A 115047-nucleotide genomic window follows, 5' to 3' on the forward strand; every position below is an offset into this window, starting at 1 on the left:
GCTTGGCCTGACGGCGTTCCAGCTCGCGGTCGAGACTGACGCAGAACGGCCCGAGGAAGCGGGAGAATACCGCCTGGATCAGGGCCTTCTTTGAACCGAAGTGGTAGTTCACCGCTGCCAGATTGACTGACGCCTTGCTGGTGATGAGCCGCAACGAGGTTTCGGCAAAACCCTTCTCGGCAAACAGCTGCTCCGCTGCATCGAGAATTCGTTCAACTGTTTCCGACTGAGCCATGGTTCAACGCCTGACAAACACGTGTTTGAAACATACGTTTCATACCCGGCACTGTCAACCCTGAGCGTCGCTTTCCGTCCGGTCAGTCACGGGCATTTAACCATACAAACCGGGGCCTGTAGCCATTCATTGCACGGGGTGATTACAGACGTCGCGAAAAGGATCATTGCCAAGACCCAAGCACTGTATATAATCCCAGTCACTGTATAAAAAGCCAGAGCGATGCACATGATCAAACTGACGTCACGCCAAGCCGAGATTCTGGACTTCATCAAGCGCTGCCTGGAAGACAACGGCTACCCGCCGACCCGCGCCGAGATCGCTCAGGAGCTGGGCTTCAAATCGCCCAACGCTGCCGAAGAGCACTTGAAAGCACTCGCGCGCAAAGGCGCCATCGAAATGACCCCGGGCGCTTCCCGCGGTATTCGCATTCCCGGCTTCGAAGCCAAACCCGATGACAGCGGCCTGCCGATCATTGGCCGCGTCGCAGCGGGTGCGCCGATCCTGGCCCAGCAACACATCGAAGAATCCCTCGCCATCAACCCGGCCTTCTTTCACCCGAGTGCAGATTACCTGCTGCGGGTACACGGGATGAGCATGAAAGACGTCGGCATTCTCGACGGCGACCTGCTGGCCGTCCACACCACCCGCGAAGCGCGCAACGGCCAGATCGTAGTGGCGCGAATCGGCGACGAAGTCACGGTCAAACGCTTCAAGCGTGAGGGCAACAAGGTCTGGCTGCTGGCCGAGAACGCCGACTTCGCACCGATCGAAGTGAATCTCAAAGATCAGGATCTTGTCATTGAAGGCTTGAGCGTCGGCGTGATACGTCGATAAGGAGAACGTAGATGCAGCTCCCACAGACACCGCAACAACATGCACAACTGCCACTGTTCGAAGCATTCATGGCGCCCGGCCTGCCCATGCTCGACGTCCCGCTGCTGCAGGTCCCGACGCTGGCAGAGATTGCCGAGTCGCCCTGGAGCAACGAGCCGGAAGTCTTCAGTGAACTGTCTTTGCGCGGCGCTGCCGGGAACTGCCTCAACTTGCTGGCGCCGATTCTGCGTGAGCTGAGCCAAGACACCAATGATCGCTGGCTGACGCTGGTGGCACCGCCTGCCAGTGTGACCCAGGCTTGGCTGCGTGACGCCGGTTTGAATCGGGAACGTATTATTCTGATGCACCCGCGAGGAACCCAGAGTGCGCTGGAACTGACCCGTGAAGTCTTGCGCCTGGGCCGCAGCCATACGGTGGTCAGCTGGATCAATCCGATCTCGGGCAATGCGCGCCAGCAACTGGCAAGCGCAGCACGTATCGGCGACGCGCAGAGCCTCAACATTCGGCTGGGCTGATCACGTCGGCAGCACTATTCAGGGTATTTAGAGCATGTAGGCGCTTCTTGAGGATTGAGAAGCGGGATAGCGTGTGAGCGACCGGCAGATTCCGAGGATCAATGCAGGACGCGCGGCCCGTCTTCATCCTTGGTCAACTCACCTTCGGCCAGCCGACCTGCCATCTGCACACCCACGCTGAGCATCGCCTTGGCGACCTCAACGTGTTGACCCTGCAAAAACGCCTTGGCGTCTTCGGAGAAATTCAGCGTGACGAGGGACCCTTCGTCTTCAGCGCGGCGCAATTCGATGCGGCCGTCAGGCAGTTCAACAATTTCCAGAAACGAAGTTGGCATCAGAGCAGTTCTCCACGAAAGGCCGGCATTGTAACAGCCAGACGACTCAGCCCCTAGCCCATCGATCACTCCGTGTCAGCACTCGCTCAGGCCTTCTCTGAACCGGATGGCCAGGCTTTTGATCTGCTGACGCCAGCTCTCCATCTCTTCCCGCGTCAATGGCTGCTCAGGCTCTTCTTCGGCGCCCACTGAAATGATCAAAGGCTGCGTGACATCGCCTTTCGGCTTTCGCGGCGCGCTGGGCGGCATAAACAGCGCACGGTACGAAGCCAGCAACTGCGCCAGCCACGTTTCGCGGTTGTGGGCGAGCTCGACCAATTCGCCCATTTCCGGAATGGCGATGGCTTCCAGTACCTTCGGTGACAGCAGGTCCTCTGCACGCGGCGTACTGGCCTGCGGCAGCCGGTAATAGCCGGCGATTTCATGGCACAGCCCCAGCAACGCACCATACAAATGAAAGATCGCGGACTCACGCTCGGCCTGCTCAAGCCCTTGGGCGTTCATGGCGCGACTGTCTCTGGCCTTGGCCATCGCTTCCAGGGCGAGACCTGCAAAGAAAATCTTCTGATTGGTGCGGGTATAGAGTTCGTGAGCCATGACAGCGGCCTCTGTAGAGATGAGTGAATCGCAACGCGCCTGCGGCCGGTCAACCGCAGACAAAAAAATCCCTCGGAGCGCAAGAGCACGCCGAGGGATTCTTTTAACGCAAAGCGTCGGGGCTGACCAGTCGGATCGAGATCAAACGATCAACGCTTGTCCTCGACCTTCCACTTGCCGCCGTCGTAAAAAGCACGCCAGCCAGTAGGCTTGCCCTCCACTTCGGTCTGCACGTACTGCTCCTTGGATTTGCGGCTGTAGCGGATCACCGCCGGACGACCATCGGGATCCTTCTTCGGCGCTTCGCACAAGAAGTGGTACTTAGGATCGATCTCGTCCTTGTGCGGCGCAATTTCCATGACCAGGGGTGCACGGGTCTCGCGGTTTTTCGGGAACTGGCTGGCCGCCAGGAACAACCCGGAAGCACCGTCGCGCAGGATGTAGGTGTCGTCGACCTTGTCGCACTTGAGCTCCGGCATCTTCACCGGGTCCATCTTCGGCGGCGCCGCTTCACCGCTTTTCAGCAGCTTGCGGGTGTTCTTGCAGTTGGTGCAGCCAAAGAACTTGCCGAAACGGCCGGTCTTGAGCTGCATTTCGCCGCCGCACTTGTCGCACTCGACGCTCGGGCCCTCGTAGCCCTTGATGCGGTACGTGCCCTCTTCGATCTCGTAACCTGAGCAATCCGGGTTGTTGCCGCAGATGTGCAGCTTGTGCTTCTCATCCAGCAGGTACGCATCCATCGCGGTGCTGCAGATCGGGCAGCGATGCTTGCCACGCAGTACGCGAGATTCGGACTCACCCTCATCGTCGTCGGCGATTTCGTCGCCCGGCGTGAGGTTGACCGTGGCCTTGCAGCGCTCTTTCGGCGGCAGGCTGTAGCCCGAGCAGCCAAGGAATACGCCAGTGGACGCGGTACGAATCTGCATCGGGCGGCCGCAGACCTTGCACGGGATGTCAGTCATCACCGGCTGGTTGGCGCGCATGCCGCTGTCGGGTGCTTCGGCCACTTCGAGTTTCTTCTTGAAGTCGCCGTAGAACTCGTCGAGGACGTTCTTCCAGTCGCGCTGCCCGTGGGCCACGTCGTCGAGGTTTTCTTCCATGCCGGCGGTAAAGCCGTAGTCCATCAGGTTCGAGAAGCTTTCGGACAAACGCTCGGTGACGATATCGCCCATCTTTTCGGAATAGAAACGACGGTTGTGCAGGGCCACGTAACCACGGTCCTGAATCGTCGAAATGATCGCCGCATAGGTCGATGGACGACCGATGCCGCGTTTTTCCATTTCCTTGACCAGGCTCGCTTCCGAGTAACGTGCAGGCGGCTTGGTGAAATGCTGGCTCGGGTCGAGCTTGATCAGCTTCAGCTTGTCGCCCTGGGCCATGTCCGGCAGTACGTCATCATCGCCCGGCTTGCTCATTTGCGGCAGCACGCGGGTGTAGCCGTCGAACTTCAGGATGCGGCCCTTGGCGCGCAGCTCGAAATCGCCAGCCGCGACGCTGACAGTGGTCGACAGGTATTGCGCAGGCGGCATCTGGCAGGCCACGAACTGGCGCCAGATCAGCTCGTACAGACGCTCGGCGTCGCGTTCCATGCCGGTCAGCTTGCTCGGGTGCGTGTTGACGTCGGAGGGACGAATCGCTTCGTGAGCCTCTTGCGCGCCTTCCTTGCTGCTGTAGACAATCGGCGATTCCGGCAGGTACTTCTTGCCGAACTCGGTTTCGATGTAGGTGCGGGCCATGGCCACAGCGTCAGCCGACAGGTTGGTCGAGTCCGTACGCATGTAGGTGATGTAACCGGCTTCGTACAGACGCTGGGCCATCATCATGGTTTTCTTCACGCCGTAGCCCAGGCGGTTGCTCGCAGCCTGTTGCAGCGTGGACGTGATGAAGGGCGCCGACGGCTTGCTGCTGGTCGGTTTGTCCTCACGCTTGCTGATGCTGTAGGCCGAGGCCTTGAGCTTCTCCAGCGCCGCCATGGCGGTCGCTTCATTCAGCGGCTTGAAGGCTTCGCCTTTCTCGCGAGCGACTTCGAAGCGAACGTTGGCGCCCTTGGCGGTGCCGAGGTCTGCGTGGATCTCCCAGTACTCTTCCGGGTTGAACGCACGGATTTCACGCTCGCGCTCCACCACCAGTTTCACTGCCACGGACTGCACACGGCCGGCCGACAGACCGCGAGCGATCTTCTGCCACAGCAGCGGCGACACCATGTAACCGACGACGCGGTCGAGGAAACGGCGTGCCTGCTGCGCATTCACGCGGTCGATATCGAGCTCGCCCGGCTTCGAGAAGGCTTCCTGAATGGCTTTTTTGGTGATCTCGTTGAAGACCACACGCTTGTAGCGCGAATCGTCGCCGCCAATGGCTTCGCGCAGGTGCCAGGCAATGGCTTCCCCTTCGCGGTCCAAGTCCGTCGCGAGATAGATGGTGTCGGCGTCTTTGGCCAGGCGGCGCAATTCGTCGATCACCTTCTCTTTGCCGGGAAGGATTTCGTACTTGGCCTTCCAGCCGTGATCCGGATCGACACCCATGCGCGCCACGAGCTGGCGCTTGGCCTTTTCCTTGGGCGACAGGACGGGCGCTTCGGCCACGGCCTTGCCGCGCTTGGCAGCAGGCTCTTTGGAGGCGCTAGCCGAACCGCTGGTGGGCAGGTCTCGGATATGGCCGATACTCGACTTCACCACGTACTGGTTGCCCAGGTACTTGTTGATGGTCTTGGCCTTAGCCGGGGATTCCACAATGACCAGCGATTTGCCCATGGATCGGAAAATTCCTAATGCGAGTAAAAAAGACGTCAGAGCCGTCGAGGCCCCGCTATATATAGTGGCTGAAAGGTGAGGTCAAGCAATGGCTGCTGCGAGGTCCCGCCTCAGGGCCGGGGAAAAAGATCCGGTTCGGCCTGGACCAAAGCAAAGCGCGGCACTTGCTCGCCGTCAACCTCAACTGACTGCAGAAACATGCTCAAAGGGCGTACCCACAGGCCGTATTCGCCGTACAGCGCCTGATAGCACACCACTTCTTCTTCGGTCTCCGAATGCCGCGCGACACCGATAACACGGTATTCAGGGCCTTTGTAGTGACGGTAGAGACCTGGCTGTAGCGGCATGCGGGGAACCTCGGGTGTGACAAGAAAAAAAATGGCGAAAATACATTTCCGGAAAAAAACAAAAGCCGGGGCACCAGGCCCCGGCTCGCACACTGACACCGTTTAGACGCGTTCGAATACGGTGGTGATGCCCTGACCCAGACCGATGCACATGGTGGCAACACCCAGGGTGCCGCCATTCTGCTTCATCACGTTGAGCAAGGTGCCGGAAATCCGCGCCCCCGAGCAACCGAACGGGTGACCCAAGGCGATGGCGCCGCCGTGCAGGTTAACCTTCTCGTCCATCTTGTCGAGCACTTTCAGATCTTTCAGCACCGGCAGGGCCTGCGCAGCGAACGCTTCGTTAAGCTCGAAGTAGTCGATATCGGCGATGCTCAGCCCGGCGCGCTTGAGCGCTTTCTGCGTCGCCGGAACCGGTCCGTAGCCCATGATTGCAGGGTCGACACCGGCCACAGCCATCGAGCGGATCACCGCCAGGGGCTGGATGCCGAGGTCCATGGCGCGCTGGCCGGACATCACGATCATGCACGACGCACCGTCGGTGATTTGGGACGAGGTGCCGGCCGTGACCGTACCGCCTTTCGGGTTGAACGCAGGCTTGAGGGCCGCCAGGCTTTCCAGCGTCGTCTCCGGACGAATGGTCTCGTCGTAGTCGAATATCTTCAGGAAACCGTTCTCGTCGTAGCCCTGCATCGGGATGATTTCGTCCTTGAATTTCCCTTCCAGCGTGGCCTTCTGCGCGAGTCTGTGGGAACGCACACCGAACGCATCCTGCGCCTCACGGGTGATGCCGTGCATCTTGCCCAGCATTTCGGCGGTCAGGCCCATCATGCCGGAGGCTTTGGCGGCGTACAGCGACATGTGCGGGTTCGGGTCGACACCGTGCATCATGCCGACGTGGCCCATGTGCTCGACACCGCCGATGACGAAGACGTCACCGTTGTTGCTCATGATGGCCTGCGCCGCCGTGTGCAGCGCGCTCATGGACGAACCACACAGACGGCTGACCGTCTGTGCTGCGGAGGTGTGCGGAATCTGGGTCATCAGCGACGCCATGCGCGCGATGTTCCAGCCCTGCTCCAGGGTCTGGTTGACGCAGCCCCAGATCACGTCCTCGACTTCCGCCGGGTCAACCTTGTTGTTGCGTTCCAGCAATTTGCTGATCAGGTGCGCCGACATGTCTTCGGCGCGGGTATTGCGGTGCATGCCACCCTTGGAGCGGCCCATCGGTGTGCGACCAAAGTCGACAATCACGACGTCTCTCGGATTCAAGCTCATATCTTCACCTGTTCGTTGGGCACTTAGCCGAAGAAGCGCTGGCCGGTCTTGGCCATTTCACGCAGCTTCGCAGTGGGGTGGTACAGAGCGCCCAGATCAGCGTATTGGTCAGCCAGGGCGACGAATTCAGCAACACCGATCGAGTCGATGTAGCGCAGCGCGCCACCGCGGAACGGAGGGAAGCCGATGCCGTAGATCAGGCCCATGTCGGCCTCGGCCGCCGTGTCGACAATGCCGTCTTCCAGGCAACGCACGGTCTCCAGGCAGAGCGGGATCATCATCCAGTTGATGATGTCTTCGTCGCTGACTTCACGCTGCTCGTAGATCACTGGCTTGAGCACTTCCAGCACGGAAGCGTCGACCACTTTCTTCGGTTTGCCCTGCTTGTCGGTCTCGTAGACGTAGAAGCCCTTGCCATTCTTCTGGCCCAGGCGATTGGCGTCGTACAAGGCGTCGACAGCGGTGCGGCGATCGTCCTTCATGCGGTCCGGGAAACCTTCAGCCATGACGTCGCGACCGTGGTGGCCGGTGTCGATGCCGACCACGTCCATCAGGTACGCCGGGCCCATTGGCCAGCCGAATTTTTCCATGACCTTGTCGATGCGCACGAAGTCGACACCGGCGCTGACCAGCTTGGCGAAACCGCCGAAGTACGGGAACAGGATGCGATTGACCAAAAAGCCCGGGCAGTCGTTGACCACGATCGGGTTCTTGCCCATTTTCTTGGCGTAAGCCACGGTGGTCGCCACGGCGACTTCGCTGGACTTCTCGCCACGGATGACTTCGACCAGCGGCATCATGTGCACCGGGTTGAAGAAGTGCATGCCGACGAAGTTTTCCGGACGCTTGAGGGCCTTGGCCAGCAAGCTGATGGAGATCGTCGAGGTGTTGGAAGCGAGAATGGTGTCTTCACCCACCTGCCCTTCCACTTCGGCCAGCACGGCTTGCTTGACCTTCGGATTCTCGACCACGGCTTCGACGACGAGGTCGACGGTGCCGAAATCGCCGTAGGACAGCGTAGGACGAATCGCGTTGAGCGCTTCGGCCATCTTCGCGGAGGTCAGACGGCCTTTTTCGACGCGCTTGCCCAGCAGCTTCGATGCTTCGCCCAGGCCCAGTGCGATGGCTTCTTCACGGATGTCCTTCATCAGGATCGGCGTGCCTTTGACCGCCGACTGATAGGCGATGCCGCCGCCCATGATGCCGGCGCCCAGTACGGCGGCCTGCTTCACGTCCTTCGCCACTTCGTCGTAGACCTTGGCTTTCTTTTTCAGCTCCTGATCGTTCAGGAACAGGCCGATCAGGCTCGCGGCGGCCGAGGTCTTGGCCATCTTCACGAAACCGGCCGCTTCCACCTCCAGCGCCTTGTCGCGACCGAAATTGGCGGCTTTCTGGATGGTCTTGATCGCTTCGACCGGCGCCGGGTAGTTCGGGCCGGCCTGGCCTGCCACGAAACCCTTGGCGGTTTCGAAGGCCATCATTTGCTCAATGGCGTTGAGCTTGAGCTTGTCCAGCTTCGGCTGACGCTTGGCCTTGAAGTCGAACTCGCCGGAGATGGCGCGTTTGATCAGATCCAGAGCAGCGTCCTGCAGTTTGCCCGGGGCGACCACTGCATCGACGGCGCCCACTTTCAGTGCGTCTTCGGCGCTGTTGTCTTTGCCGGACGCGATCCACTCGACGGCGTTATCGACACCGATCAGACGTGGCAGACGGACTGTACCGCCGAAGCCCGGGTAGATGCCGAGTTTGACTTCTGGCAAGCCGACCTTGGCGGTGGCGGACATGACGCGGAAGTCAGCGGCCAGGCACATCTCCAGACCACCGCCCAGCGCGACGCCGTTGATGGCCGCGAGGGTGGGCACGTTGAGGTCTTCGAACGCGCTGAAAATCTTGTTGGCTTCGAGGTTGCCGGCGACGAGTTCAGCGTCCGGCAGCTTGAAGTTATCGACGAATTCGGTGATGTCGGCGCCGACGATGAACACGTCCTTGCCGCTGGTGACGATGACGCCCTTGATCGAGCTGTCGGCCTTGATGGCTTCGATGGCCTGACTGAGGTCGTTGAGAGTGAGACGATTGAACTTGTTGACGGACTCACCCTTGAGGTCGAACTGCAGTTCGACGATGCCACTTTCAAGAGCCTTAACCGTGATGGCTTTACCTTCGTAAATCATCAACTGATCTCCACGATATGGAAGCTGAACAATACGCATCAGACGCTGAGATCCGGCGCTATGCACGACGTTGCCGTCGAGGCGAAACACCAAACGCCAGTCACCCCGTCGACGCGATTCGAGCGTCTGTCAGAGCATTCCTACGGCAAACGCTCAATTCATACGCCCGTTTGATTTGGGTGCGGCTACCTTCTGCCATATTCCAGCAATTGTCAATTCAGCACACAGCGGGCAAAACAGGCAAATCGCAGGTAAAAAGCGCGCCTGATACGGGCCCATTCAAGGTAATGATTGCTTCAGTAACGGCAGCCGCTGATCAAGCGCTGGCGCGTGGAGAAGATTGGCACGGAGGGAATAAAAAGCAGCACGGCAGCAGACAAATGCACCATTAAGGTCTACATTCAGCGCACTGCGCATCAAGACGGGTCATTTAAGCGTCGCCACCAAACGACATGTGAGCCCGGTCGCGGCATTGCACCGCACCGCAGAGGAATTACGGCCTGCCTGGCCAACCCCGGCCCGATGTTGTTATCGGGCTTTTTAATGCCCGCGATTCGGGCATCGGGGCGAATTACGCCAGGGCCTTCAGCACCGCTGCAATGTGCTGCAACACTTCGGGTTCGCCACGCTCGGCCCAGTACAGGGCAATCAGCTGCTTGCCCGCTTCCACCTTGTAGACGTCTGCCGGCAGCGTCTTGAACTGCTCAAGCAGCCGCGGATCTTCACACAACTCGCGCCACTGGTTAAGCCACACGCCCGGTTCCATCTGCCAGTACACCCAGACATCGGGCGCACGTGCGGTACGAGGCCGGTGATACTGCGGGCACGGGCTCGGCGGCTCGGTCGGCAACCAGTGCGGCCACTCCTGGGGGATCAACTGCATGGCCAGCCCCATTCGACGCGCCTGCATGCGCATGGCCATTCTGCCGCTCTGGGAGCGCGACGGGCGCAGCCAGACCATCGGACTTAAAACCACCGCGATGATTGACAGAACGATCCACACCGTCATATTTGTACGCCCCCCGCGGCGGCAAGCGGCGGGCGGACCACATCGGCGTGCCAGAGGCGCGTGAAAAGAGCCATAATCAAAACCATCGCAAACCTCAGAAGGAAAACCCCATGTCCTATGAACATATCCTGGTAGCCGTGGACCTCACTGAAGAGTGCGATCCGGTCATCAAAAAAGCCATGGCGCTGGCATTGGCCGGCAGCTCCAAGCTGTCGCTGGTGCACATCGTCGAACCCATGGCCATGGCCTTCGGTGGCGATGTCCCCATGGACCTGTCGCAGCTGCAACAACAGCAGTTCGATCAGGCCAAGGAAAAGCTGGAAGCGCTGAAACGCAAATACCCTGACGTCAAAACCGGCGACAGCCATCTCACCTATGGCCAGCCGCGTCAGGAAATCCACAACCTGGCGAAGGAGCACCAGGTCGACCTGATCGTTGTCGGCAGCCATGGCCGACACGGTCTGTCGCTGCTGCTCGGTTCCACCGCCAATGACGTGCTGCACGGCGCACCGTGCGACGTACTGGCTGTGCGACTGGTCAAGCGCGTCGACTGATTCAGGCCCGCAAACAAAAGCCCGGCCCTTGAAAAAGGACCGGGCTTTTTTATGGCCGCAGGTGACCGATCACTCGTCCAGCTCGGCCCAACGCTCAAGCAGCCCGTCCAGTTCGCCTTGCAGGCTTTCCAGCTGCGCCATCACGGCAGTGGTTTGCTCTGCAGGACGCTGATAGAAACCGGCCTCGGCCATCTCGGCAGTGAGCGCAGCCATTTGCGCCTCTACACCGTCGATCTGCGCGGGCAGCGCTTCCAGCTCGCGTTGCAGCTTATAGCTGAGCTTCTTTTTCGCGACGGGCATTTCGGCCGCCGCGACGGGTGCTGCCTGAACCACGGCAGTGGCCAGCTCGGACTTGCCGGACTTGCTGTCGGTGACGCCCAGCAGACGCGGCGAGCCGCCCTGACGAATCCAGTCCTGATAGCCGCCAACGAACTCGCGGACCTTGCCCTCGCCTTCGAACACCAGGGTGCTGGTGACGACGTTATCGAGGAATGCCCGGTCGTGGCTGACCATCAGCACGGTGCCCTTGAAGGTCAGCAGCACTTCTTCAAGGAGCTCGAGGGTCTCGACGTCCAGGTCGTTGGTCGGTTCGTCGAGGACCAGCAAGTTGGCCGGCTTGCTGAACAGTTTGGCAAGCAGCAGACGCGCCCGCTCACCGCCCGACAATGCCTTGACTGGCGTCCGCGCCCGCTGCGGGCTGAACAGGAAGTCGCCCAGGTAGCTGAGGACGTGACGGCTCTGGCCGTCGATGTCGATGAAGTCGCGCCCTTCGGCGACGTTGTCGATCACGGTCTTTTCCAGATCGAGCTGGTGACGCAACTGGTCGAAGTAGGCGACGTCCAGACGGGTGCCGACTTCCACTTTGCCGCTGGTGGGCTGAAGGTTGTCGAGCATCAGCTTGAGCAGCGTGGTCTTGCCGGTGCCGTTGGCGCCGAGCAGACCGATACGGTCTTCGCGCTGCAGGACCATGGAGAAGTCCTTGATCAGCATCGGGCCGCCCGGGTGAGCGAAGCTGACGTTGTCGAGCACCATCACCTGCTTGCCGGATTTGTCTGCGGTGTCGAGCTGAATGTTGGCCTTGCCGGTGCGTTCGCGGCGGTCGCTGCGCTCGACGCGCAATGCCTTCAGGGCGCGTACGCGGCCTTCGTTACGGGTACGACGGGCCTTGATGCCCTGACGAATCCACACTTCTTCCTGGGCCAGACGCTTGTCGAACAGCGCGTTGGCGGTTTCTTCCGCCGCGAGCATGGCTTCCTTGTGCACCAGGAAGCTGGCGTAGTCGCCATCCCAGTCGATCAGGCCGCCACGGTCGAGCTCCAGAATGCGGGTCGCGAGGTTCTGCAGGAAGGACCGGTCGTGGGTGATGAACAACACCGCGCCCTGGAATTCCTTCAAGGCTTCTTCGAGCCAGGCAATCGCGCCGATGTCGAGGTGGTTGGTCGGTTCGTCGAGCATCAGCAGATCAGGCTCGGACACCAGCGCCTGGGCCAGCAACACGCGACGACGCCAGCCACCGGACAGTTCGGCGAGGGTCTTGTCGGCCGGCAGTTGCAGACGGCTGAGGGTGCTGTCCACCAACTGCTGCAGGCGCCAGCCGTCACGGGCTTCCAGGTCCGACTGCACGTGCATCAGCTTGTCGAGGTCTTCGGCAGTGACGATGTTCTGGCTCAGGTGGTGGTACTGAGCGAGCAGCTCGCCCACGCCGTCGAGGCCTTCGGCCACCACGTCAAACACGGTACGGCCGTCAGCGACCGGCAACTCCTGCGGGAGCTCGCCGATCTTCAGGCCGGGGGCGCGCCAGACATTGCCGTCGTCGGGCATCTGAATGCCTTTGACGAGCTTCAACATGCTGGACTTGCCCGTGCCGTTACGGCCAATGATGCAGACCCGCTCACCACGGGCGATCTGCCAGGACACCTTGTCCAACAACGGCATGGCGCCGAACGCAAGGGACACATCGCTGAATTTGAGCAGGGTCATGAGCTTCTCCAAAAACCGGGCGCGCATTCTACCTGAGATAACCCGGCAGAGGGGCGGCTAATCGATGACAGGACGTCGTCCGGACCCGGTGGCCGGCCGATTGTAGGCCGGGTTTGTTTCCATCCATCACGACGGGCGAGGCAGCGCTTCAACCCGCGCGGGCAACAGGCTAAGCTAGCCGCACTTTTCACGATGCATCTGAACGGAAGTCTCATGCGCAGTCGTTTCTTCAGCCTTTTGTCCTGCCTGCTTCTGTCGGCCACCGCTGCCCAGTCCGTCCAAGCGGTCGATCTCACCACCCAGCGTCAGTATTACGATGAAGCCAAACGCGCTTTGGCCAAGGGCGACAGCGGCCCTTATCGCATCTATGCCGCCGCGCTGGCGGATTACCCCCTCGAGCCGTATCTGGCCTACGACGAACTCACCGCACGCCTGAACAGCGCGAGTGACGAGGAAGTCGAAAAGTTCTTCGCCGAGCATGGCGACCTGCCTCAAGCCAACTACATGAAGCTGCGCTGGCTGCGACTGCTGGCCTCGCGCGGTGACTGGCAGCCCTTCGTCAAGTATTACGACCCCAAGCTGAATTTCGTCGAACTCGACTGCCTGTACGGCTCCTATCAGCTCAGCCATAACCAGCGCTCGGAAGGCTATGCCAACGCCGAGAAGACCTGGATGACGGGCAAGACGCTGCCGGCAGCCTGCGACACGTTCTTCACCCAGTGGGCGGTCGAAGGGCAGCTGACCGAGCAGAAACGCTGGCAGCGTGCCAAGCTCGCCGCCCAGGGGCGCAACTACGCGCTGGCCAATCAACTGGTCAACAGCATGACCACCCTCGCGCCCCAAGGCCGTTTGCTGATCGCCGTGGCGCAGAAGCCGGAAATGGTCAACAACCAAGGCCAGTTCATGCCGGCCGACGAGGCCATGTCCGATGTGGTCGGGCTGGGCCTGCGTCGCCTCGCCAAGCAGGATCCGCAGCGGGCGATGGAGCTGCTCGACAGTTACGCGCCGGTGCTGCATTTCTCCCACGAAGAACAGGTGCAGATCGCCAAGGAGATCGGCCTGACCCTGGCCCGCAGTTACGACGGTCGCGCCCTTGAGGTCATGACCAAGTACGATCCGGACCTGCGCGACAACACCGTCACCGAATGGCGCTTGCGTCTGTTGCTGCGACTGGGTCGCTGGAGTGATGCGTACGAGTTGACCCGTCGCCTGCCCCAGGACCTCGCGACCACCAACCGCTGGCGTTACTGGCAGGCCCGCTCTCTTGAGCTGGCGCAGCCCAACAGCCCGCTGCTGCCGGGGCTGTACAAAGGGGTGGCGAAGGAGCGTGATTTCTACGGTTTCCTCGCCGCCGACCGCACCCAGACGCCGTACATGCTCAACAACAAGCCGTTGGCGATGAGTCAGGCGCTGATGACCAAGGTGCGCAACACCCCGGGTGTGCGCCGCGCGCTGGAGTTCTACGATCGCGGGCAGATCGTCGACGGTCGCCGCGAGTGGTACCACGTCACCCGTCGCTTCAGCCGGGACGAAATGGTTGCCCAGGCCAAACTGGCGTACGACATGCACTGGTACTTCCCGGCGATTCGCACCATCAGCCAGGCGCAGTACTGGGACGACCTCGACATTCGCTTCCCGATGGCCCACCGCGACACCCTGGTGCGTGAAGCGCAGGTTCGCGGGCTGCATTCAAGCTGGGTATTTGCGATCACGCGACAGGAAAGCGCGTTCATGGACGACGCCCGCTCCGGCGTCGGTGCCGCAGGCTTGATGCAACTGATGCCTGCGACGGCCAAAGAGACCGCACGCAAATTCAGTATTCCTCTGGCCTCGCCGGCGCAGGTACTCGATCCGGACAAGAACATCCAGCTCGGCGCCGCGTACCTGAGCCAGGTCCATGCGCAGTTCAATGGCAACCGGGTGCTGGCTTCGGCGGCGTATAACGCAGGCCCGGGACGTGTCCGTCAGTGGCTGAGGGGCGCCAACCACCTGGCCTTCGACGTCTGGGTCGAGAGCATTCCGTTCGACGAGACCCGTCAGTACGTGCAGAACGTGCTGTCTTACGCGGTGATCTACGGCCAGAAGCTCAACTCGCCGCAGCCGCTGGTGGACTGGCATGAGCGGTTCTTTGATGATTTGTAAGGCCGCGCGGTCGTAGGACCGGCTTTAGCTGGGAAGACATCGGGCTGCACGGCGGAGATTCGCGGCGTGACTGCCGGCCTCTTCCCGGCTAAAGCCGGTCCTACAGTGCGAATCGAGTGCATTTTGTAGGACCGGCTTTAGCCGGGAAGGCGTACTGGCAAGCGCTCAACTACTCCAGCACCTCAACCTCCATTCCCACCTCGACCTGCCCCGGTCCATTACTCACCAGGTTCTGCCCAAACCAGATCTGACCCTCCCGCTCTCGATACGTCTTCAGCGTCGTCATCGGTTCGCGGTCCGCGCTACGTTCGCCGGTTGCCGGATCTATCGTCGTCAGAATGCAGCGCGAGCAGGGCTTTAACACCCGCAATTCAACGCCACCAATTCGAATCCGCTTCCAGCCATCCTCCGCAAACGCCTCGGAGCCAGTGACAACCAGATTCGGGCGAAACCGCAGCATCTCCAGCGGGCGGCCGACCTTCTGCGACAAATCATCCAGCGAGGACTGGCCGATCAACAACAGCGGGAAACCGTCAGCAAACCCGACCTTGTCTTCGATCGCCCCGTAACCGGAAGGCAACCCGCGAGCGCGGGCCTTCGGCACATGCACCAGCCGTGTCGGCTTGCCCACCAGGGCACTCACCCAACGCGCCGCGTCTTCGCCCGCGTCCGGCACACGAAAACTATCGCGCCAGATCGTGATGCCGCGCAGATTGGCCTCTTCATCGGCCGGCACCGGCACATCCAGACTGCCCAGACCGGGGGCCGATAACGTCACGCCATCGCCCTGCCACAGCACCGACAGCTGCGACATCTGCGGCAGCACACGCTGGCTGTAAAACCGCCCGGTGGCCTCATCCACCAGCATCCAGCGGCGATCACCACTCATGCCCAACTCATCGAAACTGGCCTGCTGCAACGGCTCGGCCATGCAGGATTTGAGGGGGTACCGATACAGTGCGCTGAGGTGAAACATGTACGCGTCCTTATGCCAGAGCGGAAAGCCACCACTCTATACGAGACGCCGGAAAACCAAGCGGTACAGATGCAAAAAAGCCCCTCCATACAGCAAGGGGCTTGAAACAGAACCGGATCAGTTGTCGAGCATGAGCCGCTCGCGGACCACATCGACCAGCTTGTCCGGCTGGAATTTGGAGAGGAAGTTATCGCAGCCGACCTTCTTGACCATGGACTCGTTGAAGCTGCCGGACAGCGAGGTATGCAGCACCACATAGAGGCCGCGCAGGCGGGGGTCGTTGCGGATTTCCGTGGTCAGGCGGTAGCCGTCCATTTCCGGCATCTCGGCGTCGGTAAAGACCATCAGCAGCTTGTCGGTCATCACTTCGCCGGTGTCCGCCCAGCCCTTGAGCATGTTCAGGGCTTTCAACCCGTCACGGGCGACGTGCATTTTCACGCCGAGCTGACCCAAAGTGTCACGCAACTGCGAGAGCGCCACGTTGGAGTCGTCCACCAGCAGCACTTCGCGGCCAATGGCGCGGGTGAGGACCGGATCTTCCAGCTTGTCGCGGGAGACCTTGGCGCTGTACGGCACGATCTCGGCGAGAACTTTCTCCACGTCGATGATCTCCACCAACTGGTCATCGACCTTGCTGATGGCGGTCAGGTAGTGCTGACGCCCGGCGCTGGTCGGTGGTGGCAGGATCGCCTCCCAGTTCATGTTGACGATGCGGTCGACGCCGCCCACCAGAAAGGCCTGAACCGAGCGGTTGTATTCGGTCACGATGATCGTGCTCGAAGGGCCCGGCACCAACGGGCGCATGCCGATGGCCTGGGACAGGTCGATGACCGGCAGGGTCTGGCCGCGCAGGTTGACCACGCCGCACACGAACGGATGACGTTGGGGCATCAGCGTCAGCTTGGGCAGTTGCAGGACTTCCTGAACCTTGAATACGTTGATCGCGAACAACTGCCGGCCAGCCAGGCGGAACATGAGGATTTCCAGGCGGTTCTCACCTACCAGCTGTGTACGTTGGTCTACTGTGTCGAGAATGCCAGCCATCTGTTGCTCCTGGAGCAGGGTTCAAGTAAGTCCGCCTACCCTTTATCGGCAGCCCCATGACAGACCTTAATCGGAATAGAATGCGCACCGCGCAATTGATGTCACATTAACATCACCAAAGGCCCGTCGACAGACCTGAGCGCTGGCAGACCGGCGAACGGCGTGGCTTTCAGACGCGCGGCCCGATGACGACCTGCTGCAGAGCGACACCGCGAGTAGGGGTAACCCTTAAGGGCAATCGGGGCGAACCCGATATTCGGCCTTCCCAATAGCCATTACTGTGACGCCCTTCTCGTAAATGAATGGAGTCAGGCATGCGGTTGCGCTCGCGGAAGTATCCCCCTCAGTGGCCGGCCGCCTTGCAACGGACTGTCCTCGCGAGCCCTGTGGGCAGATGAACGTCCGACGCGCTCATGCCGATTACCCCGCCCTGCCCGACCATTCGCAACAATCAGAAACGCCCTACAGACTTTCCAGTGCCTTCAACATTAACTTTGGGCCACTCGCCCCACGCGACCTGACGTCGCCATTTGAGAAGAGTGGAGATTGCACATGCTGAACGGCAATGAATGGCAGCAGCTGCATGCAGAGTTTCTCAGCGATACCCAGACACTCATGTGCCGCGCCGATGAATGCCTCAGCCATCTGGAATTGATCAGCGATGATCGTGACGCGATGGAATGCTTGCTCACCACACTGCAACACATTGCCGGCGAAGCAGACACCCATGGCGTTGAAACCGTCAGTGGTTTCGCCCGCCAGTTGCGTTACCTACTTTACTTCGCCCACGCTGCCGGGCAATTGCAGCCAAAGGCATTGCACACCCTCAAATGCTGCTTCGAGCTGATGGCCTGGCAGCTTGAGCTCATCGACCCCCAGACTGGATCGCTGGCGCTTGACGACTGCGAGCAGCGCGATTTGCTGGACGCATTCGCCTGCCAGTGCGGGGCCGGCACGCGGGCGCACAACGTCGCCGTCAACCCGGGCTGGACGGTCAGTGGCGGGAAGTACGACGGGCTCGCACCCGAGCGTGCCGATCACCGTGAAGCGCCATGAATTGCTGCTGATAGCGCCCATCGCACGCCCGTCCCGCACTTGAAAAGCTGGCTGAACGGACCCTCGGCGTTGTGATGGGTGTCAATCAGTGCTCAACCTCAGCCCTCAATAAAACCGACAATTAAGGTACTATCGGCGCGCTCGAAGGGACGCTTGAAGCAGCACTTTTTCGGTCCATTCGAACAGTCGTCTGGACGCGCTATACCCCTACACAGGAAGTTCAGCATTGGGTTGTTCGCAGTGCTCGTTCAAATGGCCTGACAGATCCGTCAGGTGTAGACATCCATTATCGATGGCTTCATTCGCTATGCATGGCAGCAGGAAATTACGTGGCGTTCAGCGGATGAACCCCGGCAGCATGATTCGCTGGGCAGCCTTGCTCGGCCTGGCGACCACGGGCTGCAATGTGGTCGCGTATCTGGCGAGCGGCGCGCTGCCGCTGGGGTTGGCGCTTATCAACGGGCTGGCGTTTGCCGGCCTCTGCTACAGCCTGACCCGCCCGAACCGGACCATTCAGTTTCAGCCCAGGGAACTGGCCGAGCACATGCTGCAGGTTCAGGAAACCGAGCGGCATCGTCTGAGCCGCGAGCTGCACGATGACATCGGCCAGATGCTCACGGCGGCAAAAATGCAGAGTGACTGGCTTCAGCGCCGCGCGCCGCAGGCATTGCACGCGCAGTGCACAACGCTCATCAACACCCTCGATGAAACCCTGGCGAAGGTTCGCGACGTGTCCGCCATCCTCAACCCCCGCCAGTTGACCAGCCTGGGACTGGAAGCCAGCCTGCGCGCGCATTTGCTGCGCACGCTTTCGGCCACGTCCGTGCAGTGGAGCCTGGAATGCCAGCAGCGCCTGGACGGTATTCCCGAAGAAATCGCCGTGGCGGCCTTCCGGATTACCCAGGAGGCCGTCACCAACATGCTGCGCCACGCCCAGGCAAAAAACCTGCGCGTGCAACTGCAGCGTCGTCCGGAAGGGTTGTCGCTGAGCATTCGCGATGATGGCCTCGGGTTCGCCCCGGCGCTGAGCCCCGCTGGACAGGGACAGCGCGGTATGGCCGGCATGGCGGAGCGCGCGAGCCTGTTGGGCGGTGAATTGAGCGTCGCAAGCGAGCCCGGACAAGGCACCTCCATTCAGGCGTTGTTTCCGTGGGCGCCGCGTGTTCGCGGACGCGCCAATGGCAGCAAGCCGTGAGGGTCTGCAACGTGCTGCTGGTGGATGATCACGCGCTGATCCGCGCCGGTGTTCGCGCGCTGGTGTCAGACATTCCGGGTTACGCAGTCATTGGTGAGGCCAGCGACGGCCATCAGTTGCTGGAAATGAGCCTGCAGCTGAAACCCGACATCATTTTGCTCGACATCTCCATGGGCGACAGCGACGGTCTGGAGGCCCTGCAACGCCTGCGCCGGACGCTTCCGCACAGCAGGGTGCTGATTCTGTCGATGCACACCGAGTCGTGCCTGATCATGGGCGCGCTGGCCAGCGGCGCCCACGGCTATCTTCTCAAGGATGCGACCGCCAGCGAGATCGAGCACGCGCTGAACGCCCTGCGCGATGGCGAACGCTACCTGAGCCCGGCCATCGCTCACACGGTCATCAGCCAGGCGCTGGTCAGCAGCCAAATCGCGCCTGCCGAACCCGCCGAGAACCACAACCTCACCGCGCGGCAGCTGGAAATCCTGCGGCTGGTCGTGCGGGGTACCTCCACCCGCGAGATCGCTGCCGGCCTCGGCCTGAGCGTCAAAACGGTGGAAACCCATCGCGCGCAAATCATGAAGCGGCTGCACATCTATGACGTGCCCGGGCTGGTGCTGTTCTGTGTGAGGGAGCGAATCATCAGCCTGGATGACTGACGGCGCCGGATGAGCACGCGGGCGCGGCTCATCCGACATTTCAAGGCTCAGGCGAGCTGTCGCGTCTGCCCCAGCAGCGGCGAATGCGACGGCAGGTGAACGCGCAACGCACCCGCTCGCGCCTCGAAACGGTTTGCTTCGCCGCTCAGGGGTTCGCCGTCGAGGTTGATATTCAGCCCCTGCGCCGACTTGAGCTCCACCCACGGCAGCCGCGCCCGAACGAACATGTTGTCGAGGCCCAGACCGCCTTCGAGCAGGCTCTTCAGGGTGCTCACCACCTCCTGGGGCGCTGGCAGAATGCTGATGTCCAGCAGCCCGTCATCGGCCAGGGCTTCCGGGCACAACGGATGGCCACCGCCCGCCTGACGACCGTTGCCGATCCCCAGCGCCAGCATCTCGCCCTTCCAGTGAAAGTCCGGGCCGTTGAATTCGCCGTAGGCGGCCTTCAACTCACTGAAACGTGTGAGGCCGGTGAACAGATAGGCCGCACCGCCGAGGATTTTTTTGAGGTCTTCGGAGGTGTTGGCGGTGACCTGGCTGCCAAACCCGCCGGTGGCCATGTTGAGGAACATTTGCCCGCCCACGGCCCCCATGTCGACCGGGCGCGCCGGCACGTCCAGCAGGTCGAGGGCCTGATCCGGTTCCAGCGGCACGCCCGCCGAACGGGCGAAGTCGTTGGCGGTGCCCAGCGGCATGATAACCAGGCTGGCGTCGACTTCAGACAGCGCCAGCGCCTCCGCCACGTCCCGCAGCGTGCCATCGCCGCCACCGGCGATGATGTGCCGATGACCGGCCTCCAGCCCCTCACGTACCAGGCGCTGGGCATCCCCCGCTTCCCAGGTCACGCGCACGTCCAGTTCCCAGCCATGTTTGCGCTTGCGCTCCACCGCCTCGCGGACATCCTCGTTGAGCGCCTGCTTGCCGTGAAGAATCAGTAATGCCCTGCGCGCTGTCATATCCCTTCCTTCTACCTGTACGAATTGATGCGTGATGTGTTGACCGCGCCCGCTGCAAAAAAAGCCCGTGGGGGAAAAATCTTTTGAGCCAGTGTCCCGGATGAGAGACGTTTTAAATACTTCCGGACAGCCGTGAAATGGCAGGTCGAGAGCCCAGTGATGGCAAAAAGCCTTGCGCGGCAGGGACTTAGGCAAGACTGCCCCTTCTCTGCCCTGCGCCCCGATGCTGCCACTGCCACAGCCCTTTCGGTCAGCGCCCCGCAAATAAGGGACGAGAGGCGTTAATTCTGCGTTACGGACCCTTGAAATGCATCGGAGGAAAGCGCTTAATCGACAAATAATTGGCTAATTTGACCGGGCCTGAATTAAAAGTCAGTAAATTGACTTTTTACCCATTGGCCTGGCATGCCGCCGAGTCATTGATTCACGGATCGAAAAGGCGAGAAACGACATGCAACTGATTCCCTGCATTATTGCTGGCGGCGCCGGCACCCGGCTGTGGCCCGTTTCACGGGAGGCGATGCCCAAACCCTTCATACGCCTGCCGGACGGCGAAAGCCTGCTGCAGAAGACGTTCAACCGCGCCAGCCAGCTGGACGGCGTTGGAAGCGTTCTCACCGTCACCAATCGGGATGTGTATTTCCGCACTGTCGATGACTATCGGCTGCTGAACAAGCACCAACTGGCGCTCGAGTTTCTGCTCGAGCCGTTCGGCCGCAACACTGCCCCTGCCATCGCTGCGGCGGCGCTGCACGTTCAGGCGCGCTACGGCGACGACGCGCAGCTGCTGATCCTGCCGGCTGACCAACTCATCAGTGACGTCGCCGCCTTCGAGACGGCCGTGCAAAGCGCACGCAAACTGGCCGACGAAGGCTGGCTGGTGACGTTCGGGCTGATTCCCTCCCGCGCAGAGACCGGTTTTGGATACATCGAGAAAGGCCAGGCCCTCAGTGGCGAGGCCTACCAGGTCGCGCGCTTCGTCGAGAAACCCGACGCCGTCACCGCCCAGAACTATCTCGCAGGCGGTCTGCATTTGTGGAACGCCGGGATGTTCTGCATGCGCGTCGATGTGCTGCTGAACGAAATGGACACTCACGCGCCGGAGGTGCTGGCCGCCGTGCGCCATTGCCTGTCGCAGTGCAACACCAAGGAAGGCCGCAACGAGCTGCAGATCGAACTGGACAGCACGACCTTCGCCCAGGCACCGGACATTTCCATCGATTACGCGTTGATGGAGCGTTCGCAGAAGGTCGCGGTGGTGCCCTGCGAGATGGGCTGGAGCGATATCGGTTCGTGGCGCGCCATTCGCGAGCTGGCCCCGGCGGATGAAAACGGCAACCAGTGCAACGGCCAGGTGGTGCTGCACGACGTGACCAACTGCTACATCGACTCGAAAAAACGCCTGGTGGGTGCGGTGGGTCTGGATAATCTGATCATCATCGACACGCCGGATGCTTTGTTGATCGCCGACGCCGATCGCAGTCAGGAGGTCAAGATCATCGCTCAGGAGCTCAAGCGTCAGGGCCATCCGGCGTATCTGTTGCACAACACCGTTACCCGGCCGTGGGGGACTTATACGGTGCTTGAGGAGGGCAAGCGCTTCAAGATCAAGCGCATCGTGGTGAAACCGCAGGCGTCTTTGTCGCTTCAGATGCATCACCACCGCAGCGAGCACTGGATTGTGGTCAGTGGCATGGCGCGCGTTACGAATGGCGAGAAGGAGTTCATGCTCGACACCAATGAGTCGACGTTCATTCAGCCCGGCCACACCCATCGTTTGGTCAATCCGGGGGTGATTGATCTGGTGATGATCGAGGTGCAGAGCGGGGAGTATCTGGGGGAAGACGATATTGTCCGGTTTACCGATGTGTATGGGCGGGTGTCTGAGGCTGCGAAAGCTTAGGCGTAGCCTTATTAGATCAAGATCAAGATCAAAGGCGTCTGCCTGGGGGCAGACTGTTTCGCCTTCGGCGAGTTACTTTTAAAAAGCACTAAAAGTAACCAAAAGTGCCTGCTCTCGGTTGGGCCCGACTTCGTCGGGTTCCCTCACTCCGACGACGCTCCGTGGGCCCGCGCCGAACGGACATCCATGTCCTGACGGCGCTCTCGCGGCATCCATGCCGCTCGGCCCACTGCGCGCCGTCTGCGTTCGGCCTGCACCAAAGTCGCGATTTGTGTCGTCTGAACTTTCTGTGCATGAAGATCAAAAGCGAAAGCAGATCAGGAGCTTCCCGGCTGAAGCCGGTCCTACGAGTACCCGCCGTTTGATCGTTCCCACGCTCCGCGTGGGAATGCATCCTGTGACGCTCCGCGTCATTTCCCCAGGCCCGAATGCGCGTCGTCTAAAGGACGCGGAGCGTCCGGAGGGGCGTTACCACGCGGAGCGTGGGAACGATCAGAAATAGCGGCGGCGACCTCGACTGTAGGACCGGCTTCAGCCGGGAAGCCTTTGCTTTTGCCCTCGATTTTGCTTTTGATCTTCGTACACAAAAGGCTCAAACACCGCTAATCGCGACTTGGGTGCAGGCTGAACGCAGGTCTCGCGCAGTGGGCCGAGCCGCAGGGATGCGGCGAGAGCGCCGTCAGGACATGGATGTCCGTTCGGCGCGGGCCCACGGAGCGAGACCGGAGTGAAGGAACCCGACGAGGAGGGGCCCAACCAGGAGCAAGCACCCTTGGTTACTTGGGGTGCTTTTCCAAGTAACTCGCCGAAGGCGAAACAGTCTGCCCCCAGGCAGACGCTCTTGATCTTTTACAACGCCCCCGCGCCCTTAACGTACTCAATAAACCTCATCACCGCCGGCGCCTTCTCGTGGCGTCGGTGGATCAGCGACAACGACGAGCTCGGCTGACAATCCTCAATCCGCCGATACACCACATTCGGCAAACGAATATGATCAACCACCGACTCCGGCACCACCGCCACCCCCTGCCCCAGACTCACCAACGCAATCACCGACACCAGCCCTCCCGGCTGCGGACCCAGCGTCGGCGCAAAACCGCCGTGGGCCGCCACCTCCAGCGTGCCGGAAATCTGCTCGGGGAGAATGAACGTCTCGTTCTGCAGATTCACCGCAGTGATGACCTTCAACTTGCCCAGCCACGAACTGTCCGGCAGCGCCAGGGCGAAACCCTCCGTCAGCAACTCCACGGCGCTCAAGGCATCCGGCAGCTGCATGGGAGAACGGATAAAACCCACGTCCAGCCGCCCCTCCTCGATCAGCCGCGGCAGCGTCGGCATCAGGTGCTCGTTGATACTGAATTCAACCCCACCATAGCGCTGCCGAAACTGACTGACGTGTTGCTGCAACACCCCGGAAAACACGGCTGAGGCGACGTAGCCCAACTCGATCCTGCCGGCCTCGCCACGGCCGGCGCGCTGGACGTTGTACTGCGCGGTCTCAAACTGCCGCACCGCAAGCTCCGCCTCGATCTGCAGCGCGCGCCCGGCCTCCGTCAGCCTCACCTCCCGCTGTTCCCGCAGAAACAGTCGGGTGCCCAAGGCATTTTCCAGGTCCTGAATCTGACGCGTCAGCGTCGGCGGCGCGATGCCCAACTGCTCGGCCGCGCGGGTGAAATGCCGATGGCGGGCGACCGCCAGAAAGTAGCGAAAATGGCGGATTTCCATGGAGCGTTACCTGGCAGGTAATGAAAACGCGAGGCGCGGGTAACAGAGCATAGGGCATATCCGCTTACTCTGTTGCGGCGAAGCACCACCCCGCCCCACTTCTTCACCACCCGCGTTAGTCCGCACCTAACAGCTTTCGGAGCGCCCGCCCATGTCTCGACCCAGCCCCCGCATGACCCTGCTCACGGCCTCCGGCGTGTGCGCGCTGATCGTGCTCGACACCAATATTGTCGCCGTGACCCTGCCGAGCCTCGCGCGGGACCTGAATGCCGGGTTCGCCGACATCGAGTGGGTCGTCAGCGCCTACATGCTGGCCTTCGCCGCGCTGCTGCTGCCGGCGGGCAGTCTGGCCGATCGCTTTGGCCGCAAGCGCATGCTGGTCACCGGGCTGGTGCTGTTCATTCTGGCCTCGCTGGGCTGCGGCGCGGCGCCGGACATTCTGTTCCTCGACATCGCCCGGGCGATCAAGGGCGTCGGCGCGGCGCTGCTGCTGACCTCGGCGCTGGCGACCATCGGCCACGTTTTCCACGATGAAGCCGAGCGCGCCAAAGCCTGGGCGTTCTGGGGCGCCTGCATGGGCGTGGCCATGACCGCCGCGCCCACGGTGGGCGGGCTGATCGCCGACCTGATTGGCTGGCGCTGGATTTTCTACCTGAACCTGCCGGTGGGGTTGGGCTTGCTGCTGATGGTGTTGCGTAATATTGAGGAGTCGCGCAACGAGCAGTCGGCGCGTCTCGATCCGTGGGGCAGCCTGTTTTTCAGCGCCAGCCTGCTGAGCCTGATCTGGGGCCTGATCGAAGCCAACCGAATCGGCTGGGACCACCCGCTCACGTCCATGCGTCTGGCAGCGGGGGCCGTGCTCCTCGTGCTGTTCGTCATCGCCGAGCGCCTGCAACGGCGGCCGATGGTCGATTTGCAGCTGTTCAACTACCCGCGCTTCATCGGCGCCCTGCTCGGGATGTTCGCCTACGCCGGCTGCGCCCAGGTGATGATGACGTTGCTGCCGTTTTACCTGCAAAACGGCCTGGGCTTCAGCGCCATCGGCTCGGGCCTGGGCATGCTGCCCTTCGCGATCACCATGTTGCTGCTGCCGCGCTTCGGGCCGACGCTGTCACGGCACCTGTCGCCGGCCGCCATGATGGCGCTGGGCCTGACCCTCGTCGGCATCGGCAACCTGCTGTGCGCCTGGGCCACAGGGATTGGCGGCTACCCGGCGTTCGCGGCGGCGATGGCGGTGACCGGTGCGGGCGCGGGCTTGCTCAATGGCGACACGCAGAAAAACATCATGGCCTGCGTGCCACGGGAACGCACCGGCATGGCGTCGGGGATGAGCACGACCATGCGTTTCAGCGCGATCATGCTGGCGATCGGCGTCTACGGCGCGCTGCTCGCCAGCCACACCCTCGGTTCGCTGAAAGACAGACTGGCGACTGTCGCGCCCCGTTTTCTCGATCAGGCCGAGCACATCGCCTCACGGGTGGTGGCCGGCGACATGCACGCCGCGCTGCAAACCATGGATGCCGGCGCGCGGGGCATGATTGAGCCGCTGGCCCGGGATGCCTTCGTCTCGGGCTTCGGCTCGGTGCTGTGGGTGGCAGGTCTGATCGCGCTGTTCGCGGCGGTGCTGGTGGGCACGTTAGTGCGCAAACCGATTCCGCTGATGCACCTGAAGACCGCCTGATCGACGGAAACGATCAGGCCAGCGTCAACGGGCAGCGAGGGCCCACACCCGGGCGATATCCCGCGCGCGGTCGTGGAGCAACGTCGCCGCGTTGGCGCAGGCGAATTCCAGCGTCATTGGCCCGCTGGTCACCGCGAACGCGGCGCTGATGCCGTGGGCATAGAGGTCGGCGTAGCCCTCGCCCAGTGTCCCGGCCAGCACGATGACAGGTACGTTGTTGCGCTGCGCTATCCGCGCGACGCCGAACGGCGTTTTGCCGCGCAAGGTCTGGGCGTCGAAACGGCCTTCGCCAGTGATCACCAGGTCTGCACCCTCCAACGCCTCGGCCAGCCCGGTCAGGTCGGCCACCACCTCCACACCGGGGCGGAACGACGCGTTCAAATAGGCCTTGGCCGCGAAGCCCATGCCGCCTGCTGCGCCGCTTCCCGGATATTCGCTCTCGTCGCGGCCCAGCGCCTGAGCCGAGTGCTCGGCGAAATGCCCCAGCGCTGCGTCCAGCGCCAGCACCTGTTCAGGTGACGCGCCCTTCTGCGGGCCGAAGATGTGCGACGCGCCTTGCACGCCGCACAGGGGATTGTTGACGTCGGCGGCGACTTCGAACTGCACGCTGTTCAAGCGCGGGTCGAGCCCGGTCAGGTCGATTCGCGCCAGTTGCGCCAGGGCCAGACCACCGGCCGGTAGGGCCTGGTCATCGTGATCAAGGAAGCGCACGCCCAGCGCCGAGAGCATGCCAGTGCCGGCATCATTGGTCGCGCTGCCGCCGATGGCCAGAATCACCCGCTCGGCGCCGGCGTCCAGAGCGGCCTTGATCAGCTCGCCGGTGCCGAATGTGCTGGTGGTGGTTGCGTCGCGCTGGTCCAGGCTCAGCAGTTGCAAACCGCTGGCCATGGCCATTTCGATGATCGCCGTGCGCGTTTCGGCCAGCCACCCCCACTGTGCCTGCACCGATTGAGTCAGCGGTCCGCTGACCTGATTGCTCATCCATTCACCGTCGCACGCCGCCAAGACCGCTTCGATGGTGCCCTCCCCGCCATCGGCCATCGGGCACTCGACTAGTTCTGCATCTGGCCAGACATCCCTCAGCCCGCGGGCAATGGATTGGGCGACACTCTGGGCGCTGAGGCTGTCTTTGAACGAGTCCGGGGCGATGACGATTTTCATATTGTTCTCCTTGTCTGATGGCCGATCTTCGCACCGTGGGGCGACTTTACCGCCTTACGCTTGCACAACAGGTGGCTCTCTCGGTTGTTCATACGAACAAAGCCGCGAAAGCCTCTTACCTGACCACCATCTGCGCGCCTGCCAGCTTAGGGGACTTGCCAGCTTAGGGGACTGATTTATTTACAGCGCTTCACCGTAAATCAATCTGTCCCCGCCCCCCAAAAGCCCTCACCTGGCCACCATCTGCGCGCCGAGGTACAGGCGCAAGAGATCTTCGGTCCGGTAGGGATCACAACCGGTCAGTTCGGTGATTTTCTCGAGCCGGTAACGCAGGCTGTTGCGATGGATGCCCAGCGCGTCGGCGCAGGCCTGGCTTTCGCCGCTGTAATCGAACCAGGCGCGCAGGGTGTCGAGCAACTGCGGGTTGTCGAGCAGGCGCTGAATCGGCTCGGCGATGCCTTCGGCCAACCAGTCGTGGCGGTTGCGCCAAAACAGCAGCGCGACGCGATGGCTGCCCAGACGCAGGAGTTTGACGGCCGGCCGCAGGTGGCGTGCGTATTCGAGCAGGTCGCGGGCGGCGGTGCAGGCGGCGCGCAGGGAGGGCAAGTCTGACGATGGCTCGACGGTCGCCATGCGCTGCACGGGCCAGGCCTGCTCATCGAACAGCTCCAGCAGCAAGGCGTCGTCGCGGTCTTTGCCCAGCGCACGGCACCAGTAAATTAACCCCGGCTCGCACGGCAGGCACCAGCTGTTGGCGTAGCGCCCCGACAGCCACGCACTCATCGCAGCGGCATAGGTCGCGTCTTCAGGCAGTTCGAGCAACACGGCCTGGCGCGGCAAATGCGGCTGCAGACCCAACTGTTCAGCTTCGGCGACCAAGTGGGCAGCGCTGTCGCCGAGCAACAACCGCGACAGCAAGTCTTCACTGCGCTGATGCCGCCACTGCTGATCAGTCTGCTGGCGTCGATGCTCCATGAGCATCTCGGCGGTCATCTTCACCAGCTCCGCGTAGACCCGCACCTCATCCGGCTCGCCGGTGATACCGAGCACGCCGATCAGTTTCTGATCCAGCATCAACGGCAGATTCACCCCCGGGCGCACGCCGTCGAGCTGCCGCGCCGTGTGCGAATCGATCTCCACCACGCGGCGGTTGGCGAGGACCAGTTGCGCCCCCTCATGCCGGGTGTACAACCGCTCCGCCTCGCCGCTGCCAATGATGATGCCCAGGTAATCCATGACATTGACGTTGCACGGCAAAATCGCCATCGCCCGGTCGACGATGTCCTGGGCGAGGGCGTGGTCAAGGGCGAACATGAGGGGTGGCTGCACAGCAAAGGGAATGAGGGTTCATACACATCAGGTCTTGTTTTTGTGGGTGGTGGGAGTCTGCCTGAATTTTTCCAAGACTTCTCGCGCCAGTCCTGAGTGCATCGATATCCAACAGCGAGAGGCCGTGGCAGAGTGCGACCGTACCTTTATGGCCCTATCGAGTAATGCCTATTTATGTTGAGAACTGCCATCAAAAAGCTGCACCGTGTCACCCTCCTCCTCTGCGCCATGACCCTTCAGGCCTGCGCCTCCAGCGAGCCGCCTTTGGGGCAGGCGAGTTTTGCCGAGTATCGCCAGCAGACCATTGACTGGATGCAGGAGAACCGCACCTTTCAGACGACCGATCACCCTGCCGAGATCGAATGGAATGCGCCTCGGGAATGGCGGCCAGAAGCGCCAGCCACTCGGGGGATTTTGTTTGTCCATGGCCTCGGCGACTCCCCCTGGTCGTTCAATGACGTCGGCGAAGCGCTCGCCGCGCAGGGGTTTCTGGTGCGCACAGTGTTGCTGCCGGGGCATGGCAGCAAGCCGGCGGACATGCTGGAGGTGACGCTCAAGCAGTGGCAGCAGGTGGTGCGCGAGCAGACGCAGCTTCTTGAGCGGGAGGTGCCGACGGTGTATCTGGGCGGGTTTTCGACCGGGGCGAATCTGGTGCTGGATTACGCCTACGAGCACTCGAATATCGCCGGCCTGGTGCTGTTCTCTCCGGCGTTCAAACCGGCGAACACCTACGCGTGGGTCACCCAATACATCGGCTGGTTTAGGCCCTGGCTGGCAAAACCGGATGATGGCGTGCGTCCGATGCAGACGCCGGTCCGCTACCTGAACGTGCCCACCAACGGTTTCGCCCAGTTCTACCGCAGCGCGCTGCTGGCGCAGAAGCACCTCGACAAAGCGGCCTACGACAAGCCGGTCTTCGTCGCCATCACCGAGCACGATTCGGTGCTGGATACCGGTTACGTGCTGGACACCTTCAACGCGCGCTTCACCCATCCGCTCAGCCGGCTGATCTGGTATGGCAACGAACCGGCACCGGGGCAGAAAAACCCGAAGGTAGTGGTCCGCAACGACTTCCTGCCCGAATACCGCATCGCCCGGTTCTCGCACATGGGGCTGATGTTTTCCCCCGCAAATCCGCTGTATGGGGTAAATGGCACTCAGCGGATCTGCTGGAACGGCCAGTCATCCGCCGACATGCAAAAGTGCCTGAATGGCGAGCCGGTGTGGTATTCCGATTGGGGCTATCGAGAGCCAGGCAAGGTCTTCGCGCGGCTGACGTTCAATCCGTATTTCGAGTGGCAGTCGGGGGTGATGATGGAGGTGCTGGCGTACCCATAGTGGGACCGCGCACGCTTCGTAGGACCGGCTTCAGCCGGGAAGAGGCCGGTGTGAGCGCCACACATTTCGAGCGATAAAGACCTTCACTCAACCGGCGCCAGCCGTTCTCGGCTGTTGCTCAGGTGCGTCCACATCGCGGCGCGGGCGGCGTCGGGGTCCTGGCGGCGGATGGCGGCGAGGATGGCTTCGTGTTCGAGGTTGGCCAGATACGCACTGTGGGTGAGGCTCGCGCCGGCCCGTTCGCTGGTGGCAATGCGGCTGCGCGGGATGACGGCGATGCCGAGGTTTTGCAGGATCTCCACGAAATAAGGATTGCCAGTCGCTTCGGCGATCAGCAGATGAAAGCGCCGGTCCGCTTCGACGCAGCTGTCCTCCTTGGCCAGCAGGTCCTGATAATCATCCAGCGCGGCGCGCATCGCCGTCAGCTGGGCCTGACTCCGGCGTTGCGCGGCCAGGGCGACGGCCTGGGTTTCCAGGCCCATGCGCAGCTCGATGATGTGCCGCACGCTGAACGCCGTCTCCACCTTCAGGTGCAGCCCGCTCTGCTCCGAACGCGCCAGCACGTAGGTGCCTTTGCCCTGATGGGTCTCGACCAGCCCGGACGCCTGCAATTTGGAAATCGCCTCACGCACCACCGTGCGGCTTACGCCGTGCTCGCGGACAATCTCGCTCTCGGACGGCAGTTTCGCGCCGGGCGCAATGGTGCCCATCAAAATCCGCTGACTCAGGTCGGTGACCAGGTCCGTCGCCAGGCTGTGTTGGCGTCGCTTGGGTGGCAAGGGTCCGGTGCTGTTCAAAAAAGGTCGTCCTATAAGTATTGAAATAACGACGGCTGCCAACGCCTGCCGTCCACTTGTATTTTCCTGACAGCCCAGGCTCGTCACCCGTATCAAACCACTCGCTGGAAACCCAAGGCGAAACGACCGGGGCCCTTGGAAACACAGCCACTCAGCACCCCATACGCACTCATCCAACTTGTCAGACAAGCGAGACTAGCCCGACGAAATACTTCCCGCAAGCTCCGCAAATACGGTTGCCAAGGCAATCATTACTTGTATGATGACTGGCAACAGGGCCTACACACCTTGTCACACACAACTTGCTTAATTACCCGCATAAAAATAATCAGTGGGAGTTACCAGAGTGAACACATCCTCATCACGGGCGGATGACGCCACCGATTCCGTCCTGCAATCGGCGGTTTCGAAAGTCAAACGACACATCCTGCCGCTGTTCGTCATCATGTTCATCGTGAACTACATCGACCGGGTCAACATCGGCTTCGTGCGTAGTCACATGGAACATGACCTGGGTATCGGCGCGGCCGCCTACGGCTTCGGTGCCGGCCTGTTCTTCATCGCGTATGCGATGTTTGAAGTCCCCTCCAACATCCTCCTGCAGAAAGTCGGCGCGCGCATCTGGCTGACCCGCATCATGCTGACCTGGGGCATCGTCGCCGCGTGCATGGCGTTCATCCAGACCGAAACCCACTTCTACATCCTGCGCTTCTTGCTGGGCGTGGCCGAAGCCGGGTTCTTCCCGGGCGTGATCTACTACTTCACGCGCTGGTTGCCCGGCGTCGAGCGTGGCAAGGCCATCGCCATCTTCCTCAGCGGCTCGGCCTTTGCGTCGGTGATCTCCGGCCCGCTCTCCGGCCTGCTGCTGCAGATCGACGCGCTGGGCTTCCACGGCTGGCAGTGGATGTACTTCATCGAAGGCATGTTCTCCGTCGGCCTGTGCTTCTTCGTCTGGTTCTGGCTTGACTCCAAACCCCACGACGCGAAATGGCTGACCGAGGCCGAGAAAGACGCGCTGGTCAACACCATCGACGCTGAACAGAAAGCTCGCGAAGCGGCCAACCCGGTCAAGCTGTCCATCGGCAAACTGCTCAAGGACCCGCAGATCATCCTGTTCTGCCTGATGTACTTCTTCATCCAGCTGACGATCTACGCGGCGACGTTCTGGCTGCCGAGCATCATCAAGAAGATGGGCGATCTCACCGACTTCCAGGTCGGTCTGTTCAACTCGATCCCGTGGTTCATCGCCATCGTCTGCATGTACGGTTTTGCCTCGCTGTCGGCCAAGTGGAAACACCAGCAGGCGTGGGTTGCCGTGGCCCTGTTGATCGCGGCGGCCGGGATGTTCATGTCGACCACGGGCGGTCCGGTGTTCGCCTTCGTCGCCATCTGCTTCGCGGCGATGGGCTTCAAATCGGCATCGTCGCTGTTCTGGCCGATCCCCCAGGGCTATCTGGATGCACGGATCGCCGCTGGCGTCATCGCGTTGATCAACTCGGTGGGCAACCTCGGCGGCTTCGTTGCGCCGACCACCTTCGGCATCCTTGAACAGCAGACCGGTTCGATCCAGGGCGGCCTTTATGGCCTGACCGTCACCTCGATCATCGCCGCCATTCTGGTGTTTACCGTGCGCACGACGCCCAAGCCCGGCGCGGTGCCGGTGGCCAAGGTCGACGTCACACCCAGCCACACTTGAGTCAGGCGATCTGAACCCTAAGCTCTGAACCAGTAAAGACAGCGCCCCCGCCGCGCTGGGTACTCACAAGGATTTAGACATGAACACACAGCATTCCGGCAGCACCCCCGTCATCACCGATATGCAGATCATCCCGGTGGCCGGCCACGACGACATGCTGCTCAACCTCAGCGGCGCCCACGGTCCGTATTTCACCCGCAATATTGTCATCCTCAAGGACAACGCCGGCCACACCGGAGTGGGTGAAATCCCTGGCGGCGAGAAAATCCGCCAGACCCTCGAAGACGCCCGGTCCCTGGTGGTCGGCAGCAGCATCGGCAACTACCAGAAGATCCTCAACGACGTGCGCCGCACCTTCGCCGAGCGCGATGCCGGCGGTCGCGGCCTGCAGACCTTCGACCTGCGCATCACCATCCACGCGGTCACCGGCATTGAAGCTGCAGTGCTGGATCTGCTCGGTCAGCACCTTGAGGTGCCGGTCGCGGCGCTGCTCGGCGAGGGCCAGCAGCGTGACGAAGTAAAGATGCTCGGTTACCTGTTCTACGTCGGTGACCAGACGAAAACCAACCTGCCCTATCGCACCGAAGCCGACGCGGACAACGAGTGGTTTCGCGTCCGCCACGAAGAAGCCCTGACCCCGGAAGCCGTCGTGCGTCTGGCCGAGGCGGCTTATGCGCACTACGGTTTCGAGGACTTCAAGCTGAAGGGCGGCGTGCTCAGCGGCGATGCGGAAATCGAAGCGGTGACGGCGCTGGCCGAACGTTTTCCGAAAGCGCGCATCACCCTCGACCCGAACGGCGCCTGGTCACTGAAAGAAGCGGTGCGTCTGTGCCGCGATCAGCACAAGGTGCTGGCCTACGCCGAAGACCCCTGTGGCGCAGAGAACGGTTATTCGGGCCGCGAAGTGATGGCTGAATTCCGTCGCGCCACCGGCCTGCGTACCGCCACCAACATGATCGCCACCGACTGGCGCGAAATGGGCCATGCCATCCAGCTTCAATCGGTGGACATCCCGCTCGCCGACCCGCACTTCTGGACCATGCAAGGTTCGGTGCGCGTCGCGCAGATGTGCAACGAATGGGGCCTGACCTGGGGCTCGCACTCCAACAACCACTTCGATATCTCCTTGGCGATGTTCACCCACGCGGCCGCCGCTGCGCCGGGCAACATCACCGCCATCGACACCCACTGGATCTGGCAGGACGGCCAGCGCCTGACCAAGGCGCCGCTGCAGATCATCGGCGGCAGCGTTCAGGTGCCGAAGAAGCCGGGGCTGGGGGTCGAGATCGACATGGACCAGGTGGCCAAGGCCCACGAGCTGTACAAAGGCATGGGCCTCGGCGCGCGGGATGACAGCGTGGCGATGCAGTTTCTGGTGCCCAACTGGACATTCAACAACAAGCAGCCTTGTCTGGTTCGCTGATTCAGTGATTTCAACCGGTCAACCTCCCACTGGACGGGCCGGTTAACAGATTCACCTAAACTGCCAAATGGCGACCGGCGCGTAACCCCTTGCGCGCCGTTTTTCTTCATCCTCTGCTGTAGCGGCCGCGTGCTACTGTTCGCGCATCTCACTGCCGTGAATTCCTCTATGTCCCGCCTTGCCAAGACCCACCCCCGCCTGACCATCGCCACCCTTGTGGGCGTCGCTGCCGGTATCGCCAGCGCGTTCGTCGCCCCCGACATTTCGGTGATCAGCAAATGCCTGATCGGCTGGAACGTCGCCGGCTGGCTGTACATGGCGATGATCATGCGCCGCACCTTCAAATCCAGCGCGGAAGACGTGCGCCGGGTGGCCGAAATCGAGGACGAAAACGCCGGCGTGGTGCTGTTCGTCGTCTGCGTGGCGGCCATTGCCAGCCTGGCGGCAATCATCCTCGAACTGGCCGGCATTCAGGACATGAAGGACGCCGATAAAGCGCTGCATTACGCCTTCACCGGCTTCACCATCCTCGGCTCCTGGCTGCTGATCGGCGTGGTCTTCAGCCTGCACTACGCCCGGGTGTTCTACACCTGGAACGGCGACAAGCCGGCGTTGCGCTTTGCCGATGGCGAAGAAAACCCGGACTACTGGGACTTTCTGTATTTCTCCTTCACCTTGTGCGTTGCGGTGCAGACCTCCGACGTCGGCGTCGCCACGCGCGGCCTGCGCAAAGTGGTGCTGGCGCAGTCGCTGATCGGGTTCGTGTTCAACACCTCGATTCTGGGGTTCTCGATCAACATCGCGGCGGGGTTGTTTAACTGACATTCAGCGCAGGTACCGGCACCTTCACGAGCAAGCTCACTCCCACACACGGACTTCCAGACCGCCCCGCGCAGGCGTACTGTGACCGCCACAAATCCAACATCGCTGCTGAACGAGGCCTCGCTCAATGACTCAGGATTCCGGGCTGAAGATTGCCGTACTCGACGACTGGCAATCGGTCGCCGAACACGTTGTGGACTGGACCGTATTGCAGCGGATCGGCGAGGTCAGTTTTCTCCATGACTACCCGGCGGATACCGACGCCATGGTCGCCCGCCTCAAGGACTTTCAGATCCTCTGCGTGATGCGCGAGCGCACGGTTTTCGATGACGCCCTGCTCAGTCAGCTGCCGAACCTGAAACTGCTGGTGACCGGCGGCATGCGCAACGCGGCGCTGGACCTCAAGGCCGCCGCGCGCCTGGGCATCACCGTGGTCGGCACCGACAGCTATAAGTACGCGGCGCCTGAACTGACCTGGGCGCTGATCATGGGCGTGACCCGCAACCTGGTCGACGAAGCCAATTCCCTGCGCGCGGGCGACTGGCAGATCGGCATCGGCAGCGACTTGTACGGCAGGACCCTGGGCATCGTCGGGCTGGGCAGCATCGGCCAGAAAATCGCCCGCTACGGCAAGGCTTTCGACATGAAGGTGATCGCCTGGAGCGAGAACCTCACCGCTGAACGGGCCGCCGAGCATGGCGTGACCTACGTCAGCAAGCAGGAACTGTTCGAGCAAGCGGACGTGGTCTCGGTGAACTTGGTGCTCAGCGAGCGCAGCCGCGGGCTGGTCGATGCCGATTCGCTAAACCGCATGAAGCCGACGGCGTATCTGGTGAACACCGCCCGCGGGCCGATCGTCGACGAGGACGCGCTGATCGAGGTGCTCAAACAGAATAAAATCGCCGGCGCCGCCCTGGACGTTTACAGCGTCGAGCCGCTGCCCGCCGATCACCCGTTTCGCACGTTGCCCAACGTCCTGGCCACACCCCACGTGGGCTACGTGACCGAGAACAACTACCGGATGTTTTTCAACCAGATGATCGAGGCCATTCAGGCCTGGCACGCCGGCGCGCCGATCCGCGTGTTGGCCTGACCGCGAACCGACTCATTGCCCCAAGACTCACTGCATCAAGGACTCAGATGATGACCACGCCGCTTTCCCGATTGCCCTCCGACCCACGCGCCGCGTTGCTGGTGATCGACATGCAATACGACTTCATGCCCGGCGGCGCGCTGGTCGTGGCCGAAGGCGATGCCCTGGTGCCGTTGATCAACCGCCTCGGCGCGCAGTTTCGCAACGTGGTCATGGCCCAGGACTGGCACCCGCGCGGGCATGTGTCGTTTGCGTCGAGCCACGCCGGGCGCGCGCCGTTTGACAGCATCACCCTGCCCTACGGCGCGCAGACGCTGTGGCCCGATCACTGCGTGCAAGGCAGCCACGGTGCCCGGTTGCACGCCGACCTGGACATCACCCACGCACAGTTGATCCTGCGCAAGGGCTGCAACGCCGGCATCGACAGCTATTCCGCGTTTGTCGAAGCCGACCGCACCACGCGCACCGGGCTGGCCGGCTACCTGAGCGAGCGTGGCATCGACAGCGTGTTCGTGGTCGGCCTCGCCCTGGATTTCTGCGTGGCCTGGACCGCGCTGGACGCCAGGGCGGCGGGTTTCAACACCTGGGTGATCGCCGATGCGTGCAAGGCCATCGACCTGAACGGCTCGCTGGACCAGGCCTGGAAAGACATGGCCCTCGCGGGCGTCAACCGGATCGACAGTGCAGAGCTGACTGACTAGATGGCTCAATCCTGCCCTTCTGCAAAGCGCTTCAACCCTTCCCCCTCCATCCGGTAGCGCACCCACTCGTCCTGGGGCTCGGCGCCGATCGATTTATAGAAGTCGATCGCCGGCTGGTTCCAGTCCAGCACGCTCCATTCCAGACGGCCGCAGCCGCTGTCCTGGGCGATCCGGGCCAGATGGCGCAGCAGCTTCTTGCCCGCGCCGACACCCCGCTGCGCGGCCGACACGTACAGATCCTCAAGGTACAGGCCCTTGCGACCCAGCCAGGTGGAGTAGCTCAGGAAGTACACGGCGAAACCGATGGGCTGGCCCTCCAGCAGACAGATCAGCGCCTTGGCCGGAGAGGCTTCGTCGAACAGACTGCGCTCGATGTCGGCGACACTGGCCTTGACCTCGTGCTCGGCTTTTTCGTAGATCGCAAGCTCGGTGATGAAGCCAAGAATGACGGCGGCGTCGGCACGGGCGGCGTCGCGAATGTGAAGGGTCAAAAGAGGTTCTCCCACATCAATGAAAAGGCTGCCGCCGTTGGCGAACGACGGGTAACGGATTGTGTCTCAAGCAGCAGCGCCGCGCAGCAAGCTTGTGCAAGCGAACCGTCGCCTCCCGAGCACTCTTGAACCGAGCACTCTCCCAAAGAACACGTTTCAACGTGCACTGACACCCAAAGGATCGCCATGGAACACGAACCAGACGGCAAGACCCCCGGCCTGACGCCGGAAGAAGAACGCGACATCGACGAAAACCAGCCGCCCCGGGCCGCCGTCCTTCACGAAACCATCCGCATGCAGGGCGATCAGGAACTGGAGCGTAACGTCGCTGCACTGTTCTGGTCGGCACTCGCGGCCGGGCTGACCATGGGCCTGTCCCTGATGGCGATGGGGTTGTTGAACTCGCGACTGCCCGATGCCGAAGGTTTCAAAGTCATCGCCAGCCTCGGTTACAGCGCAGGGTTTCTGGCGGTGATTCTTGCTCGTCAGCAACTGTTCACCGAAAACACCCTGACTGCCGTGTTGCCAGTGATGAGCAAGCCGACGCTGAACAATGTCGTGCGTCTGTTGCGGCTGTGGACCGTGGTGCTGGTGGGCAACCTGTGCGGCACGTTGCTGGTGGCCTACGTCATGCTGCATCTGCCGATCTTCGACACCAAGACCGATCAGGCCTTCCTCGAAATCGGCCGCAAGGTGATGGAGAACGACACCTGGCAAATGTTCTCCAAAGGCATCATTTCCGGCTGGATGATCGCCACCATGGTGTGGATGATCCCGTCCATGGAAAGCGCGAAAATCGGCATCATCGTGATGATCACCTACCTGATGGCGCTGGGGGATTTCACCCACATTGTCGTTGGCTCGGCTGAGGTGTCTTATCTGGTGTTCGCCGGCGAACTGCCGTGGAAGGATTTCTGGATGATCTTCGCCGGCCCGACACTGGCCGGTAACATCATCGGCGGCAGCTTCATTTTCGCGTTGATCAGCCATGCGCAGATCCGCAGCGAAGGCGAAACGCCGGACAAGAAAGGCAAGAAGAAAGCGCTGGACGAAAAGCTGAAGCAAGAGCTGGGTCAGCCCAAAGCAGAATCGGATCGCAAAGGCGCGTAAGGCAACTGTAGGAGTGACCGGGGTGGCGCTCCACCTTGCTCGCGAAGCGTCCGACCAGACAAAACATGGTCGCCTGACGGAATGCATTCGCGAGCAAGCTCACTCCCACTAATTGACAGCACGATCAGAATTCTCCAGCGTGCCCCCTCCCCTCGGCTAGCACCAAAAAGTCCCTCATGCCCTTCTTAAATTATTTTTAAGAAATCCCGACTACGTTTAAAGGCAAAATGCAGGCTTCTGTCCTCTCACGTGGCCCTGACCTCACATGACGCGAATTCTGACAATCGAAGACGATGCCGTCACCGCGAAGGAAATCGTTGCCGAACTGAGCAGCCACGGCCTGCAAGTGGACTGGGTCGACAACGGTCGCGAGGGCCTCGTCCGTGCGGTCAGCGGCGATTACGACCTGATCACCCTCGACCGCATGCTGCCGGAAGTCGACGGCCTGGCGATTGTCACCACCATGCGCGCCCTGGGCATTGCCACGCCCATTCTGATGATCAGCGCGCTGTCGGACGTCGATGAGCGGGTGCGAGGGCTGCGTGCCGGTGGCGATGATTACCTGTCCAAACCCTTCGCCTCCGATGAAATGGCCGCGCGCGTGGAAGTCCTGCTGCGCCGCAGTAATCCGGTGACCCAGGCCGAGACCATGCTCAAGGTCGCCGACCTCGAACTCAATCTCATCACCCGCGAAGCCAGCCGCGCCGGGCAGCCCCTTAACCTGCTGCCGACCGAATACAAGCTGCTGGAATTCCTGATGCGCAACAGCGGGCAGATCATCACCCGCATGATGATTTTCGAAGAAGTCTGGGGTTATCACTTCGACCCGGGCACCAACCTGATCGACGTGCACATCGGTCGCTTGCGCAAGAAAATCGATCCCCCTACCCTGACGCCGCTGATACGTACCGTTCGAGGCTCAGGTTATGTCATTGCCGAACCCGTCTAAGGGCTGGCGCTCCTCCAGCAGCCGGCTGCTGGCGCTGTACAGTTTCCTGTTTGTGGCCTGGAGCAGCATCCTCATGGGGGTGCTGTACTGGGAAGTCACCAGTTACCTCAACACCCTTGCCCGCCACTCGTTGATGCAGCGCCAACAGTTGTTCTCGCGCTTTGAAGGCGCGCAGCTGGACGATGCGTTGCGCACCAGCGACAAATTCGACATGCGCTCGGTCGACGCCTACGGCCTGTTCGACAAGGACATGAAGCCCATCAGCGGCCCGATCCAGAGCATTCCCGACGGCCTCAAGCTGACCGGCGAAATCCAGGAACTGAACACCTGCATTGATTCCGATGACCCGGACCTGCCCAGCTCGGGCTGCGACGCCGTGGCGATCCATACGCTGGATGATCGCTGGCTGATTCTGGTGCGCGACAACGGTTCGCTGTTCGCTGTGACCACGCTGATCCTGCGCGCGCTGCTGTGGGGGATTTCGCTGACGATCATTCCGGGCATCGCCGGCTGGCACCTGCTGGGACGCCGGCCGCTGCAGCGCATCCGGGCAATCCAGGCCAGCGCCGAAGCGATCGTCACCGGCGACCTGGCCCGCCGCTTGCCGGTGTCGGACCGACGCGACGAGCTGGACATGCTCGCCGACATCGTCAACGCCATGCTCGACCGCATCGAGCGCCTGATGAACGAGGTCAAGGGCGTCTGCGACAACATCGCCCACGACCTGCGCACCCCGCTCACCCGGCTGCGCGCGCAGCTTTATCGAATCCAGCAGCAGTCCCCGGAAGACTCGGCGCTGGGCGAGCAGATGGCCCAGGTGATCGCCGACGCCGACACACTGATGGCGCGCTTTCGCGGATTGCTGCGGATTTCCGAACTGGAAGATCACCAGCGGCGTTCGGCTTTCGGTCAGCTGGACCCGCAGCCGCTGTTGCAGGAGCTGCACGATTTCTACCTGCCGCTGGCCGAAGAAGGCCGTGTCTCGTTGCAGCTGAAAGTCGCCGAGCGCCTGCCGCCGATGGTGGGTGATCGGGCCCTGCTGTTCGAGGCGCTGTCGAACCTGCTGAGCAACTCGATCAAATTCACCCCGCCGGGCGGGCAAGTGCTGCTCATCGCCCGCGCCGAAGGTGACACCACGTTCATCGAAGTCCAGGACACCGGCCCCGGCATCCCCGACGCCGAACGCGAGGCGGTGTTCAAGCGCTTCTATCGCAGCGAAAACGGCAATCAGCAAAGCGGCTTTGGCCTGGGATTGTCCATCGTCGCCGCCATCGTCAACCTCCATGGCTTCAAACTGCGCATCGGCAGCAGCCCGTCCGGCGGCGCGAGCCTGGTGCTGGAATGCCGACGGGTGTTGGCATTGGGGTAAAAAGACTGGGGCTGCAAGCTGCAAGCTGCAAGCTGCAAGCAAAACGACAAAGCCGCCTCGAGGGCGGCTTTGTTAATTGGGGGCGGGGTTACATTTTCCGGGCTTGCTCGATGATCTTTTCCTGCCGCGCCCAGGCTTTCTCCATGACATCCAGATAAACCCGCTCCTTCTCCTCGAAGGTGGCGTTGCGGACGAAGTCGGAAAACGGCGTCGACTTCACTGTTTTGAGTTTTTGTGGAGTAGCCATTATTCGTACCTCCTGGAATTCAGCCTGCGTTCAAGCGATGCCCGATCATAGGTTTCGGGTATGTGGGTGTCAATTTGCTGGATGTTCTGCCGGTAAGACTTGGTAGAACCATCATGATTCTTGATAAAAACATCCACGGTCACTGCATGGCCAAACTCGTATTTCAAACGGTTCACCACCTCCCGAGCCGCAAAGTATTGATCCACGACCCCCTGCATAGGGATGTTCCGGCCCTCCACTTTCTCGCGCGCCTGAACGAACTCCCAGGCTCTCTCGGGGTTTTGATAGACATAGAGCACCAACACGAACCGACCCCGCTTGAGCGAGCGCCGGATGTTGAGTGAAACCGTGTCGAAATTCGATGCCGTGCCGTCCAGCAGAAACGATTGCTGCAGCCGCAACGCCTCATCGTGAACGGCAGACACCAAAACAGAAACCGCTCGTTGAAACAGAGAAGAATTACTTCCCGTGTAGCCGGGCAATTCGGTGCGATAGGTATCCGGGTCGATCCGCAGCACTGATCCGCCGAATCGGCCGAGAAACTCCAGGGATGCTTCGGTTTTACCAGCCCCGGGTGAGCCCGCCATAAACACCGATACAGGCGAATCCTCCGAAAGGTATATCGAAGGATCCGTCAGCCTCTTTGCAATCTCCTTCCTGTTCGCCTTGGCAAAAACAACAGCCTCTTCTGATATCCGTCGATCATCCGTATCCACAGTCACCCATCCTTTTATGAAGTCACGACAGTCCAGCGCCGCGCAGTATTCACGGGCGCTTCGACTGCGCCTATCCGACGTCACAAAACGAAACAGGATGCGCTGGTGAGCATTCACCGATGTGGATTCGGATGACGCGCCGTCTTCCCATCACCCCGGCATGCACGTGAAGTCCACGCTGTGCCCCAGGGATTTCCCTTTCGCATCCTCAAGCTTCACCCGGTACTCCTCGCCCAGGCTGGACTCCACCAGTTTGTAATGCTCGCCCGCCTGGAACTGGCTGAATTGGATACCGGTCTGGCAGTTCATCTCTCCGTTGTCGCCGCTGCGTTCGACGATCAGGTTGACGTCGAGGGTATGGGCGCCGGGTTTGACTTCGAAGAAGCGGCCGTCATTCAGGCGCTTGCCGTCCAGGTCCTCGGCCATCAGCACGTCGGCGGGCTGTTCCTGCAAGCTGATCCACGCCTCGCTCGGGTCGGCTTTTGGCATGGGACCGGCGCAGGCGGAGAGCAACGCGACCAGACTGAACATAGGAACCAGCAATAACGATTTGGCTTTCATGACACGACCTCGGCAGTTGAAAAAATCCCTGATGTGCAGGGTGGAATTTCGAGGGGCGCAGGGTGCGTGGGCCGCGGATGAACAACAAATGAATCCAGCATGAAAGCAACCGGCTCACCGCACTAACGTTTTGTTCATCTGGCTGAAAGCCGCGTGTTAGGTAGGTCAACCAACACTGCGCCCATTCGAAATGGGAGGTTTACGGCATGCTCGGGCTGGTCAGGACTGCATTGCTAAAGCCGTACACGTTTATCGTGTTGGCGATTTTCATCTGTATTGTCGGGCCGATGGCGGCCCTTAAAACGCCCACCGATGTGTTTCCGGACATCGGCATTCCGGTGGTCGCGGTGGTCTGGCAATACGCCGGGCTGTCGCCGGATGCCATGGCCGGTCGGGTGATCTACACCTACGAGCGCTCGCTGAGCACCACGGTCAACGACATCGAACACATCGAGTCGCAGTCGCTGCCCGGCATGGGCATCGTCAAGATTTTCTTCCAGCCGGGCGTGGATATCCGCACCGCCAACGCGCAAGTGACCGCGGTCTCACAGACCGTGCTCAAGCAAATGCCGGCGGGCATCACGCCGCCGCTGATCCTCAACTACAGCGCCTCGACCGTGCCGATCCTGCAGATGGCCTTTTCCAGCCCGACGCTGTCGGAAGCGAAGATTCGCGACCTGGTGCAGAACAGCGTCCGCCTGCCCCTCAGCGCCGTGCCGGGGCTGGCGATGCCGACGCCCATGGGCGGCAAGCAGCGGCAGATCACCCTGGACCTCGACCCGCAGGCGCTGGCCGCCAAAGGCCTGTCCGCGCAAGACGTCGGCAACGCACTGGCCGCCGGCAACCAGATCATCCCGGCGGGCACGGCGAAGATGGGCAGCGACGAATACACTGTGCTGCTCAACAACAGCCCCAAGGCCATCGACGAACTCAATGACCTGCCGATCAAGACCGTCGACGGCGCGCTGATCACCATCGGCCAGGTGGCCCACGTGCGCGACGGTTCGCCGCCGCAGACCAATATCGTGCGCGTTGATGGCCGCCGCGCCGTGCTGATGCCGGCACTGAAGAACGGCAACATCTCAACCCTGTCCATCGTCGACAACATCCGCAACATGCTGCCGCTGATCAACGAGACCCTGCCGCCCGCCCTGAAAACTTCGTTGCTGGGCGATGCCTCGGTGTTCGTCAAAGCGTCGGTGGGGAGTGTGGCCCGGGAAGGCATCATCGCCGCCTTGCTGACCAGCGTGATGATTCTGCTGTTTCTCGGCAGCTGGCGCTCGACGCTGATCATCGCGGCGTCGATTCCCCTGGCGGTGCTGTCGGCCATCGCGCTGCTTTCCGTGACCGGACAAACCCTGAACGTGATGACCCTCGGCGGCTTGGCGCTGGCGGTGGGGATTCTGGTGGACGACGCAACGGTGACCATCGAGAACATCAACTGGCACCTGGAGCAGGGCAAGGCGGTGAAGGACGCGATCATGGACGGTGCGCGGCAGATCGTCGGCCCCGCGTTCGTGTCGCTGCTGTGCATCTGCATCGTCTTCGTGCCGATGTTCATGCTGCAAGGGATCGCCGGTTATTTGTTCCGGCCGATGGCGCTGGCGGTGATCTTCGCCATGGCCAGCTCGTTCCTGCTGTCGCGCACCCTGGTGCCGACCCTGGCGATGTTTCTGCTCAAACCCCACGTGCTGGAAACCGGCCCGGGCCATCACCCGGAAGACCCGTTCATCAATCACCACGAAGGCGATCAGCATGGCCGACAACGCAACCTGATCCTGCGCGGCGCGTTGAAATTTCAGCAGGGTTTCGAGGCACGTTTCTCAACGATTCGCGACACCTACCACGGCCTTCTTGGGCTGGCATTGCAGCGGCGAAAAGCGTTTCTCCTCGGCTTTCTCGCCTGCGTGCTCGCCAGTTTTGCGCTGCTGCCCACCCTGGGCGAAGACTTCTTCCCGGCCACCGACGCCGGCGCGCTGTCGATGCACGTGCGCCTGCCACTGGGCACGCGCATCGAAGAAAGCGCGGCGGCGTTCGACCGCCTCGAGCAGCGCATCCGCGAGATCATCCCGGCGGATGAGCTGGACACGGTGATCGACAACATCGGCATCCCCCTGAGCGGCATCGACATGGCCTACAGCAGCAGCGGCACCATCGGACCGCAGGATGGCGACATTCAGGTCACCCTCAAGGCCGATCACGCGCCAACCGCCGATTACGTCAAACGCCTGCGCGAAGCCCTGCCGCAAAGCTTCCCCGGCAGCCAGTTCGCCTTCATGCCCGCCGACATCAGCAGCCAGATCCTCAACTTCGGTGCACCGGCGCCACTGGACCTGAAAATCTCCGGCCCCAACGGCGACGCCAACCGCGCCTACGCACTGGAACTGCAGCGCCTTTTGCAGCATGTGCCGGGCATCGCCGACCTGCGCATTCAGCAATCCACCGGTTACCCGTCGTTGCAGGTGAACGTGGATCGACTGCGGGCCAAGCAACTGGGGATCACCGAAAAAGACGTGACCACCAGCCTCGGCGCTTCCCTGGCCGGGACCTCCCAGGTGGCGCCAACGTACTGGCTGAACCCGAAAAACGGCGTCTCGTATTCGGTGGTCGCGGCGACACCGCAGTACCGTCTCGACAGCCTGCCGAGCCTCGAAGCCCTGCCGATTACCGGCAGCAACGGGCAGTCGCAGATTCTCGGCGGCCTGGCGACGATCAGCCGCGCCGACAGCCCGGCGGTGGTCACGCACTACAACATTCAGCCGACCCTGGACCTGTTCGCCAACGTGCAGGGCCGCGACCTCGGCGGCGTGGCGGCGGACATCCAGAAGGTCATCGACGAGACCGCGCACCTGCGGCCCAAAGGCGCGACGGTCAGCCTGCACGGACAGATCGATGCGTTGCATGAAGCGTTCAGCGGTTTGAGCCTGGGCCTGCTCGGCGCGGTAGTGCTGATCTACTTGCTCATCGTGGTCAACTTTCAATCGTGGATCGATCCGTTCGTGATCATCACCGCCCTCCCCGCCGCGCTGGCCGGCATCGTCTGGATGCTGTTCCTCAGCGGCACGTCGCTGTCGGTACCGGCGCTAACCGGGGCGATCCTCTGCATGGGCGTGGCCACCGCCAACTCGATTCTGGTGGTGAGTTTCTGCCGCGAGCGCCTTGCCGAACACGGCGATGCCCTGCTCGCCGCGATGGAGGCTGGCTACACGCGCTTCCGCCCGGTGTGCATGACCGCGCTGGCGATGATCATCGGCATGCTGCCGCTGGCGATTTCCCAGGAACAGAACGCGCCGCTCGGCCGTGCGGTGATCGGCGGCCTGATCCTCGCCACCACTGCCACCCTGCTGTTCGTGCCGGTGGTGTTCAGCCTCGTCCACCGCCACTCAAAACCCTTGCCTGCGAATGCCCTTGATGGAGAAACACCCCATGTCGTCTGAACACGCCCCTTCGCGCAAACGCCTGATGTTGCTCGGCATTGGCGGCCTGACTTTGGCGGCGCTGCTGGTCGCCAATGGCCTCGCCGCACGCACCCGCGAGGCACACGCCGTCGACGCCTGGACCGAGCGGCAATCGGTGCCCGTTGTCAGCTTTGTCGTGCCGACCCAAAGCGACCAAGGCAACACCCTGCGCCTGCCCGCGCGCCTCGAGGCCTGGAGCAATGCGGCGATCAACGCACGGGTCAGCGGTTACCTGAAAGACTGGGACGCCGACATCGGCAGCCATGTGCAGGCCGGTCAGGTACTGGCCCACATCGACAGCCCCGAACTCGACCAGCAACTGGCTCAGGCCCGGGCGCGTCTGGCCCAGCAACACGCCAGCGCGCGCATCGCCCAGACCACGGCGGCACGCTGGCAGCACCTGCTGACAACCCATTCGGTGTCGCAACAGGAAGTGGATGAAAAAGTCTCCACCGCCGTCGCCGCCAATGCCGATGTGCAAGCGGCAAACGCCGACTATCAAAGGATCGTGGCGCTGGAGGATTACAAGACCATTCGCGCGCCATTCAGTGGCACTGTCACCGCGCGCAACACCGACATCGGTCAGTTGATCAAAGCCGATGACGGCGGCGCCCGCCCGCTGTTCAGCCTCGCCGACACCCATCGCCTGCGGCTGTATGTGCCGATCCCGCAGAACTACGCCAGCGTGGTCCGCCCCGGCATGCAGGTTCAGCTAAGCGTGCCCGAGCATCCGGGGCAGACCTACAGGGCGACATTGCTGGGGGATTCCACAGCGGTGGATCCGCGCTCCGGCACCCTGCTGGCCCAGTTCATCGCCGACAACCCGGACGGCGCGCTGATGCCCGGCGACTACGCCGACGCCACGCTGCCGGTAAACAACGCCAGCGGCGGGCTGAGCATTCCGGCCAGCGCGCTGATCTTCCGCGCCAAAGGCACCCAGGTTGCCACCCTCGACCGCACCGGCCATGTGCACCTGCGCGACATCCACATCGCGATGGATCTGGGGGACCGGCTGATCATCGATCAAGGCCTCAAGCCGGCCGATCACGTCATCGATAACCCGCCCGATGCGCTGCGGGAGAACGATGCCGTGCAACTGGCGTACGCCGGAGGTGACCATGCGTACAAGGCTTGAAGCGCTGGCGCTGGCCGTCGCCGTGACGCTGCAGGGCTGTTCGCTCGCCCCCGTTTATCAGGCGCCGGCGGTTCAACTGCCCGCGCATTTCGCCGAGGACGCCGGGCCCTGGCATCCGGCGCAGCCTGCCGATACGGTGCAAGCCCAGTGGTGGGAAGCGTTCGAGGACGCGCAACTGAATGACCTGCAACAACGGCTGCTCAATGCCAACCCGGACCTGACCGCTGCGCTGGCCCACTACGACGCCGCGCTCGCGTATACCGGTCAGCTGCACGCGGGCCTGATGCCTCAGGTCAACGCCAGCCTGAGCCCGGTTCGTCAGCGGCAGTCGGATCGCCGGCCATTGCGCGGTGGCACGCAACCCTCGGTCTACGACAGCGACACCGCCGGTTTCAGCCTGAATTTCGACCCGGACCTGTGGGGCAAAATCCGCAATCAAGTGGCGGCCGGCGACGCTCAGGCTCAAGCCTCGGCGGACGATCTGGCGGTTGCGCGCCTGAGCCTGCAACACCAGTTGGCGACGCTGTATGTGCAGGTGCGCGGGCTGGACGCGCAAAGCCGCATCCTGCAGACCTCGCTGGACGATTACACCCAGGCCCTGCAACTGACCCGCGATCGCTACGAGGGGAAGATCGCGTCGGCACTGGACCTGACCCGTGCGCAAAGCCAGCTCGCCGAGGCCCGGGCGCAGCTGGATGACGTCAACGCCCAGCGCGACCTCAGCGAACACGCCATCGCCGAACTGGTGGGCGCGATGCCCGGAGATGTTCATCTGGCCCAGAACGCGCAACCGCTGAAACTGCCCGGCATCCCCCACACTTTGCCCGGCAGCCTGCTGCAACAGCGCCCCGACGTCGCCGCCGCAGAGCGTCGCGTGTTCGCCGCCAACGCCAACATCGGCGTGGCGAAAGCGGCGTGGTACCCGGACTTCAGCCTGACCGGCCTGCTCGGCGGGCAAACCCAGGGCAGCGGCAATCTGCTGGCGGCAGCCAATCGTTACTGGGCGCTGGGGCCGCTGGTCAACCTGCCGATTTTCGACGGCGGCCGCCGCAGCGCGAACGAGCGGCAAGCCAAGGCCGAATTCGAAGAAGCCGCCGCGCACTACCACAGCCAGGTGCTCAAGGCGGTGTGCGAGGTGGAAGACAATCTGGGTCAGCTGCGCGATCTGCAGCGCGAGTCCGAGGACCAGCGCGCCGCCGTCGACGCCGCACAAAGCGCCGAACAGATGGCGATGAGCAGCTACCAGGCCGGGGCCGCGAGTTACCTGGATGTAGTGACCGCGCAAACTGCGGCGCTTCAGGCAAAACGGCGGTTGCAGGTGGTTGAGACCAGCAGATTGCAGGCCAGTGTCGGGCTGATGGCGGCGTTGGGTGGGGGGTGGAAAAGCGGGTGAGTTTGTCGGCGCCGGCGCTGATCTTCCCGCTGAAAGATCCCGGGACACGTGGGAGTGACCGGGGTGGCGCTCGATCCTGTTCACGAAGAGGCCGAGGCATTCAGCTACATTCTCTGCCGGCTGAAAGTGAGCCTTCGCGAGCAAGCTCGACTCCCACGGGATGGTGGTTCGGCTCGATATTTCGGCCAGTTCGGGGGACCTGTGGGAGTGAGCTTGCTCACGAAGGGGCCGGGGCATGCAACCACTTTCTCTGGCGGCTGAAAGTAAGTCTTCGCGAGCAAGCTCGACTCCCACGGGATGGTGGTGCGCCTCGGAATCTCAGGTTGCTGCAGGACTTGTGGGAGTGAGCTTGCTCACGAAGAGGCCGGGGCATTCAGCCACTTTTCTGGTGACTGAAAGTAAGTATTCGCGAGCAAGCTCGACTCCCACGGGATGGTGGTTCGGCTCGATATTTCGGCCAGTTCGGGGGACCTGTGGGATTGACCGCGGTGGCGGCCCACCTTGTTCACGAAGACTCATTGATGGGCAATGACTCAGGCAGATCATTGTTGATTCCTAATAAAAGCTTAAGAAACTCACTCCCGGACTCTCCGAACTCCACCCCTGAACCTGGCAACCCAATGGAGTCCCATAGTGGATAATCTCCGACCCGGCTGACTAACCCTGCCCGGAGAGGATTGGCCACGATATAGCGGGCGAAGTGAATCAGATCATCCTCATGGCGTGCGGCTGCATCGTGATATCCAGGCTGCCACAGTCGCCCCTGATTGCCGGTGACCCTGTTCACCGCAATGGCGGTCTTCGACTTGACTCGCTGAACAATGCCCGCAAGCGAGCCATGATGAAGCTTCACTAACCAGTGAAAATGGTCAGGCATCACAACCCACGCCAGCGTTTTTGCAAATCCGCACTCGTGCACCTCTCTCATTTCCTTTACGAGCAGCCGACCCACCCGCCAATCACTAAAATCATCTCTCATACGGTCAAGCCGGGAGGTAACCAGATAGATCCTCCCCATTTCGGAATACCGCCCTATGCGCAAGCTGTGCGAACGCGCTTTCGTGACCATGCTGACTACCTCGACTGTGGATGCACAAACCACGGTAGCCGCTTCATGAGCCATGCCTGTGAGGGTGTATTTCACGCTATGTCCTGTTCATCCAACGCGGATGCACCCGGCCGCGCAAACAACAACGCCTCCACAAGGGAGGCGTTGGGTCTTGCAGGTCGAGGGCTATGAAGCACGTACCTCAGGCAAGATCAAAGCGGTCCAGCTCCATCACTTTGGTCCACGCAGCGACGAAGTCCTCGACGAACTTCTGTTGCCCGTCCTCACTGGCGTACACCTCAGCCACGGCCCGCAACTGGGCGTGTGAACTGAACACCAGGTCGACGCGGGTGCCGGTCCATTTGACGGCGCCGGTGTTGCGGTCGCGGGCTTCGAACAGCTGGTCGCCACCCGACACGCCCTTCCACTCCACCCCCATGTCCAACAGATGCTTGAAGAAGTCGTTGGTGAGGACACCTGGCCTTTCGGTCAGGACACCGTGCTGGCTGTGGCCGGCATTGATGTCCAGCACGCGCAGGCCGCCGAGCAGGACGGTCATCTGCGGTGCCGTCAGGTTCAGCAGTTGGGCCTTGTCCACCAGCAGTTTTTCCGCCGAAACGCGGTAATGGCCCTTGAGGTAATTGCGGAAACCATCGGCGATCGGCTCGAGGAAGCCAAAGGACTCGACGTCTGTCTGCTCTTGCGAAGCATCCGCACGCCCAGGGGTGAACGGCACGGTGACGTGATGACCGGCATTTTTCGCCGCCTGTTCGATACCGACGCTGCCGCCGAGAACAATCAGATCAGCCAGCGAAATCTGCTTGCCGCTGGACTGGGCGCTGTTGAACTCACCGCGGACACGCTCCAGTGCTTCCAGCACGACCGCCAGATTGGCCGGCTGGTTGACCGCCCAGTCTTTCTGCGGGGCAAGACGCAGACGGCCGCCGTTGGCGCCACCACGTTTGTCGGAGCCACGGAAGGTGGACGCCGCCGCCCAGGCAGTGCCGACCAGTTGCGAAACCGACAGCCCGGACGCGATGATTTTTTCCTTCAGTGCGGCAATGTCGCTGGCGTCCACCAACGGGTGGTTGACCTCGGGAATCGGGTCCTGCCAGAGCAGTTCTTCGCCTGGCATTTCCGGGCCGAGGTAACGGGCCAGTGGCCCCATGTCACGGTGGGTCAACTTGAACCAGGCGCGGGCGAACGCGTCGGCCAACTGGTCGGGGTTTTCCAGGAAGCGACGGGATATCAGCTCGTAGGCAGGGTCCACGCGCAGGGCCAGGTCGGACGTCAGCATGCGCGGTTCCTGGCGCTTGGACGGGTCATGGGCATGAGGAATCCTGCCCGCGCCCTCGCCATTCTTCGGCCGCCACTGATGGGCGCCGGCCGGACTCTTGGTCAGCTCCCACTCGAAGCCAAACAGGTTTTCCAGGTATTCGTTGCTCCAACGGGTCGGGGTCGAGGTCCAGGTCACTTCCAGACCACTGGTGATGGTGTCGCCGGCCTTGCCGGAGCCGAAACTGTTACGCCAGCCCAGGCCCTGTTCTTCAAGGCCTGCGGCTTCCGGCTCTGCCCCGACGTTGTCCGCCGGCCCGGCACCGTGGGTCTTGCCGAAGGCGTGGCCACCCGCGATCAAGGCAACGGTTTCCTCATCGTTCATGGCCATGCGGCCGAAGGTCTCGCGAATATCCCGCGCCGATGCGGCAGGGTCCGGCACGCCTTCCGGGCCTTCAGGGTTCACGTAGATCAGGCCCATCTGCACGGCCGCCAGCGGGTTTTCGAGATTGCGCTCACCGTTGGCGGTGCGGGTCTGCTCTTCGCTGTGGTGCTCGGGCTCTGCAACGAGTGTGCCCTCGCCCGGCTGTTGCATGTCTTTGTGCGCGCCGTAACGGTCTTCACCGCCGAGCCAGGTGGTTTCGGCGCCCCAATACACGTCCTCGTCCGGTTCCCAGACATCGGCGCGCCCGCCGGAATAACCGAAGGTCTTGAAGCCCATGGATTCCAGCGCCACGTTACCGGTGAGCACGATCAGGTCGGCCCAGGAAATCTTGCTGCCGTATTTTTGCTTCACTGGCCAGATCAGGCGGCGTGCCTTGTCGAGGTTGACGTTGTCCGGCCAGCTGTTGAGCGGCGCAAACCGCTGCTGCCCGGCCCCTGCACCACCACGGCCGTCACCGGTGCGATAGGTCCCGGCACTGTGCCAGGCCATGCGAACGAACAGTGGACCGTAATGCCCGAAGTCGGCAGGCCACCAGTCCTGGGATTGCGTCATGACCTCAAGGAGGTCGCGTTTGACCGCGGCAAAATCGAGGCTCTTGAATGCTTTGGCGTAGTCGAAGCCCTCGCCCATCGGGTCAGTCAAGGAGGAGTGCTGATGAAGAATCTTGAGATTCAGCTGGTTCGGCCACCAGTCACGGTTCGTCGTCCCGCCTCCGGCTGCGTGGTTGAACGGGCATTTCGATTCAGTCGACATGGTCTAATCACCTTCTTGTTTACTTTTTACTTTTCGGCCATCTACGAGACGGCTAACGCTAACACTCGCACAAGACTAGCCGACTCGGGCCAATCGTCTAATAGGCAAATGTTTTGGCGACCATAGAGTGATTCTGTTAGCGGAGTATTTAACCCGGATGCTTGTATTTTCCGGCGCTTGGGCCTAACTGTACGTGGAGCATCACGTGCAGATTGCAGCATCAGGTGCAGAGCCGGCGTCGACCGGCGTTTTGATCACCGTGGCAACATCCAGGAGATTTTGGCATGGCCACCACCGCTTCACTGGCCCCGCTGTTCCGGCAATCAGTGGGCTTTGATCGCTTCAATGATTTTTTCGAGTCTGCGCTGCACAGCGAAATCAACGCCAGCGGCCCCCCTCACAACGTCGAACGATACGGCACCGATCATTACCGGATCGTGATTGCCACGGCCGGGCTCGCCGCTGCCGACCTTGACCTGACCCTGGAAAGAAATGTCCTCACGGTTTGCGGGGGTGAGGCGCACACCGACGGCGGCGTGACCTACCTGCATCAAGGCATCGCCCACGGCCCGTTCCGGCTGGTCTTCCATCTGGCCGATCACATCGAGGTACAGGGTGCGACGTTCAAGAATGGTTTGCTGATCGTCTTCCTGCTGCGCGTCGAACCCCAAGGGGCCAAGGCGAGACGGATCAGTATCCACAGCCCGGGGGATGATCCCGACCGGCCGCACATCAGCCGGCCTTGATCACGTTGATATACCGCCTGATTTCTCTGGATCAGGCTTGGATCAGCGCGAAATCAAACAGCACCCGGGGCGCCTCGATCAGCAGCGAGCGCATCAATTGCGCGGTGCAGCCCAGGGCCTGCAACTGCTCGACCACCGAGCCATAGCTCACCGCGTGTTCATGCTGAGTGTGCGGCCAGTCACTGCCCCAGACCAGCCGCTGCCTGCCGAACGCATCGATCAATAACGGCAGCGCGGCACGGGCGAAATCGAGGTTTTCCCGGGCGCTGCCTTCCAGCCGGTAAATGCCCGACACCTTCATCCACAGTTGACCGCTGCGGCCCAGCTCCAGCATCTGGCGAAAGCCGGGCTGTTCGAGGCCCAGTCGGGCATCAGGCCGGCCGAAGTGGTCGATCACGATCTTCATCCCGAAGGGCATCAGCCCGGCCAGCAGCGCCGGCATATCGGCGACGTGGCGGTGCACTTCAACGTGCCAGCCGAGGGCTGCGATGTGCCCGAAAAACACCTGCCACTGCGGCTCGGAAAAGTCCGGCAGCGCCTTGCCCATCAGGTTCAGACGCACGCCGACGACGCCCAGCCGATCCATCTCGTCCAACGCGGCGCGGCTGATGTCACGCTCGACCACCACCACACCGCGCAGTTGACCCGGCGCCTGCTGAAGGGCGTCGAGCAAGTAGCGGTTATCGGTGCCGAGAAAACTCGGTTGCACCAGCACGCCATGGCTGAGGCCGTGCTGATCAAGTTGATGTCGGTACATCGCCAGCGTGGCGTCGTAGTCGGGTGAATAGCGTCGTGCCGATGCCAGGTCCAGCTTCCTGCTGAATATGTGTGCGTGACCGTCGATACCAAGGATGGACGGAGGAAGCGCGGAAAAAAGGTCGGACATGGATCTCATCTGTCAAAAGGTGCGCGACGCAACAGGCGGCGCGCGGAAGGAAAACTCAGGCGCGGGCGGTTTCGCTGCGTGTCTCTGCGGCGGCGCCGGCCATGGGGCTGGCTTCCAGGCTGCGACCGCGGGTTTCTGGCAGGCACAACGCGGCAATCACGGCGACGCCATAGGCGATCCCGGCGTCGATGCCGATGGCCGAACCCAGCGACATCGATTCGCTCATGTGGCCCACCAGAAACGGGAAGACCGACGACAGCACGCGGCCGAAGTTGTAGCAGAAGCCCACCCCTGCCCCGCGCACGTCAGCCGGATAAAGCTCGTTGAACAGCGCGCCGAGGCTGGCCGGGATGCCGGCGGCAAAGAAGCCCAGCGGGAAACCCAGGAACAGCATCTGCGTGTTGGTCAGCGGGAGGAATACGTAGCACTGCACGGTGATCACGCAGCACAGGGCGAACAGCACGATGTTCAGACGACGGCCGATGCGGTCGATGAGAAAGCCGCTGGCGATGCAGCCGCACCAGAACGCCACGATGATCACCGCCAGGTAGCCGCCGGAGTTGAGCACCGAGAGGTTGCGTTCGGTTTTCAGGAACGTCGGCAGCCAGGTCATCACCGCGTGGTATCCGCCGTGGGCGCCGAGGCCGAGCAAGCCGCCCAGCAGCGTCACGCGGATCAGTTCCGGGCGGAAGATGCCGGCCAGTGACGTGAAAAAGCTCTGGGGGATGGCGTTGTCTTTTTGCAGGCGCTGGAAGCTGTCCGGCTCCTCGACGTTGCGCCGCACCCAGATGATCAGCAGCGACGGCAGCAGGCCGACCAGAAACATCACCCGCCAGGCCATGTCCTGAGGCACAAAAGAATAGATCAGGGTAAACACGCCGACGGCCAGGCCCCAGCCCACCGCCCAGGCGCTCTGCACGGTGCCCATGACCTTGCCGCGGTATTTCGGATTGATGGTCTCGGCCATCAATACGGCGCCTGCGGCCCACTCGCCACCGATGCCGAAGCCCTGCAACGCCTTGACGATCAGCAGCGAGCTGAAGCCGGTCACGAACGCTGACAGAAAGGTGAAGAACGAGAACCAGAGGATCATCCACTGCAGCGTGCGCACCCGGCCGTAGCGGTCGGACAGCGTGCCACCGACCCAGCCGCCGAGGGCCGAGGTGATCAGCGTCACGCCACTGATCAGGCCGGCGTCACCCTTGGTCAACGCGAAGGCGGCGATCAGCGCCGGGATCGCCAGGCCGAACATCTGGACTTCCAGGGCGTCCAGCGACCACCCGCCGAAGCAGGCCCAGAACGTTTTGCGCTCCCGAGGGGTGACGTGGCGATACCAGTTGAACATGGTTTTTGTCCTTATGGGGGTGGAGCGGCAGGTGTTGCAGTGCCCGTTCTGCGTGACGGGCTCGGGGGCAGCTGTTGGCACTCGACGGCGCGGGTCAGCGGATGTCGACGCTGTAGCGGAAGTGGCTGGCATGGCCGCGTGAACGGCGCCATTCCAGCGGCTCGCCGGCGTAGTTGCGCGCCAGACGCTCGATCACCACCACCGGGCTGTTGACCGGCACCTGCAGCAAACGGGCGTGGGTCTCGCTGAGGGCTTCGGCGGTCAGGGTTTCTTCGGCGTAGGCCACCACCTGGCCGCATTGCTCTTCGTAGATCGGATAGAGCAGCGGGCCCTGGCGGCTGAGGTCGATTTCCAGCAGGGTCTGAAATTGCACCTGGGGCAGCCAGATTTCTTCGGCGAGCACGGGCTGAGCGTCGAGCAGACGCAGGCGGATCAGGCGAATCACCGGCGCATCCAGCGGCAGACCAAGGGCCTGGGAAACGGCCGAGGGCGCGGTGACGGCTTCGATGGAGAGGATGCGGCTTTCGGGCACCTGGCGTTCGCCGGAAACGCTTTGAAAGCGGAAGAAGCGGAACAGCGAGGACTGGAACTGTGGCCGGCGAATGAAGGTGCCCCGGCCCTGTTGGCGCTCGAGGATGTTTTCGTTGACCAGCATGTCGATGGCTTTGCGCACCGTGCCAGTGGACAGGCAGTACTCGCTGGACAGCGCAGCTTCGGTGGGAATGGCCTCGCCCGGCCGCCAGCGGTTGTTGGCGATCTGTTCGGCGAGCTGGTCGCGCAGGCGTTGGTAAAGCGGCAAGCGGACATCGCTGGAGAGTCGGTTCATGGAGGCCCTTCGCTGTTGTAGTTATGTAGTCATCTATATGAATCTGCGCTGAGTATTGTCCCGTTGCAAATGGCCGTCAAGGGAAGCAATGGGGGTTGGCGGATGAATGGCGGCGTAGTGCGTTTTTGGTGGGTACGCAAAAACGGCAGAGGTCGGTCTGCCGTTAGGGTGGGGTGCAGCGGGGAGGATCGGGTGTGGGCAGATCCAGTGGCTCAATCAGGTGGGGGAGATGGTTGCCAGGGCACCGATCATGAGGGTCAGGGCGAGAAAGCCGAACAGGAAGATGGCGAGCTTGGCCATGGGGTCTCCAATGTGAGCAGGGGGTACAGTGGATTCGAGCCGGGTGATAGCGTCCGGTCGGGCTCGATCGGTCGGCCGGGGTTGGAGTGATTTTGAGGGGTACAGCTGTTTCAGCACAGATTCAGGTACGGCTTATAAATACAGATCAGATGAGTCCGCACTCACGTCAAGATCAAGAGCATCTGCCTAACGGCAGATCGTTTCGCCTTCGGCGAGTTACTTTTAAAAAGCACTAAAAGTAACCAAAAGTGCCTGCTCTCGGTTTGGCCCGACTTCGTCGGGTTCCCTCACTCCGACGACGCTCCGTGGGCCCGCGCCGAACGGACATCCATGTCCTGGCGGCGCGCTCGCGGCATCCATGCCGCTCGGCCCACTCCCCGTCGTCTGCGTTCGGCCTGCACCCAAGTCGCGATTGACGGTGTCTGGGCTGGCTGTGTAGGAAGATCAAGATCAAGAGCAGATCAAAAGCTTCCCGGCTAAAGCCGGTCCTACGGTCGGGGGTCTCCACCGCTTTCACTGAATGCACCCGCTGCTGTTAGTGGGACCGGCTTCTGCCGGGAAGAGGCCGGGATGAGCGTCACAAGATGTCCGATCGTTCCCGTGCTCCGCGTGGGAATGCATCCTGTGACGCTCCGCGTCACCCTGCGGCTGACATGACACCCCACCAATCGCGCTGCTACGCTCCCTGCCCTCTCTCCACTTCAGGCGCCAGCCATGCCCATCATCCGCCCCATGACCCTGGACGATTACGACGCCATCACCCAACTCATGCGTGACACGCCGGGTATCTCCTTGCGTGACGCCGACTCCCGCGAGTCCACCGAGCGGTATCTGCTGCGCAACCCCGGATTGAGCTTCGTCGCAGAGGAAGATTCGCGCATCTGCGGCTGTGTCATGTCGGGGCATGACGGTCGGCGCGGGTATTTGCAGCATTTGCTGGTGCTGCCTGAGTATCGGCGGCAGGGAATCGGGCAGACACTGGTCGAGCGCTGCCTGGTCAGCCTGGAGGCGGAAGGCATTCACAAATGCCACATCGACGTGCTCAAGACCAACCCGGCGGCGGCAACCTATTGGGCGAATCAGGGCTGGCAGCTGCGGGTCGATATCCACCGCTTTTCCTTCACCCGTCCCGGCAATGAAAACGCCTGACGCCCTCTTAATACCTGATCAGAGCTGGCTCGCAGGCGCCACGGGTTGGCGTCTGGCGTACACCATCAGGCCGCTGAGGAAGACCAGCCCGATGCCAAACATCGAGGCGGTGCCCGGGTAGTTGCCGAACAGCAGAATCCCGTAAGCCACTGCGAAGATGATTTGCAGGTAACCCAGCGGTGCAAGCACCGACGAGGACGCATAGCGATAGGACTTGGCCATCAGAAAGTGGGCGCACAAACCCAGACCGCCGAGCACGAGCAGCAAGCCCAACTGCAGCCAATCGGGATCGGCCCAGTAGAATGGCACAATCGCGCTGAGGATCAGGGTGCAAAAAACGCCGACGTAAAAGCTGCACACCGACGGGCTGTCCGTCTCCCCCGCCAGTTGCGTGAGCAGTTGATACAGCGCGAAGAACAGCGCGGTGGCCAGGGGGAACAGCATCCACAGGGAGAAGGCATCGCTGGCCGGGTTGATGATCACCAGCACGCCAATGAAGCCAAGCACCACCGAACCCCACTGCCAGCGATCCGCCTTGATGCCGAAGATCAGCGGCGACAGGATCGTAACGAATGCCGGTGCGAGGAACACCAGCGCCGTAGACTCGGCAATGGGGACGTGGGTCAGGCCGAACAGGAAAGACAGGCTGTCGGCGAGCAACACCACCGCGCGCAGCAGGTGCAGCCAGGGCCGTCGGGTGTGGAAGACTCTAGCGCCGCCGTTGCGCAGCAGCACGGTGGTCACCAGGGTTGAGTGAACGAGGTAGCGGGCCCACGCGACGAAGATCACCGGCAGGGAATAGATCAGCGTCTTGGAAATCGCGTCATGACTGGCGAACGTCAGCGCCACGCCCGCCATCAACCACATGCCGATGACTTGCCGGTGCGCGCTGTGATGGGGAGTCATTGCAAGGCCTGCCACAAAAATGATGCGCAGGAGTTAACCACAGAAGTCGGCCCAGGCGCCCCGCGCAATTTGCCTTGAGAGCGCCGCCCACTTTATCCAGGGCAATAAAAAACCCGCCTGAGCGGGTTCTTTTCTATCAACACCATTCCAACATCCTGTCAGCAGCCGTCCCGGCAAATGGCGGATCATCCATGACCTGAGAAGCACATCCAGCGCCTCCGTTGATGTGTTTAGATTGCGCTTGTCGCGGTTCGGTGTACAGGTAGACATTGCCCGATGACGTGTAAGCCTTTCGCCATAGCGCGTGTGCGGCGACCGCCGAACTTCCTGCAAGGCCCGGGTGAAGCGCCCCAGCGCAAGCCTCGCGACAAACACATGGCGTAGGCATAATGTGCGTCTCACGAATACGCCTGCCGACTTGAGCCTGCGTTGCACAGCCATGCCTCAGTCGGTTTCAAACCAGCCCGGCCCTGCCGCGCAACGGGAAGCGATATGCCCACTCTTCTTCTGAGACGCCCCTGCTCTCTGCTCGAAAGCCTGCTCGACAGTCCCGTTGCCCGCCGCTTGGCCCTCTCACGGTCGGAGCAGCCATGATCGAAGTCACCGAAGTCTCCATCGCGCAACTGCGCGCGGCCCTTGAAGCCGGCCAGACCACCGCCGTCGAGCTGGTCCAGGCCTACCTCGCCAGAATCGACGCCTACGACGGCGCCGACACCGCCACCGCGCTTAACGCCGTGGTCGTGCGCAATCCCCAGGCCATCGAAGAGGCCCAGGCGTCCGACGACCGTCGCGCGCGAGGCGAAACCCTCGGGCCTCTGGACGGTATTCCCTACACCGCCAAAGACAGTTATCTGGTTAAAGGCCTCACGGCCGCGTCGGGCAGCCCGGCGTTTGCCGAACTGGTCGCCCACCGCGACGCCTTCACCATCGAGCGACTGCGTGGCGCTGGCGCAATTTGTCTGGGCAAGACCAACATGCCGCCGATGGCCAATGGCGGCATGCAGCGTGGCGTGTATGGCCGCGCCGAAAGCCCCTACAACGCGGGCTTCCTGACGGCACCGTTTGCATCCGGATCGTCCAACGGCGCCGGCACTGCAACGGCGGCGAGTTTCGCGGCGTTCGGGCTCGCCGAAGAAACCTGGTCGAGCGGCCGTGGCCCTGCGTCGAACAACGGTTTGTGCGCCTACACGCCGTCGCGCGGGGTGATTTCGGTACGCGGCAACTGGCCCCTGACGCCGACCATGGACGTGGTCGTGCCCTTCGCCCGAACCATGGCCGACCTGCTTGAAGTACTGGACGTGGTAGTCGCCGAAGACCCGGACACCCGCGGCGACCTGTGGCGCTTGCAGCCGTGGGTGCCGATTCCCTCGGTCGACTCGGTACGCCCGGCGTCCTACGCCGAGCTCGCCGCCAGCCCGCAAACCCTGGCCGGCAAACGCTTCGGCGTGCCGCGCATGTACATCAATGCCGACCCCGAAGCCGGGACGTCCGAAGCACCAGGCATCGGCGGCCCCACCGGCCAGCGCATCATCACCCGCGCGTCGGTGATCGTCCTCTGGGAACAGGCGCGCCAGGCACTCGAAGCCCAGGGCGCTGAAGTGATCGAGGTGGACTTCCCGCTGGTCTCCAATTGCGAAGGCGATCGTCCCGGCGCGCCGACGGTTTACAACCGCGGCATCGTCTCGAAGGCATTTCTGCATCACGAACTGTGGGACCTCACTGCCTGGGCCTTCGATGATTTCCTGCAAGCCAACGGCGACCCGAAGCTGAACCGCCTGGCCGACGTCAACGGCCCGCTGATCTTCCCCCATGACCCTGGGACCCTGCCCAACCGCGAGGGCGATCTCGCCGCGGGCATGGACGAGTACGTGAAGATGGCCGAGCGTGGCATCACGCCGTGGGAGCAGATCGACACACTGGCCGACGGCCTGCGCGGACTGGAACACACCCGGCGCATTGACCTCGAAGACTGGATGCAGAAGCTTGGGCTGGATGCGGTGCTGTTTCCGACCGTGGCCGACGTCGCGCCAGCCGATGCCGATGTCAACCCGGCCTCGGCCGACATCGCCTGGAGCAACGGGGTCTGGGTCGCTAACGGCAACCTCGCGATCCGCCACCTCGGCGTGCCCACCGTCACCGTGCCGATGGGCGTGATGGCCGACATCGGTGTGCCCGTGGGCCTTACCTTTGCCGGCCGGGCTTACGACGATTCCGCCCTGCTGCGCTTCGCTTCAGCCTTCGAATCCATCGGCAGCAAGCGCCAGATTCCACCGCGCACGCCGCCGCTGTCTTCCGCCCGTTAATCACCGTGTGGGTCGGGGCTTTCCGCCTCGATCCGTCACGCCAAAACTGACCCTCAGGAGATGTGTTCAATGAGCAAGGCACCCTACGTCCCGCCTACCGTGTGGAAACACGAAGCGCCCTCCGGCGGCCAGTTCGCCAGCATCAACCGTCCGACTGCAGGGCCGACCCATGAGAAAGTCCTGCCGGTCGGCAAGCACCCGTTGCAGCTGTATTCACTGGCCACGCCCAACGGCGTCAAGGTGACGATCCTGCTGGAAGAGCTGCTCGCCCTCGGGCACAGCGGCGCCGAATACGACGCCTGGCTGATCCGTATCAATGAGGGGGATCAGTTCGGCAGCGGCTTCGTCGACATCAACCCCAACTCGAAAATCCCTGCGCTGCTGGATCGCAGCGTCGAGCCGGGCCTTCGCGTGTTCGAGTCCGGTTCGATCCTGCTGTATCTGGCGGAAAAGTTTGGTGAATTGCTGCCCAAGGACCTGGCCGGCCGCACCCAAACCCTGAACTGGCTGTTCTGGCAGATGGGCGCTGCGCCGTATCTGGGTGGCGGCTTCGGGCATTTCTATGTGTACGCGCCGGAGAAGTTCGAATACGCGATCGACCGCTTCACCATGGAGGCCAAGCGTCAGTTGGACGTGCTTGATCGCCGCCTCAGCGAAAGCGCTTACCTGGCCGGTGATAGCTACACCATCGCCGACATCGCCGTGTGGTCGTGGTACGGACAAGTGGTGCGCAACACCGTGTACGGCGCCGCCGAGTTCCTTGCTGCTCACGAATACACCCACGTGCAGCGCTGGGCCGAAACCATTGCACAACGGCCAGCGGTCATTCGCGGAATGCGGGTCAACCGGACCTGGGGCGATGAAGCCACCCAAGTGCCGGAACGGCATGATGCGTCGGACCTGGATTGACGAAGATCCAGGCGGTGAGTGGCTGTTGAACCGGTCCCCTGCGAGCACCGCGTGCTCTTTGCAGGACCGGCTTCAGCCGGGAAAGCGTCGGTCTGGAGCGACGAATAACCTGTGGGAGTGAGCTTGCTCACGAAGGGGCCGTCCCAACCGCTGAATCGTCAGTGTTTTACTACTGCATTCGCGAGCAAGCTCGCTCCCACAAGGATGTGGCGTGCTCAAGATTTCCGATCGCTACCCTGCTCAGCGTGGTAACGCTGCAAATCTGAGGGTGTTCACACCGGCCTCTTCCCGGCTAAAGCCGGTCCTACGAGGACACCGCATCCAGCCAGAGGCACCGCGTATGCTGGGTGTAGGACCGGCCTCTTCCCTGCTAAAGCCAGTCCCACGAGGACACCGCATTCATCCAGATACACCGCGTATGCTGGATGTAGGACCGGCTTCAGCCGGGAAGGCGTCGGTCGTCACGCTGCAAATCCGAGGGTGTTCACACCGGCCTCTTCCCGGCCAAAGCCGGTCCTGCTGACAATAATGAATCAGGCGCCCTGGCCGTCGAGTTCGGCGAGCATGTCTGGCGGAATGACCAGCTCGGTGGCGCTTAGATTTTCGTGAAGATGCGCCACCGACGAGGTGCCCGGAATCAGCAGCAGGTTGGGCGCACGCTGCAGCAGCCACGCCAGGGCCACGCACATCGGCGAGGTGTCGAGGCGTGTGGCGACGTCCGACAGCGTCTGCGACTGCAAGGGCGTGAACCCGCCCAGCGGGAAGAACGGCACGTAGGCGATGCCCTGCTTGCCGAGTTCGGCGATCAACTGCTCGTCATCCCGGTGGGCCAGGTTGTAGTGGTTTTGCACGCAGACCACCTCGGCAATGCTCTGCGCTTCAGTGACCTGTTTCGCGCTGACGTTGCTCAGGCCCAGGTGCTGAATCAGCCCCTGACGCTGCAACTCGGCCAACGCACCGAACTGCTCGGCAATCGACTGCTGGTCCGGGGAATGCCCGGTGCCCCACGCCCTGAAGTTCACCACGTGCAGCGCTTCGACACCGAGATTGCGCAGATTGTCGTGCACCGCGCTCACCAACTCCGACGGGCTGTTGGCAGCGTTCCATGACGCGTCGGTGCCTCGCGACGCGCCGACCTTGGTGACGATCAGCAACTCGTCGCTATAAGGATGCAGGGCTTCGCGGATCAGGCGGTTAGTCACATGGGGGCCATAGAAGTCGGCAGTGTCGATATGGTTGACCCCGGCCGCCAGCGCTTCACGTAACACGGCGATTGCAGCCGCGTGGTCTTTCGGCGGTCCGTAAACGCCCGGCCCGGCCAGTTGCATGGCACCGTAGCCCATGCGGTTGACGGTGCGACCGCCGAATGAAAACTGTCCTGCCTTGCTGGCCTGGCTCATGGGTAACGCCTCGTGATCAAGAATGTAGGACGACTATAGGCGTTGACCGATGCGCTGATAATCAGGTGCAATCGGCACGGGTTGTACGAGTGAGCGGACAATGGCAACAGACATTCAGGATTTACTGGCCTTCGTGGCCGTGGTCAACGCGGGCGGTTTTCGGGAAGGCGCACGGCTGAGTGGCAAGTCGGCATCCAGCCTCAGCGACGCGGTTCGACGCATGGAATCAAGGCTGGGCGTGCGCTTGCTCAACCGCACCACCCGCAGCGTCGTGCCGACGGAAGCCGGCGCGCGGCTGATGGAGCGGATTGTACCGGCGCTCGGGGAAGTCGAATCGGCGCTGGACGTGGTCAACGATTTTCGCGACCGCCCTTCCGGCACGCTCAGGCTTAACGTACCGGTCAGCGCCGCTCGCCTGATACTCCCGGCAATCATCACCCCGTTCCTGCAAGCGCACCCGGACATCCGCATGGAAGTGATCACCGAGGAAAGCTTCGTCGACATGCTCGCCGCCGGCTGCGACGCGGGCATCCGCTACGACGACCGCCTGGAACAGGACATGATCGCCGTGCCCATCGGCCCGCGCGTTCAGCGTTTCGCGACGGCGGCCTCGCCGGCGTACCTCGACGCCCGGGGCCGGCCCGAGCATCCGCGTGATCTGTTGAACCACAGTTGCCTGCGCGGCAAATTCCCCAGCGGTTCTATTCCACTGTGGGAATACGAGCGTGACGGGGAAGAAGTTCGTGTCGACCCGACCGGCCCACTCACCGTGCGTATTGGCGGCGCAGTGGACCTCTCCGTGCAAACCGCCATCGACGGCCTGGGCATCGTTTCGTTGTTCGAAGACTGGTTGCGCCCCCATCTCGACAGCGGCGCACTGGAACCGGTACTCGAACCCTGGTGGCCGCGTTTCAGCGGGCCGTTTCTGTATTACCCCGGCCGGCGCTATGTGCCATCACCCCTGAGAGCATTTCTGGACTTCATCCAGCGACGTGGGTAACCCTCATCGGCGCCAACACGTAATGAGCCTTTAAATAAATAAGCGGCTGGAACACGTTCATGGCGAACGATACAACGGAACGTTCCAGCTCAATAATCACGCAAAAAAAAAACGCTGCATTCAATGCAGCGTTTCTTTTATAGCGTTTGTAATTGAAGCCGCCAGGGCACTGGCGATTAACCATTTTGACGACCGTAGCCCATGATGGTGTAGTCAAGGCTGTGGGTCACGCCGGCGTGGTCAACATACACCATGGTGGATTGCACGGGGCCATCAACTTTCTGTGGGTCCTGAGCGTTTTTGATGCTGATCACTTTAGCGACGTCGATGCCTTTGTGACGGTTGTATTGTTCAACCTGGGTCGAGGGCTGCTGGTGGGTGGCCGGGCGTTCGCCGGCAGCGGCGAACACACTGACAAGGGACAGGGCGGCGAAGGTTAATACTTTCATGGTCATTCTCCAGAAGTGCATTCAGTCGTAATTAAGCAAAGCGCTTGTCGTTTGCTTCTGGGGCCATTCTGTTCGTGATCCGCGCCGATGATAAATACTTAAAATTGATAAAGCCCATCACCGCCATCGATGCGCATAGTTATTAGATCAATTCCCGTAATAGTCCTTTGCCTATTCCGTTACCCATAACTTTATGCACCACTGATGAACGCTCCGCCAATACCCTTTAGAGTGCGGCAGATACAGGCGCTGCACTTTCCCGAAGCGCGTCATGTTGTCGCGGGTCATTCAACGGCGCCTGAGAAATATTTTCCGCGCAATCAAACATTTCCAATGATGAACGTACTACCATTCATCCCCCTGACTCGTCTGACACCAAGATGTCCGGGCAGACCTCTATAAAGCGCTGGCCACTGGCACGGCGCTATTTTCAAACAAACCGAAGCCTTGATGCCGCCTCACGACCCTGCTCGTGACGCAGTGCGTCAACCGTGATGACCTTCTGAGGTTGCAATGCAGAAATTGATGATTAACGGCCAGGAGCACGACCTGGATGTCGCCGACGACATGCCATTGTTGTGGGTCCTGCGCGACGTGATGGGCCTGACCGGCACCAAGTACGGCTGCGGCATCGCCCAGTGCGGCGTGTGCACCGTGCACCTGGACGGCCAGGCCGTGCGCTCGTGCGTGCTGCCGGTCAGCGCCGTGGCGGGCCGCAAGGTCACGACCATCGAAGCCGTCGGCGAGCAGGCTGTGGGTCAGGCGGTGCAGAAAGCCTGGCTGGACCATGAAGTCGTGCAATGCGGCTACTGCCAGCCGGGGCAGATCATGTCGGCCGTCGCGCTGTTGCAGGAACACCCCAAAGCCAACGACGAGCAGATCGTCAACGCCATGTCGGGCAACCTTTGCCGCTGCGCCACCTACACCCGCATTCGCGCCGCCATCAAAAGCGTCAGCCAGGCCTGAAGGAAGTCATCATGTCCGCATCACAATCATCTGCCGCGATGCTCTCGCGTCGTGGATTGCTCAAAGGCAGTGCGCTGCTGGGCGGGCTGGTCATTGGCACTTACCTGCCGGCGACCGTCACTCGCAGCTTCGCCGCCGACCTGGTCAAGGGCGCGATCCTGGGCGACAACGCAGAGCAAGGCTATGGCGCTTTCGTGCGCATTGATCACAGCGGCGCCGTCACGCTGATTTCGCCGAAGATCGAAATGGGCCAGGGCGTGCAGACCGGCATCGCCATGATGGTCGCCGAAGAGCTCGAAGTGCCGTTGAGCCAGATCACCATCACCGAGGCGCCGCCCAATGCAGCGCTGTACACCGACGCGTTGTTGAGCTTCCAGGCCACCGGCGGTTCGACCTCCACCCGCTACAGTTGGGAGCCCCTGCGCAAGGCCGGCGCCAGCGCGCGCATCGTGCTGGTTCAGGCGGCGGCGATGCGCTGGAAAGTCGCGCCGAGCCAGTGCCATGCCGAGAACGGTCGGGTCATCGGCCCGAACGGTCAAAGTGCCGGTTACGGTGAGCTGGTGGATGCCGCGGCGAAGTTACCGCTGCCAACCGACATCCCGCTCAAAGCCGTCAGCGAATTCAAACTGCTGGGCAAACCGGTCCAGCGACTGGATACGCCGAACAAGGTCAACGGCACGGCGAAATTCACCATCGACCTGCAAGTGCCGGGGATGCTGATTGCCTCCACCCTCACCTGCCCGGTTCACGGCGGCAAACTGCGCGGCGTGAAGAATGAAGACGCTGCGCGCAAGGTTCCCGGCGTGCGCGATATCGTGCGGCTGGACAACGCGGTGGCGGTAACGGCGAGCAATTTCTGGTCCTGCCAGCAAGCGCTCAAGGCGCTGGACATCGACTGGGACCTCGGCCCCCACGCCGGTCTGGATTCCGCCCAGCTAGACAAATCGCTGTTCGACGCCAGCGCTGGCGATGGTGTGTTCGCGCACCAGTCCGGTGACATCGCCGGCGCGCTGAAAAACGCTTCCAGCCGCTTCGAAGCGATCTACGAGCAACCCTTCCTGTCCCACTCGCCGCTGGAGCCGATGACCTGCGTCGCCCATGTGCGCGCCGACGCGTGCGAGTTGTGGGTCGGCTGCCAGGCGCCGGGGATGGCCCAGGCAGGCGCCGCCAAAGTCTGCGGCATGCCGGTGGAAAAGGTGGTGATCCACAACCAGTTGATCGGCGGTGGTTTCGGCCGTCGTCTGGAGTCTGACTTCATCTTCCAGGCCGTGGACATCGCGCGCCAGCTCAGCTACCCGATCAAGCTGATCTGGAGCCGCGAAGAGGACATGACCCACGACCGTTATCGTCCGCACTACGTCGACCGCCTCAATGCGGCGCTGGACAAAGACCTGCGTCCGGTGGGCTGGGAGCATCGCATCGCCGGTGCTTCGGTGGTCGCTGCCTACATCGGCGCATTGCCGGCAGACGGCGTCGATGGCGATGCCGTCGAAGTGGCGAAGGACCCGATCTACACCCTGCCCAACCTGCAGGTGCGCTACATCCGTCACGACCCCGAGGTGATTCCGGTTTCGTGGTGGCGTGGCGTCGGACCGTTGCGCAGCACCTACGCCATCGAGTGCTTCATCGACGAGTTGGCCCACAACGCCAAGGTCGATCCGGTGAAATACCGCCTGGCGCTGATGCAGTCGCAACCCCGCGCGCAAGCGGTGCTGACCAAGGCCGCGCAACTGGTGGAGTGGGACAAGCCACTGCCTGCCGGTTCGGGCCGTGGCGTGGCGGTGACGGCGGTGTTCGGCAGCTTCGTCGCCACCATCGTCGAGCTGGAGAAGGAAGGCGAAAAAGGCCTGCGCATCAAACGGCTGGTGACGGTCATCGACTGCGGCTTTGCCACCAACCCGACCTCCGTGGCGTCGCAGATGGAAGGCGGCACGCTGTTCGGTCTGTCGGCCGCGCTGTTCAACGAAATCCTTGTCGAGAAGGGTCAAGTGCAGCAGACCAACTTCCACGAGTACCGGCAGATTCGCATGAGCGACGCGCCGCCGGTGGAGGTGCACATCGTCGAGAGCGTCGAGACCCCTGGCGGTGTCGGTGAAACCGGCGCAGTGCCCGCTGCGGCCGCGCTGGTTAACGCCGTGTACGCCGCGACCGGTGTGCGTGAGCGTCGTTTGCCGTTGAGCCGTTCTGGCTATTTCACTGTTTAAGGAGCGCGTCATGAACGTTTTCAACACTGCGCTCGGACTTGTGGCCGGTTTGCTGGCCAGCACCGTTTACGCGAGCGACACCCCGGCGATGAGCAAGGGCGAATACCTGACCCGCGCCGCTGATTGCGTGGCCTGCCACGTCGTGCCGGGCGGGAAGCCGTACGCCGGCGGGCTGGAATTCAAGTTGCCGTTTGGCAGCCTGTATTCGCCCAACATCACCCCGGACAAAGAGACCGGTATCGGCAACTGGACCGACGACGAGTTCGTCGACGCCCTGCAGAAAGGCGTGGGCAAGGACGGCAAGCATTACTACCCGGCCTTCCCTTACACCTCGTACACGCTGATGTCCCGCGAAGACATCCTGGCGATCAAGGGCTACCTGTTCAGCCTTGAGCCGGTCAAGCAGATGCCGCCAGAGAACAAGATTTCGTTCCCGTTCAATCAGCGCTGGGGAATGATGTTCTGGAACGCGATGTTCGCCGGCAACGAACGCTTCGTCCCGGACAGCAAGCAATCGCCTGAATGGAATCGCGGCGCGTACCTGGTGCAGGGCCCAGGCCACTGCGGCGAGTGCCACACGCCACGCAACATCTTCCAGGCGATGAGCTCCGGCAATTCTTTGGCAGGTGCTGAACTGGGCAACTGGATGGCCTACAACATCAGCTCCGACGCCAAATACGGCATCGGTGCCTGGCCGGAAGACGCCATCGTCAGCTACTTGTCGAAGGGTTACGCGGCCGGTTTCGGCGGCGCGGGCGGCCCAATGGGTGACGCAGTCGAGCACAGCCTGCGCTACCTCGATCCGGCGGACCTGAAAGCCATCGCGGTGTACCTCAAGAGCACGCCGGCACGCAGCGAAGGCATCCCCCGCCCAAGCATGGTGATGAACGATGCCGCACTGCAAAAGGGTCTTGGTCAGAAGCTGTTCAACGACACCTGCGTGGCCTGCCACCAGATCGACGGCAGTGGCCGGCAGTCCCCGGCAGGCGGGTTGGCGGGCTTGAAAACCGCCAACGACCCCAAAGGCCGGAACGTGATGGCGACGTTGCTGGAAGGTCACACGCCAACGGCGGCACGGGTCGATCAGCGCATGCCTGATTTCGCCCGCAGTTACAGCGACGCTGAACTGGCCGCCGTGAGCACCTTCGTGCTGCGTCGGTTCGGTCAGAGCGACGGCGAGATCAAAGCCGAAGACGTCGCTAAAAATCGCGCCAGCGCGTTGCATTGATGGAGCGGCAGCGCGGCTGGCTCCCCTGTGAGTCAGCCGTGCTGCCAGGCCATTCGGCGGTTCAGGTCTTCAGCACCTGCGCCGCCACCGCCGCCTTGTCGATCACCGACTCGACGTTGACGATACGCCCCGCCGCAAATGTGTAGAACACGTTCTCCGTAAACTGCACCCTCTTCCCGTTCACCGGCACATCGAACAGCTCGCCCACCGGCGTGCAATCGAACGTCAGCCTTGCGGCGATGTGCGGTGGCTCTGAGATCAGCAGATCGATGACAAAACGCAGGTCAGGGATGGCGCGAAAATCCCGTTCCAGCATCTGCCGGTAGCCGGCCAGGCCTACGCGCTCGCCGTTGTACTGCACGTCCTCGCCGACGAAATCGCCCAAGGCAGCCCAATCCTGGCGATTGAGGCAGTCGATATAGCCGGTGTAAGCGTCCTTCAGTGTCTGGTTGTTCATCCTTTCTCCCGGTGTGGGTGGTTCGCATGAATGTTAGTACCCATGGATGCACGCGATGCTTAGCAGGACCGGCTTCAGCCGGGAAGAGGCCAGCGTGAACACCATCAATTTTGCAGTGCGACCACTGACGCTTTCCCGGCTGAAGCCGGTTTCACTCGATGACTGCAGTGTGTGGTTGCCGTTGGCTGCATGTTTCAGGCCGACACTGCTAGTGTTATCCGCACTGACTTCACAAGGCGCAATCATGTCCGTACATCCTCCTTTCTCCGGCGCAAAAGTCGCGATGCTGTGCAATGGCACGCTGCTCACCTATCAACGCGATGACAAACCCGAGATCCCCTGGCCGAACCTGTGGGACCTGCCCGGCGGCGGGCGTGAGGGCCAGGAGACGCCGGAAGAATGCGCCGTGCGGGAGACGATGGAGGAATTCGGCATCGTCCTCGACCCCGCTACCTTCACTCACAAGCAGGTCTACCCGGGTCAGGGCGTCGACGGGCTCGACACCTGGTTCTTCGTCGCTGAAGTGGCCGAGGGTTTATTCGATCAGGTGGTGTTCGGCGATGAAGGCCAGCGCTGGCAAGTGATGACGATCGACGCGTTTCTCTCGATGGACAACGCTGTGGACCGCCTGCAACAGCGTCTGCGAGCGTTCATGGATCAGCAGCGCTGACAGGTTCAGCGCCTGACGGCGCTCCGCGCGAGCCCCTCTGACAGAGACAAATTGACGCAGGCAATGCGTTTTTTTGCTATCGTCGCCGGAATTAACTAACCGGTTAATTACACGACGGATATGCCGTAAGCGATACGCCTGGCAGCCATCACGCTGTGAACCCTTGTCCTCAAATCACTTGATCGGTCGTCCCCGACCCTTCTTCGCGTCAGCAGGAATGCCTCATGAATCACTCACCTTCTTCGGCAGCCGCCAGCCGCTGGCCCATTCGGGTCGTTGCGCTGGGCGTGCTGGTTTTCGGATTACTCTTCGCAGCGGGCGGCGGCTACCTCGTCACGCTGGGCGGCAGTGCGTATTTCCTGCTGGCCGGCCTGGGCCTGATTGTCTCGGCCGTCCTGCTGTTCCGACGTCGCCTGTCAGGCGCGTGGCTGTTTGCAGCGGTGATGCTGCTGACGCTGATCTGGGCGCTGGTGGACGCCGGGCTGGTGTTCTGGCCGCTGGTTTCCCGGCTGTTTGCCCTCGGCGTGTTGAGCCTGCTGGTCGCGCTGATCTACCCTTCCCTGCGCAAGGCCAATGGCCACGCAGCCGGTCGCGGCGTTTACGTCGTTGGCGGCGTGCTGGCGCTGGCGATCGTCGCCGGATCCTGGGGCATGTTTCAGCCCCATGCGTCGGTGTCGCCTACGGGGACTGGCCCGGGGCTGACCAAAGTCGATCCTGCCCACGCGCAGAAAGACTGGGCGCACTACGGCAACGATGAAGGCGGCAGCCGCTTCGCCGCGCTGGACCAGATCAACCGCGACAACGTCAGCAAGCTGGTGCCGGCCTGGACCTACCACACCGGCGACGTCGCCATCAGCGACGGCAATGGTGCCGAAGACCAGATGACCCCGTTGCAGGTCGGCGACAAGGTGTTTATCTGCACGCCCCACAACAACGTCATCGCGCTGGACGCCGACACCGGCAAGCAGTTGTGGAAGAACGACATCAACGCCAAGTCCGCCGTGTGGCAACGCTGCCGCGGGCTGGCTTATTTCGATGCCAGCGCCGCCATTGCGCCACCCACCGATGGCAGCACGCCTGTGGCGGCGGTCGCTGTGCCGGCTGGCGCCAACTGCCAGCGTCGTCTGCTCACCAACACCATCGACGCGCGCTTGATTGCCGTGGACGCCGACACCGGCGAGTTCTGCCAGGGCTTCGGCAACAATGGCCAGGTCGACCTCAAAGCCGGTCTGGGCAACGTGCCCGATTCCTACTATCAACTGTCATCGGCGCCGCTGATGGCCGGGACCACGGTGGTGGTTGGCGGTCGCGTGGCCGACAACGTGCAGGCCGATATGCCGGGCGGCGTGATCCGCGGCTTTGACGTGGTCACCGGGCAGATGCGCTGGGCGTTCGATCCGGGCAATCCCGAAGACAAACAGGCGCCTGCCGCCGACAAAACCTATGTGCGCAGCACGCCGAACAGCTGGGCACCGATGTCCTACGACCCGGCCATGAACACGCTGTTCCTGCCGATGGGCAGTTCGTCCACCGACATTTATGGCGTGAAACGCACCGAGCTTGACCACACCTATGGCGCCTCGGTGCTGGCACTGGACGCCACCACCGGCGTGCAGAAGTGGGTGTATCAGACGGTCCATAACGACCTGTGGGATTTCGACCTGCCGATGCAGCCGAGCCTGATCGACTTCGCCAAGCCTGACGGCAGCAAGGTGCCGGCGCTGGTCATTGGCACCAAGGCCGGGCAGATTTTCGTCCTCGATCGCCACACCGGCCAGCCGCTGACCGAGGTCAAGGAAGTCCCGGTCAAGGCGTCGAATATCCCCAACGAACCGTATTCGCCGACCCAGCCAAAATCCGTGGGCATGCCGCAGATCGGTGCGCAGACGCTGACCGAATCGGACATGTGGGGCGCCACACCGTTCGACCAGTTGCTGTGCCGGATCTCGTTCAAGAAGATGCGCTACGACGGCCTGTTCACCGCGCCGGGCACTGACATTTCGCTGAGTTTCCCGGGATCACTGGGCGGGATGAACTGGGGCAGCCTGTCGACCGATCCGGTTCACGGCTTCATCTTCGTCAATGACATGCGCCTGGGCCTGTGGATTCAGATGGTGCCGCAGCTGAAGGACGCCATCGCGGCGTCCGGCGGTGAGGCGTTGAATACCGGCATGGGCGCCGTCCCGCTGAAGGGCACGCCGTACGCCGTCAACAAGAACCGCTTCCTGTCGGTGGCGGGCATCCCGTGCCAGGCGCCGCCGTTCGGCACGTTGACCGCCATCGACATGAAGACTCAAAAGATCGCCTGGCAAGTGCCGGTCGGCACCGTTCAGGACACTGGCCCGATGGGCATCAAAATGCACCTGCCGCTGCCGATCGGCATGCCGACGCTGGGTGGCACGCTGTCGACCCAGGGCGGTCTGGTGTTCATCGCCGGCACCCAGGATTACTACCTGCGCGCGTTCAACAGCGCCAACGGGGAAGAAGCCTGGAAAGCCCGCTTGCCCGTGGGCAGCCAGGGCGGCCCGATGACGTATGTGTCGCCTAAGACCGGCAAGCAGTACATCGTCATCACCGCCAGCGGCGCCCGTCAGTCGAAGGATCGCGGTGATTACGTGATTGCCTACGCACTGCCTGACAGCAAGTAACCGCCCTCACAAAAAAAACCGCTGACGCCTTCAGGAGGGGCGCAGCGGTTTTTTGTTGCGTCAGGGGAAAGGCTCAGGCCGGATTCACCCAGTGGGACCGCGTGCAGTCTGTAGGACCGGCTTTAGCCGGGAAAGCGTCGGACGTCACACTGCGAAATTGAGGGTGATCAAACCGGCCTCTTCCCGGCTAAAGCCGGTCCCACTATCAAACCGCGTTAGGCTGGTAGGCAGCGATCAATTACTCGCCACTTCCGCCGTCTTCCCGGTGGTCACCAGCGCTTTGAGGGACACATCAAACTGCTTCAGGGCATTGACCTGCAGGTCGCGCTGCTGGTTGATCTGCGCGGCGATTTCCGGGGCGGCCTTGCCGTGGACCCACACCGAGCTCAGCTCCTGGGCGCCCAAGCCTTCAGCCTTGCCGATGTATTGCAGGTTCGAATCGTAGAACGTGGCAATGAAGCGCGCTTCGACCTGAGAGTTACGCTGGGATACCAGACGGCTGTAGGTGTCGAGCATCACCACCACGTCAGGCCGCGCCTGCATCAGCGCGTCAAGGTTGTCGTACACGGTCACTGAAGCAAACTGCTTCTGCAACGAACCTTTCAGCCAGTCCATCGCCAGCTTTGGATCGGAGCTGTTGACGAACGCCTCGCGAATGCGCGAATCCAGCCCGCCATTCTTGACGCCCTTCAGCGCCACCGCGTGATAACGCTCAAGGTATTCGAGGGTGCCAACGGTGTTTTCGCTGTAGAGCACACCCACGCGTTGGGAAGACTGCAATGCCACACGGCTTTCAACCACCGGCAGCAAATGGCACGCCTCGGCATCCGCCGCCGAAACAGTGCCTGCCGCAACAGCAGAACCGGTAGTGACGAATCCGCTGGACAGCACGGCGACGAGGGTCAGCAGGGTTGAGATTTTCATCGCGCGGTGTCCTTCTAAAGCCAGTTCGGTATGGGGCCATCCTCCTCCCTTCCAGGAAAAAGAGAACTCGCCTACCGTGATGTTCACTATCGATTTCAAGAATGGTAGGCGCTTTGAGAAACACCGTTACCGATGCCTCAACAAAGCCCGCTGCCGCCCTCACCTTTCGCACTGTTCAATACACGTAGCGGCCGACTGCCCGACGCACTGCCTGCAACGCAACCCGCAACGCCTCAAGATCCACAGAACCCAACGCCAGGCGAATTCCGTGGGGGACGACGCTGGAGGTGGCGAAGGGTTCGGCAGTCGAAACCGCCACCTTGTTTGCCAGCAACTCCATGGCCACCTGGTCGGCCCTGGCGTCCTCCGGCAGTTGTACCCACAAAAAATAGGACGCCGGGTGACTGATGACGTTCAACCCGATTAACAGCTCCCGGGCGAGCGTCTGTCGGGTCCGCGCATCCAGGCGTTTTTCCTCCTCCAGACGCGCGACGGTGCCGTCCTCAATCCAGCCGCAGACCAGCGACGTCATCACCCCTGGGGTATTCCAGACCGTCGCCCGGATCGCACGCTCCATCGCCGAAATCCATGGCAGCGGCGCAACCACGTAACCCACCCGCAGTCCGGTCGCGATGTTTTTCGAGAAACCCGAGACGTAGACGGTCAGCTCCGGTGCCAGGGCCTTCAACGGTGCGGGCGGGTCCTCGGCCAGGAACGCATACGCTGCGTCTTCGATCAACAGCACCCCATGGTGCCGAGCGATGCGCACCAAGTGTTCGCGCCACGGCAGGTCCATCACCCAGCCCATGGGGTTGTGCAGGGTCGGCATCGTGTAGACGGCCTTGATCCGCCTTCGCTGGCAGAGTGTTTCCAAGGCGTTCAGATCGGGGCCGTGATCGGTATGGGGGATCGCGAGCAATTCCAGCCGGAGGGCGTCGGCCACCACTTTGAACCCCGAATAGGTCAACGCATCCACCGCCACCACATCGCCCGGTTTGAGCAACGCCATCGCAATGACCGACAGGCCATGCTGCGCGCCACTGACGATCACCACCTCGTCGGCCTCGACGGCTAATCCCCGGGCAGCAAGGTGCCGCGCCATGCACGCGCGCTCATGGCTTCGGCCAGCGTGGGGCTGATAGCGCAGCAGCGCCTCCAGATCACCCGACAACGCCAGTTGGCGAAGGCCGTTGCGCAGCAGATCCGCCTGGCCCGGCAGCGTCGGGTAGTTGAAATTGAGGTCGAGGACGCCGGGCGTGCTGGTCTGTTGATCGACGCCATGGCTGAGCGGCAGGGCGATTTCCCGGACAAAGGTGCCGCGCCCGGTTTCGCCGCTCACCAGTCCCATGGCTTCCAGCTCGGCGTAGACCCGCGACGCCGTGACCAGCGCCAGGCCTTCAGCCGCCGCCAACTGACGATGGGTCGGCAGGCGAGTACCGGGCGCCAGTTCACCGGCCGCAATCTGCGCGGCAAATCGGTCCACAAGGGTTTTGTAGCGGGCGCGGGGCATAGACGCTCTATCCATGACAATTCTTTGATTGTACTGATTCTGCCCCTTACGCTGCCTTGACGGCAATCGACCTGTTGGCAATCCAACCTCAATCGGCAATGGCGTCCTCATGCCTGCACCTCAGGAGTCCGAACCCCATGGAAATCTCTTCAATGGTCCAGCCCCTGGCGACAAAGCGCTCCACTGCCGGATGGCTGAACGGCCTGATGGGCGTGATCATTTTCAGCGGTTCGTTGCCGGCCACGCGCATCGCCGTGCTGGAGTTCGCGCCGCTGTTTCTGACTGTCGCCAGAGCGTCGATTGCCGGCTTGGTCGCGGCCTGTCTGCTGCTGGTGTTGCGAGAGAAGCGCCCGCAGCGCAACCAACTGATGCCGCTATTCATCGTTGCCAGCGGCGTGGTGGTCGGCTTCCCGCTGCTCACCGCGCTGGCGTTGCAATACGTCACGTCGGCGCACTCCATCGTGTTTGTCGGCCTGTTGCCGTTGGCGACGGCTGTGTTCGCGGTGTTGCGTGGCGGCGAGCGTCCGCGTCCGGTGTTCTGGGTGTTCTCGTTGCTGGGCAGTGCGCTGGTAGTGGGGTTCGCCTGTGCCCAAGGGTTGTCGGCGTCGCCGGCGGGGGATCTGCTGATGCTGCTGGCGATTGTCGTCTGCGGCCTGGGTTACGCCGAAGGTGCCACGCTGTCCCGGACGCTCGGCGGCTGGCAGGTCATCTGCTGGGCGCTGGTGCTGGCGTTGCCGCTGATGCTGATGCTGACCCTGTTCAGCGCGCCGCCAGTCCTGGCCACCATCAGCGCACCGGCGTGGCTGAGTCTGGGCTACGTGTCGCTGTTCAGCATGCTGATCGGCTTCGTGTTCTGGTATCGCGGTCTCGCCCAGGGTGGCATCGCGGCGGTGGGACAGCTGCAGTTGCTGCAGCCCTTTTTTGGTCTGACGCTGGCCGCAACCCTTCTGCATGAACAGGTCAGCGTGGGCATGCTGGGAGTGACCGTCGGGGTTATCGCGTGCGTTGCCGGCGCGCGGCGGTTTTCACGCTAGCAGCAGGTCTATCAGGACGGCTGAACAGTGCAGGCCTGACCCAACGTTTTTTAACCATCCTCAAAACGAAAAATGCCGGTGATCATCACCGGCATTTCCCGTTCATTGCTAAGCCATCACTTGGCCTGACTGACGCGCCAGACCTTGTTGCCCACATCGTCCGCGACCAGCAATGCGCCCTGCTTGTCGAGGATCACGCCGACCGGACGGCCTTGTGCGTCGCCATCGGCGTTGAGGAAGCCGGTCAGGACGTCCACCGGCAGGCCCGCAGGTCGGCCATCCTTGAAGCCGACGAACACGACTTTGTAGCCGGCCTGGGGATTGCGGTTCCACGAGCCGTGCTCGCCGACAAACACGCCGTCGGCAAATTTGGCCGGCATGCCGCGCGGGTCGGACCAGGTCAGGCCCAGTGGCGCGACGTGGGTGCCGAGGGCGTAATCCGGGGCGATGGCCTTGGCGACCATGTCCGGGCGCGGCGGCTGCAAACGGCTGTCGACGTGATTGCCGTAGTAGCTCCACGGCCAGCCGTAGAACGCGCCGTCTTTGACCGAGGTCAGGTAATCCGGCACCAGGTCGCTGCCGATTTCGTCACGTTCGTTGACCACTGTCCACAGCTCGTTGCTGCCCGGCTTCCACGCCAGCCCGTTGGGGTTGCGCAGTCCGCTGGCGAACAGGCGTTTTTGCCCGGTCTTGACGTCCACTTCCCAGACCGCCGCACGTCCCTCTTCGGCTTCCAGACCGTTTTCGGCCACGTTGCTGTTCGAGCCAACGGTGACGTACAGCTTGGTGCCTTCGCGGTTGGCGATGATGTTCTTGGTCCAGTGGTGATTGATTCCCGCCGGCAGGTCAGTGACTTTCACCGGCGTGGCGGTGCTTTCAGTCTGGCCGTCGTTATACGGGACCTTGACCACGGCGTCGGCGTTGGCGATGAACAGCTCGTTACCCACCAGCACCATGCCGAATGGCGACGTCAGGCCGCTGATGAACACCTTCTTCATTTCGGCCCGGCCATCGCCGTCTGCATCGCGCAGGATGCTGATACGGTTGGCGCTCTCGGCTTCGGCGCCGACCCGGCTCATGACGATCCCGGTAGCCGTGCGCTTGATCCATGCCATCACCCCCGGGCCGCCGTCCGTCGCGCCTTCAGGCTTCGGCGGCTTGTTGCTTTCGGCGACCAGGACGTCGCCGTTGGGCAGGCTGTACAGCCAGCGCGGGTGATCGAGGTTTTCGGCGAGTGCGCTGACGGTGAAGCCCTCGGCGGCCTTGGGCGTGTCGGTGCCCTTCCAGCCGACGGCCTTGGACACCTTGACGGTCGGAATCAGTGTGCTATTGGGCTCGGGCAGTTGCGGCTGCGCGCCTACGCCAGCCTGGAACGGCAGCTTGGCGGTTTCGCCACAGGCACTGAGCATCGCAGCAGTGGTCATCAGCAGTGCAAATCGGTGCATCGCAATCATCGTTCAACCTCGCGGCGGCCATCCATGGGCCCATTGTTTTGAGAAATCAAAGCGCTGACAAACAGGCAGCTTGGAGAAGCGCAGGCTTCGAGAGACATGACATAAGGCTGACAAGTATCGCCACGTCGACCGACAGCAAACAGCTCACGGGACGCAAATGACATTTGCCCTCAGGGCATCAATAAAACGACCCCGGCAGGGGCGTGAGGGTTCAATAATCTGCGCCGGCATCTCCCGTGCGGGACCGAGGGGTTAGCCATGTTGGCCGATTTTAGATACGCTTCATGCCTATAACCCCCAGAGCCAGATCCGATGACCCGCCCAGAGTTTGCTTTGGATGTTGAGGCGATCCATGCGATCCCCGCCGTGCCCGTCATTCTGAGCATGGTCAAGCACATGACAGGCATGCGCTTCGCGGCAATCGCCAGGGTCACGGAAAGTCATTGGGTGGCCTGCGCCGTCGATGACTCGATCAATTTCGGCCTCAAACCGGGCGGCGAGCTGGTGCTGGAATCAACCATCTGCCACGAGATCAGGCAGCATCACCAGCCAGTGGTGTTCGGCCATGCCAGCGCCGACCCGCACTTCGCCACCCATCACACGCCGCTCACCTATGGGCTGGAAAGCTACATTTCGATTCCCATCATCCTGCCCGACGACCGCTTCTTCGGGACGCTGTGCGCCATCGACTCAGTGCCTGCCGATCTGAGCGATCCTGCCATCGTCAAGACACTGACCCTCTTCGCGCAGTTGATTGCGCTGAGTCTGGACACTCAGGGCCACCTGGACAGCGCCCGCGCCGAGCTGAACGACGCCAACGAAAACGGACGGTTGCGGGAGCAATTCATGGCGGTGCTGGGGCACGACCTGCGTACACCGTTGAGTGCGATCCGCATGAGCGCCGACCTGCTGGCGACCAAAACCGAGGACAAGCGCTCGCAGGGGCTGGTCGCTGCCATACGGCAGAGCTCGATCCGCATGGGCGCGCTGATCGAGAACGTGCTGGACTTCGCCAGGGGCCGCATGGGCGGAGGAATTCCGGTGAAGTGCCAGGCCACGGATGATCTTCCCGACGTATTGAAAGCGACGGTGGACGAGATCCGCGCGTCGCACCCGCAGGCAACGTTCAACGAAGCCATCGACCTCAACGGGAGCGTCTACTGCGACCCGCTGCGCATCAGCCAGTTGTTGTCCAATCTGCTGGGCAACGCGGTGACCCATGGCTCACTCGCCTCGCCGATTGACCTGCACATCTGGCAGGAATCTGATCAGGTCATCATTTCCGTCATGAACCACGGCGCGCCCATCTCGCCACGGCTGATGCCGCTGCTGTTCGAGCCGTTCACCCGGTCCGAAGCGGGCGGGCGCGGCGAAGGCCTCGGTCTTGGGCTGTACATCGCGTCGCAGATCGCCAGCGCTCATCACGGTACTTTGACCGTGAGCTCATCGGCTCAATTGGGCACCTGTTTCATTGCGCGCTTTCCTTACACGCAACCCGTTTGAGCGCCGACAGGTGATGTCGGCACGTCTGCGCCACAGCGTCGCGGGCACACTGATTTTCGCTATGACCCACTTTTCTGAAGCCCCCTTTTCTGAGGAGAGCACCTGACATGCTTCTGCACCAGTCCACATGGATCGAGATCGAACAGTTTCTCAAGCGCAGCCGCACGATTGTCGTGCCCACCGGTTCGAACGAACAACACGGCCCCACCGGCCTGCTCGGCACTGACTGGATGTGCCCGCAGATCATCGCCCACGAAGCGCAGAAGAGCGCCGATATCCTGATCGCGCCGACCTTCAACATCGGCATGGCGCAGCATCATCTGGGCTTTCCCGGAACGATCTCGCTGCGCCCCTCGACGTTCATCGCCGCCATCGGTGACTGGGCGCGCTCGCTGGCGGGTCATGGCTTTGAGAAAATCCTCTTCCTCAACGGTCACGGCGGCAACGTTGCGTCGATCGAGGCGGCGTTTTCCGAGCTGTACGCAGAAGCCAGTTTCGCCGGGCGTTCTGCCGGTTTCGCCCTGAAGCTGACCAACTGGTGGGACCTGGAGGGCGTCGGCGAACTCGCCCATCGGCAGTTTCCGGTGGGCCACGGCTCCCACGCGACGCCGTCCGAGATCGCGGTGACCCAGTGGGCCTACCCGGAGTCGATCAAGTCGGCGGACTACTCGCCGCAGATTGCCCCGACCGGTCCGATCCGCGAAGCAAAGGATTTTCGAGCGCGCTTCCCCGATGGCCGCATGGGCTCAGACCCTGCGCTGGCCACGCCGGAAAAAGGCGGAGAGCTGGTGGCGCTGGCGGCCAAGGGGCTGGTGCGCGCGGTTGACGCGTTCAGTCGCGAACCGGCGCTGCATTAACGTCGCTGCGTTGACGGCCTGGCCGTGCGGCAATAGCGCGCGGGCGTTGAACTCGTCCGCCAAATGGCGGCCATAGTGGTATGCGCTTTTTCAAACGGTATGGGATCTGGGGCAGTCTGCAGCGCAACGACCTCGCCCGGTCCCCTTGGCTGACAGGTGATATGTGAATACGTTTATCCCACTGGACAAAGTTGAAGAAATCGATCTGCAGGATTACCACGAGGTCTGGCTGACCACGTCGGAAACCTGGCCACAGGACCCGGCGACGGTCCACCGCAAGTGCCTGTGGCGCCAGGATCGCGAGATGACCTCCGATGTGGAAATCGACGGCGTTTACTTTGAAAATCTACCGCACCTGTGGCTGCGTGTGGACGATCTCGATGACCAACAGGACATCGACCTCGTGATCGAGAAGCTCAAGGTACGCATTGCCGCACTGAATCTCAAAGGCGAGTTCTATCCTCCCGAGCTGCCGACTGCGGCGCCTCACAAGGACGAAGACGAAATCAAGAAAGACCTGCGCAGCTAATCCGCTTCACCCCCCCGCTTCTCCGACGCGCGCCGTGGCTGATCTTCAGCACGGCGCCGTTTTTGTTTCTGCTGCACCTATTTCCGGTCAGTCCTACCCAGTGCATGCGCTGTATCAGTGGGACCGGCTTTAGCCGGGAAGAGGCCTGTGTGAACGCCCTCAATTTTTGCAGCGTGGCATCCGACGCCTTCCCGGCTAAAGCCAGTCCTACAGGTGCACGCAATCCGTCAGTGGGACCGGCTTTAGCCGGGAAGACGCCTGTGTGAACGCCCTCAATTTTTGCAGCGTGGCATATGACGCCATCCCGGCTAAAGCCAGCCCTACAGGTGCACGTAGTCCGTCAGTGGGACCGGCTTCAGCCGGGAAGAGGCCTGTGTGAACACTCTCAATTTTTGCAGCGTGGCATCCGACGCTTTCCCGGCTAAAGCCAGTCATACAGGTGCACGCAATCCGTCAGTGGGACCGGCTTCAGCCGGGAAGAGGCCTGTGTGAACGCCTTCAATTTTTGCAGCGTGGCATATGACGCCTTCCCGGCTAAAGCCAGTCCTACAGGTGCACGCAGTCCGTCAGTGGGACCGGCTTCAGCCGGGAAGAGGCCTGTATGAACACCCTCAATTTTTGCAGCGTTGCATCCGACGCTTTCCCGGCTAAAGCCAGTCCTACAGGTGCACGCAGTCCGTTAGTGGGACCGGCTTTAGCCGGGAAGAGGCCTGTGTGAACACCCTCAATTTTTGCAGCGTGGCATATAACGCCTTCCCGGCTAAAGCCAGTCCTACAGGTGCACGCAGTCCGTTAGTGGGACCGGCTTCAGCCGGGAAGAGGCCTGTGTGAACACTCTCAATTTTTGCAGCGTGGCATCCGACGCCTTCCCGGCTAAAGCCAGGCCTACAGGTGCACGCAGTCCGTCAGTGGGACCGGCTTCAGCCGGGAGGAGGCCTGTGTGAACGCCCTCAATTTCCCGGCGTGGCATCCGACGCTTTCCCGGCTAAAGCCAGTCCTACAGGTGCACGCAGTCCGGCAGTGGGACCGGCTTCAGCCGGGAAGAGGCCTGTGTGAACGCCCTCAATTTTTGCAGTGTGGCATCCGACGCCTTCCCGGCTAAAGCCAGCCCTACAGGTGCACGCAGTCCGTCAGTGGGACCGGCTTCAGCCGGGAAGAGGCCTGTGTGAGCACCGCCCTTCTGAAGTCTGGGCTAGAATCGCCCGCTCAGATTATCAAGGAGTGAACCCTGTGCAGATGTCCCCGGCGATACCGCTGATTCGTATTTTTTCCGAAGCCAAGGCGAAAGAGTTCTACGTGGATTTTCTCGGCTTCAGCCTGGAGTGGGAGCACCGATTTGAACCCGGCCTGCCGCTGTACGCCCAGGCCCGTCGCGACCAACTGGTCATCCACCTGACCGAGCACCATGGCGACGCGACGCCGGGCTCGACGATCTTTGTGCCGGTCAGCAACATCGACGAATTGCAGCGCGAACTGCTGGCGAAAAACTACGGCTATTCACGCCCCGGCATTCAAGACCTCGACTGGGGCAAGGTCATGGACATCGCCGACCCGTTCGGCAACCGCCTGCGCTTCTGCGAGCGCTCCGAGGACTGACCCGCGGCGCCCTCAAAGCCGGAAATACTGCCCGATGGCCTGCCGCAGCAGGTCTATCGCCTCATCTCCGTGGCTGGCTGACGAGCGCACGACGATGATGTCGTGGTCGGCGATCGGCGGCAGGCCATCGAGGATGCGCATGCCGTCGGTGACCCGGGCGCGGTCGATCACGCTGATGCCCAGTCCTGCCTCGACACAGGCTTTGACCGCCTGATTGGACGAGCTCTCGAGCACGATGCGCATGGGGTGGCCGGCGCGCTTGAGCGACTCGACCATCGCTTGCCGGTACGAGCAGTGGACCGCATGCACGGCAAGCGGCAGCGGGTTCGGTAAATCCCCCGATTGATGCGCCGCGCCGACCCACACCGGCGTGGTCGGCACCAGCAACTGATCGTCCGCGCCCAACTGGCCTTCCGGCTGGGCGATGACCGCCACCTGCAGCCGCCCCCGCCGCACCTGATCGCGCAAGATGAAGCTGGGCGCGGTCTTCAGCTCCAGAACGATGTTCGGCCAGGCGGCGGTGAAAATCGGCAGCACGTCGCGAATCAGGTGCGTGGCGTATTCATCCGGCACGCCGAGGGTGATGCGCCCCGCCAGCTGCGTGCCTTGGAGCTCCGCCAACACTTGATCGTGGGTGCTCAGCAGCGCGGCGGTGGAGGTCAGAAAACGCTTGCCCAGGGGCGTCAGCGACACCGACTGATTGTCGCGATTGAGCAGCCGCCCCCCCGCCACCGCTTCCAGCCGCTGCACGTGCACGCTGACGGCCGCCGGGCTTTTGTGCAGCTGTTCTGCCGCCGCGCTGAACTTGCCAATGCGCGCAACGGCGTGGAAGGTGCGGACCTGTTCGATATCCAGAATGGCACTCATGGTTCACTGATCCCGAAGCACTGCTGTCGTTTATTTTGATTTATTAGATTACGGCGGTTGGTTACGTTGGGTCCATGAACACTTCAAACGAACTGACCAACGCGAGCCTCGCCCTTCCGTCCCCACGCCGGGCGATGCCCTTGCCGCTGCTCGAAGCCGGGCTGGTGATCATCTGGAGTTCGGGCTTCATTGGCGCGCGCTTCTCCATCGATTACGCGCCGGCGTCCCTGGTGGTGTTCTGGCGCTGCCTCCTGGTCACGCTGATTCTGGTGCCCTTCGTCGCCCGACAGCTGCGCCAGACACCGCCTGCGGTGCTGCTGAAAAACGCCGGCATCGGCCTGCTGGCCATGGCCGGTTATCTGTTCGGTGTGACCGAAGGCATTGCCCTGGGTGTGCCCGCCGGGCTGGCAGCGCTGTTCGCCGATCTGCTGCCAATCGGCATGGCTGTGCTGGCGGCCGTGGTGCTCCGCCAGCGATTGACCCGCGGCGTATGGATCGGATTGCTGATCGGTCTGGCGGGCGTGATGCTGGCGACCCACGACGCGCTGGCCTGGGGCAGCGCACCCCCATGGGCCTACGCCCTGCCCGTGCTGGGCATGCTGTCACTGGCGGTCGCCACACTGTGGCAAAAACACTCCCCAGACCCGCAGGCGCTGGGCCTGCTGCCCAACCTGTGGTTGCAGTGCTTCGTCTCGACCTTCGTGTTTGCCCTCGTTGCCGGACTGCACGGAAGTCTCGCGCCCGTGCCCAACGCAGGTTTCGCGATGAGTGTGCTGTGGACGTCGGTGTCGACGGTCGGCGGCTACGGCCTGTACTGGATGTGCCTGCGCCGGGCCACGCCGACGCGAGTCGCCAGTGTGCTTTACCTCAGCCCGCCTCTGACGCTGCTGCTGGCCTGGGCCCTGTTCGACGAACCGCTGTCGTGGCTGATGGCCTTGGGCATGGTGGTCTCGGGGGTCGGCATCGGTCTGGTGATACGCGGCGAGGCGCGAGAGGCGTCATGAATTGGCCGGTCCTGCGCATCGCTCATCACGCTATCGCGACAAATCAAAGCGACAGCTGGCTCGTGGTTGCCCATCAAATCAGCGACTCCAGCCCCCGCAGCAAACCTTTTAACGTCAGCGCAGCGCGCGCGGCAAGCAGCGTGCCGGCGACATAAGGCTGGGCACTGCAGCCAGCCTCGTGGCGGATGACCAGTCGCTCGCTTTCTGTCGCATGGATGCTTTCGACTGCGAGAACATAGGAAGGCAGATACACGCTGTGCAACTGGACTGCATGACTGCCAGAACCGATTGGCACCCCCCTGCTCCCTACCAAGCCTTTCAATTTTTCGAGCGGGATCGTGGTGGGCGCCTGGCGCAGTGCGGAAAGTGCTTCTGCGAGCTCCCGACCGGTGCCCGTAGGGACGTCTTGTTTACGCGCGCTGGCGTACTCGACAACTTCTACGTCAGCCAGATAGCGCGCCGCTTCGAGCGCGAAGCGTTTCAACAGCGTGCCGCTGATGGAAAAGTTGCCCGCAGCGACCACACCAACACCGTGCTGCCGGGCCAAAGCATCCAACGCCTGGAGCTCGACTTCGTCGAGGCCACTGGTCCCGATCACAAGCGCTCTTCCCGCTCTGATGACAGCGGGCGCGTGAGTACGAACACCTTCGGTATTCGTGTAGTCGATGACCACATCCGATGGCAGGTTCAACGCTTCATCGAGCGTACCTACAATGGCAATACCGGTGGCGGGTAAGCCCAGAGCAGTACCCATGTCTTCACCGGCACGGCTGCGAGAGACACCTGCGACTACCTCGACGCCAGGCGTTTTGATTGCTTCACGAAAAATAGCTTGCCCGACCCAACCAGTCACTCCAGCAATAACGATTTTCACAGGTCCATTCCTTTTTTTGCGCACAACACTTCTAAGGCTAGCCATGAGGCAGCATTCGGTTCCAGGCCGCTAAAGTGCCTGGGTCTTCATCGGCAACAATGGCGACGCACCGAAGATTAGAGCGCTGGTTAAGAAGGAAAAAGCGCTGTAGCGTTCGAGCATCTGTAACCGGTGGTTAGGAATATGAATAAATTGCAGTCGATGCAGGTGCTGCTTGAGGTGGTAGACGCAGGCAACTTCAGTGCCGCTGCTCGCCGCCTGGGTTTGTCTGCGGTTATGGTGGGAAAGCACGTACGGCAGCTGGAGGAGTTACTCGGCATGCGATTGCTGGAACGAAGCACTCGCAGCCAACGCCTGACCCAGGCGGGCAAGGTGTATTGCGAGACAGCTCGCGGGGTACTCAACCAGATTAAACTGGCCGAAAACACCATTGAATCCATGCACGCGAATCCGCGAGGCATGATCCGCATCAGCGCGCCACACAGCGTGGGAGCCACATGGATTGCTCCGTTGGTTACCCGCTATCTACGCCTCTATCCCGCCGTGAAAATTGAACTCATTCTGAGCAACGCTTATGTGAACCTGATCGATGACCAATTTGACTTAGTCGTTCGGGTAGGGGCGCTGCCCGATTCAGAGCTGGTCGCACGCCGGCTTCCGCCCTACCAAATGGTGATCTGCGGAGCGCCGGACTACTTGTTGCAGCGGGGCACGCCGCAGGTCCCCCGCGACCTCGAGCGCCACTCGTGTCTTGGACACTTGTCTGTCTATGGCTGTATTCAATGGCCGTTACACAACGCTGACGGCTACTGCTGGACGGGAGATGGATGCTTTGCTTCCAACGACAGTCATGCTCTGCGTCAGGCCGCACTGGGCGGCGCAGGTCTGATACTGCAGCCCGAACTATCAGTGATCAATGATTTATCCACCGGCCGTTTGGTGGAAGTGCTACGCGATCATCGCCCAACGCCGCTGCAGGTCCACCTGCTCTACCTCCCTGCGCGTAAAGAACACAAGGGATTTTCCAACTTGGTGGACTTCATTCTTGCCCAGACCCACAAGACCGGAAAATACGATTAGCGCCTCCCGGAAAAGCGACGGTCGTCCCGCGCTGAATCGATAGGGCCTGGCACTGACTTGCGGCGCCTGTAGCCCTGACGATCTTCAGGCCACCCAACGGCGCGTGACCTCCATGCGTTGGAATGCTGGGCCAATGCAGCCGTTTGTCACCCATAGCGTCGTTTTCGCCAAGACAACTGTCTCAAGGTGGGTGATACGAGTGTGCGCCGCACACCCCACCTTCTACTGGAGCGCATCCCCATGAAAATCGGCTTTTTGGGCCTCGGCAATATGGGTCAGGCCGTGGCTGGCAATCTGTTGAAAGGCGGTCATGAACTGCTGGTCTGGAACCGTTCCCCCGAGGCCGCGCAGCCACTGGTCGAGCAAGGTGCCACGGCAGTCACCGAGCCTGCCCAGGCGTTCGCCGTCGACGTGGTGTTCAGCATGCTTGCCGACGACAAGGCCCTGCGCGCGGTGCTGCTGGATGCCGGTCTGCTCAAGCAGCTCAAGGGCCCGCTGATCCACATCAACATGGCGACCATTTCCGTGACCTTCGCCGACGAGCTGGCCGAGCTGCACGCCGCACAGGGCATCGACTACATCGCCGCGCCGGTGATGGGCCGGCCGAACATGGCCGCCGCAGCGAAGCTGAATATCATGGCTGCCGGCGCTGCCCAGGCCATCGACCGGGTGCAGCCGTTGTTCGACCTGATCGGCAGCAAGACCTGGCGGATGGGCGACAAACCTTCCAGCGCCAACGCGATGAAACTGGCCATGAATTTCATGCTGGTCTCGGCCATCGAGGCGATGAGCGAAGCGGCCGTGCTGGTCACTCGCCACGGTCTGAAATCCGCCGATCTGGTGGAGCTGGCGTCGGGGACGATCTTTCCCGGGCCGGTCTACGCCGGGTATGGCGCGCTGATCGGCGAACGCACGTACGAGCCGGCGGCATTCAAGGCAGTGCTGGGCCTTAAAGACGTGGATCTGGTCCTGGCCGCCGCCAGCCAGGTGTCGGTGCAGATGCCGAGCGCCGAGATGATCCGCGCCCACTTGCAGGATGCCATCGACCACGGCCAAGGCGAGATGGACCTGGCGGTGTTGGCCGAAGTGGCAGAGCGGCGCAATCCGCGCTGAGTGCTTTTTTGTTTGCCGTTGATGTGAGGAGCAGACGTCAGCTCATGGCCGGGCGACGTGGAGCCGGTGCAGGGTGATCTTGCGCACTTCCTGCTTGCTGATTTCGATGTGCCGCGTGAGCAACTGCTGGGCCTGCGCGGTCTGGCGACTGAGCACGGCGCCGAGAATCTGCCCATGCTCGTCGTAGGTCGCCTCAATGCGCGCCGCCTGGGTGAAATCCAGGCGGCGAATGATGCGGACCTTCTCGGTGATCTCCAGGTGCAGGCGCGCCATCTCGGTGTTGCCTGCCGCCTCCAGCAGCGCGCAATGGAAACGCTCGTCCAGCGCTGAGACCTGCTGGGCGTCTTGCAGGCGTTCGGAGGGGGTGACGAGCCAGGTGTGTTTTAGTTCATCGATGACCGGGTGTTGCTCCAGATCCAGCGCTTCAAGACGCGCCAGTGCCGCGCACTCCAGCACGATGCGCACGTCGTACAGCTCTTCGAAATAATTGAAATCGAACGCCCTCACCCGCCAACCGCTGCGGAAATACACCTCCAGATACCCCTCGCGCTCCAGCCGATGCAGCGCCTGTCGCACCGGCGTGCGGCTGGCTTGCACGCGCTCGGCCACCTCGCCTTCGCTAAAGCGATCCCCCGGCAGCAGGCGAAACTCGAAGATGTCGTCCTTGAGCTGCTGATAGATGCGCTCGCCCATGTTGTCCGGGCGAGGTTTGGGTGTCTGTGAAGGGATGATGGCCGGGGTGCTCCGTCGGGTGATCTTTGCGCCTGACGCGACGGTGTTTCAGGGCCGCGTCAGGCGTTGGCTCAGGCTTTTTTCAGGCTGCCGATGTACGCGCGCCAGCCACCGAACGAGGTGATGTCCAGCGCGCCGTCAATCGCCCAGGGTTCGCAGATGAAGCCCTTGACGCTGCGACCGTCCTTCAGCGTCAGGGTGCCGATGCCCAGCGGCGCAGGGATCTCGGCCACGAACTCGCCAAAGCGCGCCAGCGGGATGTCCCACAGTTCCACGATGATCGATGCACCGCTTGCGGATTTCACCAGCCCCGGTTTGGGCGGCACAGTGCCGGGCAAGGCGTAGAGCCGGTAGTCGCCTGCCGTGAGCGTCTGTTCGACGAGCACGGCGTCCCGACGGGTCAGCTGCGCGTTGAGCGGCATGCCGGTCAGGTGCGCGCCCACCACGGCAACCCGCACGCTGCCCCGCGGCGCAGTCGCTGGCGATGCCGTGGGCGAAGGAAGTGAGCGACCTGTGGCGCCCAGTGGCAAGCCGACGTTTTCCTGCCAGCGCTGGCCAAACCGGGCGAGCGCAGTGTCGTGCCAGGCCGGCGCAATCAGGGTGATACCGGAGGGCAAGCCATCGGCGCGCATACCGGCAGGCAATGCCAGGGCCGAGAGGTCCGCCAGGTTGGTGAAGTTGGTATAGAAGCCGAACTGCGAGTTGTACAGCACCGGTTCGGCGGCCATTTCCGCCTGGGTGCGCAGGGTCGCGGACGTGGGTACGACCAAAGCGTCGAACCCTATCAGCGCGTCGTTGATCTGCCGGCTCAGCGTGGCCCGCAGGTATTCGGCGCGGTAGGCGTCACAGGCACTGTACCCCAAACCGCTTTCGACGATGCCACGCACCACCGGGTTGATGGCGTCGGGGTTGGTTTCCAGCATCGCGGTCAAGGCGACTGTGCGTTCGGCCACCCACGGGCCGTAATACAGTTGCTCGGCCAGGGCCTTGAACGGGGTGAAGTCGATGCGGGTGATCTCGGCGCCCATGTCGCTCAATCGGTGCAGCGCCTGTTCGAACACCGCCTGATTGTGCGTATCGCCGAAGAACTCCAGGGTGTCCGGCACGGCCAGCTTCATCGCCGCGCGAAAGCCCACCGGCGCCGTGCCCGGGTTGTGGCGGGAATAGGCGTCATCGCCATCGAAGCCTTCGGCCAGGCCGGCGACTTTCTGCGCGTCGTCTACGGTCAGCGCGAAGATGGAGACGCAGTCCACCGTCTTGCACGCCGGCACCAGCCCGGTGTTGGGCAAGCGGCCCTTGGTCGGTTTCAGGCCAACGATGTTGTTGAACCCGGCGGGCACCCGACCCGAGCCTGCGGTGTCGGTGCCCAATGAAAATGCCACCAGCCCCCGCGCCACCACCGACGCCGAGCCCGAGCTGGAGCCGCCGCTGACGTAATCAGGGTTGAAGCTGTTCGGCACGGTGCCGTAAGGCGAGCGGGTGCCGACCAGGCCGGTGGCGAATTGGTCGAGGTTGGTCTTGCCCATCAAAATCGCCCCGGCTGCGCGCAGTCGGGCCAGCACCGTCGCGTCCTCGCTTGCGGTGTAGGCAAACTCCGGGCACGCCGCCGTCGTCGGCCACCCGGCGGCGTCGATATTGTCCTTGATCGCGAACGGCACGCCGTACAGCGGCAGTTGGGTGATGTCGCCGTTGACTGCAGCAAGACGCTCGGCGAGGGCTTCAAGCTGCTCGCTGATCTGCGCCTGACTGGCCCGGGCGATCCAGGCGGTGTCGGTTTCCGGGTAGGCGCTGGCGAACGACAGCAGCACGTCAGGCGACAACTGCCCGGTCTGGTAGGCCATCAGCCACTCGTTGATCGTCCAGCCGATATGAGCGTTTTGGAGGTCATGCATGGGGGCATCCATCTTGTATCCAAGTTTGGATTCAACGAAAGCAAAAGCCGGGCCACTGGGGTGGAAGGTCCGATTGGCTTGGGGACGACGTGCTTTCCGGTTTAATTCGCAGGTTCGCGTGCGCCTGAACGAGGCACACCGTGCAGGGTTTTGGTGCCGCCTCGCACACCACGATCACATAGTGGGACCGGCTTCAGCCGGATGGACGTCCGGCGTCACACCAAAAAAGTGATGGCGAACACGCTGGCCTCTTCCCGGCTAAAGCCAGTCCTACAAAAAGCATCGCGTGCATCCAGTAGGACCGGCTTCAGCCGGGAAGCTGTTGATCTTGATCTTCGAACACAAAAGGCCCAAACACCGCCAATCGCGACTTGGGTGCAGGCTGAACGTAGACGACGCGCAGTGGGCCGAGCCGCATGGATGCGGCGAGAGCGCCGTCAGGACATGGATGTCCGTTCGGCGCGGGCCCACGGAGCGTCGTCGGAGTGAGGGAACCCGACGAAGTCGGGCCTAACCAGGAGCAAGCACCCTTGGTTACTTGGGGTGCTTTTCCAAGTAACTCGCCGAAGGCGAAACCGGAGGCCGTTAGGCCGACCATTGCAGCCGCACCGCGTATCCCGGGGACAGATTAATTTACGATGAAGCGCTGTAAATAAATCAGTCCCCTTCACCGTCCGTAAATAAATCAGTCCCCTTCACCGAGTCAATAAATCAGTCCCCTTCACCGTCAGGTCGAAAATAAATCAGTCCCCTTCACCGCCCTTCACCGTCAGGTCAGGTATTTCCTGAACCAATCCAACGTCCGGTTCCACGCCAATGTTGCCGCAGCGTCGTCATAACGCGGTGTCGAATCGTTATGAAACCCGTGGTTGGCGCCTTTATAAATATGCGCCTCATACGTCTTCCCCGCCGCCTTCAACGCCGCCTCATACGCCGGCCAACCATCAGTGATCGGCTTGTCCAGCTCCGCGTAATGCAACAACAGCGGCGCCTTGATCCGGCTGACGTCTTCAGCCTTGGGCTGCCGGCCATAAAACGGCACCGCCGCCGCCAGCTCCGGATAAGCCACGGCAGCAGCATTTGAAACACCGCCGCCGTAACAAAACCCGGTAATCCCGACTTTCCCGGTGGACGCGTGATGGGCCATCAGCCATTCGATGCCGGCAAAGAAATCGTTCATCAGCTTCTCGGGATCAACCTTCTGCTGGAGCTCGCGGCCCTTGTCGTCATTGCCCGGATAGCCCCCGACCGATGACAAACCGTCAGGCGCCAAGGCGATAAAACCGGCTTTGGCCACCCGCCGGGCGACGTCCTCGATGTAAGGATTCAGGCCGCGATTCTCATGCACCACCAGCACCGACGCGACCTTGCCGTCGGCTTTTGCCGGCCGCACCAGATACCCGCGCACCTGGCCGTGACCTTTGGGCGACGGGTAGGAAATGTATTCAGCAATGATGTCAGGATCGGTGAATTCGACCTGCTCGGCGAGCGCGTAATTGGGGCTCAGCGACGCCAGAATGGTCGTCGCCGCAAGCCCGCCCACAGCGAACACGGCCGCGCGATCGAGAAACTCCCGGCGGTTGATCTTGCCGTGAACGTAATAGTCGTAGAGCTCAAGCAATTCCGGGGCGAAGTCTTTGGCGGTGAGACGGGTCATCTGTGCGCATCCTCATCGATTGTCCAACGGGCACAGGCCTAGAACCGAGCGCCTGAACGTGCCGCAGCGAGCCCTCAGTAAAGCAGTATTTCGCCAGCCTGTATCACGCCGCGACGTGACGGCACCCCACTTTCAAACGCTCCCTTTCCAACAGGCTCGATGTGGGCTAGCCTGAGCGGCGCAGTTGTACGACGACGTACAAAGCCACCTTTCTTCAGAAATGGCCGCTGCATGCCGCTTCCATCAACAATAAAAAAGGATGCACTCATGACCCGACTCAAACTGACCCTCGGTTTCTTGTGCCTGTTTTCAGGCTTCGTGGCCGCCGCCCCTTCTGCCGATGAACAAGCCGTCGCCAAGGCCGTCGACAACATGACCCAGGCGATGCTGCACAAAGACATTGCCACCCTTGGCGCGCTGACTTCGGACAACGTCACCTACGGACACTCCAGCGGCAAGGTGCAGAACAAGGATGAATTCATTGCGGACATCGAAACCGGTCGCAGCGGCTTCAACACCCTGGAAATGAAAAACCAGACAATCAACATGAACGGCGACACTGCTCTGGTGCGCAACCATTTCTCCGCCGAAGCCGTGAACAGTGGGAAGGTTGTGCCGACCGAGATCGAAAACTTTCAGGTCTGGCAGAAACAGAAAGGCCAATGGCTGCTGATCGGACGCCAGGCGTTCAAATTCTGATGGCGTGACTTCAACGTCTGGGCCGACCGGGTGCCTGAGAGGGTCAGGCGCCGGTCGGCTACATGTCTGTTTTTACCGCCCGTTGAGCTACAACGCTTCCAACTCCTGCAACACCGCCAGCACATTGCGGGTCGAGCGCTCGACGCTTCCCGCACGGTGCGCAATGCCCAACTCCCGCCACAACGCCGGCTGCAACGGACGCATGACAATGCGGCTTTCCGGCGCGGGCGTGGAGGCTTCGTGGGGCAATAATGTCGCGCCGTAGCCCGCCCCCACCAGACTCTTGATCGCATCGTTGTAATTAAGCTGAATACGCGGCGTCGGCTGCGGCCCCTCGCCCGCAAACCACTCCGCCACCTGACGGGACAGCCGCGTGGTGGCGTCGTTGAGAACCAGCGGCTGACCGGCAAGCCAGCTCGGCGTGATGACCGGCGGGCAATCCCAGCGCGCCGGCAGAAACGCCATCACCGGGTCGCGCCGCCACGACTGTATCGACAGGCCCTTGACCGGCGCCTGGGGCAACGCAATCACGCCAATGTCCAGGCTGCCGTCCGCGAGTTTTTGCAGGGTCTGCTGCGACGTCAGCACCGCGACCTGCACGTCGATGCCGGGGTGCAACTGCTCCAGGGTTTCCAGCGCCTGGGGCAGCAATTGCGCGATAACGCCGGTGGAGGCCCCCAGTCGAACCCGCCCGGCCAGCCCTTTGACCTGACGCTCGACGTCTTCCAGCGCCTGTTCGGCGTCGGCCAATAGACGCCGCGCGCGCTCGATCAGCGTATCGCCGATGGCCGAAGGCTGAACCCGTCCACGGGTGCGCGAGAGCAACACGCCGCCCACCCGTTGCTCAAGATCGGCAATGTGCAGACTGACCGTCGGCGGCGCGAGATTCAGCACCCGCGCCGCTTCGGCAAACGAGCCGTGGTCGGCGATAGCCACCAGGGTGCGCAAACGATCCAGACTGATTTCCCGCACTGGCCCATCCTTCCTTCAGAAAAGATGAAGTGTACCGTCATCAAATTCAACTTTCTCTATCAACGATAGGGCTTGAAGATGTCAGTCATTGACGACCTTCAGCGGAATTTCAACCTCATGCCAACCCCCATTGTGTTCATCGACGGCGACCAAGGCACCACCGGCCTGCAGATTCACCAGCGCCTGCAAGGCCGCACTGACCTGCACGTGGTCACCCTTCCAGCCGAGCATCGCAAGAATCCGGAAAGCCGCGCCGCCGCGATCAACGCCTGCGACATTGCCGTGCTGTGCCTGCCTGACGATGCTGCCCGGGACGCAGCGGCGAGCATCACCAATCCCGACGTGCGGGTTATCGACGCCAGCTCTGCGCACCGCACCCACCCCGACTGGGTCTACGGTTTCGCGCAGATGAGTGACGCGCAGAAACAACGCATCGCCACCGCCCGCCGCGTCAGCAATCCGGGCTGCTACCCCACCGGGGCGATCGGTCTCCTGCGTCCGTTGCTGGAGGCGGGTCTGCTGCCGCGCGACTACCCGATCAGCATCCATGCGGTGTCAGGCTATTCAGGCAAGGGCCGCGCCGGGGTCGATGAATTCGAAGGGCCGGACGCTGCCCAGGCGATCCCGTTTCAGATTTACGGCCTGAGCCTGGCGCACAAGCACGTCCCGGAAATCCAGCAATACAGCGGCTTGAGCGAGCGGCCGGTGTTCATTCCGGCCTATGGCGCGTTTCGTCAGGGCATCGTGCTGACCGTCGCGCTGCAAACGCGCTTGCTGCCCAACGGGGTGACCGGCACGACGCTGCATGCTGCGCTGGCTGAGCATTATCAAGGCAGCGGGTACGTCGAGGTGATGCCGATGGAGCAATCGCGCGCGCTGAGCGGGATTGATCCGCGCCAGCTCAACGGCACGGATAACCTGCGGCTGATGGTGTTCGAGAACGAGGGCCACGTTTTGCTCGCCGCCGTGTTCGACAACCTGGGCAAGGGCGCGGCCGGGGCGGCGGTGCAGAACCTGGATTTGATGATTGCGGGTGGCTGACTGACGTTCGACCCGTCGTGCGTTACAGCCATCTCGCGTCGACGCTGCCCAGCGCGCTCGCCGGTAAATCCCACTGCGTCGGGGTGCCTTCAATCACTCCGGCGGGCTTCAAGCGCAGCGCCGGGCCCCACGCGGTGTGCTCGATAGCGTCGGAATAATCGTCCGGATTCAGTGGTCGCAAGGCTAAAAGCTGCGCCTCGGTCGGAACAAACGACATCAGCGATAACGCAGTGCGCGCCAGGGAAGCCCGGACTTGAACGCCGTCGCCGGTGATCAGTCGCTGAGTCAACCCGTGCACCGCTGCCGCCGCCATCAAATACCCCGTGGCGTGATCCAGTGCCTGCACCGGCAGCGGCACGGGCCGGTCACTTCCCGCTGCGACTTTGCCGGCGTCGGCGATGCCGCAACTCATCTGCACCAGGCTGTCGAAACCCCGTCGCTCCCGCCATGGGCCGGTCCAGCCGTAGGCGTTCAGCGAGACATCCACCAGACCGGGATTGAGCGCCCGACGGCGTTCGGCACCGAGGCCCAGCCGCGCGAGGGCATCGGCGCGGTAGCCGTGAACCATCACGTCCGCTTCGCTGATCAAGCCCTCCAGCACTGCGCGGTCGGCAGGGTCGCGCAGGTCCAGCCGCGCGCAGCGTTTGCCCAGCACCACTTCGGGCACTGTGCCAGGCTCGTCCCAGCCAGGGGGATCGATGCGCAAGACCTCAGCGCCGAAACCGGCGAGAAACCGCGTCGCCACCGGGCCGGCCAGGATGCGCGTGAGGTCGAGCACGCGGATGCCGCGCAGGGGGCGTTCGCGGGGAACGCTCCACTCGGGTCGTGCAGGGTTTGACTGATGCGATGCAGCCGGTCCCGCTGGCGCATCCGTACGATGCAACAAAGGTTCGGCAGCAACGGCGCGACCCTGGGGATGTTCGCGCCAGGCAAGCGCACTGCCCATGGCGGCGGCGCAACCTTGATGGTCGACCACCGCGCTTTCCAGCTCACTTGCCTTCCAGCGCAGCACCGCCTGACTCACCGCATCGCGCTCGGGGGCGGTGTTCAGCACGGCAAGCGCGGCCTGACGATGGTGCGGGGTGTTGGTGTGCAAACGAATCCAGCCATCCGCCGCGCGGTAATCCCCCGCCACCGCGTCCCACTGCGCCGGCAGCGACCAGCCTTCGGGCTGCAGAGACGTGGCGAACCAGAATGAGGCCAGGCGCCGGTCGACCGTGATCGGCGGCAACGTGCCGTGGGCCTGATCGATCAACTCGCCTACCGCCAGATGCGCGGCAGCGAGGGCCGCTGTGGCGAAATCGGTGACCGGAAATGCCGAGACCAGCGCGCCTTCGCCGCTGATCTGAAGATGATCGAGATAGCGAGGCTCGCCACCGAGGGCCAGCCAGAATTCACGCAGGAAATGCGAGCAGGCAGTGTCGGAATGGGCAGTGGGCATAAGGCGGCGCTCTCGGAAGTGGTGAGAGCAGCCTAGCAAATGAGTGTGGGAAGGGGCGTGAAGCTGGCGTATCTGCCGCTGGAGATGCAGCTAATGCACTGGCCTCTTCCCGGCTGAAGCCGGTCCTACTGACACCGCGCGCGCATTTCGTAGGACCGGCTTTAGCCGGGAAAGCGGTGTCTCTGCCGGTGGAGATTCAGCGAATGCACTGGCCTCTTCCCGGCTGAGGCCGGTCCCACAAAACCCCGCAGTGTCTGAGACATTCACCCGCCCAACAAAAAATTCCCCGGCCGGCTGCCCTCGCCCGCTTCCAAAACCGGCACTTGCGCGTCGTCCTTCAGGCTCACGCCGGACAATTGCCGGCGCCAGGCTTCGCGCATCAGGTACAGCAACTTGTGCGCCGCCATCGCGTAACTCATCCCCTCAAGGCGCACATTGGAAATGCAGTTGCGCGCAGCGTCGTTCAGACCCACGCGCGGTGCGTAGGTGAAGTACAGACCGAGGCTGTCCGGTGAGCTGAGGCCTGGCCGTTCGCCGATCAGGATCACCACCATGCGCGCCTTGAGCAGTGCGCCGATCTCATCGGCAACGGCGACCCGGCCCTGTTCCACCAGCACCACCGGCGCCAGGCTCCAGCCTTCAGCTGCCGCCATTTCATCGACGCGCTCCAGCATCGCCGGGCTGTGACGCTGCACCGCCAGCGCAGACAAGCCGTCTGCGACCACCAGCGCCAAATCAAATCCCTCAGCATGCGCAGCCGCGTAATCCTTCAGTTGCGCAGCCGACGCCTCGGACAAGCGCCGCCCCAGATCAGGCCGTTGCAGATACATATGGCGGTCGGTGGCCGAGCTTTGCAGGGTCAGCGTTTCCCGGGACCGACCCGCCAATTGCTCAGCCAGCGCCCCGTGATCGAACGCCAGATGCACGGCATCGCGGGCCTGGGCGTGGGCGAACTGGAAATCCAGCTGCGCCGCTGTGGGCAGGCTGGTACCGGCATGCCCGAGGGCGATTCGCGCCGAGGTCAGCGAGCGCAACTGCTGCCAGGCATCGGCGTGTGCGGGTGATTTCTTGTCATCGCTCATGGCTCAGGCCCTTATCTCCACTGCTGATCAAGCGACTAATTCAATTGCGCCAGCGCCTTGCGGAACAGCGGCGGTACGCCCTGCCCCAGCCGCACGCCGCCGTCATCCTGGCGCAGAATGTCCATGCGCGTCAGCCATTCCTCGAACTCCGGCGCCGGGCGCAGACCGAGGGTCTTGCGTGCATACAAGGCGTCGTGAAACGAGGTGGTCTGGTAATTGAGCATCACGTCGTCGGACCCCGGAATGCCCATGATGAAATTGATCCCCGCGACGCCGAGCAAGGTCAGCAGCACGTCCATGTCATCCTGATCGGCTTCGGCATGGTTGGTGTAGCAGATGTCGCAACCCATGGGCACGCCGAGCAGCTTGCCGCAGAAATGATCTTCAAGCCCGGCGCGAATGATCTGCTTGCCGTTGTACAGGTATTCCGGGCCGATGAAGCCGACCACGGTGTTGACCAGAAACGGGTTGAAATGCCGCGCGACGGCGTAGGCCCGGGCCTCGCAGGTTTGTTGATCGACGCCGTGGTGAGCGTTGGCCGACAAGGCGCTGCCCTGCCCGGTTTCGAAGTACATCAGGTTGTCGCCCAGAGGCCCGCGCTTCAGGCTCAGCCCAGCTTCGTAGCCCTCGCGAAGGATTTCCAGGCTGATGCCGAAACCGCTGTTGGCCGCTTCGGTGCCGGCGATGGACTGAAACACCAGGTCCAGCGGCACACCTTTTTCGATAGCGGCGACCGAGGACGTGACGTGGGTCAGCACGCAGGACTGGGTGGGAATCTCGTAATGACGAATGACGCCGTCGAGCATTTTCAGCAGTTCGCTGATGGCGCTGACGCTGTCGGTGGCCGGGTTGATGCCGATCATGGCGTCGCCGTTGCCGTACAGCAGACCGTCGAGCACGCTGGCGGCGATGCCGGCCGGGTCATCGGTGGGGTGATTGGGTTGCAGCCGGGTGGACATGCGCCCGCGCAGGCCGACCGTGTTGCGAAAGCGGGTGACGACGCGAATCTTCTGTGACACCAGCACCAGATCCTGCACGCGCATGATCTTCGACACCGCTGCTGCCATCTCTGGGGTCAGCCCCGGCGCCAGTTCCTTGAGGCTGGCTTCGGTGGCGTCGTCCCCCAGCAGCCAGTCGCGAAAGCCGCCGACCGTGAGGTGGCTGACCGGGGCGAAGGCCGCGCGGTCATGGCTGTCGACGATCAAGCGAGTGACTTCGTCCTCTTCGTAGGGAATCAGCACTTCGGTGAGAAATTGCTTGAGCGGCACGTCGGCCAGGGCCATTTGCGCCGCCGCGCGTTCGGCATCACTGCTGGCGGCCACTTCGGCCAGGAAGTCGCCGGAGCGCGCGGGGCTGGCCTTGGCCATGAGTTCCCGCAGGCTGTCGAAGCGCCAGACCATGCCACCGATGCTGTGGGAAAAGCTCATGCACACCTCTTCATTCGAACCGCGTGATTAACCGGTGACCGCGACCGACGCACTGCGCCCGCGGACCATTTTGCAGAACAGCGCGCCCACGGCCATCAGGCAGATGAATATGGCGCAGATCAGCAGGTTGAACCAGACCATGGCGACGAGGCACACCACCGCCAGCACAAGGGCGATCCCCGGCACGATCGGATAGCCCGGCGCGCGGAAGCTGCGCTCGAGGTTCGGTTCGCTGCGGCGCAGCTTGAACAGGCTGAGCATGCTGATGATGTACATCACGATAGCGCCAAACACCGACATGGTGATCATCGCCGCGGTCAGTGTCATGCCCTGCAGGTTGATCACGCCGTCACTGAGGATTGCGATGATGCCGATCACGCCGCCCGCGAGGATGGCGCGGTGTGGGGTCTGGAAGCGCGACAGTTTTGCCAGGCTCGGCGGCAAAAAGCCCGCCCGTGCCAGGGCGAAGAACTGCCGCGAGTAACCGAGGATGATGCCGTGGAAACTCGCCACCAGACCGAACAGGCCGATCCACACCAGCATGTGCATCCAGTTGGAGTTACCGCCGACTACCGCTTTCATCGCCTGTGGCAGCGGGTCATTGATGTTGGCCAGCGTACGCCAGTCGCCGACGCCGCCGGCGAAGATCATCACGCCGATCGCCAGCACCACCAGGGTCAGAATACCCGCCACGTACGCACGCGGAATGGTGCGTTTGGGGTCTTTGGCTTCTTCAGCCGCCATGGCCGCGCCTTCGATGGCGAGGAAGAACCAGATGGCAAACGGGATCGCCGCGAACATGCCGCTGATGGCCGGCAGGCTGAAGGTGTCGGAACCGGCCCAGCCGCCCAGGACAAAATTGCTGAAGCTGAAGCCCGGCGCGACAACGCCCATGAACACCAGCAGTTCGGCCACCGCCAGGATGGTGACCACCAGCTCGAAGGTCGCGGCGATGCTCACGCCCAGGATGTTCAGGGTCATGAACACGAAGTACGCGCCGATGGCCGCCACCCTTGGGTCAAGGGACGGGTACTGCACGTTGAGGTAGGCGCCAATGGCCATGGCGATGGCCGGCGGGGCGAAGACGAATTCGATCAGTGTCGCCAGCCCGGCGATCATCCCGCCGGTGACGCCGAAGGCACGCAGGCTGTAGGCAAACGGGCCGCCCGCATTGGGAATCGCAGTGGTCAGCTCGGTGAAACTGAAGATGAAACAGGTGTACATCACCGCGACCATCAGCGTGGTCACCAGAAAGCCCAGCGTCCCGGCAGTGCCCCAGCCGTAGCTCCAGCCGAAGTATTCGCCGGAAATCACCAGGCCAACGGCCAGTCCCCACAAATGCAGGGTTCCCAAGGTGGGTTTGAGTTGTGAAGCAGTCATGAGCGTGTACCCCGGTAGCCAGGCGACGGTATTTGTCTGACATCGAGCATAGTCACAGCTGACGGGCGAAGGCTTGACCGTACGGCGCGCGGTTTGTCGTCTGCGGTCAAGTTTTGGGGGTATCTGCCGGGGGTGCGCCACGCTGGCGCGCAAAAATGGCCCGGTGCTTTATTGGGGGTCACGATTGCAGGTCAGTGTAAGGCTGCATTTCCGGGTCGGCGTGGCACCGTACTTCCCAAAACCCTGGTTGCCGGATGAGTCGCCGGGTAGCACCGCGCCTCTTGTGGGAGCGCGCTTGCTCGCGAAGCCGTCCGCCCAGCCGAGATGCGATCAAGCCTCCACAGCTGAATGGCAGGCCGGCGCGTGGGTGTCGGAAGGCGTGCTGAAGCCATGAAGGTATGACATTTGCTTGCACACTTTGCCTACACACCGTCAGAGCCTTCACCCCCATGTTCCAGACACTCGTCCCCGCCGCCGCATCGAACACGCCAGCCGCCAGCAATCGCGGCGTGCTGTCGGCTGCGGCCAACGGGCTCGATGGCTTCATCGTGCAGCACGGCGGTGATCTGGACCGGGTGTTCGGCCGCTCCGGCATCGACCCCGAGCAACTGCTGCACCCGACCCTGAGCCTGCCGCTGACCAACTACTGCAAAGTGCTGGAAGAAGCCGCCAACCAGACCGGCTGCGACAATTTCGGCCTGCGTTACGGCCAGCAATTCCGTCCACAGGCGCTGGGTCTGCTGGGCTACATCGGCCTGTGCTCGGCGACGCTGGAAGACGCGCTGATCAACTTTTCCGCCGCCTTCCCCTTCCATCAACACAGCACCCTGATCGAACTGGTCGATCAAGGCGAGTGCTACCGTTTCGACTATCAGGTGCGCCATGGCGCGATCGCCGAACGCCGCCAGGACGCCGAACTGACCATGGGCATGGCGCTGAACCTGGTGCGCCACGTGCTCGGCCCGGACTGGGCACCTCGGCAGGTCGCCTTCGAACACGCCAAACCCCAAGGCTGGCACGAGCACCGCGACGTCTTCCGCGCGGACGTGTGTTTCGGGCAGCGCTGCAATTCACTGCTGATTCCCAAGGGCGATGTCGTGGGCAAGGCCATGCCCGGCAGCGACCCGGTCTTGCTGATGCTGATCAAGGACGCGATCCGTCAACTGGGCGATACCGGCAGCGGCACAAGCAACGGCCACGACGCCACGCTCCTCGACCGCGCCCGCCAGACCCTCCTCGCCACCCTGCACTTGGGCGAGCCGGCGCTGGACGAGATCGCCCTCACCCTCGGCCTGTCCGAATGGACCCTGCAGCGCAAACTGCGCGAACACGGCATCAGCTTCACGCAACTGGTCGACCAGATCCGTCAGGAGCTGGCACTGAACCACCTGAAACAGCAGAACCTCAGCATCACCCAACTCGCCTCGCTGCTCGGCTACTCGGAAACCAGCGCGTTCTCTCGGGCGTTCAAACGATGGTTCGGGGTGAGTCCGAAGCAGTGGCGGGGGGGTGATTGCCGGGTTTGAAACGCCGACGGCCGGCTTTCCTTGTTTTTCCAGACAGCACCGGTCATGTGGGAGTGACCGGGGTGGCGCTCCACCTTGCTCATGAAAGGGCCCAAACATTCAGCCACTTTCTCTGGTGACTGACAGGAAGCCTTCGCGAGCAAGCTCGGCTCCCACAGGTAAATCAGTTCCAGCGGGCAGCGCGGCGTCTGGATCAGAAGCGCGCTCTACTTACGCCCCAAATCCTGCAACCAGTCATTCATGTTCCCCGGCAGCAGGAGTTCGTGCCGGGCGCGGGAGCTGGCGGTGTAGAGCAGCGAGCAAACGCTGGCCAGTGAATGCGTCGAGCCCGCGCGCGGTGGGCGCATGAGGTCGCGGGAGAGCAGCACAGAGTCGAATTCCTGATTCTTCACGTCTTCGACTTTCGCCAGTTTGAGAATGGCGGCCGGGTCGTTGCAGAACCTTTGGGTGGTGTCGATGAAGTCCTGCAGCCGGTTGCCCTGGCCGAGCCACTCGTGCATCGCCTTGAATTCATGGCTGCCGCCCATGGCCGAGGCCAGCGCGTCCCAGTAGGCGAAGCGGAAGATCAGCCGGTGTTGCGGGCGCAGGTCTTCACGGTAGAGCAGGTCCAGGCCTTTGACGAACAGCGTCAGATTTTCAAGGGTGCGCGGCGGCATTTGAAAGCGCGCGCCGGCTTCGGTCAGGCGCTTGAACCAGGCAAACAAGCCCCATTCGTTGGCGACCAGAATCGTTGTGGGTTTTTCCGGAATCGGCATGACGCCGTGGCCAATGACCCGCGTCGGGTGCGGTGCGCGGCCCACGAAGCCTTCCTTGATGTCGCTGGGGTGCAACTGAATCATCGGGTTGAGCACGTCGGCCATTTGCTTGCCAGCGCGGATCGACTGGGTCATGAAACGCTGGCGAATGAAGCCGCCGTGGCGCGGGGTCTTGCCGCTGAGCTGCTGGAATTCGTCGCCCAACGTAATGACCGCCTGGGGACTGCGATCAAGGATCTGCACCATCGGCGCCGTCAGTTCGTGGCTTTCGTCGATGATGATGTGGCTGTAGTTCTCAGGGATAACTTCGCTGGTCAGCGCCAGGAACTTGATCCGGTGGCTGTTGCGGATTGGCAGACGAATGTGCGGCGCCGACGGCCTGACCGTTTCGCGCCAGAGCAGGCGGCTGTATTCCAGCAGCAGGGCGATGTCCGCCTGACTCGCTGCGTGCCCCAGCGACGGCAAGTGCCGCGCTTCGATATTCGCCAGCGGCGAGAGGCTGAAACTGTGCACGGTGGCGCGACAGACCCGGGCCACGTCACGGGGCTGCAGCTTGCCCACGGCTTGCAGGTTCAGCCACTGCGCCACTTGCCGGTCATCGACCAGTGAACTGGCGCCGGTCCGCTGAATGTCGGTGTTGCGCCAGCCGCGCGCGGTCAAGTCGCGGTTGAGCAGCAGGTTGGCCATGTGGCCAAACGTGCACGCGTTGATCCGCGCGTCGGGATTGGCCTGACGCACCCGCGCCTGAAGCGCGCTCACCTGGCCCGGAAAGGTCGCCATGAGCAGGGTCTTTTCCGGGACCAGGACCTCGAAGAACTTCGCCAGCAGATACGTCTTGCCCACCCCGGCGTAGGCTTGGAGGTGGAACGACTCTTCGTTGCAGACCTTGAACTCGTCGAAGATCCGGCTCTGCTGATCGCTCAGGCGCAGGACATCGCCGGACGGCATCACGACCTCGCGGGTCAGGGGTTCGAGTTTGGCGCGATGGCGCAGGCCAAAGCCGAAGTCCCACTGCCCTTCCCCGTCGAGGTAATCCTGCTGCTCAATGTCCGCGTCTTCGAGCAGACTGACGCCGGCGACTTCAAGCACCGAGAGCCCTGCGGCCAGATGGTCGACGGTAAACCTGCCGCGCACCAGATCGGCAAAACGACCGCCCGCTTCTTCAACGGAAGCGGCCGCGCGCAGGACATCATCGAGCATGCGTTCGAGCTGTTCGACGGCGGTGTTTTGCGCGACCAGCGCCTTCAGATTGAGCAGCAGCATCAGCGCGGCGAGTGGCGGCCGGCCCGCCTCACTCAGGAAATCGTCCAGCGATTCGCCAGCGGCCAGGCCCTTGCACACCTCTTCGGTCAGGGGCAAAAACAACGACGGCGGGGGCGCGAAGGCAGCGGGTGATCTCATTGCGGGCGTCAGGTCCTGGGCGGCGCGTGGGCGCGGGCAGTCAAAAAGGAGCACAGCTTACTCCTGCCGCCCGATCACCGCCCACTTGCGTGTCGCCTTTACCGGCCAGCCTCAGTTGTCCTGCGGGCAGTTCTGGGCAACGGTTTCGTAGTTCAGGGTCTGCTGCTGACCTTGGGAATCGAGGTAGCGCAGGTGGGCATTGACCACGCCGCACACCGGCGTCGAATCGACTTCGGTGGACAGGGCCTTGGCGATGTCCAGGTGATCGCCGTACATATAAGTGTGCGCTTGAGCAACGGGCTGGGCTTGTGCGGTCAGAGCGCTGAGGCTCAGGGCGGCAAACAGGGTGGCGATGCTGAGGTTCTTCCAGTTCATGATGTGCTCCGGTATTCAATGGGGTCATTCGGTTAGGGGGTCGAGGCGGTGTGCGTCTGTCGTCTCGATGGGTCCCATTGAACGCCCCGCAGGTATCTCGCTTGTGTCGCGAACGGCCGGAAAATCATCCTCACGTGTCAGAGCCCGCTGCAGATACACAGCGATACATTCGCGCCGAAAACCCGCCTTTTGCATGCCCATGTATGCCCGGCAGCGCCAGATACAGTGGAATACAAACGCAAGCAGGCAAGTCACGCGCGACTGGTTAAGATGCGCCACACATCAATGAACGCGGGAGCAGCGGCAATGGAGCACGTCGATCACATTCTGATTGTCGATGACGATCGCGAGATTCGGGAGCTGGTCGGCAACTACCTGAAGAAGAACGGCCTGCGCACCACGGTGGTGGCGGACGGCAGGCAGATGCGCGCGTTTCTGGAGTCGACGCCCGTCGACCTGATCGTGCTCGACATCATGATGCCCGGCGACGACGGTCTGCAGCTGTGCCGCGAGCTGCGCACCGGCAAGCACAAAACCACACCCGTGCTGATGCTCACCGCCCGCAGCGACGAAACCGACCGCATCATCGGCCTGGAAATGGGCGCCGACGACTACCTGGTGAAACCCTTCGCCGCCCGGGAACTGCTGGCGCGGATCAACGCCGTGCTGCGCCGCACCCGCATGCTGCCGCCGAACCTGATCGTCACCGAAGCCGGTCGTTTGCTGGCCTTCGGCAAATGGCAGCTGGACACCACCGCCCGCCACTTGCTCGACGCCCAGGGCACAGTGGTCACCCTCAGCGGCGCGGAATACCGCCTGCTGCGCACCTTCCTCGATCACCCTCAGCGTGTGTTGAGTCGCGATCAACTGCTGAACCTGACCCAGGGCCGCGACGCCGATCTGTTCGACCGCTCCATCGACTTGCTGGTCAGCCGCTTGCGTCAGCGCCTGGCCGACGACGCCCGCGACCCGGCCTACATCAAGACCGTGCGCAACGAGGGTTACGTCTTTACCTACGCCGTGGAAATTCTCGGGGATAGCCCATGAAGCTGAGCTTTGGATGGCCGCGCACCCTGGCGTCACGGCTTTCGCTGATTTTCCTGATCAGCCTGGTGCTGGCCCACGGGCTGTCGTTTGGCCTGCAATTCTATGAGCGCTACCAAAGCGCAATGACGCTGATGCTGGGTAATCTGGAACGGGACTTGAGTAACGCAGTTGCCGTTCTGGAACGCTTGCCCGCCGACGAGCGTCAAGCCTGGCTGCCGCGTTTTGAGAGCCCCAATTGTCGCTACATCCTGGGTAGCGGTGAGACCGGCGCCCCGATGGATATGAGCAACGCGCCGATGTCCGTGCATTCCATGCAGCGAAGCCTCGGCCGCGATTACGCGCTGACGTTCACGGACATTCCCGACACCCGACTGCACTATCAAGCGCACCTGACGCTGAAAGACGGCAGCCCGCTGACAATTGACATGCACCCGCGCATCACGCCGCTGTCACCCTGGCTGCCGTTGCTGTTGATCGGCCAACTGGTGCTGCTGTTTGCCTGCACCTGGCTGGCCGTGCGCACGGCCATTCGCCCGCTGACGCGCCTGTCCCACGCCGTCGATAACCTGGACCCGAACGGCGAAGGCATTCGCCTGGATGAAACCGGCCCGACCGAAGTGGCCTTCGCCGCCGTGGCGTTCAACACCATGCAGCAACGGATTTCGACCTACGTGAAGGAGCGCATGCAACTGCTGGCGGCAATCTCCCACGACCTGCAAACCCCGATCACCCGGATGAAACTGCGCGCCGAGTTCATGGACGATGGCGTCGAGAAGGACAAGCTGTGGAGCGACCTGAGCGAGATGCAGCACCTGGTGCAGGAAGGCGTGGCGTATGCGCGCAGCATGGACACATCCACCGAGACGGCGCGGCGCGTGGACATGGATTCATTCCTCGACAGCCTGGTGTTCGACTACCAGGACGTCGGCCGCGACGTGCAGTTGCACGGCAAAACCGGCGCCGTCATCGAAACCCGCCCCCACGCCCTGCGCCGGGTGCTGGTCAACCTGACTGACAACGCGTTGAAGTTCGGCGGGGCGGCGGAGATTCAGGTCATTGCCCACGCCGACCAGAGCCTGTCGCTGCACGTGCTCGACCGCGGGCCGGGCATCGCCGAAGGGGAATTATCGGAAGTGCTGAAACCGTTTTACCGCGTGGAAAGCTCACGCAACCGCGACACCGGCGGTACCGGCCTGGGCCTGGCAATTGCACAGCAATTGACGATCGCGTTAGGCGGCACATTGACCCTGACCAATCGCGAAGGCGGCGGGTTGTGCGCGCAATTGAAACTGCCCGCGCGGATAGCGACGGGGGCGGTGAAGATCACGGATATTTAGAGGGTGGTGACGATGACCATCCCTGGTGGGACCGGCTTCAGCCGGGAAGAGGCCGATGTGAGCCCTGAACATTCTGCAGTATGACGCCCGGCGCATTCCCGGCTAAAGCCGGTCCCACTGAAAACACCGCGTGCAGTCAGCACGACCAGCTTCGACCGGGATTGGACGCAGAGCGTCCGGGGCGGCGTTGCCACGCGGAGCGTGGGAACGATCGGATTGTGGGTCCATCCGGCGAATGCGCCGTGATCGATGGCCTGTTCCCGGCTAAAGCCGGTCCTACAAAAATTGCGGTTGGCGCCGGCACCATTGGCACACCGCGCCCGCGTAGGACCGGCTTTAGCCGGGAAGGCGTCGGCCGCTGCACCGCAAAACTCGCAGCCTCACACGTCAATATCCAGCAGCGCCGCCCCCAGCGCCTTGCCGTGGGCATCAAGGGCCAGGGATCGTGTGACGCCGCCCTTCAAAATGCCCGGCAGCACAAAGTTCAGGGCATGCACCTTCGGCAGTTCATACCGAAGCACCCGAGAGGCATCGCCCCCCAGCAGCTCGGCGAAATGCGCAGCCACCCGCTCGACCGTCAGCGCCTGCAGCAACCGCGAATAGTCTTCCGCGTTGAACGCGATGACCGAAATATTCGAGGTATCGCCTTTGTCGCCGGTCCGGGAATGGGCCAGTTCGCGCAATTTCACACGACTCACGATGCGTCCTCCAGATGAACCTGCGCCTTGACGGCATCCCGCGGCAAAAGCAGCGACGCCACTGCCACTACTTGCCGCACGCCCTTGGTCGCGCCGCCGCCACCATACGGCCCGTTGGTGTAGAGGGTTTCTACTTCATTGCCGATGCGCACGGCCTCGGCTTTGTCTGCACAGCGGGCGGCGACCCGCAGGCGCACTTCCCATGGCTCGGCCGCAGCCCGCGAACCCAGCGCCGCACCGTGCAACGCGTCCACGCCGATCAGTTCGGCGCGCACGTCCTCAAAGACCACGCCGGTCAGCTGCAAACGCTCCAGCACCACGTCCCGCGCCAGTTGCGCCCGGGCCAGCGCGCCGGGGCCGCCGTAGGAAATCTGCCCTTCGCCGACCCAGCCATCGAGATAGCCCACCGACACCTTCAGCGTCTCGGGTCGCGCACGGCCGTCGGCGCCTTCAGCCCGCACTTCGTTGGTGGCAACTGGATGGAACGACACACCGGAAAAATCCGCCGTCACGTCCGGGGTCAGGTACGCCGCCGGGTCGTGCACTTCATACATCATCTGCTCGGTGCAGGTGGCGGTGTCGATGCGCCCGCCGGAGCCCGCGACCTTGCTGATCACCGCCCTGCCCTCGGCGTCGACTTCCGCCAGGGGAAACCCGAGGCGCGCCAGATTTGGCACCTCTTTCACACCTGGATCAGCGAAGTAGCCGCCGGTGATCTGCCCGGCGCACTCCAGCAGATGGCCGATCAAGGTGCCGCGTCCCAGCCGCGTCCAGTCGTCTGCTGCCCAGCCGAACTCAAAGAGCTGCGGCGCGAGAAACAATGAAGGGTCCGCCACACGACCCGTAATCACCACATCGGCATCGGCCCTCAGCGCCTCGACAATCCCCTCGGCGCCCAGGTACGCATTCGCCGAGATCAAGCGATCACCCAACGAAGCAATCGTCGCGCCGTTATCCAGCATCTGCTCAGGACTTGCCTTGAGAACAGCCAGCACGTCATCCCCCGTCACCGCCGCGACCTTCAGCCCATGCAAACCCAGCTCAACCGCGATGCGCCGCACTTCCCGCGCGGCCGCCAGCGGATTGGCCGCGCCCATGTTGCTGATCAGCCGCAGTCGACGCTGCCCCGCCTCTCGCGCCGAGCCCAGCCCCGGCCCCACGAACGGCAGCACGCGGCGCATGCGCTCGCTCAGCAGCGGGTCAAAACCGGCTTCGGGATCGCTGAGCCGCGCCTGTTGCGCCAGGGCAATGGTGCGCTCGGCCAGGCACTCGAAAACCAGATAATCCAGTTCGCCCTTCTCGGCCAGCTCGACCGCAGGCTCGATACGGTCACCGGAATAACCGGCCCCGGAGCCGATACGTAATGTCTTCATTTAAAACACTCCCAGCAGCAGTGCGGTCAGGGTCATCAGCACCGATGCGGCAAACAGAAACGGAATGGTGAAGCGCTGGTGGTCAGCCAGCTCGACCTTGCACAGGCCGACCAGCAGAAAGGTCGCCGGTGTCAGCGGGCTGACCGGGAAGCCGGTGGTGTGCACGCCCAGCAGCGACGCCTGCGCCACTTGCAGCGGATCGACGCCCAGGGAGCGGCCGACTTCGGCGATCACCGGCATCACGCCGAAATAGAAGGAATCGGGGTCGAACAGCAGGCTCAGCGGCATGGACAGGAAGCCCACCACCATCGGAATCAATTTGCCATGGCCGGCCGGTATCTGCGCCACGGCCACTTCGGCCATGGCCTTGAGCATGCCAGTGCCCTGCATGATCCCGGTGAACACCCCCGCCGCCAGAAGAATGCTGGCCATGGTCAGGGCCGTTTTTGCGTGGGCATCGATGCGCGCGCGCTGGGCGTCGACGTTGGGGTAGTTGATGCACAGCGCCAGCACCGTGCCGACCATGAACATCACCACCGGATCGACCCAGCCGGAAATCATCACTGCCATCACCACGATGGTCAGCAGCAGGTTGAGCCAGAACAGACGCGGCCGGCGCAGCACCGCTTCCTGCTCGGTCAGCACCCGCTGCGGCACCACATCGATGTGCTCGGCGGTGGTTTGAAAGCGGCCCAGCCCCAGGCGCTTTTCCTCACGACGCCCGAGCATCCAGGCGCAGAAGAAGACAAACGCCAGGCCGACGATCTGCACCGGAATCAGCGGCTGGAACAGCTCGGATACCGGCACGTGCAGCGCCGCCGACGAGCGCAGCACCGGCCCGGTCCACGGCAGGAAATTCACCCCCGCCGCCATCGCCGCGACGCAGGCCAGAATCCGCCGATCAATGCCCAGCCGCGTGTACAGCGGCAGCATCGCCGGGATCGTCACCAGAAAGGTCACCGCGCCGGAACCGTCGAGGTGCACCAGCAGCGCCAGCAGTGCGGTGCCGACGACAATCCGCGTAGGACGGGTGCCCACCGTGCGCAGGATGCGGTCGATGATCGGGTCGAGCATGCCGGCGTCGGTCATCACCCCGAAGAACAGAATGGCGAAGACGAACATGCCGACCACCGGGGCGACGTTCTTGATGCCGGTGATGATGAAGCCGCTGGTTTGCAGCCCGAATCCGCCGATCAGCGCGGCGATGATGGGCAAAGCAATCAGGGCAACCAGAGGCGAGAGGCGCTTGCTCATGACGGCGGCGAGCAGGCAGAGGATGGTAATGACACCGAGGGTGGCGAGCATGGTGTGATCCTTCGTCATCCCTGACCGGCGGGCGGCGGGACGAGCTGTTGTTGTTTTCATCGAGTATCGAAACGGGGGTAAGCTTTGTAAATTGAAATGTTCGGCGCCCTGCGTTCGGAAAAACCGAATCAACTGCCGTGACGAAACCGTGGAAAACAACGCCATGAAGAACTCGATCCAGCACATCCGCGCCTTTCTCACGGTTGCCCATACCGGCAGCTTTGCCAAAGCGGCGCTGGAGCTGAACCTGTCGCCGTCCGCGCTGACCGTGCAGATCCAGCAGCTGGAAGAATGGCTCGGCGTCGCCTTGCTGGAGCGCAGCCCGCGCCAGGTCAGCCTGACCGCTGCCGGCCAGAACAATCGCGGGCCCATGGAGAAACTGCTGCTGGACCTGGACAACATCGTCAGTGGCTCGCGGGATCTGGCGGCACTGCGCCGGGGCGTGGTGACCATCGCTGCCCTGCCGTCGATGTGTTCCGGCACGCTGCCGCCGCTGCTGAAGGCCTTCCGCGAGCAGTTTCCCGGTGTCGAGGTGCGCCTGCGTGACGTGGTGGCGCAACGGATCGATGCGCTGGTGCGCGAGGGCGAAGTGGATTTCGGGCTGGGGGTGCGGGCCCGCATGGGTCACGGCCTGGCGTTCGACGTGGTGATGGTGGACCGACTGAGCCTGTTCGTGCCCGCAGATCATCCGCTGGCACGGGAGCGCTCGGTCACCCTGCAGGCGCTTGCCGGGCAGCCGATCATCCTCACCGGCCGCGACAGCAGCGTGCGCGAGCGGGTGGAACAGTTATTTGCCGAAGAAGGGCTTGTGCTGACGCCCGGGCTGGAAGCGAACTACATGTCGACGGTCATGGCGCTGGTGCGGCAGGGCCTGGGGATGACGCTGCTGCCGGAATCCGCCGACGAAGGCCGCGGCGATTTGACGCAGGTGCGGGTTGAGCATCCTGGGGTGTGTCGGGAGATCGGGTTGATTACCCGAGCGGGCGTGAGCCTGAGCCCCGCCGCGCAGCGATTCGTCGAAACAATGAAAGCCGCCCTGTGAACGCCACCACCTCTTGCAGCCTGCCGCTCGCCCACCACCTGAACCGCACCTGAACACCTGCATAGCAAGCAGGTTTTTTCAAAAAAACCAGTACACCCATTCAATAATGAGTATCATTATGTTACACAATGGCTGAATGCGAATGGCTACCTGACGCATTCACGTCGCACACCCTATCAGATCTGCACCGGTGATAAATGCTCGTTCCTTTTTTGATCATGCTGCGCGAAGGGATTGAAGCCGCGCTTATCGTTGGCATCATTGCCAGTTACCTGAGACAGACCGGCCGTGGCGAGTGGATGCCCGCGGTGTGGATCGGCGTGTTTCTGGCCGTCGCCCTGGCGCTGTTCGTCGGCGGTGGCCTGGAAATGGTCAGTGCTGAATTCCCGCAAAAGCAGCAGGAACTGTTCGAAGGCATTGTCGGCCTCGTCGCCGTGGTGATACTCAGTTCCATGGTCGTGTGGATGCGCAAAGTCGCCCGGTCGGTCAAACATGACCTGCACCAGTCCCTGGACGCCGCCTTGGCCGGGTCGAGAAACCAGACCTACGCGCTGATCGGCATGGTGTTCTTCGCCGTCGCCCGCGAAAGCCTCGAAACCGTGTTCTTCCTGCTCGCCGTTTTCCAGCAGAGCGAAGGCATGTCCGGCCCGCTGGGTGCGCTGTTCGGCCTGATCATCGCGGTGTGCATCGGCGTCGGCATCTACAAAGGCAGCATGCGCCTGAACCTGAGCAAGTTCTTCCGCTACACCGGCCTGTTCATCCTCGTCGTCGCGGCGGGCATTCTCGCCAACTCGGTGCGCTCGCTGCACGAAGCCGGTGTCTGGAACCACTTCCAGGACGTGGTCTTCGACATCAGCGCGACCCTGCCGATGGATGGCCCGACCGGCTCGGTGCTGGCCGGCATGTTCGGTTATCAGGATGCGCCGACCGTCAGCGTGCTGGTGGCGTACCTGGCGTACCTGTTCTTTGCGCTGTTCCTGTTCTTCAAGCCTCAGGCGCGGGTGGTGAGTCTGCCCACCCGCCCGGCCCATGAACACGGCCACACTTCTTCAGTTACGAATTCAGTTACGAACAAATAAGGGCACTCATGAACTCCACTGCCAACGGCCTTCCTCCGAAGAAAGCCAAGCCCCCACGCGCCCTGCAGTTCGCCGTTGCAGGCTCGGTGATTCTGATGATCGCCGCCGGCGCCATGTTCTACTTCGCCTCCCAGGCCGCGCAGAAAAAGCGCATCGCCAACAGCGGCAATGAAACCGTCGTGACCATCAACGCGAAGAGCTGCGAGCCGAACTCGATCACCGTGCCGGCCGGCAAGAACGCTTTCCGCATCGTCAACGCCTCGGATCGCGCCGTGGAGTGGGAAATCCTCGACGGCGTGCTGGTGGTGGAAGAACGCGAAAACATCGTTCCGGGCCTGAGCCAGATCATCAACGCCAACCTGCAGCCAGGCGACTACGCGATTACCTGCGGCTTGCTGAGCAACCCGCGCGGCACCCTGCACGTGACGCCAACCGCTGAGTCGGACGCCGCCGCCAAAGCGCGGCCGTCGATGGTCGCCTTCATCGGCCCGCTGTCCGAATACCGCGTCTACTTGAGCACCCAGAGCAGCGCGCTGATCCGCGCAACGAACGATCTGCAACAAGCCATCGACAGCGGCGATCTGGCCCAGGCGCAAAAAGCCTACGCGCCGGCCCGTGCCGCCTATCAGCGTATCGCCCCTGCAGCCCAGCGCCTGTCCGAGCTGGACAACGCGATCAACGCCCGCGCCGACTACTACGAGAAACGCGAACAGGATCCAGGCTTCGGCGGCTTCCACCGCCTCGAATTCGGCCTGTTCTCGCAGAAATCCGTCGATGGCCTGACGCCGGTCGTGCAGAAGCTGCAAGCCGACATCGCCAGCCTGAAACAGCAACTGTTGGCCCAGAGCATCGCCCCGGAGCAACTGGCGAGCATGGTCGTGCGCAACATGCGCAGCATCGCCGAGGTCCGCAACAACGGCGAAGAAGAACGCTACAGCCACCTCGACGTGAACGGCTTTGCCGCCAACCTGGAAGGCACGCGCAAGGTCATCGACCTGCTGCGTCCGCTGCTGACCAAGACGTCCGGCGACGTGCTGAAAAAGATCGACACCGCGAGCACCGCACTGGATGACCAGCTGCTGATGCTCAAGACCGCCGACGGCTTCAAACCGTACGATCAGGTCAGCACCGAACAACGAAAACAAATAGCAGACAAGGCCAAGGCACTGGCCGACGCACTCGATGGAATCGATCCGGCCCTCGGCCTCTCAGGCCTGTGAGCGTGCCCGGGCGGGCGCCCCACGCGCCCGCCTGGCCTTGAAACCAGAGCGAAGACAGCATTCACATGAAAGACTCCGATTCAAAAAACGCGCCGATCTCTACTGACCGTCGCCGCGTCCTGCTGGGCCTTGGCGCTGCAGGCGCAGCGGTGGCCGGTGCCAGCCTGACCGGTAACGCGTTCGCCGCCACCGCGCCGGCGCAGGTCACCGAAGCACCGAAAAGCGAAAAGACCCAGGACCACAACGCGTTCCACGGTCAGCATCAAAGCGGCATCGTCAACCCGCGCCCTGCCGCCGGGATGATGGTCTCCTTCGACGTGCTGGCGCAGGACCGCGAAGACCTTGAGCGCATGTTCCGCACCTTGAATGAGCGGATCACGTTTCTCATGACCGGCGGGGCCGTGCCCCAGGTCGACCCGAAACTGCCACCGCTCGATTCCGGCATCCTCGGCCCGGTGGTCACGCCTGACAACCTGACCATCACCGTGTCAGTGGGTGACTCGCTGTTCGACGACCGCTTTGGTCTCGAACCCGTCAAGCCCAAGCGTTTGCAGCGCATGGTCGGTTTCCCCAACGACGCGCTGGAGGCCGAGTGCTGCCACGGCGACTTGAGCATTCAGTTCTGCTCGAACGCCCCGGACAGCAACATTCACGCCCTGCGCGACATCGTGAAAAACCTGCCGGACCTGCTGCTGGTGCGCTGGAAACAGGAAGGCACCGTGCCTGCCCAGGCCCCGCTGAAACCGGGCCAGGCCCCGGAAAGCGCGCGCAACTTCCTGGGTTTCCGCGACGGCTCGGCCAACCCGGATTCGAACAACCAGAAGACCATGAACGAGCTGGTCTGGGTGCAACCGGGCAGCGACGAACCGGCCTGGGCCGCCAATGGCAGCTATCAGGCGGTGCGCATCATCCGCAACTTCGTCGAGCGCTGGGACCGTACCCCGCTGCAGGAACAGGAAGCCATCTTCGGCCGGGTCAAAACCACCGGCGCGCCGATGGACGGCAAGACCGAAGCCGACGTCCCGAATTACCACAATGATCCGGCAGGCAAGATCACCAAGCTGGATTCACACATCCGCCTGGCGAACCCGCGCACGGCGGAGACCCAGCGCAACCTGATCCTGCGTCGCCCGTTCAACTACTCGAACGGCGTGAACAAGAACGGTCAGCTGGACATGGGCCTGCTGTTCATCTGCTATCAGGCGGATCTGGAGAAAGGCTTTATTACCGTGCAGACACGCCTCAACGGCGAGCCGCTGGAGGAGTACCTCAAGCCCATCGGCGGCGGTTATTTCTTCACCCTGCCGGGCGTGGTCGACAACAACGATTTCATTGGCCGGTCGCTGCTGGCCGCCTCTGCCCAGACAACAAAAACTGCCTGACACCCTTACCTCACAGGAAGAGCTCTATGAAAAAGTCGCCTCTCGCGTTGTTGCTTACCTTTGGCGTATTGCAGACATCGATGTCCGCGTTCGCTGCCACCGCGCCGCTGGACCTGGTCACGCCGGTTTCGGACTACAAAATCTACGTGACGGAAAACGTCGACACCCTGGCCGCCGACACCCAGAAGTTCACCGACGCGATCAAGAAAGGCGACCTGGCAACGGCGAAGAAGCTGTTCCCGACCACGCGTCTGTCGTACGAGTCGATCGAGCCGATCGCCGAGCTGTTCAGCGAACTGGACGCGTCGATCGACTCCCGTGAGGACGATCACGAAAACGGCGTGAAGGCCGACGATTTCACCGGTTTCCACCGTCTGGAATATGCGTTGTTCTCGCAGAATTCCACCAAGGATCAGGGCGTGTTCGCGGACAAGCTGCTGGCTGACGTGAAAGAGCTGCAGTCGCGCATCGCGGACATGACGTTCCCGCCGGAGAAGGTGGTAGGCGGTGCGGCTGCGCTGATGGAAGAAGTGGCGGCGACGAAGCTGTCGGGCGAGGAAGATCGTTACAGCCACACTGATCTGTATGATTTCCAGGGCAACGTTGACGGGTCGAAGAAGATCGTCGATCTGTTCAAGCCGCAGCTGGAGCAGTCGGACAAGTCGTTCGTGGCGAAGGTCGAGAAGAACTTTGCGACGGTGGACAAGATTCTGGCGAAGTACAAGACCAAGGACGGTGGCTACGAGACGTACGATAAGGTGAAGGAGCAGGACCGCAAGGCGCTGGCGGGTCCGGTCAATACGCTGGCTGAAGATCTGTCGCAGATGCGCGGGAAATTGGGTTTGAACTGATTCCTCAGGTAGTGAAGAGCCCGCTTGCCGAGAGATCGGCAGGCGGGCTTTTTTATGGGTGCGCCGTTTGTTGGATTGGAGCTCTATCCATTATTTGTGTTAGCTGAAGTTATGGTTCCGCCCTTACGGCGGGTCACTTTTGGCAAAAGCGCCCCAAAAGTAACCAAAAACGCTTTGCTCCCGGTTGGGCCCGACTTCGTCGGGTTCCTTCACTCCGGCCTCGCTCCGTGGGCCCGCGCCGAACGGGCATCCATGCCCTGACGGCGCTCTCGCCGCATCCCTGCGGCTCGGCCCACTTCGCGAAACCTGCGTTCAGCCTGCACCCAAGTCGCGATTGGCGGTGTTTGAGCCTTTTGCGTATTAAGATCAAAAGCAGATCAAGGGCTTCCCGGCTAAAGCCGGTCCTACGATGACCGCGGTGGTTGTAGGACCGGCTTTAGCCGGGAAGAGGCCGGATCGCTCGCCATCCGTTTTGCGGCTTGACGATCAGACTATTACAACGGTGATTGTGAAGTGAATACTACAAGAAACACTACAAAGGCCTATGTTGTGGAAGCCTCGCCATCAGTAATAGCAGTGAAAGTCATAGATGATGGTGTGATTGACCTACTCGTAGCGTTAGGTTTCGTCCCGGCGCCAGATAAAGAAAAGAAATTGATGGCTTTGATCACACCAAATCAAAGCTCAAAAATAACTGTTTTTGAAAAGTTGCGAGATGCGGGAGTTTGCTTTTCCGCGGGTCCAGGTTGGTGTCCTGCCGACGTATTTGAATTCCTGAGAGAAAATAAGATGCTGAGCGGGCCGTACCGCAGAATAGTGTGGCGTGGGCCGGGTGAGTCGCAAATAATCGAAAACAGCTAGTGAATACTTCAAGGTAGCTGGGAACCATAGCTTTTGCGGTGGAACCATCGACGCTTTCCCGGCTAAAGCCAGTCCTACCGTGACCGCGGTGTTTGTAGGACTGGCTTTAGCCGGGGATGGACGCGGAGCGCCCTCAGATGCATACCCACGCAGAGCGTGGGCACGATCAGCAGGGAGAACGCGGTGCTTTCAGTGGGACCGGCTTTAGCCGGGAAGAGGCCAGCCCAGGCGCCAGCAATTTTGCTGACCGCCCCCCCATCCCGTGGGAGCGAGCTTGCTCGCGAATGCTGCATTTCAAACACCAATTATTTGGCGGCTGTACCACTGCCTTCGCGAGAAAGCTCGCTCCCACAAGTCCCCAGTATCCTCAGACCGCAATCCGCCCTTGATCCGCCCTTGATCCGCTTTTGATCCGCTTTTGATCTTCATACGCAAAAAGCTCAGACACCGCAGAACGCGACTTGGGTGCAGGCCGAA

At 62.4% G+C, this 115047-nt stretch carries 98 protein-coding genes and 1 pseudogene (1 of these 99 running past the window's edge); 50 read left to right on the forward strand and 49 right to left on the reverse strand.

Going from position 1 to position 115047, the window contains the following annotated elements:
* Positions 1-235, reverse strand: partial view of a TetR/AcrR family transcriptional regulator gene (locus tag BBI10_RS11220; RefSeq protein ID WP_065988570.1) — the 5' end (the start) only. 476 nt of this gene lie to the left of the window's left edge; the window shows 235 of its 711 coding nt (coding positions 1-235); it begins with the start codon at positions 233-235; its stop codon lies beyond the left edge, outside the window.
* Positions 236-463: 228 nt separating this feature from the next.
* Between BBI10_RS11220 and lexA the strand changes: the two genes are divergently transcribed.
* Positions 464-1072, forward strand: coding sequence for a transcriptional repressor LexA (gene lexA / locus BBI10_RS11225; RefSeq protein ID WP_065988571.1), 609 nt, complete (start codon positions 464-466; stop codon positions 1070-1072).
* An 11-nt stretch (positions 1073-1083) separates the two neighbouring features.
* Positions 1084-1587 (forward strand): SOS-induced cell division inhibitor SulA, encoded by a 504-nt coding sequence (gene sulA / locus BBI10_RS11230; RefSeq protein ID WP_065988572.1) that lies wholly within the window; start codon positions 1084-1086, stop codon positions 1585-1587.
* Between the two features lie 98 nt (positions 1588-1685).
* On the opposite strand, the gene BBI10_RS11235 is transcribed toward sulA, so the two are convergent.
* From BBI10_RS11235 to BBI10_RS11265, 7 genes are all read right to left on the reverse strand, one after another.
* On the reverse strand, positions 1686-1922 hold the full coding sequence (locus tag BBI10_RS11235; RefSeq protein WP_065988573.1) for a hypothetical protein: 237 nt from the start codon (positions 1920-1922) through the stop codon (positions 1686-1688).
* A 75-nt stretch (positions 1923-1997) separates the two neighbouring features.
* Positions 1998-2519 carry a DUF6586 family protein gene (locus tag BBI10_RS11240; RefSeq protein ID WP_065988574.1) on the reverse strand — a complete coding sequence of 174 codons (522 nt, stop codon included), beginning with the start codon at positions 2517-2519 and terminating at the stop codon, positions 1998-2000.
* Between the two features lie 149 nt (positions 2520-2668).
* The gene (gene topA / locus BBI10_RS11245; RefSeq protein ID WP_065988575.1) at positions 2669-5272 is read right to left on the reverse strand and encodes a type I DNA topoisomerase; all 2604 of its coding nucleotides are present in this window, start codon (positions 5270-5272) and stop codon (positions 2669-2671) included.
* 110 nt (positions 5273-5382) lie between these two features.
* On the reverse strand, positions 5383-5619 hold the full coding sequence (locus BBI10_RS11250) for a DUF1653 domain-containing protein (protein ID WP_065988576.1): 237 nt from the start codon (positions 5617-5619) through the stop codon (positions 5383-5385).
* A gap of 102 nt (positions 5620-5721) precedes the next feature.
* Positions 5722-6897 (reverse strand): acetyl-CoA C-acyltransferase FadA, encoded by a 1176-nt coding sequence (gene fadA / locus BBI10_RS11255; protein WP_065988577.1) that lies wholly within the window; start codon positions 6895-6897, stop codon positions 5722-5724.
* A gap of 23 nt (positions 6898-6920) precedes the next feature.
* The gene (gene fadB / locus BBI10_RS11260; RefSeq protein ID WP_065988578.1) at positions 6921-9068 is read right to left on the reverse strand and encodes a fatty acid oxidation complex subunit alpha FadB; all 2148 of its coding nucleotides are present in this window, start codon (positions 9066-9068) and stop codon (positions 6921-6923) included.
* A 571-nt stretch (positions 9069-9639) separates the two neighbouring features.
* Positions 9640-10077, reverse strand: a complete 438-nt coding sequence (locus tag BBI10_RS11265; protein ID WP_065988579.1) for a hypothetical protein — start codon at positions 10075-10077, stop codon at positions 9640-9642.
* Positions 10078-10187: 110 nt separating this feature from the next.
* On the opposite strand from BBI10_RS11265, the gene BBI10_RS11270 reads away from it, so the two are divergent.
* Positions 10188-10631, forward strand: a complete 444-nt coding sequence (locus BBI10_RS11270; RefSeq protein ID WP_065988580.1) for a universal stress protein — start codon at positions 10188-10190, stop codon at positions 10629-10631.
* 69 nt (positions 10632-10700) lie between these two features.
* On the opposite strand, the gene BBI10_RS11275 is transcribed toward BBI10_RS11270, so the two are convergent.
* Positions 10701-12611, reverse strand: coding sequence for an ATP-binding cassette domain-containing protein (locus BBI10_RS11275; protein WP_065988581.1), 1911 nt, complete (start codon positions 12609-12611; stop codon positions 10701-10703).
* A gap of 213 nt (positions 12612-12824) precedes the next feature.
* Here BBI10_RS11275 and BBI10_RS11280 point away from each other — a divergent pair, with 213 nt between their 5' ends.
* Complete coding sequence (locus BBI10_RS11280) at positions 12825-14753, forward strand: transglycosylase SLT domain-containing protein (protein ID WP_065988582.1); 1929 nt, start codon at positions 12825-12827, stop codon at positions 14751-14753.
* Between the two features lie 169 nt (positions 14754-14922).
* Here BBI10_RS11280 and BBI10_RS11285 read toward each other — a convergent pair whose 3' ends face one another.
* Positions 14923-15729 carry an MOSC domain-containing protein gene (locus BBI10_RS11285; RefSeq protein WP_065988583.1) on the reverse strand — a complete coding sequence of 269 codons (807 nt, stop codon included), beginning with the start codon at positions 15727-15729 and terminating at the stop codon, positions 14923-14925.
* Between the two features lie 117 nt (positions 15730-15846).
* Positions 15847-16773: a chemotaxis protein CheV gene (locus tag BBI10_RS11290; protein ID WP_065988584.1), complete on the reverse strand. Its 927-nt coding sequence runs from the start codon at positions 16771-16773 to the stop codon at positions 15847-15849.
* A 552-nt stretch (positions 16774-17325) separates the two neighbouring features.
* Here BBI10_RS11290 and BBI10_RS11295 point away from each other — a divergent pair.
* The 3 genes from BBI10_RS11295 (at position 17326) to BBI10_RS11305 (ending at position 19683) form a co-directional block, all read left to right on the forward strand.
* A complete protein-coding gene (locus BBI10_RS11295) occupies positions 17326-17829 on the forward strand; it encodes a hypothetical protein (protein ID WP_065988585.1) in 504 nt (167 codons plus the stop codon).
* Positions 17830-18187: 358 nt separating this feature from the next.
* On the forward strand, positions 18188-19024 hold the full coding sequence (locus BBI10_RS11300) for a sensor histidine kinase (protein ID WP_244160343.1): 837 nt from the start codon (positions 18188-18190) through the stop codon (positions 19022-19024).
* Positions 19021-19683, forward strand: coding sequence for a response regulator (locus BBI10_RS11305; protein WP_065988587.1), 663 nt, complete (start codon positions 19021-19023; stop codon positions 19681-19683). Before BBI10_RS11300 ends, BBI10_RS11305 begins: the two co-directional genes overlap by 4 nt.
* A gap of 47 nt (positions 19684-19730) precedes the next feature.
* Here the strand turns inward: BBI10_RS11305 and yegS are convergent, their stop codons facing one another.
* Positions 19731-20639: a lipid kinase YegS gene (yegS, locus tag BBI10_RS11310; RefSeq protein WP_065988588.1), complete on the reverse strand. Its 909-nt coding sequence runs from the start codon at positions 20637-20639 to the stop codon at positions 19731-19733.
* A 451-nt stretch (positions 20640-21090) separates the two neighbouring features.
* Between yegS and BBI10_RS11315 the strand changes: the two genes are divergently transcribed.
* A complete protein-coding gene (locus BBI10_RS11315; RefSeq protein ID WP_065988589.1) occupies positions 21091-22542 on the forward strand; it encodes a mannose-1-phosphate guanylyltransferase/mannose-6-phosphate isomerase in 1452 nt (483 codons plus the stop codon).
* Between the two features lie 849 nt (positions 22543-23391).
* On the opposite strand, the gene BBI10_RS11320 is transcribed toward BBI10_RS11315, so the two are convergent.
* On the reverse strand, positions 23392-24267 hold the full coding sequence (locus BBI10_RS11320; protein ID WP_065988590.1) for a LysR family transcriptional regulator: 876 nt from the start codon (positions 24265-24267) through the stop codon (positions 23392-23394).
* 151 nt (positions 24268-24418) lie between these two features.
* On the opposite strand from BBI10_RS11320, the gene BBI10_RS11325 reads away from it, so the two are divergent.
* Positions 24419-25948, forward strand: coding sequence for an MFS transporter (locus BBI10_RS11325; RefSeq protein ID WP_065988591.1), 1530 nt, complete (start codon positions 24419-24421; stop codon positions 25946-25948).
* Positions 25949-25972: 24 nt separating this feature from the next.
* On the opposite strand, the gene BBI10_RS11330 is transcribed toward BBI10_RS11325, so the two are convergent.
* Both BBI10_RS11330 and BBI10_RS11335 read right to left on the reverse strand, forming a co-directional pair.
* Entirely contained in the window at positions 25973-27109 is a 1137-nt protein-coding gene (locus BBI10_RS11330) for a glycerate kinase (protein ID WP_065988592.1), read from the reverse strand.
* Between the two features lie 228 nt (positions 27110-27337).
* Positions 27338-28423 carry a CdaR family transcriptional regulator gene (locus tag BBI10_RS11335; protein ID WP_065988593.1) on the reverse strand — a complete coding sequence of 362 codons (1086 nt, stop codon included), beginning with the start codon at positions 28421-28423 and terminating at the stop codon, positions 27338-27340.
* A gap of 189 nt (positions 28424-28612) precedes the next feature.
* Here BBI10_RS11335 and BBI10_RS11340 point away from each other — a divergent pair, with 189 nt between their 5' ends.
* Positions 28613-29776, forward strand: coding sequence for an alpha/beta fold hydrolase (locus BBI10_RS11340; RefSeq protein ID WP_065988594.1), 1164 nt, complete (start codon positions 28613-28615; stop codon positions 29774-29776).
* 83 nt (positions 29777-29859) lie between these two features.
* On the opposite strand, the gene BBI10_RS11345 is transcribed toward BBI10_RS11340, so the two are convergent.
* Entirely contained in the window at positions 29860-30573 is a 714-nt protein-coding gene (locus BBI10_RS11345) for a FadR/GntR family transcriptional regulator (protein ID WP_065988595.1), read from the reverse strand.
* Positions 30574-30919: 346 nt separating this feature from the next.
* Here BBI10_RS11345 and BBI10_RS11350 point away from each other — a divergent pair, with 346 nt between their 5' ends.
* From BBI10_RS11350 to pncA, 5 genes are all read left to right on the forward strand, one after another.
* Positions 30920-32269, forward strand: a complete 1350-nt coding sequence (locus BBI10_RS11350; protein ID WP_065988596.1) for an MFS transporter — start codon at positions 30920-30922, stop codon at positions 32267-32269.
* A gap of 79 nt (positions 32270-32348) precedes the next feature.
* Positions 32349-33692, forward strand: a complete 1344-nt coding sequence (gudD, locus tag BBI10_RS11355) for a glucarate dehydratase (protein WP_065988597.1) — start codon at positions 32349-32351, stop codon at positions 33690-33692.
* 168 nt (positions 33693-33860) lie between these two features.
* On the forward strand, positions 33861-34514 hold the full coding sequence (locus BBI10_RS11360) for a DUF1345 domain-containing protein (RefSeq protein WP_065988598.1): 654 nt from the start codon (positions 33861-33863) through the stop codon (positions 34512-34514).
* Positions 34515-34641: 127 nt separating this feature from the next.
* Complete coding sequence (locus tag BBI10_RS11365; RefSeq protein WP_065988599.1) at positions 34642-35607, forward strand: D-2-hydroxyacid dehydrogenase family protein; 966 nt, start codon at positions 34642-34644, stop codon at positions 35605-35607.
* Positions 35608-35657: 50 nt separating this feature from the next.
* Positions 35658-36308: a bifunctional nicotinamidase/pyrazinamidase gene (pncA, locus tag BBI10_RS11370; protein WP_065988600.1), complete on the forward strand. Its 651-nt coding sequence runs from the start codon at positions 35658-35660 to the stop codon at positions 36306-36308.
* A gap of 5 nt (positions 36309-36313) precedes the next feature.
* On the opposite strand, the gene BBI10_RS11375 is transcribed toward pncA, so the two are convergent.
* Positions 36314-36799 (reverse strand): GNAT family N-acetyltransferase, encoded by a 486-nt coding sequence (locus BBI10_RS11375; RefSeq protein WP_065988601.1) that lies wholly within the window; start codon positions 36797-36799, stop codon positions 36314-36316.
* A 186-nt stretch (positions 36800-36985) separates the two neighbouring features.
* Between BBI10_RS11375 and BBI10_RS11380 the strand changes: the two genes are divergently transcribed.
* The 3 genes from BBI10_RS11380 to BBI10_RS11390 all read left to right on the forward strand — a co-directional run bounded on the left by BBI10_RS11380 (position 36986) and on the right by BBI10_RS11390 (position 40227).
* A complete protein-coding gene (locus tag BBI10_RS11380; RefSeq protein ID WP_065988602.1) occupies positions 36986-37909 on the forward strand; it encodes a formate/nitrite transporter family protein in 924 nt (307 codons plus the stop codon).
* Between the two features lie 265 nt (positions 37910-38174).
* Positions 38175-38858: a response regulator transcription factor gene (locus tag BBI10_RS11385; protein ID WP_065988603.1), complete on the forward strand. Its 684-nt coding sequence runs from the start codon at positions 38175-38177 to the stop codon at positions 38856-38858.
* A complete protein-coding gene (locus tag BBI10_RS11390) occupies positions 38836-40227 on the forward strand; it encodes a sensor histidine kinase (protein WP_065988604.1) in 1392 nt (463 codons plus the stop codon). Before BBI10_RS11385 ends, BBI10_RS11390 begins: the two co-directional genes overlap by 23 nt.
* 88 nt (positions 40228-40315) lie before the next feature.
* Here BBI10_RS11390 and BBI10_RS27555 read toward each other — a convergent pair whose 3' ends face one another.
* The 3 genes from BBI10_RS27555 to BBI10_RS11400 form a co-directional block, all read right to left on the reverse strand.
* Positions 40316-40474, reverse strand: a complete 159-nt coding sequence (locus BBI10_RS27555; protein ID WP_167355789.1) for a hypothetical protein — start codon at positions 40472-40474, stop codon at positions 40316-40318.
* The gene (locus tag BBI10_RS11395) at positions 40474-41190 is read right to left on the reverse strand and encodes a zeta toxin family protein (RefSeq protein WP_347876465.1); all 717 of its coding nucleotides are present in this window, start codon (positions 41188-41190) and stop codon (positions 40474-40476) included. Before BBI10_RS11395 ends, BBI10_RS27555 begins: the two co-directional genes overlap by 1 nt.
* 150 nt (positions 41191-41340) lie before the next feature.
* Complete coding sequence (locus BBI10_RS11400; RefSeq protein ID WP_065988606.1) at positions 41341-41751, reverse strand: hypothetical protein; 411 nt, start codon at positions 41749-41751, stop codon at positions 41341-41343.
* A gap of 206 nt (positions 41752-41957) precedes the next feature.
* Between BBI10_RS11400 and BBI10_RS11405 the strand changes: the two genes are divergently transcribed.
* Genes BBI10_RS11405 through BBI10_RS11415 form a run of 3 tightly spaced genes read left to right on the forward strand, consistent with a single transcriptional unit; the run spans position 41958 to position 47737 of the window.
* Positions 41958-45188, forward strand: coding sequence for an efflux RND transporter permease subunit (locus tag BBI10_RS11405; protein ID WP_065988607.1), 3231 nt, complete (start codon positions 41958-41960; stop codon positions 45186-45188).
* Positions 45178-46344, forward strand: coding sequence for an efflux RND transporter periplasmic adaptor subunit (locus BBI10_RS11410; RefSeq protein ID WP_065988608.1), 1167 nt, complete (start codon positions 45178-45180; stop codon positions 46342-46344). Before BBI10_RS11405 ends, BBI10_RS11410 begins: the two co-directional genes overlap by 11 nt.
* On the forward strand, positions 46328-47737 hold the full coding sequence (locus tag BBI10_RS11415; protein WP_065988609.1) for an efflux transporter outer membrane subunit: 1410 nt from the start codon (positions 46328-46330) through the stop codon (positions 47735-47737). Before BBI10_RS11410 ends, BBI10_RS11415 begins: the two co-directional genes overlap by 17 nt.
* A 613-nt stretch (positions 47738-48350) precedes the next feature.
* Here the strand turns inward: BBI10_RS11415 and BBI10_RS11420 are convergent.
* Together BBI10_RS11420 and katG are read right to left on the reverse strand one after the other, a co-directional pair.
* Positions 48351-48806, reverse strand: a pseudogene (locus tag BBI10_RS11420) (REP-associated tyrosine transposase); the annotation flags it as partial.
* A 181-nt stretch (positions 48807-48987) separates the two neighbouring features.
* Entirely contained in the window at positions 48988-51258 is a 2271-nt protein-coding gene (gene katG / locus BBI10_RS11425) for a catalase/peroxidase HPI (protein ID WP_065988611.1), read from the reverse strand.
* Between the two features lie 284 nt (positions 51259-51542).
* On the opposite strand from katG, the gene BBI10_RS11430 reads away from it, so the two are divergent.
* The gene (locus tag BBI10_RS11430; protein ID WP_065988612.1) at positions 51543-52004 is read left to right on the forward strand and encodes an Hsp20 family protein; all 462 of its coding nucleotides are present in this window, start codon (positions 51543-51545) and stop codon (positions 52002-52004) included.
* A 31-nt stretch (positions 52005-52035) separates the two neighbouring features.
* Here the strand turns inward: BBI10_RS11430 and BBI10_RS11435 are convergent, their stop codons facing one another.
* The 3 genes from BBI10_RS11435 to BBI10_RS11445 all read right to left on the reverse strand — a co-directional run bounded on the left by BBI10_RS11435 (position 52036) and on the right by BBI10_RS11445 (position 55061).
* Positions 52036-52890, reverse strand: a complete 855-nt coding sequence (locus BBI10_RS11435) for an amidohydrolase family protein (protein ID WP_065988613.1) — start codon at positions 52888-52890, stop codon at positions 52036-52038.
* 55 nt (positions 52891-52945) lie between these two features.
* A complete protein-coding gene (locus BBI10_RS11440; RefSeq protein ID WP_065988614.1) occupies positions 52946-54235 on the reverse strand; it encodes an MFS transporter in 1290 nt (429 codons plus the stop codon).
* A 94-nt stretch (positions 54236-54329) separates the two neighbouring features.
* Positions 54330-55061: a GntR family transcriptional regulator gene (locus tag BBI10_RS11445; protein WP_065988615.1), complete on the reverse strand. Its 732-nt coding sequence runs from the start codon at positions 55059-55061 to the stop codon at positions 54330-54332.
* Between the two features lie 1014 nt (positions 55062-56075).
* On the opposite strand from BBI10_RS11445, the gene BBI10_RS11450 reads away from it, so the two are divergent.
* Entirely contained in the window at positions 56076-56510 is a 435-nt protein-coding gene (locus BBI10_RS11450; RefSeq protein ID WP_065988616.1) for a GNAT family N-acetyltransferase, read from the forward strand.
* An 18-nt stretch (positions 56511-56528) separates the two neighbouring features.
* On the opposite strand, the gene BBI10_RS11455 is transcribed toward BBI10_RS11450, so the two are convergent.
* On the reverse strand, positions 56529-57416 hold the full coding sequence (locus BBI10_RS11455; RefSeq protein ID WP_065988617.1) for a DMT family transporter: 888 nt from the start codon (positions 57414-57416) through the stop codon (positions 56529-56531).
* 590 nt (positions 57417-58006) lie between these two features.
* On the opposite strand from BBI10_RS11455, the gene BBI10_RS11460 reads away from it, so the two are divergent.
* Positions 58007-59719, forward strand: a complete 1713-nt coding sequence (locus BBI10_RS11460) for an amidase (RefSeq protein WP_065988618.1) — start codon at positions 58007-58009, stop codon at positions 59717-59719.
* Between the two features lie 69 nt (positions 59720-59788).
* The gene (yghU, locus tag BBI10_RS11465) at positions 59789-60628 is read left to right on the forward strand and encodes a glutathione-dependent disulfide-bond oxidoreductase (protein WP_065988619.1); all 840 of its coding nucleotides are present in this window, start codon (positions 59789-59791) and stop codon (positions 60626-60628) included.
* Between the two features lie 533 nt (positions 60629-61161).
* On the opposite strand, the gene BBI10_RS11470 is transcribed toward yghU, so the two are convergent.
* Entirely contained in the window at positions 61162-62028 is an 867-nt protein-coding gene (locus BBI10_RS11470; RefSeq protein ID WP_065988620.1) for an aldo/keto reductase family oxidoreductase, read from the reverse strand.
* Between the two features lie 100 nt (positions 62029-62128).
* Here BBI10_RS11470 and BBI10_RS11475 point away from each other — a divergent pair, with 100 nt between their 5' ends.
* Positions 62129-63028, forward strand: coding sequence for a LysR family transcriptional regulator (locus BBI10_RS11475; RefSeq protein WP_065988621.1), 900 nt, complete (start codon positions 62129-62131; stop codon positions 63026-63028).
* Between the two features lie 176 nt (positions 63029-63204).
* Here BBI10_RS11475 and BBI10_RS11480 read toward each other — a convergent pair whose 3' ends face one another.
* Positions 63205-63477: a DUF2790 domain-containing protein gene (locus BBI10_RS11480; RefSeq protein ID WP_065988622.1), complete on the reverse strand. Its 273-nt coding sequence runs from the start codon at positions 63475-63477 to the stop codon at positions 63205-63207.
* 513 nt (positions 63478-63990) lie between these two features.
* On the opposite strand from BBI10_RS11480, the gene BBI10_RS11485 reads away from it, so the two are divergent.
* From BBI10_RS11485 to BBI10_RS11495, 3 genes are read left to right on the forward strand one after another with little or no spacing between them, the layout of a single operon-like run.
* Positions 63991-64443 carry a (2Fe-2S)-binding protein gene (locus BBI10_RS11485; protein ID WP_065988623.1) on the forward strand — a complete coding sequence of 151 codons (453 nt, stop codon included), beginning with the start codon at positions 63991-63993 and terminating at the stop codon, positions 64441-64443.
* An 11-nt stretch (positions 64444-64454) separates the two neighbouring features.
* Positions 64455-66647, forward strand: coding sequence for a xanthine dehydrogenase family protein molybdopterin-binding subunit (locus tag BBI10_RS11490; RefSeq protein ID WP_065988624.1), 2193 nt, complete (start codon positions 64455-64457; stop codon positions 66645-66647).
* Positions 66648-66657: 10 nt separating this feature from the next.
* The gene (locus tag BBI10_RS11495) at positions 66658-67875 is read left to right on the forward strand and encodes a cytochrome c (RefSeq protein ID WP_065988625.1); all 1218 of its coding nucleotides are present in this window, start codon (positions 66658-66660) and stop codon (positions 67873-67875) included.
* A gap of 61 nt (positions 67876-67936) precedes the next feature.
* Here BBI10_RS11495 and BBI10_RS11500 read toward each other — a convergent pair whose 3' ends face one another.
* Both BBI10_RS11500 and BBI10_RS11505 read right to left on the reverse strand, forming a co-directional pair.
* On the reverse strand, positions 67937-68332 hold the full coding sequence (locus BBI10_RS11500) for an ester cyclase (protein WP_065988626.1): 396 nt from the start codon (positions 68330-68332) through the stop codon (positions 67937-67939).
* Between the two features lie 33 nt (positions 68333-68365).
* Positions 68366-68578 carry a hypothetical protein gene (locus BBI10_RS11505; RefSeq protein WP_065988627.1) on the reverse strand — a complete coding sequence of 71 codons (213 nt, stop codon included), beginning with the start codon at positions 68576-68578 and terminating at the stop codon, positions 68366-68368.
* Between BBI10_RS11505 and BBI10_RS11510 the strand changes: the two genes are divergently transcribed.
* Positions 68577-69002 (forward strand): NUDIX hydrolase, encoded by a 426-nt coding sequence (locus BBI10_RS11510; RefSeq protein ID WP_065988628.1) that lies wholly within the window; start codon positions 68577-68579, stop codon positions 69000-69002. The two genes, BBI10_RS11505 and BBI10_RS11510, sit on opposite strands and share 2 nt — an antisense overlap.
* Positions 69003-69226: 224 nt before the next feature.
* Positions 69227-71650: a glucose/quinate/shikimate family membrane-bound PQQ-dependent dehydrogenase gene (locus BBI10_RS11515; protein WP_065988629.1), complete on the forward strand. Its 2424-nt coding sequence runs from the start codon at positions 69227-69229 to the stop codon at positions 71648-71650.
* 234 nt (positions 71651-71884) lie between these two features.
* Here BBI10_RS11515 and BBI10_RS11520 read toward each other — a convergent pair whose 3' ends face one another.
* Complete coding sequence (locus tag BBI10_RS11520; RefSeq protein ID WP_065988630.1) at positions 71885-72574, reverse strand: ATPase; 690 nt, start codon at positions 72572-72574, stop codon at positions 71885-71887.
* A 175-nt stretch (positions 72575-72749) separates the two neighbouring features.
* A complete protein-coding gene (locus tag BBI10_RS11525; protein WP_065988631.1) occupies positions 72750-74084 on the reverse strand; it encodes a PLP-dependent aminotransferase family protein in 1335 nt (444 codons plus the stop codon).
* 137 nt (positions 74085-74221) lie between these two features.
* Between BBI10_RS11525 and BBI10_RS11530 the strand changes: the two genes are divergently transcribed.
* Complete coding sequence (locus tag BBI10_RS11530; RefSeq protein WP_065988632.1) at positions 74222-75118, forward strand: DMT family transporter; 897 nt, start codon at positions 74222-74224, stop codon at positions 75116-75118.
* Between the two features lie 116 nt (positions 75119-75234).
* Here the strand turns inward: BBI10_RS11530 and BBI10_RS11535 are convergent, their stop codons facing one another.
* Positions 75235-76572: a PQQ-dependent sugar dehydrogenase gene (locus tag BBI10_RS11535; RefSeq protein ID WP_065988633.1), complete on the reverse strand. Its 1338-nt coding sequence runs from the start codon at positions 76570-76572 to the stop codon at positions 75235-75237.
* A gap of 312 nt (positions 76573-76884) precedes the next feature.
* Between BBI10_RS11535 and BBI10_RS11540 the strand changes: the two genes are divergently transcribed.
* From BBI10_RS11540 to BBI10_RS11555, 4 genes are all read left to right on the forward strand, one after another.
* On the forward strand, positions 76885-78075 hold the full coding sequence (locus tag BBI10_RS11540; RefSeq protein ID WP_065988634.1) for a GAF domain-containing sensor histidine kinase: 1191 nt from the start codon (positions 76885-76887) through the stop codon (positions 78073-78075).
* Between the two features lie 107 nt (positions 78076-78182).
* Positions 78183-78932: a creatininase family protein gene (locus BBI10_RS11545; protein ID WP_065988635.1), complete on the forward strand. Its 750-nt coding sequence runs from the start codon at positions 78183-78185 to the stop codon at positions 78930-78932.
* A gap of 163 nt (positions 78933-79095) precedes the next feature.
* Positions 79096-79461: a hypothetical protein gene (locus BBI10_RS11550; protein WP_065988636.1), complete on the forward strand. Its 366-nt coding sequence runs from the start codon at positions 79096-79098 to the stop codon at positions 79459-79461.
* A gap of 1197 nt (positions 79462-80658) precedes the next feature.
* Positions 80659-81057, forward strand: coding sequence for a glyoxalase superfamily protein (locus tag BBI10_RS11555; protein WP_279615255.1), 399 nt, complete (start codon positions 80659-80661; stop codon positions 81055-81057).
* A 12-nt stretch (positions 81058-81069) separates the two neighbouring features.
* Here BBI10_RS11555 and BBI10_RS11560 read toward each other — a convergent pair whose 3' ends face one another.
* Positions 81070-81924 carry a LysR family transcriptional regulator gene (locus BBI10_RS11560; RefSeq protein ID WP_065988638.1) on the reverse strand — a complete coding sequence of 285 codons (855 nt, stop codon included), beginning with the start codon at positions 81922-81924 and terminating at the stop codon, positions 81070-81072.
* Positions 81925-82058: 134 nt separating this feature from the next.
* Here BBI10_RS11560 and BBI10_RS11565 point away from each other — a divergent pair, with 134 nt between their 5' ends.
* Entirely contained in the window at positions 82059-82928 is an 870-nt protein-coding gene (locus BBI10_RS11565) for a DMT family transporter (RefSeq protein ID WP_347876467.1), read from the forward strand.
* A gap of 73 nt (positions 82929-83001) precedes the next feature.
* Here the strand turns inward: BBI10_RS11565 and dapB are convergent, their stop codons facing one another.
* Positions 83002-83802, reverse strand: a complete 801-nt coding sequence (dapB, locus tag BBI10_RS11570; RefSeq protein ID WP_208600749.1) for a 4-hydroxy-tetrahydrodipicolinate reductase — start codon at positions 83800-83802, stop codon at positions 83002-83004.
* A 183-nt stretch (positions 83803-83985) separates the two neighbouring features.
* On the opposite strand from dapB, the gene BBI10_RS11575 reads away from it, so the two are divergent.
* Positions 83986-84882: a LysR substrate-binding domain-containing protein gene (locus BBI10_RS11575; protein ID WP_065988754.1), complete on the forward strand. Its 897-nt coding sequence runs from the start codon at positions 83986-83988 to the stop codon at positions 84880-84882.
* Positions 84883-85122: 240 nt separating this feature from the next.
* Positions 85123-85995: an NAD(P)-dependent oxidoreductase gene (locus BBI10_RS11580; RefSeq protein WP_065988641.1), complete on the forward strand. Its 873-nt coding sequence runs from the start codon at positions 85123-85125 to the stop codon at positions 85993-85995.
* Between the two features lie 42 nt (positions 85996-86037).
* Here the strand turns inward: BBI10_RS11580 and BBI10_RS11585 are convergent, their stop codons facing one another.
* From BBI10_RS11585 to BBI10_RS27185, 4 genes are all read right to left on the reverse strand, one after another.
* Entirely contained in the window at positions 86038-86688 is a 651-nt protein-coding gene (locus tag BBI10_RS11585) for a GntR family transcriptional regulator (protein WP_065988642.1), read from the reverse strand.
* Between the two features lie 110 nt (positions 86689-86798).
* The gene (atzF, locus tag BBI10_RS11590) at positions 86799-88619 is read right to left on the reverse strand and encodes an allophanate hydrolase (protein WP_065988643.1); all 1821 of its coding nucleotides are present in this window, start codon (positions 88617-88619) and stop codon (positions 86799-86801) included.
* A gap of 769 nt (positions 88620-89388) precedes the next feature.
* The gene (yghX, locus tag BBI10_RS11595) at positions 89389-90276 is read right to left on the reverse strand and encodes a YghX family hydrolase (protein WP_065988644.1); all 888 of its coding nucleotides are present in this window, start codon (positions 90274-90276) and stop codon (positions 89389-89391) included.
* Positions 90277-90350: 74 nt separating this feature from the next.
* Positions 90351-90545, reverse strand: coding sequence for a hypothetical protein (locus tag BBI10_RS27185; protein ID WP_141695161.1), 195 nt, complete (start codon positions 90543-90545; stop codon positions 90351-90353).
* On the opposite strand from BBI10_RS27185, the gene BBI10_RS11600 reads away from it, so the two are divergent.
* Positions 90544-90975, forward strand: a complete 432-nt coding sequence (locus BBI10_RS11600; RefSeq protein ID WP_065988645.1) for a nuclear transport factor 2 family protein — start codon at positions 90544-90546, stop codon at positions 90973-90975. The genes BBI10_RS27185 and BBI10_RS11600 overlap by 2 nt on opposite strands.
* Positions 90976-91062: 87 nt before the next feature.
* Here the strand turns inward: BBI10_RS11600 and BBI10_RS11605 are convergent, their stop codons facing one another.
* Positions 91063-91947 carry a LysR family transcriptional regulator gene (locus BBI10_RS11605; RefSeq protein ID WP_065988646.1) on the reverse strand — a complete coding sequence of 295 codons (885 nt, stop codon included), beginning with the start codon at positions 91945-91947 and terminating at the stop codon, positions 91063-91065.
* Positions 91948-92064: 117 nt separating this feature from the next.
* Between BBI10_RS11605 and argC the strand changes: the two genes are divergently transcribed.
* Complete coding sequence (gene argC / locus BBI10_RS11610) at positions 92065-92988, forward strand: N-acetyl-gamma-glutamyl-phosphate reductase (RefSeq protein ID WP_065988755.1); 924 nt, start codon at positions 92065-92067, stop codon at positions 92986-92988.
* A gap of 22 nt (positions 92989-93010) precedes the next feature.
* On the opposite strand, the gene BBI10_RS11615 is transcribed toward argC, so the two are convergent.
* The 4 genes from BBI10_RS11615 to eat form a co-directional block, all read right to left on the reverse strand.
* Positions 93011-94429: a CoA transferase gene (locus BBI10_RS11615; RefSeq protein WP_065988647.1), complete on the reverse strand. Its 1419-nt coding sequence runs from the start codon at positions 94427-94429 to the stop codon at positions 93011-93013.
* Positions 94430-94692: 263 nt separating this feature from the next.
* The gene (gene eutC, locus BBI10_RS11620; protein ID WP_065988648.1) at positions 94693-95511 is read right to left on the reverse strand and encodes an ethanolamine ammonia-lyase subunit EutC; all 819 of its coding nucleotides are present in this window, start codon (positions 95509-95511) and stop codon (positions 94693-94695) included.
* Positions 95512-95546: 35 nt separating this feature from the next.
* Positions 95547-96938: an ethanolamine ammonia-lyase subunit EutB gene (locus BBI10_RS11625; protein WP_065988649.1), complete on the reverse strand. Its 1392-nt coding sequence runs from the start codon at positions 96936-96938 to the stop codon at positions 95547-95549.
* 27 nt (positions 96939-96965) lie between these two features.
* Positions 96966-98318, reverse strand: a complete 1353-nt coding sequence (gene eat / locus BBI10_RS11630) for an ethanolamine permease (RefSeq protein WP_065988650.1) — start codon at positions 98316-98318, stop codon at positions 96966-96968.
* 449 nt (positions 98319-98767) lie between these two features.
* On the opposite strand from eat, the gene qhpR reads away from it, so the two are divergent.
* Positions 98768-99844 (forward strand): AraC-like transcriptional regulator QhpR, encoded by a 1077-nt coding sequence (qhpR, locus tag BBI10_RS11635; protein ID WP_065988651.1) that lies wholly within the window; start codon positions 98768-98770, stop codon positions 99842-99844.
* Between the two features lie 206 nt (positions 99845-100050).
* On the opposite strand, the gene BBI10_RS11640 is transcribed toward qhpR, so the two are convergent.
* Both BBI10_RS11640 and BBI10_RS11645 read right to left on the reverse strand, forming a co-directional pair.
* Positions 100051-102000, reverse strand: a complete 1950-nt coding sequence (locus tag BBI10_RS11640) for an AAA family ATPase (protein WP_065988756.1) — start codon at positions 101998-102000, stop codon at positions 100051-100053.
* A gap of 111 nt (positions 102001-102111) precedes the next feature.
* A complete protein-coding gene (locus tag BBI10_RS11645) occupies positions 102112-102375 on the reverse strand; it encodes a DUF2790 domain-containing protein (protein WP_065988652.1) in 264 nt (87 codons plus the stop codon).
* Positions 102376-102681: 306 nt separating this feature from the next.
* On the opposite strand from BBI10_RS11645, the gene BBI10_RS11650 reads away from it, so the two are divergent.
* Both BBI10_RS11650 and BBI10_RS11655 read left to right on the forward strand, forming a co-directional pair.
* Positions 102682-103422 carry a response regulator gene (locus tag BBI10_RS11650; protein WP_065988653.1) on the forward strand — a complete coding sequence of 247 codons (741 nt, stop codon included), beginning with the start codon at positions 102682-102684 and terminating at the stop codon, positions 103420-103422.
* On the forward strand, positions 103419-104759 hold the full coding sequence (locus tag BBI10_RS11655; protein ID WP_065988654.1) for an ATP-binding protein: 1341 nt from the start codon (positions 103419-103421) through the stop codon (positions 104757-104759). The genes BBI10_RS11650 and BBI10_RS11655 overlap by 4 nt, the downstream gene beginning before the upstream one ends.
* A 380-nt stretch (positions 104760-105139) precedes the next feature.
* Here BBI10_RS11655 and BBI10_RS11660 read toward each other — a convergent pair whose 3' ends face one another.
* The 3 genes from BBI10_RS11660 to BBI10_RS11670 are packed head-to-tail and all read right to left on the reverse strand — an operon-like array spanning position 105140 to position 108321.
* Entirely contained in the window at positions 105140-105457 is a 318-nt protein-coding gene (locus BBI10_RS11660) for an AtuA-related protein (RefSeq protein ID WP_065988655.1), read from the reverse strand.
* Positions 105454-106830 carry an acyclic terpene utilization AtuA family protein gene (locus BBI10_RS11665; RefSeq protein ID WP_065988656.1) on the reverse strand — a complete coding sequence of 459 codons (1377 nt, stop codon included), beginning with the start codon at positions 106828-106830 and terminating at the stop codon, positions 105454-105456. The genes BBI10_RS11660 and BBI10_RS11665 overlap by 4 nt, the downstream gene beginning before the upstream one ends.
* A complete protein-coding gene (locus BBI10_RS11670; RefSeq protein ID WP_141695162.1) occupies positions 106831-108321 on the reverse strand; it encodes a citrate:proton symporter in 1491 nt (496 codons plus the stop codon).
* Between BBI10_RS11670 and BBI10_RS11675 the strand changes: the two genes are divergently transcribed.
* From BBI10_RS11675 to BBI10_RS27190, 6 genes are all read left to right on the forward strand, one after another.
* Entirely contained in the window at positions 108299-109177 is an 879-nt protein-coding gene (locus tag BBI10_RS11675; protein ID WP_065988658.1) for a LysR family transcriptional regulator, read from the forward strand. The two genes, BBI10_RS11670 and BBI10_RS11675, sit on opposite strands and share 23 nt — an antisense overlap.
* 197 nt (positions 109178-109374) lie before the next feature.
* On the forward strand, positions 109375-110256 hold the full coding sequence (gene efeU / locus BBI10_RS11680) for an iron uptake transporter permease EfeU (RefSeq protein WP_065988659.1): 882 nt from the start codon (positions 109375-109377) through the stop codon (positions 110254-110256).
* Positions 110257-110264: 8 nt separating this feature from the next.
* Positions 110265-111476, forward strand: coding sequence for an iron uptake system protein EfeO (gene efeO / locus BBI10_RS11685; RefSeq protein ID WP_065988660.1), 1212 nt, complete (start codon positions 110265-110267; stop codon positions 111474-111476).
* 65 nt (positions 111477-111541) lie between these two features.
* Positions 111542-112858 (forward strand): iron uptake transporter deferrochelatase/peroxidase subunit, encoded by a 1317-nt coding sequence (gene efeB, locus BBI10_RS11690; RefSeq protein ID WP_065988661.1) that lies wholly within the window; start codon positions 111542-111544, stop codon positions 112856-112858.
* A 26-nt stretch (positions 112859-112884) separates the two neighbouring features.
* Positions 112885-113709, forward strand: coding sequence for an iron uptake system protein EfeO (gene efeO, locus BBI10_RS11695; RefSeq protein ID WP_065988662.1), 825 nt, complete (start codon positions 112885-112887; stop codon positions 113707-113709).
* 513 nt (positions 113710-114222) lie between these two features.
* Complete coding sequence (locus BBI10_RS27190; RefSeq protein ID WP_141695163.1) at positions 114223-114570, forward strand: hypothetical protein; 348 nt, start codon at positions 114223-114225, stop codon at positions 114568-114570.
* The last annotated feature ends 477 nt before the right edge of the window (positions 114571-115047 follow it).

The organism is Pseudomonas graminis, from assembly GCF_001705435.1.
In the GTDB taxonomy this organism is placed as follows: domain Bacteria; phylum Pseudomonadota; class Gammaproteobacteria; order Pseudomonadales; family Pseudomonadaceae; genus Aquipseudomonas; species Aquipseudomonas graminis_B.

What these genes read in the sequence shown, in the direction of transcription:
- BBI10_RS11335 (WP_065988593.1), bottom strand. Translation starts at nt 28,423, where the DNA reads ATGTTCGCCCTTGACCACGCCCTCGCCCAGGACATCGTCGACCGGGCG.
- BBI10_RS11480 (WP_065988622.1), bottom strand. Translation starts at nt 63,477, where the DNA reads ATGAAAGTATTAACCTTCGCCGCCCTGTCCCTTGTCAGTGTGTTCGCC.
- BBI10_RS11490 (WP_065988624.1), top strand. Translation starts at nt 64,455, where the DNA reads ATGTCCGCATCACAATCATCTGCCGCGATGCTCTCGCGTCGTGGATTG.
- BBI10_RS11400 (WP_065988606.1), bottom strand. Translation starts at nt 41,751, where the DNA reads ATGAAAGCCAAATCGTTATTGCTGGTTCCTATGTTCAGTCTGGTCGCG.
- BBI10_RS11585 (WP_065988642.1), bottom strand. Translation starts at nt 86,688, where the DNA reads ATGGGCGAGCGCATCTATCAGCAGCTCAAGGACGACATCTTCGAGTTT.
- BBI10_RS11530 (WP_065988632.1), top strand. Translation starts at nt 74,222, where the DNA reads ATGGAAATCTCTTCAATGGTCCAGCCCCTGGCGACAAAGCGCTCCACT.
- BBI10_RS11640 (WP_065988756.1), bottom strand. Translation starts at nt 102,000, where the DNA reads ATGAGATCACCCGCTGCCTTCGCGCCCCCGCCGTCGTTGTTTTTGCCC.
- BBI10_RS11265 (WP_065988579.1), bottom strand. Translation starts at nt 10,077, where the DNA reads ATGACGGTGTGGATCGTTCTGTCAATCATCGCGGTGGTTTTAAGTCCG.
- BBI10_RS11670 (WP_141695162.1), bottom strand. Translation starts at nt 108,321, where the DNA reads ATGTGCTGGATCGAGTTCTTCATGGCGTTGTTTTCCACGGTTTCGTCA.
- BBI10_RS11315 (WP_065988589.1), top strand. Translation starts at nt 21,091, where the DNA reads ATGCAACTGATTCCCTGCATTATTGCTGGCGGCGCCGGCACCCGGCTG.
- atzF (WP_065988643.1), bottom strand. Translation starts at nt 88,619, where the DNA reads ATGCATGACCTCCAAAACGCTCATATCGGCTGGACGATCAACGAGTGG.
- BBI10_RS11415 (WP_065988609.1), top strand. Translation starts at nt 46,328, where the DNA reads ATGCGTACAAGGCTTGAAGCGCTGGCGCTGGCCGTCGCCGTGACGCTG.
- BBI10_RS11560 (WP_065988638.1), bottom strand. Translation starts at nt 81,924, where the DNA reads ATGAGTGCCATTCTGGATATCGAACAGGTCCGCACCTTCCACGCCGTT.
- efeO (WP_065988662.1), top strand. Translation starts at nt 112,885, where the DNA reads ATGAAAAAGTCGCCTCTCGCGTTGTTGCTTACCTTTGGCGTATTGCAG.
- BBI10_RS11645 (WP_065988652.1), bottom strand. Translation starts at nt 102,375, where the DNA reads ATGAACTGGAAGAACCTCAGCATCGCCACCCTGTTTGCCGCCCTGAGC.
- BBI10_RS11450 (WP_065988616.1), top strand. Translation starts at nt 56,076, where the DNA reads ATGCCCATCATCCGCCCCATGACCCTGGACGATTACGACGCCATCACC.
- BBI10_RS11495 (WP_065988625.1), top strand. Translation starts at nt 66,658, where the DNA reads ATGAACGTTTTCAACACTGCGCTCGGACTTGTGGCCGGTTTGCTGGCC.
- BBI10_RS11405 (WP_065988607.1), top strand. Translation starts at nt 41,958, where the DNA reads ATGCTCGGGCTGGTCAGGACTGCATTGCTAAAGCCGTACACGTTTATC.
- BBI10_RS11525 (WP_065988631.1), bottom strand. Translation starts at nt 74,084, where the DNA reads ATGCCCCGCGCCCGCTACAAAACCCTTGTGGACCGATTTGCCGCGCAG.
- BBI10_RS11500 (WP_065988626.1), bottom strand. Translation starts at nt 68,332, where the DNA reads ATGAACAACCAGACACTGAAGGACGCTTACACCGGCTATATCGACTGC.
- sulA (WP_065988572.1), top strand. Translation starts at nt 1,084, where the DNA reads ATGCAGCTCCCACAGACACCGCAACAACATGCACAACTGCCACTGTTC.
- BBI10_RS11505 (WP_065988627.1), bottom strand. Translation starts at nt 68,578, where the DNA reads ATGATTGCGCCTTGTGAAGTCAGTGCGGATAACACTAGCAGTGTCGGC.
- BBI10_RS11440 (WP_065988614.1), bottom strand. Translation starts at nt 54,235, where the DNA reads ATGTTCAACTGGTATCGCCACGTCACCCCTCGGGAGCGCAAAACGTTC.
- BBI10_RS11325 (WP_065988591.1), top strand. Translation starts at nt 24,419, where the DNA reads ATGTCTCGACCCAGCCCCCGCATGACCCTGCTCACGGCCTCCGGCGTG.
- BBI10_RS11515 (WP_065988629.1), top strand. Translation starts at nt 69,227, where the DNA reads ATGAATCACTCACCTTCTTCGGCAGCCGCCAGCCGCTGGCCCATTCGG.
- BBI10_RS11330 (WP_065988592.1), bottom strand. Translation starts at nt 27,109, where the DNA reads ATGAAAATCGTCATCGCCCCGGACTCGTTCAAAGACAGCCTCAGCGCC.
- BBI10_RS11320 (WP_065988590.1), bottom strand. Translation starts at nt 24,267, where the DNA reads ATGGAAATCCGCCATTTTCGCTACTTTCTGGCGGTCGCCCGCCATCGG.
- BBI10_RS11615 (WP_065988647.1), bottom strand. Translation starts at nt 94,429, where the DNA reads ATGCCCACTGCCCATTCCGACACTGCCTGCTCGCATTTCCTGCGTGAA.
- BBI10_RS11485 (WP_065988623.1), top strand. Translation starts at nt 63,991, where the DNA reads ATGCAGAAATTGATGATTAACGGCCAGGAGCACGACCTGGATGTCGCC.
- yghU (WP_065988619.1), top strand. Translation starts at nt 59,789, where the DNA reads ATGAGCAAGGCACCCTACGTCCCGCCTACCGTGTGGAAACACGAAGCG.
- BBI10_RS11280 (WP_065988582.1), top strand. Translation starts at nt 12,825, where the DNA reads ATGCGCAGTCGTTTCTTCAGCCTTTTGTCCTGCCTGCTTCTGTCGGCC.
- BBI10_RS11455 (WP_065988617.1), bottom strand. Translation starts at nt 57,416, where the DNA reads ATGACTCCCCATCACAGCGCGCACCGGCAAGTCATCGGCATGTGGTTG.
- BBI10_RS11565 (WP_347876467.1), top strand. Translation starts at nt 82,059, where the DNA reads ATGCCCTTGCCGCTGCTCGAAGCCGGGCTGGTGATCATCTGGAGTTCG.
- BBI10_RS11510 (WP_065988628.1), top strand. Translation starts at nt 68,577, where the DNA reads ATGTCCGTACATCCTCCTTTCTCCGGCGCAAAAGTCGCGATGCTGTGC.
- BBI10_RS11540 (WP_065988634.1), top strand. Translation starts at nt 76,885, where the DNA reads ATGACCCGCCCAGAGTTTGCTTTGGATGTTGAGGCGATCCATGCGATC.
- yegS (WP_065988588.1), bottom strand. Translation starts at nt 20,639, where the DNA reads ATGACAGCGCGCAGGGCATTACTGATTCTTCACGGCAAGCAGGCGCTC.
- BBI10_RS11650 (WP_065988653.1), top strand. Translation starts at nt 102,682, where the DNA reads ATGGAGCACGTCGATCACATTCTGATTGTCGATGACGATCGCGAGATT.
- yghX (WP_065988644.1), bottom strand. Translation starts at nt 90,276, where the DNA reads ATGACCCGTCTCACCGCCAAAGACTTCGCCCCGGAATTGCTTGAGCTC.
- BBI10_RS11385 (WP_065988603.1), top strand. Translation starts at nt 38,175, where the DNA reads ATGACGCGAATTCTGACAATCGAAGACGATGCCGTCACCGCGAAGGAA.
- BBI10_RS11380 (WP_065988602.1), top strand. Translation starts at nt 36,986, where the DNA reads ATGGAACACGAACCAGACGGCAAGACCCCCGGCCTGACGCCGGAAGAA.
- BBI10_RS11460 (WP_065988618.1), top strand. Translation starts at nt 58,007, where the DNA reads ATGATCGAAGTCACCGAAGTCTCCATCGCGCAACTGCGCGCGGCCCTT.
- BBI10_RS11475 (WP_065988621.1), top strand. Translation starts at nt 62,129, where the DNA reads ATGGCAACAGACATTCAGGATTTACTGGCCTTCGTGGCCGTGGTCAAC.
- BBI10_RS11625 (WP_065988649.1), bottom strand. Translation starts at nt 96,938, where the DNA reads ATGAGCTTTTCCCACAGCATCGGTGGCATGGTCTGGCGCTTCGACAGC.
- BBI10_RS11240 (WP_065988574.1), bottom strand. Translation starts at nt 2,519, where the DNA reads ATGGCTCACGAACTCTATACCCGCACCAATCAGAAGATTTTCTTTGCA.
- BBI10_RS11575 (WP_065988754.1), top strand. Translation starts at nt 83,986, where the DNA reads ATGAATAAATTGCAGTCGATGCAGGTGCTGCTTGAGGTGGTAGACGCA.
- BBI10_RS11445 (WP_065988615.1), bottom strand. Translation starts at nt 55,061, where the DNA reads ATGAACCGACTCTCCAGCGATGTCCGCTTGCCGCTTTACCAACGCCTG.
- BBI10_RS11430 (WP_065988612.1), top strand. Translation starts at nt 51,543, where the DNA reads ATGGCCACCACCGCTTCACTGGCCCCGCTGTTCCGGCAATCAGTGGGC.
- BBI10_RS11365 (WP_065988599.1), top strand. Translation starts at nt 34,642, where the DNA reads ATGACTCAGGATTCCGGGCTGAAGATTGCCGTACTCGACGACTGGCAA.
- BBI10_RS11535 (WP_065988633.1), bottom strand. Translation starts at nt 76,572, where the DNA reads ATGATTGCGATGCACCGATTTGCACTGCTGATGACCACTGCTGCGATG.
- BBI10_RS11655 (WP_065988654.1), top strand. Translation starts at nt 103,419, where the DNA reads ATGAAGCTGAGCTTTGGATGGCCGCGCACCCTGGCGTCACGGCTTTCG.
- qhpR (WP_065988651.1), top strand. Translation starts at nt 98,768, where the DNA reads ATGTTCCAGACACTCGTCCCCGCCGCCGCATCGAACACGCCAGCCGCC.
- BBI10_RS11545 (WP_065988635.1), top strand. Translation starts at nt 78,183, where the DNA reads ATGCTTCTGCACCAGTCCACATGGATCGAGATCGAACAGTTTCTCAAG.
- fadB (WP_065988578.1), bottom strand. Translation starts at nt 9,068, where the DNA reads ATGATTTACGAAGGTAAAGCCATCACGGTTAAGGCTCTTGAAAGTGGC.
- efeB (WP_065988661.1), top strand. Translation starts at nt 111,542, where the DNA reads ATGAAAGACTCCGATTCAAAAAACGCGCCGATCTCTACTGACCGTCGC.
- argC (WP_065988755.1), top strand. Translation starts at nt 92,065, where the DNA reads ATGCCAACCCCCATTGTGTTCATCGACGGCGACCAAGGCACCACCGGC.
- BBI10_RS11600 (WP_065988645.1), top strand. Translation starts at nt 90,544, where the DNA reads ATGACCCGACTCAAACTGACCCTCGGTTTCTTGTGCCTGTTTTCAGGC.
- eat (WP_065988650.1), bottom strand. Translation starts at nt 98,318, where the DNA reads ATGACTGCTTCACAACTCAAACCCACCTTGGGAACCCTGCATTTGTGG.
- BBI10_RS11235 (WP_065988573.1), bottom strand. Translation starts at nt 1,922, where the DNA reads ATGCCAACTTCGTTTCTGGAAATTGTTGAACTGCCTGACGGCCGCATC.
- BBI10_RS11270 (WP_065988580.1), top strand. Translation starts at nt 10,188, where the DNA reads ATGTCCTATGAACATATCCTGGTAGCCGTGGACCTCACTGAAGAGTGC.
- lexA (WP_065988571.1), top strand. Translation starts at nt 464, where the DNA reads ATGATCAAACTGACGTCACGCCAAGCCGAGATTCTGGACTTCATCAAG.
- BBI10_RS27555 (WP_167355789.1), bottom strand. Translation starts at nt 40,474, where the DNA reads ATGGCTACTCCACAAAAACTCAAAACAGTGAAGTCGACGCCGTTTTCC.
- BBI10_RS11580 (WP_065988641.1), top strand. Translation starts at nt 85,123, where the DNA reads ATGAAAATCGGCTTTTTGGGCCTCGGCAATATGGGTCAGGCCGTGGCT.
- efeO (WP_065988660.1), top strand. Translation starts at nt 110,265, where the DNA reads ATGAACTCCACTGCCAACGGCCTTCCTCCGAAGAAAGCCAAGCCCCCA.
- BBI10_RS11390 (WP_065988604.1), top strand. Translation starts at nt 38,836, where the DNA reads ATGTCATTGCCGAACCCGTCTAAGGGCTGGCGCTCCTCCAGCAGCCGG.
- BBI10_RS11520 (WP_065988630.1), bottom strand. Translation starts at nt 72,574, where the DNA reads ATGAAAATCTCAACCCTGCTGACCCTCGTCGCCGTGCTGTCCAGCGGA.
- fadA (WP_065988577.1), bottom strand. Translation starts at nt 6,897, where the DNA reads ATGAGCTTGAATCCGAGAGACGTCGTGATTGTCGACTTTGGTCGCACA.
- pncA (WP_065988600.1), top strand. Translation starts at nt 35,658, where the DNA reads ATGACCACGCCGCTTTCCCGATTGCCCTCCGACCCACGCGCCGCGTTG.
- gudD (WP_065988597.1), top strand. Translation starts at nt 32,349, where the DNA reads ATGAACACACAGCATTCCGGCAGCACCCCCGTCATCACCGATATGCAG.
- BBI10_RS11435 (WP_065988613.1), bottom strand. Translation starts at nt 52,890, where the DNA reads ATGTCCGACCTTTTTTCCGCGCTTCCTCCGTCCATCCTTGGTATCGAC.
- eutC (WP_065988648.1), bottom strand. Translation starts at nt 95,511, where the DNA reads ATGAGCGATGACAAGAAATCACCCGCACACGCCGATGCCTGGCAGCAG.
- BBI10_RS11295 (WP_065988585.1), top strand. Translation starts at nt 17,326, where the DNA reads ATGCTGAACGGCAATGAATGGCAGCAGCTGCATGCAGAGTTTCTCAGC.
- BBI10_RS11665 (WP_065988656.1), bottom strand. Translation starts at nt 106,830, where the DNA reads ATGAAGACATTACGTATCGGCTCCGGGGCCGGTTATTCCGGTGACCGT.
- BBI10_RS11250 (WP_065988576.1), bottom strand. Translation starts at nt 5,619, where the DNA reads ATGCCGCTACAGCCAGGTCTCTACCGTCACTACAAAGGCCCTGAATAC.
- BBI10_RS11360 (WP_065988598.1), top strand. Translation starts at nt 33,861, where the DNA reads ATGTCCCGCCTTGCCAAGACCCACCCCCGCCTGACCATCGCCACCCTT.
- BBI10_RS11300 (WP_244160343.1), top strand. Translation starts at nt 18,188, where the DNA reads ATGATTCGCTGGGCAGCCTTGCTCGGCCTGGCGACCACGGGCTGCAAT.
- topA (WP_065988575.1), bottom strand. Translation starts at nt 5,272, where the DNA reads ATGGGCAAATCGCTGGTCATTGTGGAATCCCCGGCTAAGGCCAAGACC.
- efeU (WP_065988659.1), top strand. Translation starts at nt 109,375, where the DNA reads ATGCTCGTTCCTTTTTTGATCATGCTGCGCGAAGGGATTGAAGCCGCG.
- BBI10_RS27185 (WP_141695161.1), bottom strand. Translation starts at nt 90,545, where the DNA reads ATGAGTGCATCCTTTTTTATTGTTGATGGAAGCGGCATGCAGCGGCCA.
- BBI10_RS11410 (WP_065988608.1), top strand. Translation starts at nt 45,178, where the DNA reads ATGTCGTCTGAACACGCCCCTTCGCGCAAACGCCTGATGTTGCTCGGC.
- BBI10_RS11675 (WP_065988658.1), top strand. Translation starts at nt 108,299, where the DNA reads ATGAAGAACTCGATCCAGCACATCCGCGCCTTTCTCACGGTTGCCCAT.
- BBI10_RS11340 (WP_065988594.1), top strand. Translation starts at nt 28,613, where the DNA reads ATGTTGAGAACTGCCATCAAAAAGCTGCACCGTGTCACCCTCCTCCTC.
- BBI10_RS11275 (WP_065988581.1), bottom strand. Translation starts at nt 12,611, where the DNA reads ATGACCCTGCTCAAATTCAGCGATGTGTCCCTTGCGTTCGGCGCCATG.
- BBI10_RS11290 (WP_065988584.1), bottom strand. Translation starts at nt 16,773, where the DNA reads ATGGCTGGCATTCTCGACACAGTAGACCAACGTACACAGCTGGTAGGT.
- BBI10_RS11470 (WP_065988620.1), bottom strand. Translation starts at nt 62,028, where the DNA reads ATGAGCCAGGCCAGCAAGGCAGGACAGTTTTCATTCGGCGGTCGCACC.
- katG (WP_065988611.1), bottom strand. Translation starts at nt 51,258, where the DNA reads ATGTCGACTGAATCGAAATGCCCGTTCAACCACGCAGCCGGAGGCGGG.
- BBI10_RS11285 (WP_065988583.1), bottom strand. Translation starts at nt 15,729, where the DNA reads ATGTTTCACCTCAGCGCACTGTATCGGTACCCCCTCAAATCCTGCATG.